Source organism: Ruegeria sp. BF8 (assembly GCF_056538625.1).
On record NZ_JBQFTL010000002.1, the window covers coordinates 1 to 111,812 of the forward strand.

A 111,812-nucleotide genomic window follows, 5' to 3' on the forward strand; every position below is an offset into this window, starting at 1 on the left:
CCTCGGGACTGGTTTTGAAGTACTTGAAAGAGGCAGGTTTGGTCATGGGCAAAAGCTACGCAACCGTCCTGCCTGCCTCAAGACAAGTTCTTCTGACAAGACCCCAAGTTCTTCTGACAAGACCCCACAGAGATCTCGCATCGCTAGCTTTGGATCACCGAATTACGTGAACCGAACACTTGGCATGATGCACGACTCTGTTCGCAGTGGAACCTAGAAATATGTCCTCGAATCCGGGCTTATGCGAAGCTAAGACGATGCAATCGGCGTCGCTCTGGTTTGCGAATTCGACAATTGCCCTACCCGCATGCCCGGAGATGAGCTGTACCTTCGCGTCTGAGATTTCAGAGGCAGTGTTATGCAGATTCTCCAATATCTCATGCCGCGTATGTGCAAGCACTTCACTTGGAATCTGAGAACCCACATATGCCGGAATAGGTTCTTGGACGTGCACAACGGTGAAAACAGCGTCGGCATCAGCCAATTGGCGCGCAGCCTTAAACGACGCTTGAGTGTCGTGTTCTTTGTCCAGAGCAACCGGGATCAGGATGTTTTTGTACATTTGACCTCCTATCTACTGCTCCGATGATTTCAGTTTGGTTTTTCGGCGGCACGAACCCTAAACAGGCTCAGACTTTGAAGATTTCCCCGCGCTGTTTGTAGCGGCTACGACATCATCAACTGTTTTCTCAACAGCTTCAGCTTCGGTTTCAGCGACATAAGATGCACAACGAGACACGGTTTCGAACCATTCCTGCGCGTCAGCAACCAACCGCTCAGCCGAATGGCGCTGCCACTCCGTCATACTCTGAAGGGCTTTCGATGGATCGGACGGGTTCGCAGAAGACACTTTGCGTGCAGCTTGTAGAGCCGTCCGAACCGCCTCATGACGCCGTTCGAACCAATGCTGCGCAAAGGCCTCTGTTTCTTCGAGCATTTTTTCTTGTGCGTCCCAAAATTGTTCGATCTGGGCACCGAAGGCTGGATTGCCAGACATGGGCGGCTGCATTTGCTTGAAAACATCCACAAGTGAGGTCGGGCTATTTGTGCTAGATTTCTTTGTCGGCATCGAAAGTTCCTCCTCATTTCCTTAATGAGCTATTGTGCCACCTGCGGCGCGCTTTCGCCTTAATACAGATCAATATCCCCCATTTTTTAGGATCTTCGGCTTAGGCTGCCACGGGACATTGGCATTCTCTCCGACATCGGTTCCAAGATGGCAGGGGTGGAGTTAAAGTAGTTTAGACAAGAACTTAACGCTTGGATCTCTATGCACATTGCCGGCTTTCTGATTACCCTAGGTGTCCTCTTCCTTGCCGGATTGGCGGCCGACCAACTTGGCCGGGTAACGCATCTTCCTCGTGTTACAACCTTGCTTTTCCTCGGTCTGATCGCCGGGAACGCCCGAATGGGTTTGATCCCACTCGACGTTGCAATGTGGTTCGACGAGATTTCCATTGTGGCTTTAACGATGGTCGCGTTTCTTCTTGGAGGTTCCTTAACCCGCGAGAACCTGGTTCGGCATGGCAGAGCCATTCTGACGATTTCGATTTCAATCGTGGTTGCAACCCTTGTTATCGTGTCTGCTGGATTGACCGCAATCGGCGTACCCTTCGGGTTGGCACTGGTGCTGGCGGCAATTGCTACGGCTACGGCTCCGGCCGCCATGACAGACGTGATCAAGCAATCTGGGGTGTCCAACAGCTTCACAGAGACATTAAAGGGCGTCGTCGCAATTGATGACGCTTGGGGTCTGATCGTTTTCAGCATCGCCTTGGTTCTGGCCGGTCATTCGGATGGTTGGGCCACCGTCACGACCACAGCGATGTGGGATTTCGGAGGGGCTATTTTGTTGGGTTCCGCGCTAGGCGTGCCATCCGCTTACCTCACAGGTCGCTTGAAGCCGGGAGAGCCAATGCAAGCCGAAGCGGTGGGAATCGTGTTTCTGACAGCAGGCCTTTCGTTGTGGCTAGAAGTTTCGTTCCTTGTCGCAAGCATGGTTGCTGGCGCAGTTATTGGGAATCTTGCCCGCCATCACGACCGTGCTTTTCATGAGATCGAGCACATTCAGTGGCCGTTCATGATTTTGTTCTTCCTACTGGCTGGCGCCACGCTGGATATTGAAGCCTTCGGCTTGATGGGCTGGGCTGGTGGTCTTTTCCTATTCTTGCGCGCCGTAGCCCGCCTCGTCGGGGGTTATTGTGGAGCGAGACTTGGCGGCCTGCCTAGCCGTCAGACCCGCTGGTACGGCCCAGCTTTGTTACCACAGGCCGGTGTCGCGGTAGGAATGGCCCTCGTCGCCGGAGAGCAATTTCCACATTGGGCCGCGTCGATCATGGCCTTTACTCTAGCCAGCGCTGTGGCCTTCGAGGTGTTGGGGCCGCCGTTGACTCTCATGTCAATCAGACGAACGGCTGACACAGATGAGCAGATTGGTCAGTAACTATTCAGACTGGATCGATTCAAGAAAGGCGAGCAAATTCGCCAACGGCAGGCCTACCATCATAGGTTGCCCATTAGGCAGAGCCACCGCGATTTGTTGGTCTGTCTCAAACACCGCGCCAAAGATTGGCATTTCGCCCCCATGGGCGAGCAATTGTGAACGACCGTCAATCTGTTCAGCTATAAGATCTATCGGAAACACACCGCCGTTCTCGCCCGCCAATTTGGTAAGGTCAGGTGTTCGAATAGCCAGCATTTCCGCCATTGGCCCGTCTCCGGTTGCTTCGAAACCGTGACATTGCCAGCAATACGTCCGGTACAAATCACTTCCCTCATCAACGCTGACCTCCTGCGCTAGTACGGGCCCCGTGACGAACAGTGCCAGTAAAATCCCTCGAAAAATCTGCATATGCTCCTCCAATTTGCTGCCCCGGAAGAAGATCTAATTATAAGGCATCCTTAAGAAAGCACTTTGACCTTGCTCATTTTGGACGCTCCTGTACGAGGATTGGCGTTTCAGTCGAATAGCGTTTGGTGTACGCGCCTAATTTATTCCTGCCGGCCTACAACTACGCCACCTCATCGTTGACCTCACCACCCTTGCGCGCAGACGGTTCTCCTTCCAATATATTCATATACCTGAGAATTCGTCAGAGGTGATAAGGCACGCGATGCAACCATCTGAGCGCATCCATCCGAGCCCAAGACTGGTAACAGGTTCCAAAGCGTCACGAATTGCTTTCCACCCTAAATCTGAAACCATCGAACATGTTTGCTTTGCCTTTAAGTCCGACGACAAACGACAGTTGGGTTGCGTTCAGCCTCGCAGACCCGTCGCAGCGAGGTGATTGACATAGATCAAAGCACCAACATGAATTACATAGTAAAATTCGAATGTTTCAACATATTCTACGTTCACCGTCCTGTCCCCAAGTAAACACAAAGGTGAATGGAATTTTGAAGGAGTGGAAGTTCCACCCACGGGGGCTCGGCAGGAGTGATGGCGAGCCCCCAGTTAGTTGATTGGCGCCCAATGTGCCCAGGTTGAGACACACGGCATTCGGTGCAGCTTTGACCATAGGATTAAGCCGCTGCGCCAATCGAGACAAAAAGAGAAGGACGCCACTGACGACGTTCGGAGTGGGCAGTTGGCGGAAATCACTTATGAACTCTGTTGATCCAAACGAACAGAAACTCAGGCGGGCCCTTACAACCCCGTTGCTCACGCTTTATGGCCTTGGGGTAACGGTCGGAGCGGGCATTTATGTTTTAGTCGGCGCGACAGCAGACATTGCTGGACCGTTTGCAGCGTTTTCGTTCGTTTTAGCCGCGCTCGTCGTATCACTCACCGCGCTTTCGTATGCAGAACTCGCAACACGATTTCCCGTCAGCGCAGGTGAAGCGGCCTATGTTGAAGCGGGATTTCAGAAAAGATGGATGGCGGTTTTCGTCGGCCTCGCGGTCGCAGCTTCGGGGATTATCTCTGCCTCTGCAGTTGCAATTGGCGCAGCATCATACCTGCATGCTTTAACCGGTTTTGCGATCCCTGTTTTGACCATCAGCGTCGTTTTGATCATGGGTTTAATCGCACTTTGGGGGATCACTGAGTCGGTCTTTGTTGCGGCTGTCATTACGATCATCGAGATCGCAGGCCTTATCTTTGTGATTGGCTGGGGCATGTCGGTTCAGGATCCGCAGGGATACGGAATCAGTTCGATGCTTCCACCGCTTGAATTCGACGCGTGGAGAGGCATTTTCGCGGCATCACTTCTCGCCTTCTTTGCATTTGTTGGCTTCGAGGACATGGCCAACGTGGCAGAAGAGGTTAAAGACCCGGTCCGCACGATTCCAAAAGCGATTTTACTAACCCTCGTTTTGGCGACCGTGTTGTATCTAGGAACCTCAATGACGGTTCTACTTGTTGTTCCGATCGATGTTCTTTCGACATCCGCAGCCCCCCTCGCGCTTGTGTTTTCAAACGCGCCCGAGGTGATCAAACAGGGCTTTTCCGCAGTCGCGATTGTGGCGACAGTCAACGGAGTACTGATCCAGATGATCATGGCCTCGAGGGTGATCTACGGCCTAGCTGACCGTAATCATTTACCGAAGGTTCTGGCGATTGTCCCAAAAGCAACTCAGACACCAGTTATCGCTACTTTGCTGGTCGTGGCGATCATCGTTTTGCTGACCCAAACTATACCGCTTGGTATTCTGGCAGAGCGCACGTCTCAGATCGTTCTCGGCGTCTTTGTACTGGTCAATATTTCGCTGATCCTGCTGAAGATGAAGCCGGACGAGTCCGCAAAGCACTTCCGCGTTCCTCTTGTGATACCGATCCTTGGGGTGATCACCAGTGCATTGCTTTTCGGATCTGGATTTCTCTAACTGATACAACGACCCAAAGGCCTCAACGAGCTGCCACGGCATATGACGACTGACCAAACTTCCATAGGATCAAAACTTTCGGCCTGGTGGCATAGAACGTTTGTGGATCTGGTTCAGCAGCTGCAATGGTCCTATCTGCCACCACTGATGGTCTATTTTGCGGCCGGCGTGTCCGGCCTGACCTCGGTCGTTGGTGCTTTTTTCCTAAAAGACTACCTCGATTTATCCGCCTCTTTCGTTGCAGGGCTAGCATTTTGGGCTGGTATCCCGTGGATACTAAAAATGCCGCTTGGTCATGTCGTGGACCTGGTTTGGCGCTGGAAGTCCCTGCTGATCTTGTTCGGCGCGTCCTTGATCACGTTGTCTTTGCTCACCATGTACGGGCTCGTGACCGCACCTGCGCAGATGTCCAGTTTCATGCCGCTGGAAGACTGGTATGTTGTTGCCTTGCTCTTGGCGCCTTCGGGCTATGCCATTCAGGACGTTGTTGCCGACGCCATGACGGTTGAGGCGGTGCCGAAGGTTGACCAGCACGGCCTACCATTTTCGCCTGAAGAAACCCGTGCTCAGCACACGACGATGCAAACCTTGGGCAGAGTTTCCATTATTTCTGGGTTTGCCGCTGTTGCGGCTGTAAACATCTGGATTTTCTCTGGAACAGAGGATCTGCAAAAATCCGATCGCCTTGCGCTTTATGGCCAGGTGTATCTGATAGCTCTGGCCATCCCTGTGTTATCCGTCAGCGGTGTCGTTCTTCACAGCTTGATCCAGCGTCAGCGTATAAGATCGGGCGACCCGCCCTACGCGCCGGATGAAGTCACCGAAGTCAAATGGTCCATATTGCTGGGCGGCTTCGCATTCGTTGTGCTTAGCATCGTGTTGGGAACCGCCGATTTCGAGTTTGCGCAAGAAACAGTCTTTGCGGTTTCTCTAACGGTGATCCTGTACCTTATGTCGCGCCTGTTGAAAGAGCTGGAACCAGCACAAGCCAGAGCCCTGATCGGGACAGCGACAATCATTTTTGTGTTTCGCGCTGTGCCGCTATCAGGACCAGGCCTGACTTGGTTTGAAATCGATGAACTGGGGTTCGATGAGCAATTCTTGGCAATCCTGGCATTGTTGACCTCGCTGCTGGCCTTGCTCGGGTTAATTGTTCTGCGGCCATTCATGGCCAACCGTTCGATTGCGCACGTAGTGGTACTGTTGACTATTGCGGCGGGCGTGCTCGCGCTGCCCAACCTTGCCCTCTATTACGGTGTGCATGAATGGACGGCGGCGCATACCGGTGGTGTTGTCGACGCAAGATTTATTGCCATCCTCGACACTGCTGTTGAATCGCCGCTTGGACAGATTGCCATGGTCCCGATGTTGGCTTGGATTGCACGCAATGCCCCTGTTCAGTTGAAAGCGACCTTTTTTGCGGTGATGGCATCATTCACAAACATGGCTTTGTCGGCGAGCAGCCTCAGCACCAAATACCTCAACCAAATATACGTCGTCACACGCGCCGTCACATATCCAGAGACCGGTGAGGTCACGTCTGCCGCGGACTACAGTCAACTTGGATACTTGCTGATCTCCGTAGCCGTGATCTCGGTGATCGTTCCACTGGCCACAGTGTTTTTCGTTCAAAACTCGCGCTTCCGAACGAGTGAATGATCACTGGCTTTCAACCTCTCTCAGCAGAGCTCTGAGATGTGAAACCGGGACGCCGATGTTTGAGCCACCAAACTCGGGCAGGATCGCAGCATTGATCGCAACGACCTCGCCCCGCCGATTCAATGCTGGCCCCCCGCTCCCACCGGTCGTGGTCTCGGCGTCATAAACGATGGCGCTCTCACTTGTTCGTGCAACGATCCCCCGGCTTGCGAGTGGGTGAATCTTGCTTTGAGTAGAAAGCCGGGACGCGATCGACCAAAAGTTCAGCGTTCCTTCTGCCTCCAGTTCCTCTAGAAAGCCCGGACCGGCCTGCGCGATCAAAGCTTTCAAACCCGTTGGATATCCCAACAGAAAAAGCTCTTCACCGACGCGCGACGTGGCATCCGCCAACGGAATTCCGAGGTCTTGAACGCTTGGCTCAACTGCCAAAATCGCCAAGTCTGCTGCTTCGCTGAACCGAACCAAACGCGCCTCTATTGGTTCCGTTTGATCAGGCAAATAGGCCAACAGCCTCAACATTTCAGGCTCAAGGCCAGCGTCGCTCAACGCCTTCTCTCGGTTCCCCGAAGTCCAGGGCAAAGCGACATGGCGGTTGGTGGCCATCAACGGTACCCCAGCAATCAAAAAGCCGGTTCCGGTGAATTGAAATTCTGCAGGTTCGCCGGTCCCGTCCGGTTCGATCCAAGGTTGGCCGAATGGGGTTTTCAGGTTTTCTCCATTCGGTCCCAATACATGCCGCAATATCTTCCCGCTTTCCGCGTGGCGCAGTCCATAAGCCCCCTGAAGGAAAGCGACGGACCGGGTCGAGGCAGCGATCACCCGCGTGGGGGCTCCGGCCCGCTGCTCCAAGGTTCCAAGACGCTGCTCGGTCGACAGAACCTGGTTCTTAAAAGCTTCACGCAAAGAAGCCAAGTCATCAGGCGTAATTGCATCTTCTCGCGTCTGGGCGAGCATAATCGCGACCGCTTCGATCTTGCGGGACTCCTGTTCAATACTATCCGCCAAGCGCCGGTCGTTTTGGTAAAGCAGGTACCCAAACCCCGCGATCACAAGAAGCGTCGCAAGTACTGTGATCCTGAACAGTATCGTGGTCTGAGACGCAAGCCGCCGCCCGCTGTCGCGCAGGGCACCAGACATCTTTTTAGCGAAGGGTCGACGGCTCGTTCGGGTGTAAGCATAGGCGTCACTGAGGATATCTTCGACTGTGTGGTGCGCGGGAAATGAGTGATCGCACAACCTGTATCGAGACATTGGGCCCTTTTCGCCGAACTCGATCATATCGCCATGCCTCAGAAGCGCCGATGAGGCTTTTTGTCCGTTCACCCATACATTGCGCCCTGCTGACGCGGCTATCGTGTAACCGTCGTCAGCCCACTTTAAGGTGGCAATATCGTTGTCATGCGGAGGCAGGTCGTCTTTAGGTCGAAGGCTTAACACCCTGCCATCGTTAACAGAAACGGTCAGGGCTTTATCGACCAGCCAGTTCACGTAGCCGCGCGATGGTCCGGTCAGGCTCTCCAGAAAGGCCCGCACCTCACCTTCACCAGCATGTCCTGAGGGTGTCATGCCACTCTCTTCTGGTTTTCGCATTGTGGCCCCCTACCCAAACGCGTGAGGGCATTCTACCACGCTTAAACGCCAAACCCATGGCCTGGTACGAATGTACAAAAAACACATTTGTACAGGTGCTTGCGGTGCCTGCGCGGATTCAACCAAAGACACTTATCAGGCCGCAACTCTAAGAAGGTCGATCCACGATCGACCCTCTGCTTTGCTCTTTTCAAGCACGGTATCGAGCCACCAGACCGTCTATTTCGACGATACCTTGATCTTACGGCTTGGGTCCTGAGGCTCAATCTTCGGCATTTCTATATGCAGAACGCCCTTGTCGAACGTCGCTGAAATATTGTCGATTTCTACAGTATCTGGCAGCGACATGGCTCTTGAAAAGCTGCCATAGCTTCTTTCGCTGACACGAAGATCGCCCGTTTCATCATGCGCAATCTTCTTCTGACCGCGCAGGATTAGCCTGCGATTCTTGATTTCAATTTCCACATCATCTTCTTCGAGCCCCGGCAATTCAGCCGTCAGGACAATCGCAGAATCCGTTTCTTGGACATCGATTGCCGGTGAAATCGCACCCGTCATATCAAGGGACGGAAAACCCGTGCGTTGCGCAGCCGTTTCCATCGGCAGGAAGGGTGATCCTTCCCCAAGAAAACGCGACATCAGGGTTTCCATTTCACGCCGAAAGTTGTCAGAGAGCGGATGCATTCCAGTGAAAAGTTGCGGGGACTTTTTGTCTTCTAACATTTTGAGCCTCCTCCATTGGCCTGATTTCACGCGCGCAACATTATGACAGGAAAAGCGGTCAAGGACCTTGATCTTGCGCAAGCATGCAACCTCAGGATCAGCCAGACCGAACGCGGCGGCTGAACGAACAGAAACGGGAAACTTCGTTCACTAAACTTGCCTCGTCGTGGTGAAGTTAACACCATTCTCAGTAGTCTTGATCGGAATCCCAGGTCAGCTTAGCGTTTATTTTGAATGAGCCCGAGCTGCCTAGCTTTAGCACAGTGGAGCAAAACTGTATGAAATGGCCTTATCTGGCGCTGATTTACGTTTTGCTGATCTTGGCTCCCTTGGGTTTTTCTTGGTCCTTGGGGTGGCCACCACGATCATTTAATCAAGAGCTCGCGTCCGGGCTTGGGATGCTGGCTTTTTCAATAATCTTAGTCGAGTTCCTGCTGTCTGGGCGGTTCAGGTTCATCTCTTCCGGTCTGGGTATGGATGTAACCATGCGGGTGCATCAGTTGATGGCGCGTACAGCACTCGGCTTTGCGCTGATACACCCGCTTCTCTATCAGGGTACGCCTTCGGGCGGACGCCGCCCGTGGGATGAAACAAACCAACTTACGATTTCCACCGACTTTTCTACGCTGGTATCGGGCATCGGCGCATATCTATTTCTGTTCATTTTGGTCGCCTCGGCAATTGCCCGCAAATCCCTTGATTACAAATACGAAACATGGCGCCTCTTACACGGGCTGGGAGCCTTGGTGATCGCATGCCTGTTGTTGCATCACACGGTCTATGCTGGGCGCTACGGTGGGCATCCGCTACTAACCTATCTCTGGCTTGCCCTAACCAGTATTGCAGTTGGAACTTTGCTGTATGTCTATCTCGTTCGCCCTTTACGTCAGAGGAAGAGACAGTGGCGCGTCACGTCTGTGTCTCGACTAACACCGAAGCAATGGGAGTTGCGCGTCGTTCCAGATGGTCACAACGGACTAAACTTCGAAGCAGGGCAATTTGCTTGGCTAAACGTCGGCCACAGTGTTTTTTCGCTGCATGAGAACCCATTCTCGATTAGTTCGGCACCAGCCGAAGGCCCCGAAGTTTCATTCATGATAAAGGAGCTTGGGGATTTCACATGCGGCCTCAGACAGATCGCTCCGCAAACCACGGCCTATCTGGATGCCCCGCACGGAAATCTATCGATCAGCCACCGAACTGAGAAAGGCATTGTTCTGATCGCAGGTGGTGTCGGGATCGCGCCCATGTTGAGCATTGTGCGTCAGGTACGGTTGAGTGGAACACAGTACGAGCTCAAGCTTATCTATGGCAACCGGGTGGAGGAGCAGATTGCTTTTCGCCAGGAGTTGTCCAAAGAAGAAACAGTATTTGTTCTATCCGAGCCGCCAGAGGATTGGTCCGGAGAGACAGGCTTGATCGACGGTCATCTGTTGGACCGCAATTTGTCTTCTGAACAATTTGAAAGCTGGCTTTTTGTTCTCTGCGGCCCCCCTGCCATGATGGACACGGTCGAAGATCATCTGATTGAGCGGGGCACCGCGTCACACCGGATTTTGTCTGAAAGGTTTGACTATGATTAGACTGCTCAGAAACCTGCCCGCACGCCAACAAGTAAAACTCGCAGTTTGGTTGATCAGTATTTCAATCTTCGTCGCTGTCTTGGCCTTTTGCTTAAGGTAGAAAGCTAGACCGCCAGGGGTTGGCTAGCTTCAAGGCTGCCGGCCGAAAAGGCAGGTATTCTTGGAGATGGATGCCGTCACGAACTTCCTAATAAACATGCTCCGCGTGGACAGCATGAGCATACCGCAACGATCCAGATATGCCCCCATGAAACGCCTTTGATGGAGATCAAGGGCAACGCACGTCACTTATTCATAATAAGCAATCTATTCAGACCGATTTTTGGGAGGATCGGAATGACTTTACTCATCGCCTTCGCCACGGTCGAAGGCCAAACAGCAAAGATTGCGCGCTTCATCACCGATCTCGCGAAGAATGCCGGTTTCGATGCAAAGCTGATCAATACCGATGAAACGCCCAGCCACGTTTCACTTGACGAAGTGGTCAAGGTTATTCTCCTGGCCCCTGTCCACGAGCGTAAGCACCCCAAGTCATTCGAAGCATTTGTCGCTTCAAATAGAGATGCCTTAATGAAGCGAAAGTCTCTCGTGCTTTCCGTCGGTCTAAAAGCTGCTTTCGCGTCAGGTCGAGAAGAAGCACGCGACTATCTTGACGAAATGCTTCTTCGAACAGGTTTTGAACCAAATGCGACGGCTTTGATCGCAGGCGCGGTGAGGCCCGAAAACTACGGGTATTTTGAGAGGGAGTTTCTTCAGCGCGTCGTCTTGCTCGGTCGAAAAATCGATCCACGAGAAGGGGCAAGGGAGTTTACTGACTGGGATGAACTCACGTTAATTGTGATAGAGTTCCTTGGCGAAAACGGGCGGGCAAACACGCTTCAACCTCAAGCGAGTACCCAATAACAACTGGCTGTTCCCGTATTAACCGATGAACGTATAGAGCTACCTATACCAGCAAATCACAGTCGCCAGTTCTCTTCATCAGTGCCCGAACAGCACTGGCAACCTTGTCTGCTCCAACATTGCTTGTGTCGTTCCCCCAAATACCGACTGACGCAAATGGGAATGCCCGTAAGCGCCCATAACAACGAGGTCGGCCCCCAATTCTCTTGCGCGTTCCTGAATGCAGTGTTCAATTGAATTCCCGCCGCACCGAAACTGCGACACGGTCACAGTGCAACCGTGATGGCTGAGCCATCCAGCTAGGTCGGTTCCGGGCGCTTGACCTTCTACGTCATCAGGCGACGGCAAATCAAAACACCCAATCACAACTTCGTTGGCCGCCAGAAGAATGGGTAAAGCTAAATGCGCAACCCTAGACGCAGGCAGGCTATCATTCCATGCCAAAAAAATGCAGTCGCGTTGGGCAAACGGATCTCCATTTATCATCAGGCCTACCGGCGAATGGAACAATACTCCGTACGCGATCTTATGAAACAAATCGGGGTCTTTTCGCAACTCAGCGTCTAGAAAGGCGATATCAGAGCGATTGGCTTGGCCAGCCACAAGATGCTTCAACTCTGCTCCAGATCCCATAAAGGCAATTACATTTGCAGATACGCCTTGCCCTACCAGAAGCGCTTCAACTTCTGTGGCGCGGGACTTCAAGGCGGCATTTTTTCCGTTAAGAACATCCAACCAGTTTGAGGGAAGACCCGCCTCAACGAACCTGTTTGATCCATACTTTAGGTACGGCAGGTTGGGTAAGTCCGCGATCAACACGCAATTCAAGTGAATGTTGTGGTTACAAGCAGTTTCAGCGCATTCCAAAATCGACGCGTCGTCAGCATCAACTCCTACATAATATGCCACTGTTTTGTGTTGCATTCCCGACCTCCGTCCGGAATTTCAATTCGCCCAAAGGCCGTGCGCACGGATTAAACCTACGAAGAGACAGTGTTGTTGATCGCTCTTCTTATTTCGGCAGCATGAAAAACTCTTCCAGCACAATCTTGCCTTCCGCCACCGAATACACCGCGATCTCGCGCAGGGTCATACGCTCACCCGTGGCCTTCTGAACGACCTCGTCTCTGAAGCGCACTCCAAAGCGGTTGGGTGGGTGGACGTAGGGGCCATCCACTTCTAGTTCTTGGATTTCATGCGATGCCAACCAATCCTCTCTTTTTCCCTTGATGGCTTCTCGCCCCTTTGAAACGCGGAATTGTCGAACCGGAGGCACGACTGCCTCTATCGACTGTGCGTTTTCGGCATACATTTCATCAACACTTGCAAGGCCCCTGCGCTCACGCATGGCCTGGGCGAATGATCTTCCGATTTCGATCAACTCTTCCATGAGCCCCCCCTGAATTACCATTGACAGTACCACGTCTTGCCCGCGCCAATCTTGACAAGGATCAATAAGAATATCGATGGATACTGTGAGGCCGGTTCGAACAAGTCTCAGCTAGGCCAACAGACATGTCGCTTATAGCGCGCCAAGTTCGCGCCACTCGGCAAGAGCGGCAGCGCCGTGACAACTTGAAGGTGTCTCGGTTGGGAAGGGATCGCCCCAGGCTGAAGTGATTGGAGACGGAGGAGTGAACGGCGACGAGCTTCTGCAAACTTCGCATCCGCCTTAACCGCTGCATCGTATGTCGCGAAAGGTTGTTTTGTCCGCAGACTAGCCGTTGGGGCACCGCGTAGCGGAGGTCTGCTAACCGCCCATAGAGACAGCTGCAGCGCCGTTCGCCAATGAGCTATACGGGCTCGATGCGGTCGCTCAGCCAAATTCATTGAACGACTGCATTGCGGACACTAGCTGCCGTTCGCCTCAGCGCAGCAATATTCCGACAGACACATGACCCATTGACCAATGCTTGTGTTACGTTTCCTCTTGGCAGAACATATGTGGCAACGTTTTCAGGGAATGAACAAACATGAGTTTTGTTGAAGCAATAAAGACGTGCCTCACAAAATACTTCGTTTTTTCCGGGCGCGCGGCGCGGTCAGAGTACTGGTGGTTTGTGTTGTTCGTGGTCCTCGTCAGCATTGTTTTGGCAATCATCGACGCCTCTCTATTCGGCGTGAACCCTGAAACTGGAGAGAGTAGCCAAGTCTTAACTCCGATCTTCCAACTTGCAGTTGTCGTGCCCATGCTGGCCGCCGGATGGCGGCGTTTGCATGACACTGGAAGACCAGGCTGGTACTTGCTCTTGCCTGCAGCGCTCAGCATCGCAACCATGTTCATGCTGTTCAGTGGCATCGCTGTATTTTCAGTCCTCGAGCAAGGGGCTGACGACCCTGAAGCATTGAGGGGCCCAGCGGCTCTACTTGGCGTCACAGGTTTGATGGTTGTGGGAGTTCTTCAACTGATACTCTCTGTGCTGATGATCTGGTGGCTAAGCCGACCGTCACAGGAAGGTGAAAATGAATATGGTGCACCCGCAGCTTGAACTTATGACGTGGATCATCAGTGCTTTCGCGGCAGAATGACGAAACATGGCTTAGTTGCCTAGGAGGTTACTTATGAAGAGACATCTAGTCGCCGGCACGGTCCTCACAATCATGATGTCATCACCTGCCATGGCTGAGTGGAACTTCAGTGGGCCGCCGAACGCCAACGCCTTCATTCAGACCGGCGACATGACTCTGGAGTTGCAGTGCGACCGTGTCCGTTTCGCGCCAGCAGGTTATGACGACTCGCAGGATATTGTCTCCAGGCAGGGCCTGTCCTTTCGGTTCATGAAGGATGGTTCGACCGAGGTAGGTGCGTTTCAGGCAGGATCAGTGAATGCGGATATCTCGCTCGTCGACAACTATCCTGTTGAGGTCCGTTTCTTCGATCAGGGCGACTATGATTTCGTTTTGGATCAGATTGCGCAGAACGCCGTTCTGAACCTTTCGATGGCTGACCAGGATGTCTCTTATGGTATCTTCACGCTCAAAGGATCTTCCGCGGCGGTAAGATCCCTGCGCGCGGCCTGCGGCTCTAACGCGTCGACATCTCAGAGCATGGAGGCGCCAGAAGGCATTGTGTATTGCGGTGGCGGTGCCGTGCAGAGGGTCATCGAATACGCCATCGTGGGTCAACCCGGCGAGCAGTGGGATGCTATCGTGACCGTCAATGGTGAGACAGTTCGGGCGATGACTTCATATAGCTTCTTCGGAAATTCTGAACCACCAGCAGGCTTCCAGGTGGCGCTCCTGGGTGAAGATCGGTCAGAGTTCCTCGTCTTCAGCGATGGCGGACGGAACTGGATCGAATTCGGCGATTACACCTACGAACAATGCAATTGAACCTCATGGGAAGGCTGGAGAGACCGGGATGCAAAACCAGCTAGCCGGAACGGGAAAATGGGCTGCTGTTCGACGATGGACGGTCGCTCTTCATGCGATGTTTGCAGCTCTATACACTGGTTCGGCAAACGCGCAAGATTTGTCCGAACTGCCTTTTCCGTTGCTGGAAAAAGTCGAGGCCGCGCAGCAGGCGTGCTCCGATTTCGAGAATGGACAGTTCGCCCTTGAATTGGGAGCCATCCACCGCGTCGATCTCGATGGAGACATCAAGCGGGACTGGGTTCTGGACGAGGCGGGTTTTGCCTGTTCCACCGCTGTGTCGCTCTATTGCGGGACAGGCGGTTGCATGTCTCACTTCTTGGTCGAGGAACATTTGTTCTCGCTTCTCAATCAAGGATGGGACATGGCGAACATCGGCCCATTCCGCGTGCTTTTGGCGGATGTGCATGGCTCGCAATGTGGTGGGATCAACCCAACTCCCTGCATCGTGGCCAGTGTTTGGGATTCAGATGAAATGGTCTGGCGCAGCACGGGTGCAGAGTGGGAGTAGAATATATGGAAAGGCGCCTCGAAAAGACCATGTGTGCCATATGTGCCTGCGCTTTGGCGCTGACGGTGACGGGATGCGTCGAAACCGCTCAAGAGGTAGCGATCAGCGAACCCGACCCGGAACTGAACTTCGTTCGCGGTTACCGAAGTGTTGCGGACGAGTGCCAGCTTGTCGGCGAAACGGCGTTTACTGGCGATTTGCTCGACGATTCGGCCGATCTTGTGGCCTGTCCGACGGGAAGTGCAGCAATGGCAAGCCTAATGGCGGAAACGGGAGCGCCCGTAATCACCCAAACCAACAGCTTCTCGTTCTTCAGCATTCCCTACCGCTGAACCACATGCTTGCCCGGGACTTTGAATGGTCCTCTCTGTCGATGAGTTCAGGACAACTGCCGGACTACTCCGTAACATCCATCGAGAAGAAGTACGTCGCGCACAACGCTTGACCGGCAATGCCTGCAGGCGGTTCCATGCCAGTAAACATCGCTACGCCAAGGTAGGTAAACCCGGAGCTGTCCTCACTCCAGGTTGCCATATACGTGACTGGTTGGTCGCCACAAAGCGTGTTTCCCTGCCTTAGTGGGCCTGCATCGCCTGATACACGAAACACCTGAGCAACAGGCACGTCGCCAGACGCACCCCAATTGCCTGAACTTTTGGGGTCATAAACTTCGAGATCAAGAAACCTGCCGGTCTCGAAGACCATCCGCTTGGTGGACAAGATTACTGGCCCGGTAATCGCCATTGCCGTTTCGCTGGAAGGATCGAAAGCCTTTGAATCCTCAAAGAGCGGTTGGGATGATGCTGGACCTATCAATATCCACATTGCGATTAGCAGCATCAGGATCGATCGACACATTTGGTTCTCCATTGTGCGAAGTTGTTTGAAAACTTTAAAACACCTGTTTGCTATGCCATCGAATGCAGCGAGTGTCTCTGCCCATGGTTTCGAATGCTGCGCGCGCGATCAAGATCCGAGAAGGGCTCGGTGCGGTCATTGGCAGGTTTTTTTTAAGAATGTCTACTTTGCCGACTTTGCGGTCTGTCAGAAAAGGGAAAGAACCCGTGCGAGTTTTCCTGCCTTCGAACGTTAAGTGTCAGCGAGGTTCAAACGGCGCAGCGATCAGGCCGATGGCCAGATAAGGTTCAAGATCAAAACGACGATGAAAATGATCGGAAAGAAAATCAACGCTTGTTGAACTTTTGAACGGTTCTCAAACCAACCCATACTTCTTACAGCCCAATATGCGCCACCACACAAAAGACCCGTGACAATCGCGTGCAACCAATCCATTAGCAGTCCTCCGCAGGCAGCATAGTCACATCAGAGTAGCGACCATCCGCCGTTGTTATCCGCGCGCAAGCGCCAGTATCACGGTTAAACCAGAATGACGTGAGACCCTCGGAGCGGATCAACTCGTACCCGAGGTTCTGTATGCCCATCTCCGCTTGGCCGGCACGTGCTCCTTCGAATGCAGTCAAATCGCTTGAACTGCCAATAGCAGGTTGGCCCGGTTCGGTAGAAGTGCTTGGAGTATCACATGCGACAAGGCCAAGTGCTGCAAATCCAGCCACAAAGGGAACAAATGACTTCATTGGATTTCCTGCTTGTTGAACTCGGTGGCTACTCGATGCCGATACCAATATCAAAGGTGACCGGTTGCGCCCCGGCGTTTAGGACCTCGACCACATGATCGCCAGACTGCCAAAGTTGGCCTCGATAAGGGGTATCAGAAGAGATCAGGTCTAGAAGGAGCGAGCCATCCGGGTTGAAAATTTTGTAGTCCAACGCGCCACCGTGGGAACCCACGTCCACGCGCATGAACTGACCATCTGCTGCGCCGAGCACGTAGCTCACTGATGTATTCGGGTTCAAAGTGCCCGACATCGCTGCGCCGCTGGTACCTGCCGCGAATTGGACCCGTTGGGTTCCTGAAACTACGGGTAAACCGCCGGACCCCGCCATTGCGCCTTGGCCGTCATCGGCGGCCTGCGCGACGCTGAGTTCAGCGACTTGACCGTCGTTGGACACAAGACATCTCCAGACTGTCTCGCCTTTGTCTTGCAGCATGACGAGCGAATTTGCTTCGGAAAACTCTGTAGACAGAACAGTGCCGCTTTGTCCGTCCGGCCCACCCACAGAACGCAATTGGTCGATGCAACTGTCAATCGCGTCCTGTCCGACGTCAGCGGCCGAGGCGAACGTCGGCGAGATACAAAGAGACAAAGCCAGAACCTTTGATCGCATAACTAAACTCTCCTGGTATTAATTAGACACCGCCGCGTCGCGCAGTTGCTGCAATACGGCATCACATTCGCTGGCCGCTCCGACGATCGCATCCCCGTTTTCTTCCGCGTCCGGGGTCAGTTCTCTCAGGTTAGTGACAGCACGGTTAAAAACTTGATCGACCTGTTCTTCTGTCAGAAGGCCCTCCTGTTGCGCTGCATTTGCAATCCCACAAACACCGGCTGAAAGCCCGGTAGCGATGCCCATTCCAGCGCCACTGCCGATGCCCAGCATCCCGCCACCAATACCGCCCACAAGCAGCCCTATAACCAGTCCCAAAATCAGTTTACCCATTTGTTTTGTTTCCTAATGCTCTGAGGTTTGTCACCATTACAGAGGCTAATTTGCTCTATTCTTTTTCCTGCATAATCTCACCAAAATCACCAAATTCACCGACGGCGCCAGTATTGCTAACAGTGGCCTGACGGTCTCCGGCGCAAATTCAATTGCAAGTACCCACGGTAGGCCCAAGGGTAGCAGAAATAGCCCAGACAAGGGATCTCTTGGCTGTTCAAACCAGCCGAAGGTTCCTGTCATAAAGATGAAACTCGCGCCTGCCCACAGCAACATGAAAACCCAAATCGCGGCTTTGCACAGCATCAGTCATCGCAACGTTCCAGCAAGCTATTTCGCAAAACTAGAGCGTTCCTTCGTTAGTAAGCGACATTATACCGTCTGTGGAGCCGTCACTGTAAGCGATGCACTGCCATGGCGCGCGGTCCGGTCCGACGCCGACGCGCACAAACGTCCCGGCTTCAGAGAACTCCGAACCGAGCAGTGCCACATCCGGATTGTTGGTTGTCGCAGTGACATCACGCAAGCAAGCTTGCTCCGCCGCGTTTGGTGCCGCCGACGTAGCACTGGTTGTGCTACCTTCATCACAAGCGGTGAGAAGTGCAACCGCTGGAAAAGCCAAAAGAAAGTTTTTCATAATGTACCCTGTTTCACGTTGACCTAGGAAAGCGCCGAGGCGCTTTCTCCGGGATCTTAATTTTGTCCCATACTCAACAATACGGTATTCACTTGGTTGGTCAAATTTTTGCGATTTGAATACGCTACCTAATTCAGTCCAATCAAATTGTGTCCGCTTCGGGGTCAGGGCAAACGTTCGATGCGTAGTAGGGCCATAGGCCGGATAAACGGCAGCTTCGGGCTCAGAGCAGCCGTTTGCCGGGTTCTGTCTGAGTGACCGCTACGCGGACGGAGCGGTCATTCAAAATTCGCCGGAACAGCGTCAATCGCTGGTACGACATGAAAAGCTCGACGGGTCCCGAGGGTCACCTTTGCCGACATAAATTGCGACTTGTGGATAGGCGCAAATAGGTCTGGCCCCAGCAGGCTGAGCCTTTTCGTCTAGCCAATAGGCCATGATCTCGTCTGGTGCCTCACCTGTCTCCGCCCAATTATCGATCTCAGAGAGGAAATTCACCCAAGAAGGACCAGGGCCACCAAAACAGTGCTCCACTCCGGGCATCATGAACAGTCGGACATCCTCGGCAGCACTTGGATCATGTGCAAGTAAGTCGTCATAGTAGCCGACCATCGCCAGCCCGGATTGTGCGTTATCAGACCAACCGGAGTACAACAGCATCTTCCCGCCACGTTCGCGATACATCGACAGATCGGGGTTTGTAGCATTTAAAGTTTCTGCAGCCGCTGACGCATCATTTTCGTATGTGCCGAAATCGAAGTTCTCATACGTCCAGTTGGGATCATGATAGACAAAGTTCTGCATGATCCCATTTCCGAAACTGAAGAATGCGCTGGGAGAAACCGGTTCTTCAAACCCACCCGATCCGACGCCTTCCTGGAAGCCGGCGTCGTCGTCCTGGTACTTCATTCCACCCGTCAACCAGCGGCTCCAACCACCCTCGGCGGTTTCCCCGCCGAATGGGAAACCGTAGTAGAGGCTTTCGCCTGCAGCATCTTTCGGACCGTCGTAGACCACCTTGAACGCGGCGACTTCCTTGGCGCTCAGGCAGCCCTCGAACTCGCCTGCTTCGCATTGCAGGCTTTCAACGTCGAATGTGCAGGTTCGCGGATCGTTGAGGATGCCATCCTCGAGCCCGTCCAACGCATCGCAGGCTGCCAGATAGGAAGTCTCTACCAGCGCTTGTGCTTCCGGCCCAACGACCGCCTGCTCTAAATCGTTCGGGTCGGGGTACATTGCCTGATTGATTTGGGTGGCCTGAACCGCGATACCGGTCCAGTCAACAGCATAGGCGCCTGCAGCGACCGCGTCGAAATCTTCGGGATAACGCAGCGCAGACATTATTGCTTGCCCGCCACCGCGAGAGCACCCGGTGAAGTAGCTGCGAGAAATCTTCTGCCCGTAGTATGCGTCCGTAAGGGCCTTGGCCGTGACCGCGGTCCGATGCACCGCCAGATGTCCAAAATTGACCAAGGCCTCCAGATCGTTAAGAGCCCAGCTGGCATCTGCGGGATGTCCCTGATGTCCGGTATCGGTGCCGACCGTCGCGTACCCAGATTGAAGCGCTCCGTACAGAAGCGCTGTATTCATCACTGATCCGACAAAACCGCCCCCGCCACCCATGACGAATTTGCCATTCCAGCCGTCTGGTAGAAGAAGCTCAAAATGTATCCTGCCGCCGATCACGCCGGTGACCGAGCAATGCGCGGCCGGGTCCTCCGAGGGCTGCACGACGAGATAGTCGACATCCGGAAGCGGAATGAGCGCGTCCAAGTTACAGGCCGGTTGGCCCCAAGCGGCTACAGGGGCGTGCAACGCAATACCTGCCATGACGATTTTTGCAAAAGCTTTTAACATGCCTTCCCCTTCTTCTTGGATTTGCCATTGGGATAGTAACCTCAAATGGCAATCGTAAACATGGGGCTGTGACATAAGCTATACTGAGCTCGTGTCGCCGTCTGTGGTACGTATTCTGAAAGTCCACGAGGGGCTCAAAGCCGTCATCCGACGGCATTAGCGATTAGACCGGTTTGTGGTTGCGAGCGGTCATTGGGGCCGCTCTCAGGATTGGTCCGACATCGGCCCTCCCAGTACTATTCAACGAGTTTTCAAGCTCAACTCCGAGATCCTACCGTCGCCTGACCCTCTCTCGATTACGCTCCCGACGTTCGATGTTGATCCGGTGGTCGCGGCCCAATGCCCGGTAGAAGCCCGGTCCCTTGGACCAGTTCAGAAAGTGGGCAAAGCTGTCGACCTGATCGTCGTTGCGTCCGCGTGGAAAGGACTGAAGCTCCCGTTTGAATACCGGCAGCCAGGGTGCATCTGCAGGCAGATAAACCTTGCCCTCTTCGACAGGACCGCAAGCGGACTGGAACCGGGTTTCCTTGTCCTTGTCGGGTTTAATGCGTTCGTAGCGCCGACGGTCATCACGAAACAATTCGTCCAAAAGAGGTTTGCCGGAGGCCGCATCTTCGATCAGGACACGATCGGGATCCCAACGGCCGACAAGTTGCAGTGCCTTGGCTTTCAGGTCTGGGTAGTCTACCTGCCCGCGCCAGACGTCGATAAGATGCCACGCATTTTCGCGGAACCCCCAGGTTGTACAGACAGAGAAATCAGACCGGGGGTCTGCCGACATGCCCGTATCCCAGCTCTGAACCACCAGTTGGAACCAGCGGCGATCTTCGATGGTCTCGTAGGTGCCAAACCACTCCCAGCGCAAGGGCGACCCGTCGGGAGCAATGGGGTTCTGCTGATACTGGCAATTGAACACGGCCGCGCCCATTTCGCGACGCTTGGTATCCAGCGTTTGCTGATCCAAACGGGACGGGCACAGGAGATCACCCGGTTTGCGGCGCATGACCCTTCCACGCCCAAGAGAAACCACCTCATGGCCTTCTGCGATGGCAGGCAGATTCAGATGCCGGTAGGTCCCGCGTTCGAGCAGATAACCCGGCGGATCCATCTCGTGCAACCGTTGCGCAACCATAACCACACGCCCTTCGGCCGGATTGTCGAAGCGCGACAACAAGGTCCCCTCAATGAACTCCTGCGCCTTGACCAGCTCGGCTTCGGAGCCGGCATCTCCGGCTTTCAGCAGGTCATCGATGATGATGTAATCGGCGCCATGACCGGTGACAGAACTTCCAATGGAGACAGCCTTACGGCTGCCTCCCTTTGTGGTGCGGATTTCTTCTGAGGTGTTGCCCTTTTTAGCCAAGACCGTTTCAGGGAACATTTCCCGGTACCAGCGCGCAGACATGATCCGACGACAACCTTCGGAATGTTTGCGCGCCAGATCCAACCCATAGCTGGCAACGATGATCTTGGCGCTGGAGTTATGACCGAGAAGATAAGCGACATATGCAACGGCCACGGTGACCGATTTCAGGCAACGTGGCGGGATGTTGATGATCAGTCGCTTGTTTTCGCCTCGACGGACATTGTCCAACTCATGGCACATGGCCCGCACATGCCAGGCCGGATCAAAGCTGCGGTCAGTTCCCTGGTGCAGCGTGCCAAACACACGCCAAACGAAGGGAAAGAAATTGTTCCGGCAAACCTCGCGAGCGGCTTGCACGACGATTTTTGGATCAGGAGTCGTCATCTTCCGCCTCCTCGTTTTCCAGATCACCGTCACCGTCCAGTTGGCTGGAAAAGAAATCCCGGAGGATGTCGTAGTCGACAGCGTCGGGCTCAACCGTACGGACGCTTTCTTGCGCGTCCAATTCACTTGCGTTGAACAGATCTGTGTCCAGCTTAAGCAGCGCCATCAACAATTTCGTGTCGCCCTTCAACGCGCCTGCCGTGAACCGCTTGGCAATTGCCTCAGCCTTGGAAATCCGGATTTCGTGGCTGCCTTCGCGAACCGTAATCTTGGTTTCCAATTCACGTTTCAAGCTGGCATTCACCCCCTTGGCACCTTTCGGCCGCCCTTTCGGATTGCCGGATCGGCCTTTTTTGAATTGGGTCGCTTTGGGCGGTTTGCCGTAGCCGACCTCATACTCTTTCGTATCGTCAGACATGACCCACCTCCTGTTCTGAAGTGGTATCGTTGGCCGCAAAACGCGCATCGAACGTCTGGCCTGTTACCGCGTGCACGGCGCTATCACCGGTCATCTCCTGCCAACGGCGGATGGCCACATCGACATAAGCCGGGTCGAGCTCAATAAGCCGCGCTTGGCGCCCGGTTTTCTCAGCTGCCAGCAGAGTCGCGCCGGACCCGCCAAAGGCGTCCAGCACGACATCGCCGCGGTGGCTCACATCCATGATGGCATCTGCAACCAGAGCTGTCGGCTTCACCGTGGGATGATCCGCGAGATCCGCCTCGCGCCCTGCCCCAAAGCTGTTCACACCGGCGTAATCCCAGACGTTGGTCCGGTTGCGCCCGTGTTTGCCCAGCTCGACGTTGTTGATGTGCGGCGCACCAGGCTTCTTGAAAATGCAAATCAGCTCATGCTTTGAGCGATAAAGGCTGCCCATGCCTCCGTTCGTCTTGTTCCAGACGCAGAGATTGATGAGGTCCAATCCAGCTGCTTTGCCCGCCGTAATCAGTTCTTCGATATGACGCCAGTCCATGCAGATCATCGCGATGCCTCCGTTCGGCAGGCAGTCAAACAACTGCGTGATCGCGCCTGAAAGAAAGCCGCGGAACTCGCTATCCGTCATTTCTCCCGACGCCATGGCAAACTCGCGGTGTTCGGCGCTATTGCCGGACCGCACATGCCCATTGACAGGCACGTTGTAAGGCGGATCGGTGAAGACTATCTGCGGGGTCTCGCCTTCCAGCAAGGTGTCGTAGCTCTGGGCTTGAAGGGCGTCCCCGCAGAAAATGCGATGATCTCCGAGAACCCAGAGGTCGCCCGGCTCCGTGACTACGGGTGCCGCAGGGTCCGGCGTCTCAACAGTTTCCGCTACAGATACCGTCACCTCACCGACGCTGTCGATAATGATGTCGATCTCCGGTGTTTCGAACCCTGTGATGTCCAGATCAAAGTTCAACTCGCCATCAAGGCTGAGGTCCATCAGCTCGGAAAATTCGATCTGCAACGCCGCTTCATTCCAGTCCGACAATTCCGCCAGCTTATTGTCCGCAATGCGCAGAGCGCGCACTTCCGCTTCTGACAAATGATCCGCGACAACAGTCGGTACGGAATTCAACCCCAGGGCCTTAGCGGCCTCATAGCGGCCATGACCCGCGATGATTGTGCCCGAACCATCCAACAGGATCGGAGTGACAAAGCCAAACTGGGCCACCGATGCTTTCAGTTTGTCGACATTCTTGGCCGCGTGCACGCGGTTGTTGTTGGCGTAGGGCTTGATCTGGCTGATCTGGGATTGGATAACTTTTTCGGCCATCCAGATAGGCGTATTGGACGCCCGAACGTTGCTGTGTGTGTTTTTGGCAGGCATAACCGCCTCCTTTTGCGTGACGCCGCGCGGACGTCGAGATGGAGGGATCGCGCTGGAAAATCGGAGAGAGCACAAATCGCAACTCCCCGGACCAATCGATCCGAGACGTTGCTCCTTTGAATGCTCTCTGCGGAAACCTGTGTTTCCAATGAGTGCTGCCTGCGGGAGCAGTTTCCCGCCCTGATAGTCCGGGCGATTAGGTCGAATGTAGGTGCCATCAATACGAGACGCAACCCCCCAAACTAAAAGTAACCAATTAAGATTGTTGACGAATAATCGGGGGTACGCCAGCAACGCCCTTCAAAACACACGCCTCAAGTAATCGCTTCAGAAAGAGCTGGACTGTTGCCGTCAACCACGCATCACTGAACCCACACCCGAGCCATTCGGGCGCTCCTCGGTACCGGGGTTCGGCATCTAGCCAGCCCCAAATCAGAGGAGACAATACATGTCCAAGCGGAAGCAAACCAAAATTGACAAAGTGCAACACTTGTTGCGCCGCCCGAGCGGCGCCAGCCTTGAGGCGCTCTGCAAAGCAACGGGATGGCAGCCTCATTCGGTCCGAGCAGCTCTAAGCGGTCTGCGGAAAAAAGGCGTCGCAATTGAACGGCGGACATCCGACAAACCAAATGGACCATCCACATATCATCTGGCGGCGGGAACTGGAGAAGCGTCATGACCAAGACGAGCGATGTCGCCGATCTCGCCGCCATGGGTCGATCGGATCTGGTCACGCTTTGGCAGCAACTGTTTGATCAACCCGCCCCCGCCATGCTCAGCCAACCCTTTCTGCGCCGCTTTATCGCCTTTGAGATGCAGTCCCGCCGTCATAGCAGGCTACCCCGCCAGGTCAAAGCCACGCTGGAAAAGGGCTCTGGGAAGAAACCCCGGCCTACATGCCCTGCCCTAAAACCCGGCGGGCGCCTGCTACGCGAGTGGAATAGTGTGACCCATGTAGTCGACGTTACAGAAGACGGCTTCACTTGGAACGGTCGGTCCTATCGCTCACTCTCGGCCATCGCCCGAGAGATTACCGGCGCGCATTGGTCAGGGCCGCGTTTCTTTGGGCTCACCGGCAAGGCGGCCAAATGAGCCCGCGCCGTAAAATCCGATGCGCCATCTACACGCGCAAGTCCTCAGAAGATGGTCTGGATCAGGACTTCAATTCGCTGGATGCGCAATATGAGGCCTGCGCGGCCTATGTCGCAAGCCAGCGACATGAAGGCTGGACCCTGTTGTCCGGGCGCTACGATGACGGTGGCCTGTCGGGCGGCACCCTAGAGCGACCCGCCCTTCAGCGCCTTCTTGAAGAGATCGATGCCGGGCGTATTGACATGGTGGTGGTCTACAAGATTGACCGGCTGACCCGGTCGCTTACCGACTTCTCTAAGCTGGTCGACCGGCTGGAACAGGCAAACTGTTCTTTTGTGTCCGTCACGCAGGCCTTCAATACCTCATCTTCCATGGGCCGGTTAACGCTGAATGTGCTGTTGTCCTTTGCTCAGTTTGAACGGGAAGTCACCGCCGAACGTATTCGCGACAAGATTGCAGCGTCGAAGAAGAAGGGGCTTTGGATGGGTGGCAACCTGCCTCTGGGCTATGATCGCCACCCCGATCCGAAGGCAAGAACGCTGGTGGTGAATGAAGAGGAGGCCAGAACGGTCCGGCATCTCTTTGGGCTTTATGACGAGCTTGGTTGCCTGCGCAAAGTAGAAGAACGGGCAACGGCAGAAGACCTGCGGTCAAAACGGGTTGTTCGGACAGATGGCAGTGTGAAGGGGGATTGTCCGCTGTCACGGGGTCAAATCTATTACCTGCTGCGCAATCCGGTCTATCTCGGAAAAATCCGCCACAAGGATAAGATCTGGGACGGACAACATCCGGCGATCATCGATCAGGACATCTGGGACCGGGTGCAGGAAAAAATGCGACAGGCCTCCAACCGCTCGCGGGCACGCGGCGACTCCGATGCGCGCCAACACTCCACTGACCCCGGGGCCTGGCTCACCGGTCTGCTGTATGACGAAACTGGTGATCGGTTGACGCCGACCCACACCACGCGCAAAGGCCGACGGTTGCGCTACTATATCTCCAATCGACTGATCTCAGGCGGCAAGGATATCTCTGGCTGGCGACTGCCCGGCCCAGCGCTGGAAAACGCGGTCATTGATGTCATCGTCAGACATTTGCAAGACGCCGCCGCGGCGCACCAAGTACTGGCGCAGCCGGAGGCCGGGTCAGCCGAGGCAGTTCAGACTTCAGTTGCGGATTTGGTAACCCGGCTTCTAGGCCATGGCTGTCAGATCGGCGCTGCTCTTCTGGCCAAAGGCAAACTTGCACGAGGACAGATCGACCTCGAATTTAACCCCAAAACTCTGGCAAGCGCACTTGGCATCGCGGCCGATCATCTGCACCCGGATCTCACCCACGTCACCGCATCTTTCGATCTGTGCCGCCGCGGCGTCGAGGCCAAGGTCATCGCCGGAGACATGGCACCCCAACCTGATCCCCACCTCCGGTCCATGCTGATCCGCGCCCATGGCTGGGCCCGTGATCTGAAGGCCGGAGTTCAACTGATGGAGATTGCCCGCCGCGAAAGCGTCCCTGACGCCTTCATCCGCACCCGTGCTCAGCTCGCCTTTCTCTCACCAAAGATTCAAACGGCGATTCTCGACGGGAGCCAGCCGCCCGAACTCACACTCAAGCGTCTGGTCAGCGTGACCCACCCACTTGAATGGTCCGAACAGGAACGCCTGTTCGGCTTCTGACATCTCCAGCTCCTGCGTCCCTGATACAGACTTCGCCCTCCCTGATCCGGCGGAACAATTCCCTGTTCGCACGAGGAAATTCCCTGTTCCACCTTTTAGGGAATTTGCAACATAAACCTCTGAGAAACATACAGTTCTGATAGAAGAAATGACGGAAGTCAGTCCCGGTTTGCGAATATTCCCTGTAAATTGCAGGTTATCAGGGAAATCCAGCCCAAAGCGACCCCGCTAAAATGCGACACTGAGACTCGCGCCTGAATTGTCCTCTGAATGTACGGTTTGCTTCGTCTCTGATTGAAAGCGCATGCGCCAACGCGCGGGAATTGCGTAACAATTCCGGATCAGAAAATACAACTGAAGTGAGACAGGTATGAGTGGCGGGGAGACAGGGATTCGAACCCTGGGGACGCTCTCACGCCCAACGGTTTTCAAGACCGCCGCATTCGACCACTCTGCCACCTCCCCGGCGCAGGCAGCGGTCTAGGACGAACATCGGTTGGTGGCAAGTCCAAAAGAGGGATTTCTTGCCGAAGCCGGACCCGCGGTCTTTCCTTGAAACAACCCGCAGGTTATGATTTGCGCGATGACTGCAGGAGGCCGGCAAAAGAACCGGTCGAACCGCAGTCGGGGCCAGCCACGCAAAGGCCCTACAGGCAAGGGATAACACAATATGAAGCGAGCGACAGAGACACGCTTTGGACCGCGGCCGTTGGCGGTGCTGGTTGTTGCAATAACTGCGCTGACGGGATGCGACGAAGCTTTGAACGCAGGCAAGTCTTCCTCGGAAGCAGCCAGTGACGATGGGCAGACCCAAAGCAACACCACGGAACTGTTCCCCGAAGTCGCCAGCGGCTCTCAGCGCGATGTTGAAGCGCCGGACGTCTTCGAAGTGACCGAGGCCGGGCTCTGGGATGGGCGTCCCTCGTTGGGTGGCATCTGGGTGGCGCACCCCAGCGCGTCTCAGCCCGAGCGGGTCGCCATCAAAAACACAAGCAACAACAAGACCGTAACGGGCGCCTTGTTCCGCCGGGAACAAAACCTGCCTGGGCCGGCCCTTCAGGTGTCCTCGGCAGCGGCTGAAAAACTGGGAATGCTTGCCGGCGCTCCTGCCCGTCTGCAGGTGGTTGCACTCCGCCGCGAAACGATCGAGCCGGAGCCTGCGCCGGAACCCGAAGCAGCCCCGACCGAAGAAACTGCAAGCGCCGCCGAAGCAACCGCAGCCGAAGAAGCCACAGCGGCCGGACCCGACGAAAGTGCCGAAGAAAAGCCGGCCAAGCGGAAATGGTGGCAGAAAAAGACACCTGAAAACACCGGTGCCGTGGTCGCCGGTGCTGCCGCGGCCGGAGCGGCCGCAAGCGCCGCCGCCGAAGAAACTGCGCCCGCGATTGAGGAAGCGGCAGATGCGTCCGCGACCGCTGCATTGACGGATCCGGTCGTCGCACCGCCACCCGCCCAGAAAAAACGCAAGTGGTGGCAGAAGAAAGATCCCAATGAAATTACCGAGACGCCGCTGGACCCGATCGCAGGTGCTGCGGCCGCCATAGACGCATCCGAGCCGACGCCGGCTGCGGCGGCCAGTGCCACAGCCGCATCGTCGAACCTGACCAAACCCTATGTTCAGATCGGAACGTTCGGAGTTGAAGCGAACGCGAAAGCCGCCGCCGAAAAGGTCCGCATGAACGGATTGACGGCCGAAGTTCTGGAACTGGAGTCGGCGGGCAAGTCGGTCTGGCGTGTACTGGTCGGCCCTGCCACAACGCGCGCCGAACGCAAAGCGATCCTCGGAGATATGAAAGACCTGGGCTTTACCGATGCCTTTATCGTGAAGAACTGAACAGGAGGGTCCAATGCTGACCTCATTCAAATCGGCTGTTCTGGCCGCGGGCCTTGCCCTGCTGGCCCTGCCGGTTCACGCCTTCGACACGTCCGCGCGCGCGGCCTACGTGATCGATCAGACGACAGGCACTGTGCTGTTGTCGAAGAATGCCGATGAACCGCTTCCACCGGCATCGATGTCAAAGCTGATGACGCTCTACGTGGCATTCGAAGCTCTGCGCGACGGTCGACTGACGCTGGATGAAACGCTTCCGGTCTCGGAGCATGCCATGAGCTATGGCGGCTCGACCATGTTCCTGAACACGCAGGACCGGGTCCGGGTCGAGGACCTTCTGCGGGGCATCATCGTCCTGTCTGGCAATGACGCCTGTGTCGTGATCGCCGAAGCGCTCAGCCCGGACGGTACCGAGGCCGGCTTTGCTCGCTACATGACCCAACGCGCCAGGCAGATGGGAATGAACCACTCGAACTTCACCAACTCGAACGGCTGGCCTGCTGCGGGTCACATGATGTCGGTTCATGATCTGGCCGTGCTGGCCGACAGGCTGATCACCGATTTTCCCGAATACTATCCGCTGTTTGCCGAGGAAACCTTCGAATTTGACGGCCGCGCCCCGTCGAACGTGAACAACCGCAACCCGTTGCTGAAACTGGATATCGGTGCCGATGGCCTGAAGACCGGCCACACGCAAGAGGCGGGCTATGGCCTTGTCGGATCGGCCAAGCAAGGCGATCGCCGGGTGGTCTTCGTTCTTTCCGGGCTCGACAGCATCTCTCGCCGGGCAGAGGAGGCTGAGGCCGTGGTTAACTGGTCGTTTCGAAATTTTATCGAGAGGACAGTTGCCAACGCCGAGACGCCGATAGCACAGGCCAAAGTGTGGATGGGCGCGCAAAAGACGGTTGGGCTTGTGCCCGACGGTGACCTCACCCTTCTGTTCCCCGTTCTGGGCGATCAGAACGTGCAGGCCGAAGTCGTGTATCAAGGCCCGATCAACGCTCCGATCGCCAAGGGCCAACAACTGGCCGAACTTGTGATACAACCCGAAGGTTTGCCCGAAATCCGGCGCCCTCTGGTCGCGGCCGAGGATGTGGCGATGGGCGGGTTCCTGGTGCGGCTGATGACCGTGGGCGGCATCGTCCTGAAAGACATGATCAATACCCCGCTGGAGTCGATGTGAGCCCGCGCGGTCTGTTCCTGACATTCGAGGGGATCGACGGTTCAGGCAAGTCCACGCAGGCCCGCAGGCTGGCAGAAAGTCTCGAGGCGGCCGGACATGACGTTGTTCTGACGCGCGAACCGGGCGGTTCGCCCGGGGCCGAGGAAATTCGCCGGTTGGTCCTGGAAGGCGACCCCGACAGGTGGTCGGCTGAAACCGAAATCCTTCTGTTCACGGCCGCACGACGCGATCATTTGGAGCGCACGATCGAACCGGCCTTGAATGCGGGTAAGATCGTGATTTGCGATAGGTTCGCCGACAGCACCCGAATGTATCAGGGCCTGTCGCGCGGAGATCTGCGCGCGTTGGTGGACCAACTCCACGGCCTGATGATCGGCCGCGAGCCTGATCTGACCTTGCTGATCGATATGGATCCGGAAATCGGCCTCTCCCGCGCCAAGGGCCGGCAAGGCACCGAAGAACGGTTCGAGGATTTTGGCCCGGCCCTTCAAAAACGCATGCGCTCGGGTTTCCTTGCGCTGGCGGACGAGTTCAAGGACCGGTTCCATGTGATCGATGGCAATCGCGACGTGGACAGCGTGGCCGTGGATGTGAGAGAAACCGTCCTGAAGGTTCTGCGGTAATTCACGAATGAGCGACGACACACCCACACCGGACCAGGCGCCCGGCGCGCTTCACCCGCGCGAGACACGCAGGCTGTTTGGACAGGATGCGGCCGAGCAAGCCTTCCTGACCGCCTTTGCGTCTGACCGGCTGCATCACGCGTGGCTTCTGACCGGCCCTCGTGGCGTGGGCAAAGCGACCCTGGCATGGCGCATCGCGCGGTTTCTGCTGGCCACGCCGCCGCTACACGATGACGGGCTGTTCGGCGCGCCCGAGGCTCCGACGACACTCGACATCGCGCCGGACCACCCGGTTGCAGCGCGGATGCTGGCGGGGGCCGAACCCGGTCTGGCCGCGATCACCAGATCCCTGAATGATCAAGGCCGCCTGCGTAACGAAATCGTTGTCGATGACATCCGAAAATTGGGGCGCTTCTTCGGCCTCAGTTCAGCGGACGGCGGGCGCCGCGTGGTTATCGTGGATGCGGCAGACGAAATGAATGTCAGCGCCGCAAACGCGTTGTTGAAAATGCTCGAAGAGCCCCCTGCCCGCACGACACTGCTGCTGGTTTCGCATCAGCCGTCACGGCTGTTGCCGACGATCCGCTCGCGGTGCCGTACCCTGCGCCTGTCACCGCTGTCGCCGGAGGACATGAAATCGGCGCTGGCACAGACCGGGGCCGAATTGCCTCCGCAATCCGATCACCTCGCGGCTTTGGCCGCCGGTTCCGTAGGCGACGCGGTACGGCTGATCAATCTGGGCGGGATGGAGATCTATGCCGAGCTGATCCAGATACTTGGCACCCTGCCCCGCCTCGACCGCCAGCGCGCGCTGGCTTTGGCCGAAGCGGCCGCGCAGCGCGGAGCAGCCGAGCGCTATGACCTGCTTTTGAATCTGATTGACATCGCCCTTTCTCGCCTTGCTCTGACAGGTGCGACCGGCGCGCCTCCGCAGCCCGAAGCTGCGCCAAACGAAGCCGAAGTTCTGTTGCGCCTGTCATCCTCGCGCCCACAAGCCTTGGGCTGGGCCGAGGCCGCATCCATCATCACGGCCCGTGCGCGGCACGGGCAGGCGGTGAACCTTGACCCTGCCGCCGTCGTCCTAGATACGGTGTTCAAGATTCAGGAAACCGCCGGTCCGAGCAGATGAGCGACACGCCCCAACCTCCCGCAATCACTGACAGCCATTGCCATCTGGATTTCCCGGATTTCGAGGGCCAGTTGGACGCAATCATCGCTCGTGCGGTCGAAGCGGGCGTGACACGCATGGTGACGATCTGCACACGTCTGCGCAATGAGCCGACCGTGCGCGCGATCGCCGAAACACATGCCCCGGTTTTCTACGCTGCGGGCACCCATCCCATGAGCGCGTCCGAAGAGCCACTGGCGAGCGTCGACGAACTCGTCGCATTGTCCCGACATCCGAAATTTGTCGGCATCGGCGAAACCGGGCTGGACTATCACTACACCGCCGACAGCGCCGAAATACAAAAACGCTCGTTGAGGGTTCACATTCAGGCCGCCCAAAGTACAGGCCTGCCGCTGATCATTCACGCCCGTGCAGCCGACGAGGACATGGCGGCGATCCTGCAGGACGAGTTTCGGAACGCACCTTACTCCTGTGTGATGCATTGCTTCTCGTCTTCGGCCGAACTGGCACGGGCAGCGTTGGATTTGGGGTTCTACCTCTCCATGTCCGGCATCGCGGCCTTTCCAAAAAGCCAAGAGCTGAGGGATATCTTTGCGGCAGCGCCTGTCGATCGAATTCTGATAGAGACCGACGCACCATACCTGGCCCCGCCGCCGCACCGGGGCAAGCGGAACGAGCCCGGCTATACCGCTTTCACCGCCCGGGTCGGCGCCGAACTGTTTGGCATGGACTACCCGGATTTCGCCGCGCAGACCCAAGCGAATTTTGATCGACTGTTTGCGAAGGCGGCCGCCTACCCGGTTGCCGAATGAGCATGCTGCGGTTCACGATCCTGGGCTGTGGCTCCTCTGGCGGTGTCCCCCGGTTGGGTGGGCATTGGGGAGATTGTGACCCGCAAAATCCGCGCAATATCCGCCGCCGGTGCTCGATGCTGGTTGAACGGGACGGGCCGGACGGCACGACCTCGGTTCTGATCGACACGACCCCGGACATGCGCAACCAACTGCTGGACACCGGAACCGGACGCCTCGACGCCGTTGTCTACACACACTCGCATGCCGATCATGTCCACGGCATCGACGACCTGCGCATGATCGTTTTCAACATGCGCGCGCGGGTGCCCGTTTGGGCGGATGGCGACACGCAAAACGCATTGCTGGGGCGGTTCGGCTACGCGTTCATTCAACCCGAAGGCTCACCCTATCCACCGATCCTCGACCTGAAGACAATTGACGGTCCGTTCGAGATAGACGGTCCGGGAGGATCAATCCCGTTTCGCCCGTTCAAGGTGAACCACGGATCGATCGATGCGCTTGGTTTTCGTATGAACAACCTGGCCTATCTGCCTGATGTTGCGGAAATCTACGATGATGCCTGGCCCGAGCTTCAGGGATTGGACTGCCTCGTGATCGACGCGCTGCGCCGGGACCCACATCCGACCCATGCCCACCTGGAAAAGACCCTTGGCTGGATCGAACAGCTAAAGCCGGCTCGGGCGGTTCTGACCAATATGCACATCGATCTGGACTATGCAGCCGTCGATGCCGAGACCCCTGACCATGTCGAGCCTGCCTATGACGGCATGGTGATCCGGCAGCCATTGTAGGACATCGGATTGCACGCGCTTCCCCCAGCTCTGACCGAACAGCCTGGATTGAGGTCGTGAGATGTTGCAAAGCCTGATCGACGTCATCCTTCCGGTCTTTCTTGTGATTGGGGCTGGTTATGTCTCGACGCTGACGGGCTATTTCAAAGAAGTTCATATCGATGGGTTGATGAAGTTCACGCAGGGGTTCGCAATCCCCTGCCTGCTGTTTCTGGCCATCGCCCATCTGGACCTGAGCGCCAGCTTTGACCCGCGCCTTCTGGGCAGTTTCTATACTGCCGCAGCTCTGTGTTTCCTTGCGGGGGTATTTGGCGCTCGCCTGATATTCAAGCGCGAATGGGAAGACTGCGTTGCGATCGGGTTCTGCTGCCTGTTTTCGAACTCGGTCCTGCTGGGCCTGCCGATCACCGAACGCGCCTATGGGCCCGACAACCTGACCGGAAACTATGCGATCATCGCGTTCCACTCGCCGTTCTGCTACTGCGTCGGCATTACCGTGATGGAGGTCATCCGCAACCGAGGCAATGGCGGTATGCGCATGGCCCGATCGGTGCTTTCGGCAATGTTCAAGAACGCGCTGATCCTGGGCATCGCTCTGGGCTTCATCGTCAATCTCACGGGCGTCGGCATTCCGGCTGTGGCAGACGAGGCCCTGAGCCTGGTGACACGCGCAGCACTGCCCGGCGCCCTATTCGCCCTGGGCGGAGTTCTGGTCAAGTACAAGCCCGAAGGTGACCTGCGGACAATCGGCTATGTTTGCTGCGTTTCACTTGTTCTGCATCCAAGCCTGGTCTGGTTGTTCGGTACAGCGACCGCCCTGCCGCAAGATCTTTTCCGCTCGGGCGTTCTGAATGCGGCGATGGCGCCCGGATTCAACGCCTACATCTTCGCCAACATGTATGGCCGGGCCAAACGAGTTGCCGCCTCTTCGGTGTTGATTGGCACAGGCGTGTCCATTCTTACGGTATGGATGTGGTTGACGTTGCTCGGATAAAGACGAATTGACTTTGCGGGAGGGCGCCACACCTATCCCGAAACAGAACAAGGAAGCCCCAGCATGCCGACTGCCGTCATCGTAGCGCATGGCCAACCGTCCGACCCAGACCCGGCCGAGGCATCTCTGGCCAGACTGGCCGCTCGGATCGATCAACTGACGGATAGAGTCACAGTCAGATCGGCGACCCTCGCCGCGCCAGGCGCGCTGGAAAAGGTCCTTGATGAGATTCCGGACGGCAGCGCGATTTTTCCATTGTTCATGGCGAAAGGGTGGTTCGTGACTTCTGCGCTTCCCAAACGCCTTGAAGGGCGCGCAGTTCGGCAACTCGACCCGCTGGGCGTTGACCCGCAGCTACCCAACCTGGTGGCGCGCGCCCTGCAACCCTTGATCGACGAGCAAGGTTGGAGCACCACGTCCACGGATCTGCTTATTGCCGCACACGGCTCAGGCCGCAGCCGCAACCCGGCAGCCGTCACCCACGAATTCGCTGACCGTTTGGCCGGGTTGATATCACTGAAATCAATCCGCTGTGGATTTGTCGAAGAACCCCCATCGATCAGTGACGCCGCCCAAATGACCGGGGATCATGCGATCTGCCTGCCGTTCTTTGCCTGCACCGGGGGCCACGTGTTGGATGATATTCCCGCCGAGCTGGGCAAGGCCGCATTTCGTGGCCCGGTGCTGCCTGTGGTCGGCGAGTTGGATGAAATCCAGTCGCACATCGCGCGGACATTGGACGGGGCTTTCGCTGAGTAGTCAAGCAACCAGCCTACCGACGCACCGGTCTACTCCGGTGCCCGCGCCTCTTCGGAATAGAAGCGATGGCACGACCGACCGTTTCGCTTGGCCTCGTAAAGGGCCAAATCCGCCGCGTGCAGAATCTCAGCCGGTTTCGGGGACAGAAACTGTGACGTAAGTGCGGTCCCGATGCTCGCCGAAATCGCGCAGGTCTCGCCCTCGAAAACCATCGGTTTCTGAAGGCGGCCAATCAGGCGATTGGCGATCCGTTCAAGCTGAGCCCTGCTCGACAGGCTTTTGAATATCAGAACAAATTCATCGCCGCCGATCCGGGCGACCGTGTCGTCGCTGCGGGTTTCTTCCAGCATGATCCGGGCGGCCTGGGACAGCACATAGTCGCCCGCGGCATGCCCCAATTCGTCGTTCACGGCTTTGAAGAAATCCAGGTCCAGATGCATCAACGCAAAAGTGGATTTCGTTGAAACCAAATGCTCGAGAATGTGGTCCATCGCGCGCCGGTTCTTGAGGCCGGTCAGAGTATCCGTATAGGCCTGTTCCTCGGCCGCAAGCATTGCCCCCTGAAGCCGCAGGTTCAACGACCTCGAAGCCTCCATCGCCGCAGACTTGGCTTCGACCAGGTAGAGCAATTCAATTGCGAGGTCGGTTCCCGAGAAATCCGCACTTGTCAGTGCATAATCCCGTACAGCGTCCAGGATCGAGATCCCGAAGGACAGGTTGATAACCGCGCCTGCATCGTCAGGCAGCGGCGCCACCAAACCCTTCAATGCTGTGCGCGGTTCATCGTGAAGCTTGAGATGAAGCTTGGTACCTGCCGTCGCCATCAACGCCGGCATAGTCGTCACGGTTCTGGGCCTTACCAGTTCAAATATTTCCAGAAATTCGCTGCCAACCAACGGCTGGTCGGGGCGCAGTTTTTGCAGTGTCGGCCCGACCTGAAGGATACGCCCATCCTGATCCACCAAGGTGAACATCGGGCACAACGTCTCCAACATCCTGCCCAGTTGATCCAGATCCATCATCAGTTCCGCGCCCCCAGATCAAAGTGACGACCCTCGGCAAAGGCGCTTTCGACCAGAACCATCGAGATGACGTCCACCCCGCCCCTCTGCCCGGCATGCCTCAGAATCACGAGCGCGCCATAGTCGTCCGCCATTGCTCGCAAGATCCCGATCATGACATTGGCATACCCATCCAGCCCGGGATGGCAGCGCAGTTCGAATTCTGTGGGCGAACGCTCCAGCAGTTCCAGGGCAGGCAATTCAAGGTCAGAGACCGCCAGTTTGACCCGGTCGGCCAGATCATCCAAAGACTGCAGAAACTCGACATAGGTAACGCCGCCAAAGCGCAGAAGGCGCCGCAATCCTTCCATGTTGGGGTGTGAGACCAGATAGGTTCCGAGATCTTCCAGAAACTCGTCCCGCGAACGGTTCAATTGATCGCAGACCACGTCCAGCAGGCGATATGACTTTTCCCGGTCGTAGACGAGCATCGCTTCGAACTCGGCGAACCCAAGTTCAGCGGCCTCGGTCGCCCGAAGCCAGCGCTCACGCCCATAGGTCGCGCATACAAACGATTGAACTGCCCTGTTGATCAATCCGTGCATGAATGCCCTCAAAAAGGTTTCATGCCGATCCCACCTCAAAGATCTTAAGAAAGGCCAAATGCGGCAGTTCAAGATGCGGAAAATTCACGGAAATCTCAGGATGAGATATCCTGCCGTTCCAGCTGCCTGCCCGATGATGCGCTATCAGAAATCGGTCGGCGCGCCCCCTTCGGCTTTGCGACGTGCGACGAAGTCAGCCAGTTCCTCTCGGATCGCCTCATCCATGGGCGGAGCCTCAAAGCTGTTGATGATCTCCTTGAACATCAGATGCGCCCGTTCGGCTGTCCAGATCCCGCCCGCGACTTCCCAGCCCTCGTAGTTTTTCCAATCGCTCAGGAAGGGTTGATAGAACGCGGTGGTATAGCGATCCTGCGTGTGTTGGATGCCAAAGAAGTGCCCATCGTTCCCGACCGCGCGGATGGCTTCCAGTGCGATTTCGTCCGGGCCTGTGGCGCAGATCTCGGGCTGCATATATCTTTGGATTTGCTGCAATATCTCGCAGTCCATGATGAACTTCTCCGGGCTCGCGATCAGGCCGCCCTCCAGCCATCCGGCCGCGTGATAGACCATGTTGGTCCCCGACTGCACCGCCGCCCAGAGTGAATTCGACGTCTCCCAGACGGCCTGGCCGTCCGGCACATTGGCCGCGCAGACACCGGACGAGCGCAAGGGCAGCCCATAGAACCGCGCCATCTGGCCGGTCATCTGGGTCGACCGGATGTATTCAGGTGTGCCAAACGCAGGCGCACCAGACTTCATGTCGACATTCGAGGTGAATGTCCCGATGACACATGGGATGCCGGGCCGGACGTACTGGAACAAGGCAATCGCACACAGCGCCTCGGCCAACGACTGCGCAACGGCCCCGGCCATCGTCACCGGGGCCATGGCCCCAGCCAAAGTGAAAGGCGTGACGACAATGGCCTGCCCCCGCCGGGCCAGCCGCAGGCACCCGTCGATCATCGGGTGGTCGTGTTTCAGTGGCGAGGTCGAGTTGATATTGGTGTACATGCGCGGTGACGCCTCGAATTCCTCGTGGCTGAGACCGCCTGCGATGCGCACCATTTCCATGACATCTTCGACGCGCTCTTTGCCCAACGAATAGGCATGCATCGCCTTGTCCGTCAGCGTCAGCTTGTCATAAAGGACATCCAGGTGCCGGACGCTGGCGTGCAGGTCAACCGGCTCGACCGGGTAGCCTCCGGCAAAGTGGATGCAGTTGAAATACTGCGTCAACTTCAACAGGTTCTGGCACATTTCGCGGTTGCCGGGAACCTTCTTGCCGATCTCCATGTCCCAGTAGTTCGGCGGTGACGAGACATTTCCGAACAACATCGTCTTGCCGCCGATCTCGATCGTGTGGTTCGGGTTGCGCGGCGTGATGGTAAAGGTCGACGGCGCCTTGGCGACCATTTCCATAACGAAGTCACGACCCATGCGCACGTTGTCGCCGTTGACGATGCATCCAGCTTCACGCAGGATCTCCAAGGCTTCCTGATTGTAGAACTCGATGCCGATTTCCTCGAGAATACGCATGGCGCCGTCATGGATGGCTTCGACGCCCTCGGGGCCCAACGGTTCGGTTGGCCGGTCGATGTTGATCGGCGGGTTCCATGGCATCTGGTCGATGACTGCCGCACCGCGGCGCGCTGCAGCGCCTGCGCGTCCACCACCCCTGCGCTTGCGAGTATTCGTGTCGGCCATCTGTTCCTCCGGCGATTGTTACTCTCAAACAAGACCCGAAGTCCGGTCTCTGGCCGCTCTGTCTGCGACAGCCAAGGTCGGTTTCAACTCATGAACCGCCGATTTTCAGGCAAGGCGCTTTAACGAAGGTTCAGCCAGCCGGGGATGTGGCTGATATCGGGAAGAACGACATCAGCCATCGGTGCAAGATCCTCAACCTTTGCCAATCCAGTCAGAACACCGATAGTGGTCATGCCGGCGGCGCGACCGGCCTCCAGATCGTGCAGACTGTCGCCGACCATGGCGATCCGGTCCGGTGGGACGCCAACATGTTGGGCAAAAGCCAACAACTGGCCGGGCCCAGGCTTGAACCCGTGGCCACTGTCATACCCCGCAATGAAATCGAAATAGGTCTCGATTCCGACCGAGGCCAGGTGCCGTTTCGCCGGCATCTCGCCGTCATTGGTCGCAACACCCAGCTTCTTGCCGGCGTCTTTCAGGAATTGCAGAAAAGGTGCAAGCGCAACGGCCTCGACCTGAGGCGCATGGGCAGAAGCCGCATTCAAGGTCTGAACCAGATCCTCGCGGGACCAGCCGTCAAGGTCGGGGAACAAGGCGTCGGCGACCTCGTCGACGGTGCCAGCGATCACGATACTGTCCTCGGAATAGGTCCCTGTCGCGAAGTCAAAGCCAATGCTCTTTCCAAGCACGGACGCACGCGCATTGTCGCCCTCGCTCAGACGCAGCAGCACCGCCTTGCCGAACGCCCCCCACGTGGCGGCGAAATCAAACAGGGTTCCGTCCTTGTCAAAAACCAGCGCATCAATCGACATGCATTCTTGCTCCTGCGCGGACCCGTTCAGGTCCAATGAACATCCGCGCCGCCTGACAGGACGCTTCGGGCCTGGGCCGGTTGATCGTAGGGGACAGCGTTTGCGTCACAAAAGGCCAACACCCACGAATCGTCAAGCATCAGAAATTCCAGCACCGAAGCAAGAAACTCGGGCTCTGTGGCGCGGTCCCTCAGGTCATCCGTCGAGGCGCCGGTCGAACCAAGGAAAACAGGCAACAATTCATCGTTCCCAACAAGCCACCCAAGCGCTTTCAAGGCCAGAGTTTCGGCGAATTCGGCAGAGATCGGCATGATCAGGCCCCGGTTCGAAGATTTGGAAAGGGTTTGTTAACCAGACTCATAAACACTTTGGCAAGGCATGCAATCTACGGTGAAAACAATGTCCGTGCAGGGAACCATCCTTGTCCTCGACGGGGTCTCGACCAATCGCATCATGCTGAAGGTGCAGCTGACGGCGGCGTGGTATCATGTCGTGCAGGGCGAGAAGCTGGCTGGTCTTGGGGCGTTGCTGCGGCGGACCCGGCCGGATCTGGTGCTGACGGCCCAGACACTACCCGACGGAGACGCGGGCGACGTCAAAAGATTGATGCTGTCCGTTCCGGCCCTGCAGGATGTCCCTGTGGTCGCGATTGCGCCTCAGAACGATCGGACCGCCCGGCTGCGGAACCTGTCCGAGGGGCTGGATGACGTTCTGGCCTATCCGTTCAAAGATACGCTGTTGCTGGCGCGTGTGCGAAGCCTGCTGCGCGCCCGTGCGGAAACTCAGGATCTGAAGAACAGTGGCAACCCTCAATCCGTGGGATTTGCCGAAGCCCCCGCAGCAATGATCACGCCCGCGCGGCATGGTCAGATCGCCGTCTTGGCCCACACCGCACGTACTCGCACGCTGTGGCACAAGGCCCTGAACGGACGAACGCAGCATTCGGTGTGCAGCCATACCCTGCCCAACCTCAGCGGAGTCTTGTCCGGCACCATACCTGACGCGATTGTTGTCGAATTGAACAGCGATCCATCCGGCCTGAACATGTTGGCCGACCTCAAATCCCGCACCGGCACTCGGCGGACCGCTCTGATCGGAATCATTCCCGATGACAACGCCACTCTTGCCGCCGAGGCCCTGGATCGCGGCGCCGATGCGATTTGCCTCGGAGGGTTCTGCCCTGACGAAGTATCGCTTCGGGTCGAGGCGTTGATTGCACGCAAGGCGCATGACGAGCAAATGCGCGACTCGTTGCGCCGTGGGCTTGAGGAATCGTGGATCGACACGCTGACCGGCCTGAACAACCGTCGTTTCGCACAGACCGCGATGGACCAATTGCTGCACAGTTCGGTGCACAAACAGCGGGGTTTTGCGATCATGCTGGCCGACCTGGACCACTTCAAATCCATCAATGACCGTTATGGCCACAGTGCCGGTGACAGGGTTTTGGTCGAGGCCGGAAAACGGATGAAGCGCGCTTTCGGACCTGACGGCTTCCTCGCCCGCATCGGAGGAGAGGAATTCCTGTTCGGACTGCCAAACGCGACCCGCGAAAAGGCGCTCAGGAAGGCGGCCGATATCTGCAGCGGCGTCAGCAGCGTACCGATCGTCCTGCCGGACATTCCTGCCCGGCTTCCGGTGACGGTCAGCATCGGGCTGAAGGTATGCGAGCCACCCTTCTCCCCACTTCCAGACGGCTCACTGTCGGCCGAAAGCCTGATCAAATGCGCGGACAAGGCGCTTTATGCGGCAAAACAGGCAGGCCGGAACCAGGTGTGGATGAAACAGAACGCGGCCTAAGCGGGTCAGTCCTTGCGTTTCTTGGGATCCGGGCGCCGCTTCAACACGTCTTCCAAGCGGTCGGCATAAGCTTTTCGTTCTTCGTCGGACATGGCCGAAACCCGAGCCAGCCATTGCTCTTGCAGAGCCGCCTGGATTTCGTCATTCGCCCGGGCTTGTTCTTCCAGCAAGTTCTGGACTTCATCTCGGTCGAACGGAACGGCCCGCAGCGCTTTGCCAAGCGCCTTGAAATCACGAGACCTTTTCTCGGCCCCGCGCCGATGCTTGTCGGCCAGATCGCCTCTCAACGCCTTGCGTTCCGGATCAGGAAGAGCGCGGTACAGGGCAGGTCCAAATCCGGGAGGAACATCGTCCCGCACACCGTGAAACCGCAGCGCAGTCCCGATGATCACCCCGGCGACCAGCAGGTTCAGGCCAAGGGATACCACCAATAGCACAGGCACCCAGCGCCTTGGGGGTTTAACGTCTTCATTCATTCCGCTTCCTCCAGAAACGCGGCCTCGAGACCGAGATTGGCGACCATGTAGGATGCATCCTGGGTCATTATGTAATTTGCCGGGTCCGGCAGAAAGGACGGCGCGGCAAAACCGACCCATGCGCCAACCACGCTGGCCGCCGCAAGCCCACTGAGCGCCTGCCAGCCCCCGAGACCGGCAACGAGATTGCCCAAAAACCCCTGTGACTTGGGTTTCGCTGTTTTTGTCGCCGCAAGCCGGATGGCCTCGGCATCCGTCAGGATACGAACGGCCAAATCGCCGGGCAGATCAACATGTGCCTGCCGTGCCTCGGCAAACAAGAGATCCAGTTCTGTATCTTGGTCAGACATGGTCATACCCCAACTCTTCCTGACGGCCTGACAATATGGCCGTCAACGACCGCTTTCCGCGGGCAACAAGACTTTCTACCGCTTCTACGGAAATCCTCATGATTCCCGCGATTTCCGGATTGGACAACTCCTCGATATGCCTGAGTATGACAGCTTCGCGCTGCCGTTCGGGCAATTGTGCCAAGGCCGCTTGCAACGCATCCACGCGGGCGTTTTGCTGCATTCGGTCCACGACACTGGGCTGGTCGTCCTCAGGCTCTGGCACATCGTCCAATGTGCCTGCCGTTTTCTTCCGCCGTAGATCGACACACAGGTTCAAGACCACGCGGTACAACCAGGTCGAGATCTTGGCCTGCCCGGGAACCCAGTCCGCCGCCACTTTCCACAGCCGAAGCATCGCTTCCTGGGTTACGTCTTCGGCCTCTGCCGTGTTGTTCAACATGCGCAGAGCAACCGAATAGCACCGCGGCCCCAACCGATCGGTCAACAGGCGTGCTGCCTGGGCGTCGCCTTCGGCAAACCGCTTCAGCAACACGTCGTCGCTGCAGGCATCCGCGGCGAACGTGTCGCCGCGGACAGTATGCGCAGAGGACGGCACGTCCTTCATCCTGCGTCAGTTGTTGTCTGGGTCCGGGCGGCCACCCTTCTTGTGGTGCCGACCCATTCCATCCCGTGCATTGGCGAACTCCTGCTCGGACAGAGATCCGTTTCCATCCGCATCAAGGCGGTCAAACATCTTGTCAGCCCGGCGCGGTTTCGGCAACTCGTCCGCAGTCAGAAAGCCGTCTTTGTCGGCATCATGACGCTCGAACATGTCGGAAACGCGGTCGTTTGCCTTCTTCTGGGCCTCGGCCTGCATTTCTTCGACGCTGATCTTTCCGTCACCGTCGGTATCGGCCGATGTGAACTTCTGCAGGCGATGGGCCTCCATCTCGGCCTTGGTCACCTGGCCGTCCCCGTTGGCATCCAGCTCCTGAAAGCTGACCGGTTCACGGTCGCGAGGTCCTTTGGCCAGCGCAGCCGTCCCGGTGACGGCAACTGCAGACAGAATGATGGCCGAGATAAATTTTGCGCTCTTCATTGCTCGTTTCCTTTGTTGTCGCGGCCCTGTGCCGCTGCTTACATTCATTCAAACGCAGCCCGGCAAAGTTTCCGTCGCTGTCCGCGAATTTTTTTCCGGCATTGAAACCTGCATTTCCGGTCAATATTTTGGAGAGGGTCGGTGCAAAGCGACGCACCCCCCTTTTCTGCGGGATGAAACAAGCGCAATATCCCCGAAATCCGAGCGCGAGTATCAAGATGACAGATCAAACCATCGACACCCTCTCTCAGGAGGAACGCCCCACGTGGCCCGCCATCGTGAAAGGGTTCCGGTGCAAATGCCCCAATTGCGGCAAAGGCAAGCTGTTGCACAGCTACCTGAAGGTGAATGATACCTGCGCAGACTGCGGTCAGGAATTGTTTCACCACAGGGCAGATGACGGGCCGGCCTACTTGACCATTCTGCTGGTCGGACACCTTTTGGCTCCGGCGCTGCATGTCACTTACGTCGGCCTGCGCCCGTCTCCGTGGGCCATGGCAATCGGCTTTTCGATAGCTTGCGTTGCCCTGTCGCTGTTCCTTCTTCCCAGACTCAAAGGAGCGGTCGTCGGCTTTCAATGGGCCCGGAAGATGCACGGGTTCGACGACAGCAAGTGACCCGTCAATGCAGCTGAGCTTCTCATGACCGTGGACAAATCCGCAATTCGCGACGCCGCGACGATCATCGTTTTGCGCGACCGTTTTCGAACCCCGTCGATTCTGATGGGCCAACGTGGTGCCGAGGCGGCCTTCATGCCGAACAAGTTCGTATTTCCGGGGGGTGCCGTGGATGCTGAGGACGCGCAAGTTCCGCTGGCCACTCCGGTTCCCGAGATTTGCCAACAAAGGCTGAGCGATCAGGCTCCTGCCGGACTGCATGTGCCACTGGCGGCAGCGGCAATTCGCGAGTTGTGGGAGGAGACCGGCTTTATCCTCGGTGTCCGCGACACCTGGCCGGGTCCGGTTCCACAAGCCTGGACCGGCTTCGCGGAAAGAGGCTACATTCCGTCGGCCGAAGCGCTGCAGTTCGTGTTCCGCGCGGTTACCCCGCCCGGACGCCCACGCCGGTTCGACGCCCGATTTTTTCTTTTGGACGCAGATGCCATCGCCGGTGATCTGGACGATTTCAGCCAGGCCTCGGATGAACTGTCACATCTACAGTGGATTCCGCTGGAACAGGCGCGGGAGTTCGACTTGCCCTTCATCACCGAGGTTGTTCTGTCGGAAGTCGAGGCGCGCGTATCAGATACAACGCCCCCCGACTCCGTGCCGTTCTTTCTGAACAACGAAGAAGCCAGTCTGTTCCAGCGTCTCAAGGGCCACCCGATGCCCGAAACAGACTGAGCCGCCTTATTTCATTCGGCTTATTACAACTGTGACTTCGGGCTTTTTGCCGATTTCGATCTGTGCACTTTGTCGAACGATGCGACGCATGGCTTCTTCCAGCTTGTCATCGTCCCGCAGCGTTTTGACCTCAGCCCGCATCAGGAACTGGTTCAGGTCCTCTTCCAGCACCTCGATCAATCCGGCCCGCGACACGCCGGTTTCCGGCAGCCCCATGGTATCGCACCAAGGTTCGCCCAGTGGCTCATCGTCTTCGTCCAGGATGACAGTTACGGTCACGTGCCCGTTCAGAGCCATGCGGATACGGTCCCGCACCACACCGTCCAGCGCGCCAATCTTGACGGAACCGTCCAGGTAGGTCCGGCCGGTCTCGACATAATCCACGACCTCGGGCGCGTTCCCCGACAGATCCAGCATCGTGCCATTGACCGCCAGGACACCGGCACGACCTGCGGCCTCGGCCAGCTTGGCGTGTTCCCGCAGATGCCTGTGTTCACCGTGCATTGGAACGACGATCTGAGGATCGACCAAGGCATGCATCTGCTCAAGATCAGGGCGGTTGGCGTGGCCGGAAACGTGGTACAAGCCAGCGCTGTCATCGACCACGTCGACGCCTTTTTCGCTCAGTTGGTTCATGATGCGGATCACACCGCGTTCATTCCCCGGAATGGTCTTCGAGGAGAAAAGGAACAGGTCGCCATCCTTCAGCTCGATCCCCCGGTATTTGCCGCGCGCCAACTGCGCGCTGGCCGCGCGGCGCTCACCCTGGCTGCCGGTGACGATCAGCATCAGGTTCTGGCGGGGCAGATCCAAGGCTTCCTCAGCGCTGATCACGCGCGGAAAATCAGACAGGATACCGGTTTCAGTCGCAGCCTCGATCATGCGGCGCATGGCCCGGCCCAACAGAACCACCGAACGACCCGCCCGATGCCCGGCCTCGGCCAGCGTTTTGACCCGCGCGACATTCGACGCAAAGGTCGTTGCAACCACCATACCAGTCGCGTCCTCGACCAATTGGGTGATGGCCGGCCCAACCTCCGACTCCGAGCGACCGGGATGCGAGGAAAACACGTTGGTGCTGTCACAAACCAACGCCTTGACCCCAGGCTTGGCCACTTCGGCCCAAAGATCGGGATCAAACGGTTCGCCCACAACCGGATTGGTGTCCAGTTTGAAATCACCGGTATGCACGACACGGCCGGCCGGTGTATCGATCACCAGCGCCGCACTCTCGGGGATCGAATGCGAAACGGGCAGGAATCCGACCGTAAACGGACCTGCCTTGATCTGCTCGGGCCAGGCGGACACGGTGCGCACGGCTTCGGGCGGATGTCCGACATCTTCCATTTTGCGGCGGGCGATATTTGCGGTGAAAGCACGCGCGTAGACCGGCGCGCCAAGGGCCTCATGACAATGGGCCACGGCGCCGACGTGATCCTCGTGCGCATGGGTGACGAAGATCGCCTCAAGCCGATCCGCACGTTCCTTCAACCACGAAATGTCGGCGTAGATCAGATCGACGCCCGGCGTTGTATCCATGTCGGGAAAGGTCACGCCCAGATCGACCAGGATCAGACGTTCCTGACCGGGTTTGCCATAGCCGTAGACATAGGCGTTCATACCGATTTCGCCCGCGCCGCCGAGCGGCAAGTAGATCAGTCTTTCGCTGCTCATGCCGAGCCAGTATCCTTGTTGTAGCGATGGATCACGGTAAGCCCGTGCATCGTCAGATCGTCTTCAATTGCATCAAAGCCCACATCGGCCTGATCGAACAGCGGTGCAAGACCGCCCGTCCCTATGACCTTCATGGGCATTCCGTATTCCGCCTTGATCCTGTCGATCAAACCTTCGATGAGGCCGGAATACCCCCAATACACACCTGACTGGATACATCCAACCGTGTTTGTGCCGATGACTTTCTCGGGACGCGTCACGTCGATATGCGGCAGAGCTGCAGCGCCCTGGTGCAAGGCCTCGAGACTGAGGTTCACGCCGGGGGCGATCACTCCTCCGACATAGGCGCCATCAGCGGCGACCACATCGAAATTCGTGGCGGTCCCGAAATCCACCACCACGACATTCCCGCCGTGCCGATCAAAGGCACCGGCCGCATTCGCCAGACGGTCCGGACCGGGAATCGTCCCTTCATCAACGCGCGGCGCCACCGGCAACTCGCAATCGGGCTTGCCCACCACCAACGGCCGGCATCCAAAGAACCGGTCGGCAAAGACACGCAGGTTGAACACCACCCGCGGCACCGTCGAGGCGATGATGACGTCGGTGATGTCAGCCTCGATCCCGTAATGTTTCACCAGGGTCGAGTACCAGGTGAAATAGGCATCGGCCGTGCGGGCATGATGGGTCGAGGTGCGCAGCGTGCACAGGAATTTCTCGCCATCCCAGATCGAGAAAACGGTGTTCGTGTTGCCGCAGTCAATGGCCAGAAGCATATGCGCCCCTTTCAGAAATAGACGTCTGCCGCCGGAATGCTGACGCGGCCCTTGGCGGTGTTTAGGACAAGGTTGCCGCCCGCGTCCACCGTTTCAAAGGTCCCGACGGTTTCCGAAGCACCTGTGCGCGCGGTAATCACCTCGCCCAGCTTCGCGGCTCGGGCCAGCCACGCTTTGCGGATCGGTTCAAACCCGTAGGTAACAAACTGGTGTTCGAGCTTTGCGTAGGCATCGGCGAGTTCGGTCAGAAAATCCTCGGCGGACACCTGAGCCCCGGTTTCCGACAACAACGAAACGGGCCGCAGAGCTCCCTGCTCAACTGTCTCAGGATCAGGCGCGTCTGCGAGGTTCACCCCGATGCCGATCGCAAGGTGGGATACGTCGCGCCCCTGCCCCGTGCTTTCCAACAGGATGCCGGCCAGTTTCCCGCCGTTCAACAACACGTCATTCGGCCATTTCAATGCGAACCCCTGTGCGCGACCGGTGACCGAAACACAGGCATCAAAAAGCGCCAGCGCGGCAACAAAGCTGCGAAGGGCTGCCTGCTCTGGATTGCCCTCGGGCCGCAGCAACAAGGTTGCTGCCAGGTTGCCCTGGGGGTTGGACCACGCCCGGCCGCGCCTGCCACGCGCGGCGGTTTGATGATGCGCCATGATCCAGACCGGACCTGTTGCAGTGGGTGCGATCCGCGCGGCCTCATTCAGGGTGCTGTCAACTTCCTGCAGGATATGCAGGCCGTATCCTTGGGGCCAGGTGCTCATGCCAAAAAGGCCCGGCCTGATGGCCGAGCCCCTTTCCAGATTTTGTTGAAACGGTCAGTTGACAAGCGTCGTCGCCGCGGCTGCCGCTGCGCCCTCGATCCCGAACTGGTAGACCACACCGATCAACATCAATGCGGCCGACCCCATCAGAGCAACCCACAATACCGGGGTCGAGCGGGTTTCGATCGGATCTTCGTTTTCGTCGCCGAAATACATGTAGAAGACGATCCGCAGGTAGTAGAAGGCACCGATCACCGAGGCGATTGCCGATGCAATAACCAACCCAATCAGGTCAGCTTGCACACCGGCCTGCCAGACGCCGAACTTGGCGAAGAACCCCAGCATTGGCGGTACGCCGGCAAGGCTGAACATCAGGATCAGCACGGCCAGCGCCTTGCCCGGGTCCCGCTTGGAATACTGGCGCAGGGCGTCGATGTCTGTCACCGGCTTGCCGTCGCGCTCCATCATCAGGATGAAGGCGAAGGTGCCGATATTCATGGTCACATAGATCGCCAGATACATCAGCATCGCTTTGACACCCAATTCGGTGCCTGCGGCCAGACCGATCAGCGCGTACCCCATATGTGCAATTGACGAATAGGCCATCAGCCGTTTGATGTCGCGCTGCCCGATGGCAGCCACGGCCCCCAGCAACATCGACAGGACCGAAAGCAGCACGATCACCTGCTGCCAGTCCGCGATGGCACCGCCGAACGCATCATGCAGAACGCGCGCGAACAAGGCCATCGCTGCAACTTTGGGTGCGGTTGCAAAGAAAGCCGTCACCGGAGTGGGCGAGCCCTCGTAAACGTCCGGTGTCCACATGTGGAACGGAACCGCCGAAATCTTGAATGCCAAACCCGAGATCAGCAGAACAAGGCCAAACAGAAGCCCAACCGAGACATCGCCGTGATGCACCGTGTTGATGATGCCCGAGAACAGCGTCGTACCGGTGAACCCATAGACCAGAGATGCGCCGAACAGCAGCAATCCCGAACTGAGCGCACCCAAAACGAAATACTTCAGCCCCGCCTCGGTCGATTTGGCGCTGTCACGGCGCAGGGCCGCCACGACATACAGAGACAGCGACTGCAGCTCGAGACCCATATAGAGCGACATCAAATCGCCGGCGCTGACCATCATCATCATGCCGACCGCTGCCAAAGCCACCAGCAACGGATACTCGAAACGCAGCAGGTTCCGGCGCGCCATGTACTCCTGGCTCATAACCAGAACCGCGGCGGCCGATAGCAGAATCGCGACCTTTGCAAATCGGGCGAACCCGTCGTCGATGAACATGCCGTTGAAGGCCACGTTGGTCCCCGAGCCGTTCGACGCGATCCAGAACGACAGCGCCGCCATCAGTCCGGCCGTCGTCCAGACCAGAACCGGAGCCAGCGCATCCTTGCTGGTGTAGACAGCTCCGATCAGCGCCGCCATCGCATAGATCGCCAGAATGATTTCCGGCAGAATTACAGTGAGATCAGCCTGGATCATGTCTCCAAAGCTCCCTTAGTGCGAAGCGACCTGGGTCGCGGCCTCGGCCGCGGCCAGAGCCGTGTCATAGTTCGAAATCAGCGCGGCGGTCGAATTGCCGATCACGTCGGTGACCAGCGACGGATAGACGCCCAGCAGGATGGTCATGACGATCAGCGGCGCAAAGATCAGACGCTCGCGTGTGCTCATGTCGGTGATCGACTTGAGGCTTTCCTTGATCAGGTCGCCAAAGACCACGCGGCGATACAACCAAAGCGCATAAGCCGCCGAGAAGATCACACCGCTGGCCGCCACTGCGGTCACCCAGGTGTTGACCTGGAAGGTGCCCATAAGCGTCAGGAATTCGCCGATGAACCCGCTGGTGCCCGGCAGGCCCACATTGGCCATGGTGAACAGCATGAACACCAACGCATAGGCCGGCATCCGGATCACCAGGCCGCCATAGGCCTCGATGTCGCGGGTGTGCATCCGGTCGTAGATCACGCCAACACAAAGGAACAGCGCGGCCGAGATGAACCCGTGGCTGAGCATCTGGAAAATCGCCCCGTCGATGCCCTGCTGGTTGGCGGCAAAGATGCCCATGGTCACAAAACCCATATGCGCGACCGAAGAATAGGCGATCAGCTTTTTCATGTCCTCCTGCACCAGCGCCACCAACGAGGTATAGACCACGGCGATTGCCGACAGCCACAGCACCAGATCGGTCATCACGGCCGACCCGACAGGGAACATGGGCAAGCTGAAACGCAGGAAACCATAGCCACCCATCTTCAGCAGAATTGCCGCCAGCACGACCGAGCCCGCCGTCGGTGCCTGAACGTGCGCGTCTGGCAACCAGGTGTGCACGGGCCACATCGGCATCTTCACCGCGAAGGACGCAAAGAACGCGAGGAACATCAGCGTCTGCATACCGCCGACAATGTGGACACCCAGCACGCTGAAGCTCTCGGACGAGAACTGGTGCGTCATGAGCGCTGCAATGTCCGTGGTGCCTGCATCCGCATACATCGCCACCATCGCCACCAGCATCAGAACCGAGCCGAGGAAGGTGTAGAGGAAGAACTTGAAGCTGGCATAGATCCGGTCCTTGCCGCCCCAGATCCCGATGATCAGGAACATCGGGATCAGCCCGGCTTCGAAGAACAGGTAGAACAGCACCAGATCCAGCGCCATGAATACGCCGAGCATCAGCGTTTCCAGAAGCAGGAAGGCGATCATGTATTCCTTGACCCGGTCGGTCACGTTCCAGCTGGCCAAGATGGTCAGCGGCATGATGAAGGTGGTCAGCAGCACGAACAGAACGCTGATGCCATCCACGCCCATCTTGTACTTCAGGCCCAGCAGCCACTGACCCTCTTCCACCATCTGGAAGCCGGTGTTCGATGGGTCGAACTCGGTATAGATTCCGATCGAAACAAGGAAGGTCACTGTGGTCGCAACCAGCGCGATCCACTTGGCATTGCGCTGTGCGGCCACATCGTTCCCATGCAGGAACAGCGCCATCAGACCGGCGGAAATGGCCGGAATGAACGTTACAATGGATAGGATATTGTCCATCAGTTTGCGCCTCCGCCGATCGACATCCAGGTGACCAGGGCGGCGATCCCCAGAACCATCCAGAAGGCGTAAGTGAAGATGTAGCCCGTCTGCGCCTTGCCTGCGAGGCGGGTAAAGAAGGGAACGACGCCCATTGCTACTCCGTTCAGGAAACCGTCGATCGTCTTGCCGTCACCGCCCTTCCACAGGAACCGGCCCAGGGCCACGGTCGGTTTGACAAGGATCGCGTCGTAGATTTCGTCAAAGTACCACTTGTTCTTGAGGAACAGGTACAGCGGACGCTGGTTCTCGGCCAGGCGGCCCGGCAGCGCCGGGTTCACGATGTAGAACAGGTAAGCCAGTCCAAAGCCCAGAACCATTGCGATGAACGGCGAGAACTTGACCCATTTCGGCGCCGCATGCGCATCGTCCAGAACATGATTGTCCGGCGCGATGTACAGCGCGCCCTCGCCCGGCTTGCCGACAAAGGCATAGTGGTGATCTCCGCCCTTCGCCTTGTCATCATGCGCAGCCTCGTCGCCATGGGATTCGGTGGCATGCGTGTCGTCGCCATGTTCATCGGCCTTGGCATGGTCACCGGCGTCGGCATGCGCCTCGGCAACCGGAATGCCGTAGAACTTGCCCACCTGATCGGCGTGACCGAAGAAGTTGTTGTACCAGATCATACCCGCGAACACGGCGCCCAGCGACAGAACACCCAGCGGCACCAGCATGACCATCGGGCTTTCATGCGCGTGCTTATGCGTGTGCTTGTCGCCCCGCTCCTCGCCATAGAAGGTCAGGAAGATCAGGCGCCAGCTGTAGAACGAGGTCATCGCGGCCGCGATCACCAGCGCCCAGAACCCGAAGCCCGATCCTCCGGCATAGGCGCTTTCGATGATGGCATCCTTGGACAAGAAGCCAGCAAAGCCGATCGTGGTCAGCGGGATGCCGACACCGGTGATGGCCAGGGTACCGATCATCATCGCCCAGAAGGTATAGGGGATCTTCTTGCGCAGGTTGCCATAGTTCATCATGTCCTGTTCGTGGTGCATGGCGTGGATCACCGAACCCGCCCCCAGGAACAAGAGCGCCTTGAAGAAGGCATGCGTGAACAGGTGGAACATCGCCGCCGAATACATGCCCACGCCCGCGGCCACGAACATGTAGCCCAGCTGTGAGCAGGTCGAATAGGCGATCACGCGTTTGATGTCCGTCTGCACCAAGCCCACGGTCGCGGCAAAGAAAGCGGTGGCAGCCCCGAGCACAGTGACGAACCCGGTTGCTCCTGGCGCGAACTCCATCAGCGGCGACATGCGGCAAACCAGGAACACACCGGCCGTCACCATGGTGGCCGCGTGGATCAGCGCCGACACGGGCGTCGGGCCCTCCATCGCGTCCGGCAACCAGGTGTGCAGGATCAACTGCGCCGACTTGCCCATCGCACCGATGAACAGTAGCACGCAGATGACCTCGATCGCGGTCCATTCGCCCCACAGGAAGGTCAGTTGCGTTTCTGCCAGCTGGGGTGCAGCGGCAAAGATATCCGAGAAGTTGATGCTGTCGGTCAGGAAGAACAGCGCAAATATCCCAAGCGCGAAGCCGAAGTCGCCCACACGGTTGACGATGAACGCTTTCATCGCCGCCGCATTGGCCGAGGGTTTGCGATAGTAAAAACCGATCAGCAGGTACGACGCGACGCCCACGCCTTCCCAGCCGAAGAACATCTGTACGAGGTTGTCGGCCGTCACCAGCATCAGCATGGCGAAGGTGAAGAAGGACAGATAGGCAAAGAAGCGCGGCTTGTAGCTTTCGCCCTCGCGCCACTGCGGATCGTGATCCATGTAGCCGAACGAATACAGGTGCACGAGCGCCGAAACCGTGGTGACGACGATCAACATGATGGCGGTCAGCCGGTCCAGACGGATCGCCCACGAGGTCGACAGCGAGCCGCTTTCGATCCAGCGCATGATCTCGATCTGCTGGGTCTGCCCGTCAAAGCTGAAGAAGACGATCCACGACAGCAAACAGGCCAGGAACAGCAGACCCGTCGCCGTCCACAGCGCGGCCTTTTCGCCTATGAACTTCCAGCCAAAGCCGCAGATCAGCGCGCCCACGAGCGGGGCAAAGAGGATTGTGGTTTCCATGATCCCTTACCCCTTCATCATGTTGACGTCTTCAACCGCGATGGTGCCGCGGTTGCGGAAGAAGCAGACCAGAATGGCCAACCCGATGGCAGCCTCGGCCGCGGCCACGGTCAGCACGAACAGCGTAAACACCTGCCCGACCAGATCGCCGAGGAAACTGGAAAACGCCACGAGGTTGATGTTCACGGCCAACAGCATCAGTTCGATGCTCATCAGCAGGATGATGACGTTCTTGCGGTTCAGGAAGAGACCGAAGATGCCGATGACGAACAGCGTCGCCGCGACGGTAAGATAGTGTTCAAGTCCGATCATCGTCTCAAAGTCCCTGCCCCGGTTTCACGTCCTTCAACTCCATTGCCTTGGCCGGGTCACGCATCATCTGGCCGACGATGTCCTGACGCTTGATGTCCTTGCGGTGGCGCAGCGTCAGCACGATGGCGCCGATCATGGCCACCAGCAGGATCAGGCCCGCCAGTTGGAACAGAAGGAAGTATTGATCGTAAAGGATGACACCCAGTGCCTCGGTGTTGTGGCGGTCGGCAGGGATCGGCTGGGCCAGGTTGGCCGCCGCGCCTTGTGCGCTGTCCCAGGCGCCAAAGGCCATGACGAACTGCATCAGGATGACCAGACCGATCAGCAGGGCCAGAGGCATGTAGCGCGCCATCTCGGCCTTGAGCTCGGCAAAGTCCACGTCCAGCATCATCACCACGAACAGGAACAGCACCGCCACCGCGCCGACATAGACGATGATCAGCAGCATGGCGACGAATTCCGCCCCCAGCAGCACGAACAGTCCCGCCGACGAAAGGAAGGCCAGGATCAGCCACAGCACCGAATGCACCGGCTGCCGGCTGATCACGGTGAACAGCCCGCCGGTGATGGCGCTGATGGCAAAGAGGTAAAAGGCAAATACGCTCATTGGTCATCTTCCTCGTTTTCGCCCATGGCCTCCTGCGCCAGTTCCAGCGCCCGGGTCATGGCCGGGATGCCGGCAAAGACCGACATCTGACCGATCGTTTCCACGATCTCTTGTTTCTTGGCCCCTGCCTCGATGGCATGGCGTACCGTCTGGCGCAGGGCCGTGTCGGCCTGTGCGCCCTGACAGGTCAGCCCGGCCAGCGTCAGCAACAGGCGGGTCTTGGCATCCAGTCCGCCCGGATTGACGGTGTTGCCGAACATCATCTCCATGACCTCTTTGGGCATGGTCGGCCACAACGCCTCGAAGCCGCGCATCGCGTCGACGGGCGAATAGCTCTCCAGCGCCGGGTTGAACGCCTTGGCCATGTCATGCGCCTGTCTGAGCATCTGCTCGAATGGGTTTTTCGTCGGATCGCTCATCGGTAGGGCGCGTCCAGTTCCAGATTGCGGGCGATCTCGGCTTCCCAGCGTTCACCGTTGTCCAGCAGCTTCTGCTTGTCATAGAACAGCTCTTCGCGGGTTTCCGTGGCGAATTCGAAATTAGGTCCTTCGACGATGGCATCGACCGGGCAGGCCTCTTGGCAGAAGCCGCAGTAGATGCACTTGGTCATGTCGATGTCATATCGCGTGGTACGGCGGCTGCCGTCCTGGCGCGGTTCGGCGTCGATTGTGATGGCCTGCGCGGGGCACACAGCTTCGCACAATTTGCAGGCGATGCAGCGCTCCTCGCCGTTGGGATAACGGCGCAGGGCGTGTTCACCGCGGAACCTGGGCGACAGCGGGCCCTTTTCGTGGGGGTAGTTCACGGTGGCCTTGGGGGCGAAGAAGTACTTCAACCCCAGCTTCATGCCGACCCAGAAATCCTGCAGAAGGAAGTATTTGGCCGCGCGGGTATAGTCGATATTTGCCATTGTCAGCCTCCTACGCTCCAACGGGCGAATGCACCCCAGAACCAGTCGAACTTCGCCGCAAAGGCCACGAACACCACCCACACCAGGCTGAACGGCAGGAACACTTTCCAGCCCAGCCGCATCAGCTGGTCATAGCGGTAGCGGGGCGTGATCGCCTTGACCATCGCGAAGAGGAAGAAGAAGAACGCCATCTTGGCGACCATCCACAGCACTCCATCGGGCAGGCCGGGGATCGGCGACAGCCAGCCGCCGAAGAACAACAGCGTGGTCAGCGCGCACATCAGGAAGATGGCGATGTATTCGCCCGCCATGAACAGCAGGAAGGGCGTTGCCGAGTATTCGACCTGATAGCCTGCGACCAGTTCCGATTCCGCTTCCGGAAGGTCGAACGGCGGGCGGTTGGTCTCGGCCAGGGCCGAGATGAAGAACAGGAAGACCATCGGGAAATGCGGCAGCCAGTACCAGCTGAAGAACCCGAACGAGCCATCCTGCGCCCGCACGATGTCACCAAAATTCATCGACCCGGTCGAAATGATCACCCCGATGATGATCAGGCCGATCGAAACCTCATACGAAATCATCTGCGCGGCCGAGCGCAACGAGCCCAGGAACGGGTATTTCGAGTTCGACGCCCATCCGCCCATGATCACGCCGTACACCTCGAGCGAGGACACCGCGAACACATAGAGGATAGCCACGTTGATGTCGGACAGGACCCAGCCGTCATTGAACGGAATGACCGCCCAGGCGATCATGGCCAGCACGAAGGACGTCAGCGGCGCCAGGATGAAAACAGTCCTGTCCGCGCCGGCAGGGATCACCACCTCTTTGACGACGTATTTCAGCGCGTCCGCCACCGATTGCAGCAGGCCGTAAACGCCAACCACGTTGGGGCCGCGACGCATCTGGACCGCGGCCCAGATCTTGCGGTCGCCATAGACCAGAAACAACAGCGAGATCATCACGAAGGCCACGACGGCCAGCACCTGCGCCAATATGATCAGGGCTATTCCGCCTGGGGTGTCAAAGAATTCAGCCATTGGTCCTCACACCGTGGGTATTCCGTTTTCCGCTGCCATCGCGAGGCTCGACCGGCCGGTCGGAGACTCGCGTCGCCTGCGATTGGTTTGGCGAGTTGGTGTAAACAGCATCCGCTGCCTGCACGCCACCTTTTTCCTTCATTTCATTCGGCAAAACACACGACCACACCCCTCGCATCTCCTCTGGGAAAAACGAGCTCGGGCTTCCGCCCGCTTTGCGGTTTATGGTCGTTGCAAACCTCATTCCGCGGCAATCTTTTGGTCACCGCGCGCCTTGGCCAGCGCCGAAAGCTCGGCCATCAACTGCGAGGCTCGTGCAATCGGGTTGGTCAGATAGAAATCCTTGATCACAGTCCGGAAATCGGCCTGCCCCAAGGGTCCGGCCTCGATTGCCTGTTCTTCGTTCTCGGGCACTTGGTCGATCCCGGCCAGATGCGGCACTGCTTCGATCAGCTTTTGCCGCAGCTGGGCCAACGTGTCATAAGGAAGTTTCTCGCCCAACTCTGCCGAAAGCGCCCGCAGGATCGCCCAGTTTTCCTTGGCTTCACCCGGCGCAAATCCGGCGCGCATCGCCAATTGAGGGCGACCCTCGGTGTTGACGAACAGACCGTTTTCCTCGGTATAGGCTGCGCCTGGCAGGATGACGTCGGCGCGGTGCGCACCGCGGTCTCCGTGGCTGCCCTGGTAGATGACGAATGGACCCGCATCTATATCGACCTCGTCCGCGCCCAGGTTGAAGATCACCTCGGCGCCGTCGATTGCAGCCTCAAGGCCACCCTCCGTCGCGGCACCCACATCCATCGCACCAACGCGGGCCGCTGCAGTGTGCAGAACAAGCATCCGACCCGACAGCGCGCGCGCGGCGGCCAAAACGGCCAGACCGTCTGCCTCGGACACGGCGCCCTGTCCGACGATCACAACGGCTTCGTTGCTTGCCTTGGCCTTGGCCAGCACATCGCGGTCGGTGCCAAGATGTTCGTAGTCATAAGTCAGATCAACGGCCGGGCCGATCAATTTGACATCGGCGCCCGCCAGCCACGCCTTGCGGATGCGCGCATTCAGCACCGGAGCCTCGTCGCGCGGGTTGGTGCCGATCAGAATGATCTCTTTCGCCGTGTCGATCTCCTCGATCGTCACATTGCCGACATAGCCCGAACGGTTACCGATAGGCAGGCGGGCATTGTCGGTTCGGCATTCGACCTTGCCACCCAGCCCCTCAATCATCTGCTTCAACGCAAAGGCGGCTTCGACAGGAACCAGATCGCCGATTAGACCGGCAACCTTCTTGCCCTTCATCGCCGCTGCGGCGGTGGCCAAAGCCTCGGGCCAGCTGGCGGCGCGCAGGCGACCGTTTTCACGGATATAGGGCGTGTCCAGACGTTGACGGCGCAAACCGTCCCAGACGAAACGCGTCTTGTCCGAGATCCACTCTTCGTTCACGCCATCATGGTTGCGCGGCAGAATGCGCATCACTTCGCGGCCCTTGGTATCGACACGAATGTTCGATCCCAGCGCATCCATCACGTCGATGGTTTCGGTCTTTGTCAGTTCCCACGGGCGTGCGGTAAAGGCATAAGGCTTGGAAGTCAGCGCCCCCACCGGGCACAGGTCAATGATGTTGCCCTGCAGGTTCGAATCCAGCGTCTGGTTCAGGTACGAGGTAATTTCCGCATCCTCGCCCCGGCCCGTCTGGCCCATCTGGTCGATACCCGCGATCTCGGTCGTGAAACGCACACAGCGGGTACAGCTGATGCAGCGGGTCATGGCCGTACCAACCAGCGGACCCAGATCCAGATCATCGACGGCCCGCTTGGCTTCTTTGAACCGGCTGGCCGACATACCGTAGGCCATTGCCTGGTCCTGCAGATCGCATTCACCCCCCTGGTCGCAGATCGGGCAATCCAAAGGGTGGTTGATCAGCAGAAACTCCATGACGCCTTCCCGGGCCTTCTTGACCATGGGAGAGTTGGTCTTGACCACCGGCGGTTGACCTTCCGGCCCTGGGCGCAGATCGCGCACCTGCATCGCGCACGAGGCGGCGGGCTTGGGCGGCCCGCCCACGACCTCGACCAGGCACATGCGGCAGTTACCGGCAATCGACAGGCGCTCATGATAGCAGAACCGCGGCACCTCGACCCCGGCCTGTTCGCAGGCCTGGATCAGGGTCATCGCGCCATCGACTTCGATTTCTTTGTCGTCGATTACGATCTTGCGGAGGTCAGACATGGTCTAGTTCGCCCTCAAATACACGCCAATGGCGCTGTTTCGTTCGATTTCCTTGCGCCCCAGGGCACAGAATGTTTCAGCTTTTCCGTAGCTCACGCCGTTCTGCGCGAGGTATTTCTCGCCTTTGGCCCGCATCCGCGCCTTTTCGGAATCCGACTCGACATAGGCCCGGATCTCGCCGTCCGAATAACCCAGGCTGTTGGCCTTGGACCGCAGGCTCCACATCACACCGATTGCCTTCATACGCCGCCCACTGATCGACGGGCAGTATTCCGAGATCTCATTTGCGATGGCGATGTAGTAGAGCTCGTTGTCGATTTCCTTGACTTCGCGCAAGGGCGGCTTGGCGTCCGCCGAGACGGGCAACGCCATCGCACAGGCAAATGCGGCAAGTTTCACAAGTTTCATGACATATCCTTTCGTCTTGGGTTCCCCAAGACGTTCCGCAGCACGGCTGTTATGCAATAACGGCCGCCCGATCAGCGCAGGATATGCAATAGCGAAGCTCATGGTCGTTGACAGGCTCCGGCAAATGTCAGGCTGTCGTTTTCGACGCGCAGGTTCTGCGGTTCGGTGTCAGGACCAACCTTCCACGCAATGCGGGAAGAACCGAAATTCTGAATGCAGAACCGGGTGCCCTCGTACCGTCCAGCCTCGCGCGCGCCGTCCAGCGAAGCCGACACGCCTTTGATCGTCACGGTGAAATCCGCAGGCGACCGTTTCTTGTCGACCGGCTTTGCCTTGGCCCGAAACGACTTGCCGTCAAACAGGATCCGGTCGCTGGTTGGCGCTGTCCCGCAGGCCGAAAGCAGCGTCAGCAGAACAAGGACACCGACAGCCGGGCGACGCAGGTTCGCGGTGATATCAACAAGTGTGACGGCCATCAGAACGCAGCCACCAATGCAAGGATCCCAATCACGAACATGCAGGCCCACGCCACCACATACAGGACAGAACGAATACCGCTATGCGGTTTGCCGACGCCTTGAATGTGTACGACAAGCATCAGCAGTCGCGCGACCAAGGCAATCGCGGCCAGCCAGTTCACCCAGAACGGGCTGGCGCCCAATAGAATGGCTGCCACAGTAACGGCCAGAAACGCGGGCAAAGTCTCGGTGCCGTTCAGGTAGGAACGGTTCAGGCGATAGGCCTTGTCGGCGTAGTCCTGGTCGGGGGTCGCGCCAGGAGCCAGCCCCTTGCCCTGTTTCGCCAGTGCCGAAAACGGCGACAGGAACAAAACGACCAGTGTGAAAATCACCAAAGACGCAATCGCGTGGGAATACTCTGCATAGGCTTCCATCGTTGTCACTCCGCCGCCATCGCACCCATACGGCCCGATTTCTGAGCCTTGATGCGGTCTTCGATTTCTTCGCGGAAGTTGCGGATCAGGCCCTGGATCGGCCATGCGGCCGCGTCACCCAGCGCACAGATCGTATGGCCTTCGACCTGCTTGGTCACCTCGAACAGCATGTCGATCTCTTCCAGTTCGGCCTCGCCGCGTACCAGGCGATCCATCACCCGCATCATCCAGCCCGTACCTTCGCGGCAGGGCGTACACTGGCCGCAGCTTTCGTGTTTGTAGAATTTCGACAGGCGCCAGATCGCCTTGATGATGTCGGTGGACTTGTCCATCACGATCACCGCCGCCGTTCCAAGCCCCGAGCCCAGATCGTTGCGCAGATAATCGAAATCCATGATCGCGTCGCGCATGTTCTCGCCGCGCACGCAGGGCACGGACGAGCCACCGGGGATCACGGCCAACAGGTTGTCCCACCCGCCGCGGATGCCACCGCAATGGGTCTCGATCAATTCTTCAAAGCTAATCGACATCGCCTCTTCGACCACACAGGGGGTATTGACGTGACCCGAGACGGCAAACAGCTTGGTGCCCGCGTTGTTCTGGCGACCGAAACCGGCGAACCAGTCGGCGCCGCGGCGCAGGATCGTGGGGACGACGGCGATGGATTCCACGTTGTTCACGGTGGTCGGGCAGCCATACAGACCCGCCCCGGCCGGGAACGGCGGCTTCATGCGCGGCATGCCCTTCTTGCCTTCCAGGCTTTCAATGAGCGCGGTTTCCTCGCCACAGATATAGGCGCCTGCCCCATGATGCAGGAACAGGTCGAAATCCCATCCCGATCCGGCGGCGTTCTTGCCCAGAAGGCCCGCATCATAGGCCTCATCGATTGCAGCCTGCAGTGCTTCTCGCTCACGAATGTACTCGCCGCGCAGGTAGATGTAGCAGGTGTGCGCATTCATCGCGAAAGACGCAATCAGGCAGCCTTCGATCAGCGTGTGCGGATCGTGGCGCATAATCTCGCGGTCCTTGCAGGTGCCCGGCTCGGATTCGTCAGCGTTCACCACCAGATAGGACGGGCGGCCATCGCTTTCCTTCGGCATGAACGACCATTTCAGGCCGGTCGGGAAGCCCGCACCGCCGCGCCCGCGCAACCCTGAGTCTTTCATCGTCTGGATGATCCAGTCACGACCCTTTTCCATCAGGCCAGCAGTGCCGTCCCAATGCCCCCGGGCCTGGGCGCCCTTCAAGGTGCGCTCGTGCATCCCGTAGATGTTGGTAAAGATCCGGTCCTGATCCTTCAGCATCGCGTGTTACCTTCAGCTGTCCTGACGCATGCGCCAGAGTTGAAAAATGTTGACGCCCGCATAAATGAAGGCCGCGATCGCGGCGAAATCAAACAGCAGCGCAAAGCGTCCCGGCAGCTCCAGCGCCGGGCCGATGAACAGGGTCATGGCAAGCCACGACAGCATGGTCACCGCGATGACCACGCCTATATGTCGACCCTTGCGGGCGATTGCCTGTTCCTTGTCCTTGTCCATCACACTCCGGCGCCCTTATCGGGCACCGTCTCTCAGTCTTCGTAGGTGCCGTCTTGCTTGGCACGTTTGGCAAATTCGGTTTCCTCGCCAGCAGCCAGCTTGGCCGCCTGCTCGATCCAACCGTCGCGTTCGATCCGGCCCTTGAACTTCAGCCGGGCATCAACCCAGGCCACATGTTCTGGCGTCCAAGCTGCGATCTGATCGAAGTGGTAGAACCCGAGCTCGTTCAGCGTCTGCTCGAGCTTCGGCCCCACACCTTTCAGCAGCTTGAGGTCGTCGGGCTTGCCGCCGCGCGCACCGCTCAGCGTTTCGGGCTGAGCCTCAGTCGCTTCTGGCTTGGCCGCGGCGCCCTCGGGCGAAGATGGCTCCGCCTTGGCGGATTTCTTGGGCGCGGCCTGACGGGCGGCTGGTTTGCCCTGCTCTGGCACCTTCGGCGGCTTGGGTGCGGCTTTCGCTCCGGCGGCCTTGCCATCCTTGCCCAACCATGGCGTTAGTATCGGAACCTCGGTTCCGTCGATGCGCTTGACGGTATCGCCCAATTCCGTGGCCAGTTGTACACTGGCATTGTGCTTTGCCTTGCTACCTTGATAATCCTTCAGGCTGGTCACCCCGCCCAGAGGCTCGGCCGCAAAGCGACCATTCTGGGGACCGGGCACCGGAACCTTGCCAGCGGCCAGTTCATCAATGATCCGACCAAAACTCTCGGCGGTCAGGTCCTCGTAATAGTCTTTACCGATCTGTGCCATCGGCGCGTTGGTGCAGGAACCCAGGCATTCAACCTCTTCCCAGCTCAGCTTGCCGTCCGCCGACAGTTGGTGCGGCTTGGGCGCGATCTTTTCGCGGCAAACAGCAATCAGATCCTCGGCCCCGCAGATCATGCAGGACGTGGTGCCACAGACCTGAATATGCGCGACGGACCCAACCGGTTGCAGCTGGAACATGAAGTAGAAGGATGCAACTTCGAGCACCCGGATGTACGACATGCCGAGCATGTCAGCGACGGTTTCAATCGCCGGACGGCTCAGCCAGCCCTCCTGCTCTTGCGCGCGCCACAGCAGCGGGATGACCGCGCTGGCCTGACGGCCCTCGGGGTATTTGGTGATCTGCGCTTCGGCCCATTGCTGGTTGGCAGCGGTGAAGGCAAAGCTTTCGGGTTGTTCGGGATGAAGACGGCGGAGCATTAGCGGTCAATCTCTCCAAATACGACGTCCATGGTGCCAATGATGGCGGCGACGTCGGCCAGTTGGTGGCCCTTGGCGACGTGGTCCATAGCCTGCAGGTGCAGGAAACCGGGCGCACGCAGCTTGGCGCGGTACGGCTTGTTGGTGCCGTCGGCGACCAGATAGACGCCGAACTCGCCCTTGGGCGCTTCGACGGCGGCATAGACTTCGCCTGCGGGGACGTGGAAGCCTTCGGTGTAAAGTTTGAAGTGATGGATCAGGCTCTCCATCGAGGTCTTCATGTCCGAGCGTTTCGGCGGGGTGATCTTGCCGCGGGCCAGAATGTCGCCCGGGCAGTCGCGCAGCTTGGCGATGGCTTGCCGGATGATCGACACAGACTGGCGCATTTCTTCCATCCGCACCAGGTAACGGTCATAGCAGTCCCCGTTCTTGCCGACGGGGATCTGGAACTCAAACTCGTCGTAGCATTCATAGGGTTGCGCGCGACGCAGGTCCCAGGCCAGGCCCGAACCGCGCACCATCACGCCCGAAAAACCGTATTGCTGGATATCTTCCTCGGTCACCACGCCGATGTCGCAGTTGCGCTGTTTGAAGATGCGGTTCTCGGTCAGCAGTCCGTCAATGTCGTCCAGAACGGCGGGGAATTCGTGGCTCCAGGTCTCGATGTCATCCAGCAGTTCGGGCGGAAGATCCTGATGTACACCGCCGGGGCGGAAATAGGCCGCGTGCAGGCGCGCACCGCAGGCTCGCTCGTAGAACACCATCAGCTTTTCGCGCTCTTCAAAGCCCCACAGCGGCGGTGTCAGCGCGCCCACGTCCATCGCCTGCGTGGTCACGTTGAGCAGATGGTTCAAAACGCGCCCAATCTCGGAATAGAGGACCCGGATCAACGAGGCCCGGCGCGGAACTTCGACGCCGGTCAGCTTTTCGATGGCAAGGCACCAGGCATGTTCCTGGTTCATCGGCGCCACATAGTCCAACCGGTCGAAATACGGCAGGTTCTGCAGATACGTCCGGCTTTCCATCAGCTTTTCGGTACCGCGGTGCAGCAGGCCGATATGCGGGTCGCAACGCTCGACGATCTCGCCGTCCAGCTCAAGCACAAGACGCAAAACTCCGTGCGCCGCAGGGTGCTGCGGGCCGAAGTTGATGTTGAAGTTGCGGATCTTCTGTTCTCCGCTCAGCGCGTCCGTGCTGCCGTCATCGTATCTTGAGCCGTCCATCAACGCCCTCGTTTCTTTTTCGCTTCGGCCCGAACCCGGACCTTTTCCGCCTCAAGCGCCTTGGCCGCGGCCCCCGCCAGCAGGACCCCCAGCGCACCCAACGCAATCAGTTCCCCCAGCAGCATGACCATCTCAGCGGCGCTCCAGTTCCTGCAGTTTCAACCCGACCCACCACAGCAACGCGATCGTGCCGAATGGGACCAGGCAGAGAAGGCACCAGTATTTGTTGATCCCGAAAAACGGCAAAATCTTCACCATCGGAATGATGGTCAGTGCAGAAAGGATCAGCCACCAGATGCCACCCATTGTCAGGTCTCCTGTTTTTCATCCCCCGGCAGAACATAGTTCGCACCTTCCCACGGGCTCATGAAATCAAACTGGCGATACTCCTGAACCAGCGAGACCGGTTCGTACACGACCCGTTTCTGCGCTTCGTCGTAGCGGACTTCGATATACCCGGTAGTCGGAAAATCCTTGCGCAGCGGATAGCCGCGGAAGCCATAGTCGGTCAGGATGCGACGCAGGTCCGGGTGGCCCGAGAACAGGATGCCGAACATGTCGAACACTTCACGCTCGAACCAGTTGGCCGAGGGGTGCACATCGACGATCGACGGAACCATGTCTTCCTCGCGCACCGAAATCCGGATCCGGATGCGCTGGTTCTGGTACATCGAAAGAAAGTGGTAAACCACGTCGAACCGTTTGGCACGTTCGGGGTAATCAACTCCGGTAATGTCGACCAAGGTCGAAAACTTGCAGTTCTGATCCGTTTTCAGAAACTCGACAAACTCCACCAGGCTCGAGGGCGCAACATCAACCGTCAGCTCGTCATGGGCTACGCTCCATGACAGAACACAGTCCGTGCGCTTCAGCTCGATATGCGTGCCGAGTTCCTTGAGTGCTTCGCTCATCTCGGTCCCTCCTCAGCGGACGATGGTGCCGGTGCGGCGGATCTTGCGCTGCAGCTGTAGCAGACCGTACAGCAGCGCCTCGGCCGTCGGCGGGCAGCCGGGCACATAGATGTCCACCGGAACGATGCGGTCGCAACCACGCACGACGGAATAGGAATAGTGGTAATAGCCACCACCATTGGCGCAGGATCCCATCGAGATCACATAGCGCGGCTCGGGCATCTGGTCATAGACCTTGCGCAGCGCCGGGGCCATCTTGTTGGTCAGCGTACCGGCCACGATCATCACGTCCGACTGGCGCGGGGATGCGCGCGGCGCGATGCCGAAGCGTTCGGCGTCGTAGCGCGGCATCGAGGTGTGCATCATCTCGACCGCGCAGCAGGCCAGACCAAAGGTCATCCAGTGCAGCGAGCCGGTGCGCGCCCAGTTGATGATGTCCTCGGACGAGGTCAGCAGGAACCCTTTGTCCTGCAGCTCCGCGTTCAGGGCCTGAGTGGCGACTTCCTTGTCGACGCCCGCGGTGTTTGCACCCGTCATCACTCCCATTCCAGGGCCCCCTTCTTCCATTCATAGGCAAAGCCGATGGTCAGAACGCCCAGGAACACCATCATCGACCAGAAGCCGACATCGCTGATGTCCTTGAAGCCCACGGCCCAGGGAAACAGGAACGCAATCTCGAGGTCGAAGATGATGAACAGGATCGACACCAGATAGAATCGGACATCGAACTTCATCCGCGCATCGTCGAACGCGTTGAACCCGCATTCATAGGCGCTGACCTTTTCGGGGTCGGGATTGCGGACAGCCAGAACGACGGCGGCCAGAATCAGGACGATTCCAAGGCCCACGGCGACGGCCAGAAACACCAGGATCGGGAGATATTCCCGCAACAGCTCTTCCACGAGTGGCTCCTTTCCTGCGCATCCCGAACGAGACGCGCCGTCAATTGGCGTGTTGACTGGACATTCTCTATCCGCGCGGGGTCAGAGGGTCAACCGAGCAGAAGCGCGCATGGCACCTAATATTCGGCTTGCTAACGCCCAGCGCTGCACCAGGCGCAAGCCCTTGGCTTCAAATGGTCGCGGGCGGTCAAACCTTACTATTCCATGAAGGTTTTCGCTTGTCGAAGAAAGCGCTGATTCCCTCATGCGCTTCGTCGGTTTCCCAACGGTCGACCAGCGCTCGGATCGTGTGATCGATCACCGCGTCGTCGATGCGCGGCCCGAGGTCCCGAACCAACGCCTTGGCCGAGGCCACGGCGCCCGGCGCACAGGACAGATAAGGCTGCACTTCGGCTTCGATCGCGGCATCCAACTCATCCGCCGGAACGGCCCGCGCCAGCAGGCAGAGTTCTACCGCCTCGGCCGCGTCGAACAGACGCGCCGACATGAACACGCGTCGCGCGCGGGCCTCACCCATGCGGGCGATAACATAGGGCCCGATGGTAGCCGGGATCAGCCCCAGCCGGGTTTCGGTCAGCCCCATCTTCAGGCTGTCCACGCCGATGGCCACGTCGCAGACCGACGCCATCCCGACACCCCCGCCAAAGGCGTTGCCCTGCAGCGCGCCGATCAACGGTTTGGGAAGGGTGTTCAAGGCGTTCAACATCTCGGCCAACTTGCGCGCCTCGACAAAGCGGGTCTCGGGGTCGGCGGCCATCTGGGCCTGCATCCAGCCCAGGTCGCCCCCGGCGCAGAAGCTTTTGCCCGCGCCGGTCAAAACTACGACACGCACGTCGTTGGTTTCTCCCAATTGCGCGGCGGCCTGGGTCAACTCGGCGATCATCTGCGCCGACATCGCGTTGTGTTTTTCCGGCCGGTTCAGCGTCAGCGTGGCAACGCCGCGCGGGTCGGTGGAGATCGAGATGGTTTCAAACATGTCAGCCTCTTATCCCGCCCGCATCGCGCGGGCCATTTCCGCCGCTTCGTTCAGCACGGCGGCGTCCAGTCCGGTGTCATAGCCCAGCCGCTCGAGATGCGCGGCCACGGCTTCGGTTGCCACATTCCCGGCCGCGCCCGGCGCGAAGGGGCAGCCGCCCAATCCGCCCACGGCCGCGTCGAACACCCGGACGCCCAGCGCAAGAGACGCGTCGATATTGTCGATCGCGCGCCCGTTGGTGTCGTGGAAATGCCCGGCCAGGCGGGTCGCGGGCACGTATTCACGCACCGCCAGCAGCATCCGTGCGATGCTATCGGGTGTCCCCTGCCCGATCGTGTCGCCCAGCGAGATCTCGTAACAGCCGTGCGAGAACAGCAGGTCGGCCACCTCGGCCACTTTGGCGGGCGGAGTCGGCCCGTCATAGGGGCAGTCGGTCACGCAGGAAACATAGCCGCGCACCGGCAGGTCGATATGGCGCGCCGCCTCGAGGATCGGGACGAACCGCTCGATGGATTCGGCGATGGTCGCGTTGATGTTGGCCTTGGAAAACCCCTCGGAGGCCGAGGCAAACACCGCGATTTCATCCGCCCCGGCAGCCAGCGCGTCCTCATAGCCGCGCATGTTCGGGGTCAGCGCGGCATAGCGCACGCCGGGGGCGCGGGTGATCCCGGCCAGCACCTCGGCGCTGCCGGCCATCTGCGGCACCCATTTGGGCGACACGAAACTGGCCACCTCGATCCGGCTGAACCCCGCCCGGCTGAGGCAGTCGACCAGCGCGATCTTCTCGGAAACCGGGATTTCGCGCTTTTCGTTCTGCAGCCCGTCGCGCGGCCCCACTTCGAAAATCTCGACACGTTCCGCCATGGCGGTGCCCTCCTGTTCAGTACCGGCCCGCCCTGTTCGGGGCGGGCGTTCAGGGTTTCAGTCCTCTTCCAGCCGGACCAGCGCCGCGCCGGCCTCGACCTGCGATCCAGCTTCGGCCAGAACCTCGGCCACGACACCGTCGCGGGCGGCCAGCAGCGAATGTTCCATCTTCATGGCCTCGAGAATGGCCAGCCGGTCGCCTTCCTTCACTGCCTGTCCCGGCGCGGCGAACACCGCCTTGACCAGCCCGGGCATCGGCGCTTCGACCACGTTGGTGTCACCGGCGGCGCTGACGTCTCGGTCCAGCGGGTCCAGCATCTCGAAGTTTACGCCATAGGCGTCGAACACGGTGACATCGTGGCCTGCAATCGCAACCGGCGGCATCGGCTGGCCGTCGATGATCCAGCGGCCGTTGACACGTTCGGCGATCACGCTGATCCCGCCGACCTGCCAGTCCTGCCGGTCCGGCCCAGCGACCTGGACGTCCATATCCAGAACCTCGCCGTCGCGCTTCAGCTGAAGCGCCCGGTGCAGCGGGGCCCAGAGGGTAAACCCGGTGTCCTCGGCGGGTTTGTCCAGCCCGGTCGCGGCCATCGCCGCCGCAACGGTCATTGCCGGAGCGACGGCGGGTTCGCGCACCAGATCATCCAGATCGCGGCCGATCAACCCGGTATCGACATCGCCCGCCGCAAACCCGGCGTGCCGGGTCAGTGCGCCCAGGAAAGACAGGTTGGTGACGGTTCCTGCCACCTGCGTCCAGCGCAGTGCGCGGTGCAGTTGCTCTAGAGCCACCGCGCGGGTCGGGCCGTGCACGATCACCTTGGCGATCATCGGGTCATACCATGGGCTGATCGTGTCGCCCGCACGCACGCCGCTGTCGGCGCGGCAGCCGTGCGGAAACTCCAGATGGGTCAGGGTGCCCGTGGCGGGCAGGAACCCTTTGGGTACGTCCTCGGCATAGAGCCGGGCCTCGAAGGCGTGGCCGTTGATCGACAGCTCTGCGTGCCGCTTGGGCAGGCTTTCCCCGGCCGCAACCCGCAACTGCCATTCGACCAGGTCGATGCCGGTTATGGCCTCGGTCACCGGGTGCTCGACCTGCAGGCGGGTGTTCATCTCCATGAACCAGAACCGGTCGGGCCGCAGCCCGTCCGAGGCATCGACGATGAACTCCACGGTGCCCGCGCCCTTGTAGCCGATGGCCTCGGCCGCGCGCACGCCCGCCTGGCCCATCGCTTCGCGCATCTCGGGCGTCATTCCGGGGGCCGGCGCTTCCTCGATCACCTTCTGGTGGCGGCGCTGCAGCGAGCAGTCGCGTTCGAACAGATGCACGGCATGGGTGCCGTCACCAAAGACCTGAACCTCGATATGGCGGGGCTTGGCCACGAATTTCTCGACCAGAACAGCATCATTGCCAAAGGCGGTCTTGGCTTCGCCCCGGGCGCTGTCCAGGGCGGCCGCGAAATCCGCAGGATTCTCGACCAGCCGCATCCCCTTGCCGCCACCGCCGGCCACCGCCTTGATCAGAACCGGATAACCGATCGTGTCGGCCGCACCGGCCAGATGCTCGGGGTCCTGGTTGTCGCCGTGATAACCGGGTACGACCGGGACGCCGGCCTGCTCCATCAGCGCCTTGGCCGCATCCTTCAGGCCCATCTTGCGGATCGCATCCGCAGAGGGACCGATGAAGGTCAGGCCCGCCGCCTGCACGGCATCGACGAAATCGGGGTTCTCGGACAGAAAGCCATAGCCGGGGTGGATCGCCTGCGCACCGGTATCCAGCGCGGCCTGAATGATCACATCCCCCTTCAGATAACTGTCGGCCGGAGCCGCCCCGCCGATATGTACGGCCTCATCCGCCATCTGCACATGTTTGGCGGCCGCGTCCGCATCCGAGTACACGGCAACGCAGGCCACGCCCATCTTGTGCGCGGTTTCGATGACCCGGCAGGCAATCTCGCCCCGGTTGGCGATCAGGATCTTGTCAAACATGGCCGTTACCCTTTCCCTGCCAGATCTTCCACAAGGCGAAACCGTTCGCAGACCAACTCCATCTTCGGATCGAAGCCGCCGTTTCTTTCGAAATATCTGCGATGATCATCGCGCCAGCCTTCCAGGCTGTCGTTTTCGCCCTCGGCCAGGGCAAACGCCTCGTCGACATCGCAATAGCGCCGGACCGTCACATCGACCGTTTCGATGACCAGCGCGGGCCGTCCGTCCCAGTCCAAGGCGATGTCGCGGCGGCCGACCTGCGGCATCGCCTCGCCACCCGCCGTAAAGTCGCGCAACGCGCCACATGTCGCGGTCTTGTGCCCCGAGCGGACCAGAGCCAGCAATTCGTCGCACAATGCCCGGCTGTCGCCGAACTGAAAGGTCTCGGCCCCTGGATATTTTTCTTTCAAGCTTTCCAGCATCGAACCGTCCCTTCTACATCCGGAACACGCCAAAGCGCGTGTCCTCGATGGGTGCGTTCAACGCGGCGCTCAGCGACAGGGCCAGCACGTCCCGGCTTTTACGCGGGTCGATGATGCCGTCATCCCACAGCCGGGCAGAAGCATAGAGCGGGTGCGACTGCTCCTCGAACATCTCGAGCGTCGGGCGTTTGAATTCGGCCTCTTCTTCGGCCGACCAAGTGCCGCCCTGCCGTTCAATCCCATCGCGTTTGACCGTTGCTAGAACACCGGCGGCCTGCTCGCCGCCCATGACCGAGATACGGCTGTTCGGCCACGTCCACAGGAACCGGGGCTGATAGGCGCGGCCCGCCATGCCATAGTTCCCGGCCCCGAAAGAGCCGCCCACCAGCATGGTGATCTTGGGCACGCTCGTGGTGGCCACGGCGGTCACCATCTTGGCGCCGTGGCGCGCGATGCCTTCGTTCTCGTACTTGCGGCCCACCATGAAGCCGGTGATGTTTTGCAGGAAGACCAGCGGGATCTTGCGCTGGCTGCACAGTTCGACGAAATGCGCGCCTTTCTGCGCGGCCTCGGAAAACAGCACGCCATTGTTGGCGATGATCCCGACGGGGCAGCCTTTGACATGAGCAAAGCCTGTCACCAACGTTTCACCGAACCGAGGCTTGAACTCGTCAAAGCGCGAGCCATCGACCAGACGTGCGATCACCTCGCGAATGTCATACGGGGTGCGCAGATCGGCCGGGACGACGCCCAGAATTTCCTCGGGGTCATAGGCCGGGTCTTCGGGGCTGGCCCAATCCACCGTCTGCGGCTTGTTCCGGTTCAACGAGCCAACAGCCCGGCGGGCCAGAGCCAGCGCGTGCGCGTCGTCCTCGGCCAGATAGTCGGCCACGCCGGACAGGCGCGTGTGCACGTCGCCGCCGCCCAGGTCCTCGGCGCTGACGACCTCGCCCGTCGCCGCCTTGACCAGCGGCGGGCCGGCCAGAAAGATCGTGCCCTGTTCCTTGACGATGATCGTCACATCGGACATGGCCGGCACATAGGCGCCGCCCGCGGTGCACGAGCCCATCACCACGGCAATCTGCGGGATGCCCTTGGCGCTCATCCGTGCCTGGTTGTAGAAGATGCGGCCGAAATGGTCGCGGTCGGGAAAGACCTCATCCTGGTTGGGCAGGTTCGCGCCGCCGCTGTCCACCAGATAGATGCAGGGCAGATGGTTTTCCTCGGCGATCTCCTGCGCGCGCAGGTGCTTTTTGACCGTCATCGGATAATAGGTACCGCCCTTCACGGTCGCGTCGTTGCAGACCACCATGACCTCTTGCCCCTGCACCCGGCCGATCCCCGCGATCACGCCGGCACAGGGGGCCGCGCCACCGTACATGCCATGCGCCGCCGTCGCGCCGATTTCGAGGAACGGAGACCCCGGATCCAGCAGGTTGGCCACCCGCCGCCGGGGCAGCATCTTGCCCCGCGACACATGGCGTTCGCGCGATTTCTCGCCCCCACCCATGCGCGCGGCCTCGGCGGCCTCGGAGATCTGCGCCAGCGCCTCAAGGTGCGCGGCACGGTTTTGCTTGAAGCCATCGGACGAGGGCAAAGCGGAAGATCGCAGCTTCATCTGGTATACTCTCTCAGAAATTCGCGAACGGGGTTTTCGCTGACGCCAAAGCTCTGCATGATGCGCGCATAGCCCTGCGACACGTTGCTGGAGCAGACGGTGTCCAGCTTCTTGATTTCCGGCTCTTCGAGGAAGTCCTCAAGGTCCCACATCGGAACCATGAAATAATACTCGAACGGCTGCATCTCGGCCGCCATTTCCATCGCCTCGACGGCCTGGTCCTGTTCACCCCGGCACAGATAGGCCAGCGACAGGTTGCGGTAGGCGCCTGCCAGGCTCTCAAGGTCGTCATCGGCCTCGTACTGGTTGACCGCAAGTTTGAGCCGCCCAACGACCTGACGGTCGAAATACCCATCATCCGCCTGCGCCTCGGGCAGGAACATCGCGACATAGGCCAGCTTCTCGTCATGCCAGCCGTCGGTCTGCATTTCATTGCTGAAAACCGAGTGCAACATCCGGATTTCCGGTTCGAATTTCAGGGTGCCGTCGGAATCGGCCACCGCATCCAGATAGTTGTCGTAAAAGGCGATCTTTCGTTTGTCATCGGCGTCCAGCCTGGCGACCCGATCGGCGATCTTGCGCAATTCCGAGATGGCCTCATCCGGGTAGCCGTATAAAACCAGAAGGTCGGCCAATTGCAGTTTTTCGATGACGGCGATCTTTTCTTCGACCGCCTTGTCGATCGTGTCGTGCATCCACGTTTCGAAATAGGTCTTTCCGGCCCACACGGCCCCGATGACCGCGATGACTGTCGCGCTGAACTCGATTCCGGTCCGGACGCTGGATTTATCTGCCATGGCACATCTCCTCGGACGCGCGACGTTTCAATTCCTTGCGAATGACTTTTCCCGTCACGGTCAAAGGCAAGTCTTGCACAAAAGCCACCTCTCGCGGGTAGGAATAATGCGCCAGACGGTCCTTGACCCAATCCTGCAGCTCTTGCTCCGAGGCCTCGGACCCCGGTTTCAACACCACATAGGCCTTCACGATCTCGGTCCGCAGCGGATCAGGTTTGCCGACCACGCCCACTGTGGCCACCGCCGGATGGGTCAGCAGGCAATCCTCGATCTCGGCCGGGCCGATGCGGTAGCCGGCCGAGGTGATCACGTCATCCTCGCGGCCGACAAAGCGCAGATAGTCGTCCTCCCACACGCCGCGGTCACCGGTGATCAGCCAATCACCGCGAAACTTCTCGGCCGTGGCCTGCGGGTTGTTCCAGTATTCCAGCAGCATCGAGGCTGAACCGCGCCGGATGGCCACATCACCCTCGGCGTCGGTCGGGTTGCCGTCCGCGTCTATCACCGCGACCTCATGCCCCGGCACCGGTTTGCCGATGCAGCCCGGGCGCGCGGGGAAATCCTCGGCGCAGGAGGAAACCACCATGTTGCATTCGGTCTGGCCGTAGAATTCGTTGATCGTCAGGCCAAAGGCCCGCTCTCCCCACGCCAGCATTTCCGCGCCCAGCGGCTCGCCGCCCGAAGCCACGGACCGCAGGCCGGGGATCGTCACATCCGCGGCCTTGAGCATCCGCAGGGCTGTGGGCGGAAAGAACACGTTGCGCACGCCGCCGCGCGCGATCACATCCGCGCAGGCCGGCGGGGTAAACTTGTCGAGCCGCGCGGCGACGACCGGAATGCCCAGTGCCAGCCCCGGCATCAGCACGTCGAACAACCCGCCGATCCAGGCCCAGTCGGCCGGCGTCCACAGGCAGTCGCCCGCGCGCAGGTGGTTGTGGCTGATCGAAACGCCCGGCAGATGCCCGGTAAGTACCCGGTGCCCGTGCAGCGCACCCTTGGGCTTGCCCGTCGTGCCCGAGGTATAGATCAGCACCGCCGGATCTTCGGGGCCGGTGTCAGCATAATCCACCGCAGGCCCGTCCGCCCCAAGCTCGGACACGATCAACGGCTGCGCCAGATCGCCCAGCATATCGGCGCCCTCGCCGTCGGTCAGCACATACCCGGCCCCCGCATCGCCGATGCGCGAGGCCAGGGCATCGCGCTTGAACAGCTTGAACAGCGGCACCGAGATTGCCCCAATCTTCCAGATGGCCAGATGCGCCGCCGCGCACCACGGCGACTGGCTGAGCAGCACGCCGACCCGGTCGCCGGGTTGCACCCTGCCCACCAACCCGCGCGCCAGCCGGTCGGTCATTTGTTCCAGTTCACCATAGGTGATCTCGGTCGTAGCCTCGGAAGACAGATCGAGGATCGCCACCTGCTCACTAGGCCGCGACAGGCACTGACGTGCCATGTTCAGCCTGGGCGGAATGTCCCAGCTGCCACCAGACCGCAAACCCGGTATGACCTCAGCGGGACGCATGGCGTTTTTCCCTTAAATTTAAGCGACTTGCCGCGCCAAATTGAATATCGAACATCAACGAAACTTGATGCAGATCAGAGTGGCCGCCCCGTCCTGCAGGCATGGTCGGCTTGCACACAAAACCAAAGGCAAGAACATGACCAGCAAACTCGCCATCCTCACCTTTTCCACCGCGTTGGCCGCTGCTTCGGCCCCCGCATTCGCCCAGTCTCAGGGGGACTGGACCGTTGGTGTCGGTATCGGCTACCTCGACCCGAAATCCGACAACGGATCCCTCGCCGGCTTCAGCGCCGACGTCGACTCGGACACCCGCCCGATCTTCACCGCCGAGTATTTCATTCGTGACAATCTGGGCATCGAGCTTTTGGCCGCAACGCCGTTCAGCCATGACATCACGCTGGGCGGAAGTGTCGACGCGGGCAGCGTCAAGCACCTGCCGCCCACACTGTCGCTGAACTACCACTTTGCAACCAGCAGCGCCTGGAAACCCTATGTCGGCGCCGGTTTGAACTACACCGTGTTCTTTGACGAGGAATCGCCGCTGGGCGATCTGAAGGTCGACGACTCGTTCGGCGTGTCGCTGCAGGCCGGCCTGGACTACATGGTCACGGACAAGGGCGCGGTTCGCCTGAACGTCCGCTGGTTCGACATCGACTCGGACGTCACCCTCAACGGAGCCGACATCGGCAAGGCCGAGATCGATCCGTGGCTGGTTGGCGTGTCCTACGTCCATCGCTTCTGATCCTTCGATCGGATACGCCTCGCCGTGACCTCGTCGGCGAGGCGTTTTTCTTCAAAGCATTTTGTTCATCAATTCGCGACCGATCAGCATTCGGCGGATTTCGCTGGTGCCCGCTCCGATCTCCATCAGCTTGGCGTCGCGGAAGATCCGGCTGACCGGCGCATCCGCCAGGAACCCGGCGCCGCCCATGGCCTGAACGGCCTGATGCGCCTGCACCATCGCCTGCTCGGAGGCGTAAAGGCAGCACGCCGCCGCATCCTGCCGGGTTACATCGCCCCGATCACAGGCCTTGGCAACCTCGTAGACATAGGCACGGGCCGAGTTCATCGCCGTGTACATGTCGGCGATCTTGCCTTGCATCAGCTGGAAGGTTCCGATCGGTTTGCCGAACTGCTTGCGCTCGGCCAGATAGGGCATGATCTCGTCCAGGCAGGCAGCCATGATGCCGGTGCCGATCCCGGCCAGCACCACACGCTCATAGTCGAGGCCCGACATCAGCACCGCAACGCCCTTGCCCTCTTCGCCCAGCACGTTCTCGAACGGCACCTCGACATCTTCAAACACCAGCTCGGCCGTGTTCGAACCGCGCATGCCCAGCTTGTCGAAATGGGGCGAGGTCGAGAACCCCTTCATGTCCTTCTCGATCAGGAAGGCGGTGATGCCCTTGGAGCCAGCCTCCGGGTCGGTCTTGGCATAGACAACCAGCGTATCGGCATCCGGACCGTTGGTGATCCAGTATTTGTTGCCGTTCAGGCGGTAGTGGTCATTGCGCTTTTCGGCGCGCAGCTTCATCGACACAACATCAGACCCCGCCCCGGGTTCCGACATTGCCAGGGCACCTACGTGTTCGCCTGAAATCAGGCGCGGCAAATATTTCTGCTTCTGCTCTTCAGTGCCGTTCAGCTTGATCTGGTTGACGCAGAGGTTGGAATGCGCCCCGTAGGACAGCGCCACCGATGCCGAAGCGCGTGCGATTTCTTCAACCGCGATCGTATGCGCCAGATAGGTCATTTCGGCGCCTCCATACTGTTCGGGAACGGTTACGCCCAGCAGACCGAGTTCACCCATTTCCTTCCACAGCTCGTTAGGAAACGCGTTCGTCTTGTCGATCTCGGCCGCCATCGGCTTGACCCGCTCCTGCGCCCAGCGGTGCACCATCTCGCGCAGCGCGTTCACATCTTCACCCAGATCGAATTGCATTGTCGCCGTGAACATCCGCGCTCTCCTCTTTCGCGTTAATGAACAGGTGTTCAATAAACTGATACAGACCTTTCCCCGCGCGGTCAATCATCGCGTGACCCAAATGAAAAAGCCGCCCCAAGGCGGCTTTTGCAGGGTTCGAGCATGCGCCGCATGGCGCACTCGATTGATTTACTGTTGGAAAACAGCGCCGACCTCGGCGCGGATGATGTCGGAAATCAGGCGGCAATCGTCCAGCGAGAAGGTCAGCGGAACGCGCATGTCGATGATCCCGCGCAGAATCCGGTCGGTCTCGGGCATCCGCTCCGACTCGGCATAGCGCCAGCTGTCATAGCGCGAGGTGAACCCGGTCGGCTCGGCCCCGCCGAACCACTTCAACTCGACTCCGCGATCGGCGCAGCGTCGCAGAACCTCGGTAATCCTGTCCTGCGCCCAATCCAGCAGAAGGAACTGGATCGACGAGCCGACATAGCTCTCCTCGGCAGGCCGCTCGACGATGGTCAGGCCGGGCGTGCCGCGCAGGCCCGCCTCGATCTCGGCATAGCGTTCGTTCCAGCGCCGCACCTGCCGATCCAGATCGCGCAATTGGGGGCGCAGGATCGCCGCGCGCAGATTGTCCATCCGCCCCGACACGTTCGGCGTGGTGTATTTGATCCGCTCGAACACCTCGGGACCCGGCGCCGCAAGGTGGCGTTCGTACAGCATGTACGAGCCCGACAGCATCGTGGCTTTGGCCGCCAGCATCTCGTCATCGGTAACCAGCAGCCCCCCCTCGCCCGAGTTCACATGTTTGTAGGTCTGACAGGAATAGCAGCCGATCGCCCCCTGACGGCCGGACAACTGTCCGCGCCAGGCGGCGCCCATCGTATGGGCGCAATCCTCGATCACCGTCACCCCGGCGGCGTCGCACATCTGCATCAACCGGTCCATGTCACAGAGGTGCCCGCGCATGTGGCTGAGCATCAGAACCTTGGCGCGGTCCAGCTTGGCCTCCAGATCGTCCAGATCGATGGTCAGCTCCTCGGTCACGCCGACGAAAACCGGGCGCGCATTGACCGAGGCGATCGCCCCCGGCACCGGGGCCAGCGTGAAAGCGTTGGTCAGAACCGCATCTCCCGGCTGGACACCCACGGCACGCAGGGCCGTGGCCAGCGCATAGCCGCCCGACGACACGGCCAGACAGTATTTCGCACCCATCTGCGCGGCAAATTCCTGTTCCAACAGGGCGGTTTCGCTCAGCTCTCCGGGGGCCACGTTGTAGCGGTGCAACCGCCCGTGACGCAGAACAGCCAGCGCCGCCTCGATCGCCGCGTCGGGGATCGGCTCCTGCTGGGTGAAACTGCCAGAAAATCGCTCGGTCATGGCGTCGTTTGTGGGGCCAGTCGCAGCGCGGGTCAAGAGATCAGGCCGCCGCGCCCACAAGCTCGGCGACGATTGCGGGCAGATCGTCGAAATGGTGCAGCAGCGCATCGGGCTGCAGTGCGGCCATGTCATCACCGGACGGGCCGAAGGTCACAAGGATCGAAGGCACCCCTGCGGCCCGGGCCGTGTTACGGTCGGTATCCGAGTCGCCCACCAGTATGCAGTGGTCGGGAAGCCCGCCGGCCCGGCGCGCCGCTTCACGCAGCGGCGCGGGGTCGGGCTTGCGCACCGGCAGCGTGTCCGCCCCCACCAACGAGCCGAACAACGCCCGCGCTCCCAGCCGCGTCATCAGCAGCTCGGCCAGCGCCTCGGGCTTGTTGGTGCAGATGCCGACACCGTATCCGGCGGCCTTCAGCGCCTCGACCGCCTGCAGCGCGCCGGGATAGAAGGTGGTGTGGGTGTCGATCGCCTGCCCATAGGCCTCGAGCAGGACCGGGTAATAGGCGTTCACGGTCTCTTCGTCATAGGCGCCCACGCGTTTCAGCCCGTGGGTCAGCATCATCCGCCCGCCGCGCAAAGCCACCGCCGCATCCTGCCCGTGCACCAGCACGTCGCCATGCCCCATCTGCCGGAAACAATGGTTGGCCGCCGCCAGCAGATCGCCCGACGTATCGGCCAAAGTCCCGTCCAGATCGAAGATGACCGTGCGCATTCTGTCTCCTTGCTCGGCAGTTTTCCGCCATGTCGTGTTGCAAACGGCAATCTTGTTTGATGGCCGAACGGCTTGCGCCTTTGCCCTCAGCGGATAAAACGGACCGCGACAAAACAAAAGAGAAAACGCATTCATGAGCACTGCCCTTGTCATCCTTGCCGCCGGAAAAGGCACCCGGATGAATTCGGATATCCCAAAGGTTCTGCACCCGATCGCCCAGGTTCCGATGCTGGTGCACGCCATGCGCGCCGGGTCGGCTCTCGCACCCGAACGCACGGTCATCGTCACCGGCCACGGCGCTGAGGCGGTGGCCAAAGTCGCGCAGACCGAGGATGAAGACGCCCGCATCGTCGTGCAGGACCAGCAGCTGGGCACCGCCCATGCCGTCGCTCAGGCGCGCGCGGCTTTGGACGGGTTCACCGGCGACGTGGTCGTTCTGTATGGTGACACCCCGTTTCTGCAGCCCGACACGCTGGAGCGCATGATCGCCGCGCGGGCTGACAACGATCTGGTGATCCTGGGTTTCGAGGCCGCCGACCCGGCCCGGTATGGCCGCTTGGTGATGAAGGGCGATGCTCTGGAACGGATCGTCGAGTTCAAAGATGCCTCGGATGAAGAACGTGCCATAACCTTCTGCAACTCGGGCCTTCTGGCCTGTGACGCGGGCACTCTGTTCGACCTGATCGACGCGGTCGGAAACGACAACGCGTCGGGCGAATACTACCTGACCGACGTGGTCGAGATCGCGCGCGACCGCGGCCTGAAGGTCACCGCCGTTTCGTGCGACGAAGCGCAGACGCTGGGCGTGAACTCGCGCGCTGATCTGGCCGCGGCCGACGCCGTGTTCCAGGCCCGCGCCCGGGCCGAGCTACTGGATCTGGGCGTCACCCTGATGGCCCCCGAGACGGTCTATCTGGCTGCCGACACGGTGATCGGCCGCGACACGGTGATCGAACCCAACGTGGTCTTCGGCCCCGGCGTCACGGTCGAAAGCGGCGCGGCGATCCGGGCGTTTTCGCACCTGGAAGGCTGCCATGTCAGCCGCGGCGCCGTGGTCGGCCCCTATGCCCGGCTGCGTCCGGGGGCGGAACTGGCCGAGAACACCCGTATCGGCAATTTCGTCGAGATCAAGAATGCCGAAATCGCCGAGCGCGCCAAGGTCAATCACCTCAGCTATATCGGCGATGCGTCGGTGGGCGCGGGTACGAATATCGGCGCGGGCACCATCACCTGCAACTATGACGGCGTGATGAAGCACCGCACGGTGATCGGCGAGAATGTCTTTGTCGGCTCGAACACCATGCTGGTGGCCCCGGTCACCGTGGGCAGCGGCGCGATGACGGCCACCGGCACCATCGTGACCCGCGACGTCGAACCCGACGCCCTGGCGGTAGGTCGCGCCAAACAAGAAAATAAGCCGGGCTATGCCCGCAAGCTGTTCGAGATGCTGAAGGCGAAAAAGGCACGCCGGGACAAGGGAGCCTGAGTAAATGTGTGGAATTGTTGGCGTATTGGGCAAGCACGAAGCGGCGCCCATCCTGGTCGAAGCGCTGAAGCGGCTGGAATACCGCGGCTATGACAGTGCGGGCATCGCAACCGTAAACGGCGGCAAGCTGGGTCGTCGGCGCGCGGTAGGCAAGCTGGTCAATCTCAGCGACCTGCTGGTGCATGACCCCCTGCCCGGCAAGTCGGGCATCGGGCATACGCGGTGGGCGACCCATGGCGTACCCTCGGTCAGCAACGCGCACCCGCATCAGGCCGGACCCGTTGCAGTGGTCCACAACGGCATTGTCGAAAACTATCGCGAGTTGCGGGCCGAACTGGCCGAGAACGGCATCGATTTCCAGACCGAGACCGACACCGAAACCGTCGCGTTGATGACGGAATTCTACATGAAATCGGGGCTGAGCCCGGTCGAGGCCGCCTTCAAGACCATCGACCGGCTGCAAGGCGCCTTTGCGCTGGCCTTCTTGTTCGATGGCGAGGATGACCTGATCGTCGCCGCCCGCAAGGGCTCGCCCCTGGCCATCGGGCACGGGGATGGCGAGATGTTCGTCGGCTCGGACGCCATCGCGCTGGCGCCGCTGACCGACCGGATCACCTATCTGGAAGAAGGCGACCGCGCCGTGGTCACCCGCACTTCGGTCGAGATCCGCAACGAGGCGGGCGAGGTCGCCAATCGCGAGATCCGCAAGATCCAGCTGGATCAGACCCGGACCGATAAGGGCGGGCACAAGCATTTCATGGCCAAGGAAATCGCCGAACAGCCGGTGGTGGTGGCCGAGGCGATCCGCTCGTACCTGCCCACTGGCGGCGACCGGGTGGTTCTGCCGGACGCAAATCTTGATTTCTCCAAGCTGGACCGCCTGACCATGGTGGCCTGCGGCACGGCCTTCTATGCCTGTCTGACCGCCAAATACTGGTTCGAGCAACTGGCCCGGATGCCCGTCGAGGTCGATATCGCCAGCGAGTTCCGCTATCGCGAACCGCCGATCTCCGACCGCACGCTGGCCCTGTTCGTCAGCCAGTCGGGCGAAACCGCCGACACCCTGGCCGCGCTGCGCTATTGCGAGGGCAAGGCCGACAAGATCGTGTCGGTGGTCAATGTCCCCGAAAGCTCTATCGCGCGCGAAAGCGACGTGGCGCTGCCCATCCATGCCGGGGTCGAGATCGGCGTGGCCTCGACCAAGGCCTTCACCTGCCAGCTGAGCGTTCTGCTGATGCTGGCGCTCAAGGCCGCGGCCGACCGGGGCACGCTGGACGATGACGCGCTGGCCGATCACGCCGCCGCGCTGCGCGGCTTGCCGACGCTGCTGAACGCCGCGCTGGACCAGGAGGAGGCGATCCGGAAATCCGCGCAGCGCCTGTCCGAGGCGCGCGACGTTCTGTTCCTGGGGCGCGGCCTGATGTACCCGCTGGCTCTCGAAGGCGCGCTGAAACTCAAGGAAATCAGCTATATACACGCCGAAGGTTATGCCTCGGGCGAGCTGAAGCACGGCCCCATCGCCCTGATCGACAAGCACATGCCCGTGGTGGTGATGGCCCCGCGCGACGCGGTGTTCGACAAGACCGTGTCGAACATGCAAGAGGTCATGGCACGCAAGGGCAAGGTCATTTTGGTCTCGGACGACGACGGGATCGCAGATGCCAAGGACGGGGTCTGGAGCACGATCCGAATGCCGCATGCCCACGCCTCGGTCGCGCCGATCCTGTATTCGGTACCCGCGCAGCTGCTGGCCTATCACACGGCGGTCGCCAAGGGCACCGATGTGGACCAGCCGCGCAACCTGGCGAAATCCGTCACGGTCGAGTAAACCGCCATGCCGGACAGCCCTCTGGACCAGATCAACGCCCATGCCGACCCCGACCGGGCCGCCCAGATGGCGGCCTATCACAAGATCGACCGCCCCTATCTTGGGGTACCGAACCCGGTGCTGAATGATCTGACCAGAATCTGGCGGCAGCAGATGGACGTGGACGCCCGCGTCGCGCTGGCCGATCAGCTGTGGCAGACCAACATCCACGAGGCGCGGCTGGCCGCCGCCAAGCTGCTGACGCAGGCCCGCATCCGTCCCGATCAGGCGGTTTGGGACCTGCTGCAAAGCTGGCTGCCCGATTTCGACGCCTGGGCGGTGGCCGATCATGCCAGCATGGCCATGCAAAAGCGCCTGTGGGCCGATCCTTCGCGGCTGGATCAGGTCGAAAGCTGGACGACCTCAGATCACATGTGGACCCGACGCGCCGCGCTGGTGGCCACCCTGCCCTGGACCAAGCAGAACCACCCCAAGCCCGAAGACCTTCAGCGCCGCGACCGAATTCTGGGGTGGGCCGCCGGCTATATCCCCGATCGCGACTGGTTCATCCAGAAGGCGGTGGCCTGGTGGCTGCGCGACCTGTCCAAACATGACCCCGACCGGGTGCGGGCGTTTCTGGCCGCGCACGGTCACGCGATGAAGCCTTTTGCCCGCAAAGAGGCCGGCAAGTACCTGAAAGATCAGTTGGAATAAACGTCCAGTTCAACCAGTTCGTCAAACGGCACCAATAGCGCACGCATCGCCTCAACCGACAGGCGGCTGCCGCCTGAGGGCGCCGGTACAAGTGTGATATAGGCCTGCGCGCCCGTCTTGGGCACGACCACCCGGCCATTGATCTCAGTTTCGACCAACGGCGTTTCAAGCCAGCGTCCGGGCTTGTTCGGATCGCCCAGTCCGGCAATCGTTGTCTTGGCGCCGGCCCATCCGGTGTTCACGGCCGCAACAGGCGTTGCTTCCACCTCTTCGGTCGCAGCGGCGGTTTCTGTCGTCTGCGCAGGTTCCGCATCCGGGGCGCGATCAAGGCTTTGCCGCACCGCATCACAGCCGGTCAAAAACGCAGGAATAATGACAAACAGGTATCGCATGCAACCAGCCTACCCCTGCCCGCGCCCGCGTTCCACCCCTCAAGCGCAGTTCTGACTTGTCGCAAGGCACGGTGCGCTTTACCTATTGGGCATGACTTCTCCGTTGATCGACCCGTTTGCCCGCGCAATCACCTATCTCCGCGTCTCCGTCACGGACCGCTGCGATTTCCGCTGTGTCTACTGCATGTCTGAAAACATGACCTTTCTGCCCAAGAAAGAGCTGCTGACGCTGGAAGAACTGGACCGGATGTGTTCGACCTTCATTCGACTGGGCGTGGAAAAGCTGCGGATCACCGGGGGCGAGCCGCTTGTGCGCCGTGGGATCATGGGGTTCTTCGACTCGATGACCCGGCATCTGGACAGCGGCGCACTGAAAGAGCTGACGCTGACCACCAATGGCTCGCAACTCGCCCGGTTCGCCGACGACCTGTATGCCGCCGGGGTGCGGCGGGTGAATGTCTCGCTCGACACGCTGGACGAGGACAAATTCGCCCAGATCACCCGTTGGGGTCGCTTGAAACAGGTCCTGGGCGGGATCGATGCCGCGCAGAAGGCCGGGTTGCGCGTCAAGATCAACGCGGTGGCCCTGAAAGGGTTCAACGAGGACGAACTCCCCAAGATCACCCGCTGGTGCGCCGAGCGCGACATGGACCTGACCTGGATCGAGGTCATGCCCATGGGTGACATCGGCAACGAGGACCGGCTGGACCAGTACTGGTCGCTGAAAGACGTGCGGGCCGAGTACGAAAACCACTATACCGTCACCGATCTGGCCGAGCGCACGGGCGGACCGGCGCGCTATGTCCGGTTGGAGGAAACCGGGCAGAAGATCGGCTTCATCACGCCGCTCAGCCATAATTTCTGTGAAAGTTGCAACCGGGTACGCCTGACCTGCACGGGCGAGTTGTACATGTGCCTGGGGCAAGAGGACATGGCCGACTTGCGCGCCCCTCTGCGCGACCACCCCAACAGTGAAGAGCCACTGGAACAGGCGATCCGCGCGGCGATTACCCTCAAGCCCAAGGGCCATGATTTCGACTATTCCCGCCAGAAGATCGATGGCCAGATGAGCCGTCACATGAGCCACACGGGCGGCTGACATGGCAGACCAGTCGGGGCAACCCACGACGCTGTACCGTATGTACTGCGCGTTGACGTCCATCGCCATGCCATTGGCCTGGCGCACCGTTCGCGCCAAGCTGCAGACGGCGGGTGTTTCCGAGGTTCGTCAGCGCGAGCGGCTGGGCCATGCGAGCCAGCCCCGGCCCGACGGTCGGCTGATCTGGTTCCATGCGGCCAGCGTGGGCGAGAGCCTGTCGGTTCTGAGCCTGATCAAGCGTATGAGCGAACGGATTGAGGATGCGCAGTTTCTGATCACCTCTGGCACCCCGACCTCGGCGGCGCTGGTGGAAAAACGCCTGCCGCCGCGCACCCGTCACCAATACCCCCCTCTGGACAGCGCCGGACCGGTGGCGCGGTTTCTGGATCACTGGCGGCCCGATGCCGGTGTCTTCGTCGAAAGCGAGATCTGGCCACGGCTGATCGTCGAGACCGCCCGGCGCGGGACGCCCCTTGCCCTGCTGAACGCACGCCTGTCCGAGAAATCGGTGGCCGGGTGGAAGAAGCGCCCCGACACCGCCCGCTTTGTCCTAGGCCAGTTCCGCCTGTTCCTGACGCAAAACGACCGCACGGCCGCAAACCTGATCGCCATGGGCGCACCCGCCGATCTGGTGCAGCCCGGAACCAACCTCAAGGCCATGTCCGATCCGCTGCCGGTGGATCAGGACGCGCTGACGCAGATCCGCGCGCAGATCGGCGCGCGGCCGGTCTGGATCGCCAGCTCGACCCATGCGGGCGAGGAGGAGACCGTTCTGGCCGCCCATGCCGAATTGCTGAATCGCTGGCCCGACCTGCTGCTGCTGCTGATCCCCCGCCACCCCGAACGACGGGCCGAGGTCTGCGCCCTGATCGATGCCACGGGTCAAAGCCATGCTCTGCGCAGCGCCGGGCAGCCGATCACCGACGACACGCAGGTCTATGTGGCCGATACGCTGGGCGAAACCGGAACGTGGTACGCTTTGTGCCCTATCGTGTTTCTGGGCGGGTCGCTGAAAGAGATCGGCGGCCACAACCCGTTCGAGCCGGCTCAGGCTGGCGCAGCGGTGATCACCGGGCCGGGTTACTACAATTTCGCCGAGACATTTGCCCCGCTGGTGGACAGCGGCGGCGCGGTAGAAGTCGCTTCGGCGCCGGAATTGGCCAAGGCGGTCGAGCCCTGGCTGTCGGACAGATCGGCGCTGTCAGCGGCGCAAGCGGCGGCGCAATCCTGCGTGAACACCCAGAAATCGGAGCTGGATTCGGTTGTGGATACGCTATGCGACAAGCTGGGCCTCAACTGACCGCAAGCGGCAGCGGGGGCCTGCGCCCCCGCCACGGTGTCAGGCTGCGGGCATCCGCTGTTCGACGATCTCGGCCCACCAGCTGCAACCGGCAGGGATCGCCTCGTCGTTGAAGTTGTATTCAGGATGGTGGACCATCGCCGTGTCGCCATTGCCGACCAGGATATAGGCACCGGGACGTTCTTCCAGCATGTAGGCGAAGTCTTCGCCGCCCATGACCAAAGGTGCCTCCTCGCAGGCCCCTGAGATCGAGCGGGCGACCTCGGCGGCGAATTCGGTCTGCTCGTCGCTGTTGATCATGACCGGATAGCCCCGGATATAAGTGACATCGGCAGTACCGCCGAATGTCGCGGCGACGCCCGAGCAGATTTCGTTGATGCGCTGCTCAGCAAGGTCGCGCATCTCTTTGCTCATCGTGCGCACGGTGCCCTTGATCTGCACTTTCTGCGGGATCACGTTGAACGCCTTCGACGAGGTCTCGAACGAGGTGACCGAAACAACGACCTGATCGATCGGATCGGCATTGCGCGACGCGATGGTCTGCAACGCCAGAACCGCCTGCGCTGTCATGACAGTGGTGTCCACGGTTTCATGCGGTTTGGCGGCATGACCTCCGCGACCTTCGAACGTGATATCGAACTGGTCAGTCGCCGCGAAGAACGCGCCCGGCCGGATCGAGAAGCTGCCCACAGGCTTACCGGGCCAATTGTGCATTCCGTAGACTTCCTGAATGCCCCAACGCTCCATCAGGTTGTCTTCGCACATCTCGCGGCCGCCGCCGCCGCCCTCCTCGGCGGGTTGGAAGATCACAACGACGGTTCCGTCGAAATTGCGCGTTTCGGACAGGTATTTGGCCGCCCCCAGCAGCATGGCGGTGTGGCCGTCATGGCCGCAGGCATGCATCGCACCCGGCGTTTTCGAAGCATAGTCCAAACCCGTCGCCTCGTGGATCGGCAAAGCATCCATATCCGCCCGCAATCCGATCACCTTCCCCTTGGTGTCGGACTTGCCTTTGATCACCCCGACAACTCCGGTGCGGCCAATCCCCGTGACCACCTCGTCGCAGCCGAATTCTTTCAGCTTTTCCGCAACCAGCGCGCTGGTGCGATGCGTATCGAACAGAATTTCAGGATTCTCGTGAATATCACGCCGCCAGGCGGTGATTTCATCCTGCAATTCGGCAAAGCGGTTCTTCACTGGCATCTTCGTCTTCTCTCCTTAAAAAAATCTCAGGCCACCGGCATCCGGCGTTCGACCATCTCAGCAAACCACGAGCATCCGATCGGAATGATCTCGTCATTGAAATCGTATTCGGGGTGGTGAAGCCCGGCGCTGTCGCCATTTCCCAGGACTATGAAGGCCCCGGGACGTTCCTGCAACATGAACGAGAAGTCTTCACCCCCCATCACCATCGGTGCCTCGGCACAGCTGCCACCCACGGCAATTGCCGCGGATTCTGCATATCCAGTCTGCTCTTCCGCGTTGATCGTGACGGGAACGCCGCGCGAGTAGGTCACCGTGGCGGTGCCACCTATGGTCGCCGCGACACCTTGCACAACTTCATTCAGCCGCTGTTCGATCAGGTCGCGCATCTCGTTCGAATGGGTGCGGACGGTGCCACGCAGGCGGGCCGATTGCGGGATCACGTTAAATGCATTCGACGAGGTCTCGACCGCAGTGACCGACAGAACGGCCTGCAAGATTGGGTCGGCGTTGCGCGAAACGATGGTCTGCAGGGCCACGATCAGTTGCGACAGCATGACCGTCGTGTCCACGGTTTCCTGCGGCTTGGCGGCATGACCGCCGCGGCCTTCAATATGGATGTCGAACTCGTCCGCCGCCGCCAGCAGAGGCCCGGAGCGAATGGCAAACTGCCCGGTCGGCAGGCCCGGAACGTTGTGCATCGCATAGACTTCCTGGATGCCGAAGCGGTCCATCAAACCGTCCTGGCACATGGCTTCCGCACCGTTGCCGCCTTCTTCGGCCGGCTGAAAGATCACGATCGCGGTCCCATCGAAGTTTCGGGTCTCGGCCAGATATTTGGCGGCGCCCAGAACCATCGCAGTGTGACCGTCATGGCCGCAGGCATGCATGGCGCCCGCAGTCTTGGAGGCATATTCCGCTCCCGTCTGCTCTTGCATTGGCAGCGCATCCATATCGGCCCGCAGACCGATCACGCGGCCTTGGGTGTCGGTCCTGCCCTTGATCACGCCGACCACCCCGGTCCGGCCAATTCCGGTCACGACATCGTCGCAACCGAACTCTTTCAGTTTTTCCGCAACCAATGCGCTGGTCCGATGGGTATCGTAGAGAATTTCGGGGTGTTGATGTATGTCGCGCCGCCAACCGGTGATTTCGGGGTGCATTTCGGCAAAACGGTTCTTGATCGGCATGACTGTCTTTCCTGTTTCAGGCGATGGGCATTCGTCGTTCGACGAGCTCGGCGAACCAGCTGCATCCGGCCGGAATGGCCTGGTCGTCGAAATTGTATTCGGGATGGTGGCACATGGCCGTGTCGCCGTTCCCCAAGAAGATGTAGGCTCCGGGCCGTTCTTCAAGCATGTAGGCGAAGTCTTCCGACGGCATGATCGGATCCGTTGCGTCATTGACCTTGCCTGCCACCGCCTCGGCGGCTTCGGCGGCGAAGGCCGTTTCCGCCTCGGAATTCACCGTCACCGGGTAGCCGGGCGTCCAGGTCACGCGGGCTTTGGCGCCAAAAGCCGAGGCTGTGTCTTCGGCGATCCGGCGCACGCGCTCCTCGGCGATGCCACGGTATTCCGGGTCCAGTGTGCGAACCGTGCCCTGCAGCCGGACCGTGTGCGCAATCACGTTCGAGGCGACGCTGTCAGTTTCAAACGTCCCCACCGTCAGCACCACCCGTCGGATTGGATCAACGGTGCGGGATACAACCGATTGCAGCGCAACCACGATATGCGATGCCACCAAGGTTGTGTCGATGGCTTCATGCGGCGCGGCGGCATGGCCACCTTTGCCGGTCACGACAATCTCGAACTCGTCCGACGACGCCAGCAGCGCGCCGGGCCGGATTGCGAACTCTCCGACAGGCAGGCCGGGCATGTTGTGCAAGCCGTAGACTTCCTGAATGCCCCATCGATCCATAAGCCCATCGCGGCACATGGCCAGACCGCCGGCTCCGCCTTCTTCGGCCGGTTGAAAGATCAGAACCACCGTTCCATCGAAATTGCGCGTCTCGGCAAGGTATTGCGCAGCGCCGAGCAAGATCGACGTGTGCCCGTCATGCCCGCAGGCATGCATCTTGCCCGGCACGGTCGAGGCATAGTCCAGTCCGGTCGCCTCGTTGATCGGCAAGGCATCCATGTCGGCACGCAACCCGATCACCCGCCCCTGCGTGTCCGTCCGCCCTCGGATCACGGCCACGACACCGGTTTTACCTATACCCGGCGTGATTTCATCGACACCGAACGCCTTGAGCCGGTCGACAACGAAGCGGGCGGTTTCATGCACGTCGTACATCAACTCGGGATGCGCATGCAGGTGCCGCCGCCACTTGGTGATCTCGGCGTGCATTTCGGCAAGTCTGTTTTTGACCGGCATGTTCTACTCTCCGAGCTTCGGACTGAAATCCTGAGTTTCCAGTGCCTCTTTTGGGTCACGCCGCCAGTTTGTAGACCAGACGCTGCATGAAGTCATGGCCGGCGTTGAACTGAGCGATCGTGATGTATTCGTTCGGCTGGTGCGCCTGCGCGATATCTCCGGGCCCACAGATCACGGCTGAGTAACCGGCCTCCTGAAACTGACCGGCTTCGGTGCCATAGCTGACGACATGGGTAGCGTTGTCGCCCGTAAGGGCACGCACCAGTGTCTCGGCTTCGCCATCGGTTTCCGGGACCAAAGCCGGAACGGCAAAGCTGGCCTTCACCTCGATATGGGCGTCCGGATGCACTTGCTGCATCTTCCTTTCCGCCACTCTTACCTGTTCCAGATAGGCTTCTTTCCAAGCTGATGCCTGCTCGCCGGGGACGACCCGGAAATCCATCATGAAACGGCAATCCTTGGCCGTTATGTTGTGCGCAGTGCCGCCCTTGATCATGCCCACGTGACAGGTTGTCCAAGGAGGATCAAAGACTGCCGCGATATCGCTGGGGTCCGCCGCCATGTTGATGTCGTTCTGGGCATTTGCCCAGTCGATCAGCGGCGCGGCATACATTATCGCATTGACACCGGTATGCATGATCGAACTGTGCACCTCGTATCCAACCACGTGGGTATCAAAGCCGAAGCCGCCCTTGTGGCCGGTGACGGCCTGCATCATCGACGGCTCGCCCACCACCACGGCCGAGCCCTTGGGCAGAACCTCCTGCATGGCGACGATCATGGGCGGCGCACCGGTGCAGCCGACCTCCTCGTCAAAACTCAGCGCCAATTGCAGCGGGCGCTTGACGTCGGCGTATTGCGCCTCGACCAGCGCCCAGATGGCGAGGGCGTCAAAGCCCTTCATGTCACAGGTGCCACGTCCGAAATACTTGCCGTTCCGTTCGGTCACGACAAACGGGTCGCTGTCCCAGGGTTGTCCGTCCACCGGCACCACATCCGTGTGACCGGAAAGCACGACCGCGCCTTCCTCCCAAGGGCCGACATGGGCAAACAGGGCCGCCTTGTGCGGCTGATCCGGATCCGGCCATCGATGAGCGCGGATTCCGTGGCCGTTCAGGTAGTCTTCGACCCAGTCGACCAGCGGCAGGTTGCTGTCGCGGCTGACGGTGGGAAACGAGATCAGCTTGGTCATGATCTCAAGCGGAGTCAGGCGCTGTGACATATGGGTCAGTAACCGCTGTCGGTCGTCAGGATGAAGTGGCCCGGCTCGACCTCGCGGTATTCCGAAGGCGCAGGCTCATAGCCGATTGGGTGAATTGGAGACGGGATCGGTTTGAAATTCAGATCTTTTTCCGTTTTGCGCTGATTGGGATCGGCGATCGGAACCGCCTTCATCAATGCCTGCGTATAGGGGTGCTGTGGGTTCTCGAAAACACGCGCCCTTGGGCCCAGTTCGACGATCCGGCCCAGATACATCACACCCACGTGGTGGCTGACCCGCTCAACCACGGCCATGTCGTGGCTGATAAACAGATAGCTCAGCCCAAGTTCGGACTGCAATTCCATCATCAGGTTCAGAACCTGCGCCTGAACAGAAACGTCCAGCGCGGAAACGGCTTCGTCCGCAATGATCAGCTTCGGGTTCAGGGCCAGCGCCCGGGCAATCGCAATTCGCTGCCGTTGCCCACCCGACATTTCGTGCGGGAATCGACGCATGAAGCTGCGTGGCAGGTGCACCTTGTCGAACAGCTGTGCGACCCGGTCTTGCAGTTCCGACCCCGACGCCACGCCATAGTTGCGCATCGGCTCGGCCACCTGATCAACCAACTGCATCTGCGGGTTCAGCGATGCGAATGGGTCCTGAAAGATCATCTGCATGTCCAGGCGGGCCTTGCGCAGGCCCTTCTGGTCCAGCTTCATGATGTCCACACCATCAAGACTGATTTCACCGGCCATGGGCTCGATCAACCGCAGGATCGAGCGGCCGGCCGAGGATTTTCCACAACCCGACTCGCCGACGAGGCTCAGCGTCTGCCCTCTGTTCAGGGTGAACGAGACATCTTCGACCGCGTGCACATTCGAAATGGTGCGACGCAGGATCCCGCCTTTTACCGGGAACCGCGTGGTCAGGTTCCGGACTGACAGCAATACATCCTCGGTTCCGGGAATCGGGGCGATCTTCTGACCTTCGACACCCAGCAACTTCATCGGCTCGGGGGCGGATTTTCCGCGCATCTCACCCAGCTTGGGCACCGCGGCCAGCAGAGCCTTGGTGTAGTCATGCTGGGGATTCTCGAAAATCTCGGTGACGGTGCCCTCTTCGACCTTGTTGCCGCGGTACATGACGACGACCCTGTCGGCCATCTGGGCGACCACGGCCATGTCATGGGTGATGAACATGACCGCCGTGCCGGTTTCACGCTTCAGCCGGTCCATCAAGGCGAGGATCTCGGCCTGGATCGTCACGTCCAGAGCCGTGGTGGGTTCATCGGCGATCAGCAGGCGCGGCTCGCAGGCCATGGCCATTGCGATCACAACCCGCTGGCGCATCCCGCCCGACAATTCGTGCGGATACTGCTTGAGCCGCCGCTCGGGTTCTGGGATGCGGACCTGTTTCAGCAGCTCCAAGGCGCGTGCTTCGGCTTGGGACTTGGACATATCCTTGTGAATCCGCAACCCTTCGGTCAGTTGTCGCCCGACCGTGAAAACGGGGTTCAGCGCAGTCATCGGTTCCTGAAAGATCATCCCGATTTCGTTGCCGCGAATCTGCTTCATGAGGTCCTGATCGGCCTTGGCCAGATCCAGCTCGGTCCCGTCGTTACGGTCGAAAATCAACTGTCCGCCGGCGATTTCACCCCCGCCGAATTCAACAAGGCGCATCAATGACAACGAAGATACGGACTTGCCCGATCCCGATTCGCCCACGATGCAGACGGTTTCGCCCGGACGGACCTCGAACGAGACGTCCTCGACCCCGACGACGGGCCCATCCTTGGTTTGGAATTCGACCCGAAGTTCCCTGATCTGGGCGATAGGCTGATCCAGCACGCGAGCGCTCCCCTTGGCTGCATGAGTGTTTTGATTGCCGAACGCTAAGGCGGGCTGACAGGAAAAGTCAAACGCATTGCCAGTTTCGCTGCGGCAAGGCTTGCAATTTCTGCAAACTCTGTTTCGATACCCCGCGTAACCGTGCCGAGAAATTGGGCGTAGTGCGCAGACATTTGCGCAATTGTCTTTTGTTTCAGTGGCTTGAGCCCGGCACGGCAACGCCAAATCCGCAGGCCTTGCGGAGAAAATCGAGACACGAATGTGTCCAACAAGGAGTGTATGATGAAAATCAAAACCCTTTTGCTTGGTGCGATTGCAAGCACGGCGATGGCCCCGATGGCCATGGCCGAGCGCGGATCGGACGGCAACGTCAGCATCATCTATTGGCAAGCACCCTCGATCCTGAACCCGTTTCTGTCGGGCGGCACCAAAGACGTCGAAGCGGCCTCGCTGGTGATCGAACCTCTGGCCCGCTACGACCAGGACGGCAACATGGTGCCGTATCTGGCAGCCGAAATCCCGACCGTCGAAAACGGCGGCGTGAGCGAGGACCTCACTTCGATCACGTGGAAGATCGCCCCGGGGATCACCTGGTCGGATGGCACGCCGTTCACCTCGGCCGACGTGAAATTCACCGCCGATTACTGCATGGACCCCGAAGGTGGCTGTGCGCAGGTGACCAAGTTCGAAGGCGTCACCAACGTCGAAGCTGTGGATGATCTGACCGTCAAGGTCACTTTCGACAAGCCGACCCCGTTCCCCTACGGTCCGTTCGTCGGCGGCGAAAGCCCGATCATTCAGGCCGCTCAGTTCGCGAACTGCATGGGCGCGAAAGCTCCGGAATGCACCGAGCAGAACTTCAACCCGATCGGCACCGGCCCGTTTGTCGTCACCGAGTTCAAGCCGAACGATGTGATCACCTTCAAGGCCAACGACAACTATCGTGACCCGGCGAAACCGGCCTTCGCAACCGTGACCTTCAAGGGCGGCGGCGATGCGACCGCGGCCGGTCGCGCCGTGATGGAAACCGGCGAGTTCGACTATGCCTGGAACCTGCAGTTGGCGCCCGAAGTGATCGCGCAGATGCAGGAAGGCGGCAAAGGCACTCCGGTGGCAGGCTTTGGCCCGCTGGTCGAGCGCATCATGCTGAACCAGACCAACCCGTCGCCCGAACTGCCGGAAGGCGAGCGTTCGACGGCCAAGCACCCGCACCCGTTCCTGAAGGATCCGGCGGTCTACAAGGCTATGTCGATGGCAATCGACCGCCCGCTGCTGGTTGAGATCGGCTATGGCCAGGCGGGTAAAGTGACCTGCAACTGGGTGCCGGCTCCGGCTGCGTTCAACTCGACCTCGATGACCTGCGACACGCAGGATATCGAAGGCGCCAAGAAACTGCTGGATGATGCCGGCATCGTCGACACCGACGGCGACGGCGTCCGCGAGAAGGATGGCGTTCCGCTGAAGATCGTCTATCAGACCTCGACCAACGCCGTCCGTCAGGACTTCCAGGCGCTGATCAAGGAATGGTGGAGCCAGATCGGCATCGAAACCGAACTGCGCAACATCAACGCCTCGGTCTTCTTCGGTGGTGACCCGGGCTCGCCCGACACGTTCCAGAAGTTCTATGCTGACGTCGAGATGTACGCCAACACCTTCAACGGCACCGACCCGCAAAGCTATCTGGGCAACGGCCTGTGCGACAAGGCACCGCGTCCCGAGACCCAGTGGCAGGGTGAGAACATCAGCCGCTTCTGCAACGAAGAGTTCGACAAGCTGCACGCCCAACTGGCGCAGACCGCAGGTCTGGAGCAGCGCGCCGAAATCGCGAAGCAGCTGAACGACATCATGGTTCAGAACGGCGGCATGATCCCGCTGGTCCACCGTGGTCGTCTGTCGGCCCACGCAAACACTCTGGGCGGTGTCGTCCTGAACGTGTGGGACAGCGAACTGTGGAACATCGCTGACTGGTACCGCAAGACCGGTTCCTAAGCGCTAGCCTTGCACAGCCGCGTCCCGATCTGTATCGGGGCGCGGTCTTTCGCAAGTTCCACCAACAAGAAGACGCATATAAAGGCGCCTCTTAATGCTCAACTTCACCATTCGACGACTGATCCTGGCCGTTCCGACGCTGTTGTTCATCAGTCTCGTCATCTTCCTGTTGCTCGAGCTCGCCCCCGGCGACCCGATGGCACAGGTTCCGCTTACCGTTCCGCCTGAAGTCAAAGAGAAGATGCGCGAGGCGCTTGGCCTCGGCCAGCCTATGCATGTCCGGTTCTGGAAATGGATCGTGCAGTTCTTCTGGATCGAACCGCAGGTTTTGGTCGACCACATCTTTGGCACCACCTTTTCCGAAGGTGACCTGCGTGTGATTTCGTGGCAGACCCGCTCGCCCGTCATGGACATCGTCGTTCAGCGTATCCCGCAGACCCTGTGGGTTGTAGGCACCGCCTATGTGGTCGCCATCCTGATCGCCCTGCCCATTGGCATCTATTCGGCCTATCGCCAGTATTCCTGGTTCGACCAGATGGGCACCTTCGTGTCGATGGTCGGCTTCTCGGTTCCGCCGTTCTTCTCGGGGGTGCTGGTGATCGTGATCTTCTCGGTCCAGTTGGGCTGGTTCCCGTCGATCTATGACACGACGCATGTGGTCAATGACTGGGACAGCTTCGTCATTCAGCTGAAACAGATGATCATGCCCGTGATGGTGCTGGCGCTGCAGATCACCGCGCAGCTCAGCCGGTTCATGCGCGCCTCGATGCTGGACAACCTCAACCAGGATTACGTCCGTACCGCCCGCGCCAAGGGCCTGAGCGAATACACCGTCGTCATGGTACATGTCCTGCGCAACTCGATGATCCCGGTGGTTACCGTGATCGCTCTGGGTATTCCGGCGATCTTTGGTGGCGCGATCATCACCGAGCAGGTGTTCAAGGTGAACGGCATCGGCCAGCTGCTGATCGGCGCCATTCAGGCCAATGACTTGCCGATGGTGCAGACGCTGACCTTCATCTTTGCCGTGCTGATCGTCCTGTTCAACCTGATCGCGGACGTTCTCTATGGCATTCTGGACCCGAGGATCCGCTATGACTGATCACAATCAATCAGACACGCTGGTCCCTGATGAGGGCCTTGCGCCGGCCTCGACGGCCTTGCCGACTGCCGATGTAATGGAAGAACTGACCACCCCACCTCGCAGCCAGTGGCGCGACGTGTGGGACCAGTTCAAGACCCACAAGGGCGCCATGATCGGCGCGATGCTGTTCATCTTCATTGTCGCGGCCGTCTACCTTGGCCCGTTCCTGTGGACCATCGACCCGACCCAGATCGACATCCGGGCCCGCAACCAGGGGCCCAGCTGGACCCATCCGTTCGGCACCGATCAGCTGGGCCGGGACATCATGGCGCGAATGATGTCTGGGGGGCAGACCTCGGTATCGGTCGGCATCACCGCGATGCTGCTGGCGCTGTTCCTGGGGTCGTTCATCGGCGTGGTTGCCGGGTTCTTCAAACGGCTGGACGGGCCGCTGATGCGCCTGACCGATCTGTTCCTGGCCCTGCCGCTGCTGCCGCTGCTGCTGGTGATGATGCTGCTGTTCCGCGAGCCTCTGTCCGCTGCGTTCGGGCTTGAACGTGGGATTTTCATCCTGATCGTCTGCGCCATCGGCATCACCTCGTGGATGCCTACGGCGCGGATCGTGCGCGGCGACGTGCTGGCCATCAAGGAACGCGAATTCGTTCTGGCCGCCCGCTCGATCGGTACCAGCAACACGCAGATCATCACCCGGCACATCCTGCCCAACGTGCTGTCGCCGATCATGGTCTCGGCCACGCTGGGCATCGCCACGGCGATCATCACCGAAAGCGCGCTGTCCTTCCTGGGGCTGGGCTTCCCGCCTGACTTCCCCACCTGGGGCCGGCTACTGTTCGATGGCGTCGACTATCTGCAGCAATACCCCGAGCGTGTGTTCTGGCCCGGCCTGGCAATCTCGCTGACCGTGCTGAGCGTCAACTATCTGGGCGACGGCCTGCGCGATGCGCTCGATCCGCGGATCCGCGGACGCTGAACCAAAGTCAGTCGGCGCGCCTGAGCGCGCCGGCCAACACCACGATCACCACCGCCAGCGGCAGCAGGACGGCAAAGGCCAGCCGCAGTGACAGGATCCCCGCCAGAAGCCCGATAAGCGGCGGACCGATCAGCAGACCTCCGTACCCCAAAGTGGCGACACTGGCGATGGCCTGCCCCGGTGGGACATGCGGGTCATTCGCCGCCCGGCTGAAGGCCAGCGGCATGATCACCGCATAGCCCACGCCCATCATCGCGAATCCAGCCAGTGCCCCGACCGCGCCCCCGGCCGATACCACCAAGAACACGCCCAAAGCCGCGCAGGCTCCGCTGACCCGGGCCACCGGCACCGGGCCGAACCGGGCGATCACGAGGCCGCCTAGCAGCCGCACGGCAACCATGGACACCGAAAAAACGGCATAGCCCAAAGCTGCAACGCTTTCAGCCACACCCGTGACATCCCGCAGAAAGATGGCGCTCCAGTCAGCCACAGCCCCCTCGCCCAACGCGCCGCACATCGCGGTCAGCCCGACCAGAACCAGAACGCCGCTGGGCAAGGCAAAGATCGCGTTGGCGTCAGACTGCACCCGCCGCGACGTCCATCGGACCCAGGACAGGGCAAGCGCCAGCGCGACGGTTGCCCCGCCGGCCAGCAGGAAATGCGGCAACACGTCAAGCTGCAGCTGAACCGCGCCATAGCCGCTGAGCGCACCCAACCCGGCACCAAGGCTCCACATCGCGTGGAACGAGGACATCACCGGTTTGGCATAGGCCTGCTCGACCTCGGCGGCCCAGGCGTTCATGGCCACATCCATCGAGCCGTGGAAGGCCCCGAAGATGAACAGGAACGCAGCCAGCATGGCGAAGCTGTCGGCGGCCGCAAGAAGGATCAGTGAGGCCGTGTACAGGACCGCGATCACCCGCGTCACGGTCACCGCGCCAAACCTGTCGGTCAGGCGTCCGGTGACTGGAAAGGAACACACTGCCCCGGCCGCCATGAACAGCAGGCCATAGCCCAGTTCCTCGTGGCTCAGCCCCAGACGGTCACGGACGGCCGGAATGCGCGAGGCCCAGATCCCGAACAGGGCGCCGTTCAGGATGAACATGGCGGCCACGGCCCGCCAGGCTGAAACCAATCCGATCATGAAACCTGCCCTGCCAGCGAAATATCTGCCTCGCAGCAATACAGGCAGTGCGCCGGTTGGCAAGCCGCGCTATTCCAGCTTGCGGCGGATGCGGCGCACGGCCAGCCAGACAAGCGCCACTACCGGCAGCGTCACGCCTGCGGTCAGCATCCCCTTGCTGATCCCCGCATTGGTCAACGGGTACAGCAGGTAGCTGACCAGAGACACCGCATAATAGCTGATGGCGACCACCGACAGACCTTCGACCGTGTGCTGCAATCGCAGCGCCAGATCCGCTCGGCGGTCCATGCTCTCCAGCAAGGCCTGGTTCTGCGCGCTGCGCTCGACATCGACCCGCGTTCGCAGCAGGTCGCCGGCGCGAATGGCCCGGTCCGAAAGTGCCTGCAGCCGCCGTTCGGTTGCCTTGACCGTGCGCATGGCCGGGTCATAGCGGCGCATCATGAAATCGGCGAATGTCTGACGCCCGTGGAAGCGATCCTCGCGCAGCGCCTCGATCCGCTGGTGCACGATGGCCTCATAGGCCCCCGTCGCGGCAAAGCGAAAGGCCGAACGCGCCGACAGCGTCTCGAGCTCGGTCGAGGTGGCCAGCAATTGCGGCAGCAGATCGTCGGGATGGGTCGTATCCTTGGTCATCTCGCCCATCAACTGGGTCAGTTGCCGGTCCAACTCGCCGATCTGGGGCATCAGGGCCTTAACCCGGGCAAAGCCCAACATGGACATTGCCTTGTAGGTCTCGATCTCGCACAGGCGCTGGATGACCCGGCCGGTGCGCCTGCGCCCGGTGCCCTCGGACACGAACAGGGCAAACCGCATGTGGCCCGCCGGGTCGATGCGAAAATCGCTGGCGCAGATCGCCGAGTCGTCCAGTACCCGCGACACCGCCAGGCTTTCCGGTTCGAACCAATCCGCCAGCGCGGCTTGCGTGGCCCCGTCATCCGGGCGCGGCACCACCCGCAGCATGATCGAGGTCACGCGCTGGCCCGGACTGGCCAACAGCCAGTCGGGGGGGAAAACCTCGAAATCGGCGGGGTTAAAGGCGCGCTCGCTGACATTCTGAGTGATGGCCGTATAGGTCACGAATTCCGTGTGGTGCTCCCACTTCAACCAGTGCCGCCCGATCTGGCCGGCATAGTGGGTCGCATCGGGCTGCGGATGCTGTGCCCCGTGGCGGTCCAACAGGTCGATCAGGTGGGCCATATCTTCGGCTCGGTCGCGCGCCACCGCGGCGACCGGTTTTTTGATCGCAAGGAAGACAACCGTGCACGGCGCCTGCGCCACAGGGAACGGCCGCGCGTGCAATTCATTGGCCAGTGCATAGCGCAGCGGATGATCCTCGATTGGCGTCATGAACGGCTCCTTGTGTTCCGGGCACTATACGACACCAGAGAATTTCATCAATTATCTTTTTATTTCATATACTTACATGGATACCGCGGTATACAAGCCGGCTATCTCATTGATTTGGCTGCCAGAGCTCGATCGGATTGCCCTCGGGGTCGTGCAAGCGGGCGAATTTTCCGATCTCGCTGTTCCATTCGTCACGGGTCTCCACCTCGATTCCAGCCGCACGCAGTTGGTCGACCATGGCCGCCAGATCGTCGACGCGGAAGTTGATCATCCATTGCTGAGCCGCATCGCCGAAATAGTCCGTATCCGCAGCGAATGGGGCAAACACGGTGTAGCCTTCGCGCTGCTTCCAGGGGACCGGGTCATAGTGGTTGACGCCCAGATGGGTCTCGTACCATTGCGACAGAGCCTTCGGATCGCGGGCGCGGAAGAATACGCCGCCGATGCCGTTTACCTTCTGCATGGAACACCTCCTGCCGATTGGCGTTGATACGGCATCATACCCTGAAACGAAAAAAGGCGCCCGCAATGGGCGCCTTTTTCTTGGATCACAGCCGCGGATCAGTCGATCATTGGCAGCAGCTTGTCCAGCGACTGCTTGGCGTCGCCATAGAACATGCGGGTGTTCTCCTTGTAGAACAGCGGGTTTTCGATGCCCGAATACCCGGTGCCCTGCCCGCGTTTCGAGACAATCACCTGCTTGGCCTTCCAGCATTCCAGAACCGGCATCCCGGCAATGGGGCTGTTCGGGTCTTCCTGCGCCGCAGGGTTCACGATGTCGTTCGAGCCAATCACGATCGCCACATCCGTTTCCGGGAAATCGTCGTTGATCTCGTCCATTTCCAGCACGATGTCATAGGGCACCTTGGCCTCGGCCAGCAGCACGTTCATGTGGCCCGGAAGACGGCCCGCGACGGGGTGGATGGCAAAGCGCACATTCTTGCCCTTGGCGCGCAGCTTGCGGACCAGTTCGCTGACCGATTGCTGCGCCTGCGCCACCGCCATTCCGTAGCCGGGGATGATGATGACGCTGTCGGCATCGTTCAGCGCTGCTGCAACACCGTCGGCGTCGATCGCCACCTGTTCGCCTTCGACCTCCATCTGGGGTCCCGAAGTGCCGCCAAAGCCGCCGAGGATCACGCTGACAAAGTGACGGTTCATCGCCTTGCACATGATGTAGGACAGGATCGCACCCGACGAGCCGACCAGCGCGCCGACGACGATCAGCAGGTCGTTGCCCAGCGAGAAACCGATCGCAGCCGCGGCCCAGCCCGAGTAGCTGTTCAGCATAGACACAACGACCGGCATGTCGGCACCGCCGATGCCCATGATCAGGTGATAACCGATGAACAGCGCCGCCAGCGTCATCAGGAACAGCGGGAAGAACCCACCCGAAGCGGTGTACCAAATCAGACAGATCAGCGAGAGGCCAGCCGCCGACGCGTTCAGCGCATGCCCGCCCGGCAGCTTGGTGGCCGCTGAGGTCACCTTGCCGGCCAGCTTTCCATAGGCCACGACCGAACCGGTAAAGGTGATCGCACCGATGAAGATGCCCAGGAACAGCTCGACATGCAGAATGGCCAGCTCGGCCGGAGTTTTCTTGGCGATCAGTTTCGCGAAGGCGCCCAGATCCGACAGGTCGGCATCCTTGGCCGCGTCAACGATCGCAAAGACTTCGGCGACATTCTTGATCTCGAAATGGGCGTTGTACCCGACGAAAACCGCCGCCAGACCCACCAGCGAATGCATGGCGGCGACAAGCTGCGGCATCTCGGTCATCTGGACGCGCTGCGCCACGTATTGACCGATCAGACCGCCGCCGATGATCAGCAGCAGCGACAGCAGCCACAGGCCCGATCCGGGGCCGACCAGCGTGGCAAAAACCGCCAGCGCCATTCCAACGATGCCGTACCAGACCGCGCGCTTGGCGCTTTCCTGGTTCGACAGGCCGCCGAGCGAAAGGATGAACAGAACAGCCGCAACGACATAGGCGGCAGTGGTGAAGCCAAATTCCATGTGCCCGGCCTCCTTAAGATTTCTGGAACATGGCGAGCATGCGCCGGGTTACGAGGAAACCGCCGAAGATGTTGATCCCGGCCATGAAGATCGACAGCGCCGCCAGCAGAATGACGAGGAAAGACCCCGACCCGATTTGCATCAACGCGCCCACGATGATGATCGAGGAAATCGCGTTGGTGATCGCCATCAACGGTGTGTGCAGACTGTGGCTGACGTTCCAGATCACCTGGAAGCCCACGAAAACGGCCAGCACGAAGACGATGAAATGCTGCATGAAGCTTGCAGGAGCCACCAGCCCGACCAGCAGCATCAGCGCACCGCCCACGCCCAGCAGGGTGACCTGTTGCTTGGTCTGCGCCTTGAAGGCAGCGATCTCTTGCGCGCGCTTTTCTTCGGGCGTCAGTTCCTTGACCTCGGCTTTGGGTTTGGCCGCGATGGCCTGCACCTTGGGCGGTGGCGGTGGGAAGGTGATCTCACCTTCGTAGGTGACGGTCGCGCCACGGATCACGTCATCTTCCATGTTGTGATTGATCTGACCGCCCTTGTCCGGGGTAAGGTCAGTCATCATGTGACGGATGTTGGTCGCATATAGCGACGAGGACTGAGCCGCCATCCGGCTGGGGAAGTCAGTATAGCCGATGATGGTCACGCCATTGTCGGTCACGACCTTTTCATCCGGCACGGTGCCTTCGACATTGCCTCCACGCTCGGCCGCAAGGTCCACAATGACTGATCCGGGCTTCATCGCCTTGACCATATCCTCAAGCCACAGCTTGGGGGCCGGGCGGTTGGGGATCAGGGCGGTGGTGATGACGATGTCCATCTCGGGCGCCAGCTCGCGGAACTTGGCCAGCTGCGCATTGCGGAACTCCTCGGACTGAACCGAAGCATATCCGCCGGTGGCCGAGCCATCCTGCTGTTCTTCTTCAAAGTCCAGATAGACGAATTCGGCGCCCATCGACTCGACCTGTTCAGCGACCTCGGGGCGCACATCGAACGCATATGTGATTGCGCCAAGCGACGTCGACGTCCCGATGGCGGCCAGACCGGCCACGCCGGCACCAACGATCAGAACCTTGGCCGGCGGCACCTTGCCCGCGGCCGTCACCTGGCCGGTGAAGAAGCGGCCAAAGTTGTTGCCCGCCTCAATCACCGCACGGTACCCGGCGATGTTGGCCATCGAAGACAAAGCGTCCATCTTCTGCGCGCGGCTGATGCGGGGCACCATTTCCATCGCGATGACATTGGCGCCCTTGGCTTTCGCCAATTCCATCCCTTCTTCGTTCCCTGCCGGGTTGAAGAACGAGATCAGCGTCTTGCCCTTGGTCAGACGTTTCATTTCGGTCTCGGTGGGCACGCGCACCTTGGCGATGATGTCCGACGATTTCCACAAAGAGGCAGCTGTCTTGACGATTTCGACCCCGACGGCCTCGTAAGCCTCGTCTGAGAAACCGGCGGCAGCACCAGCCCCCTTCTCGATGGCGCATTCATAGCCCAATTTCTGCAGCTGCACGGCTGACTCCGGAGTCATCGCGACCCGGTTCTCGCCTTTCAGTATTTCCTTTGGCGTGCCTATTTTCACCGGCAAGTCCCCCTAATTTTCACTCTGACCGAGCGGGTGGTCGGTATTGTTTGTTAAGCAAAGATCTATCCTGCGCAACATTATTTCGCAAGCGCAGCATTCATTACGTTGTGTCACGGGTCGGCGCATTTCAGATCCACCGACGGGTTTTGCGTTCGTAACGCGCGAAATCCGCACGGAAGGTGCGGCGCAGGCGGTCCTCCTCAGGCAGGATGAACCGCCGTTCCAATACCCAGACGAACACAGGAACCAACACCAGCGACAACACGGCATCGAAGCGCAGGATCAACCCGGCAAGGATCAGGACATCGCCCAGATAGATCGGATTGCGGCTGCGCTTGTAGATGCCCGACTGCACCATTGCGGTGGGTGTTTCATGCGGAATGACCGTCGTACGGTGACGGCGGAATTCTACGATGGCCAGAACCGCCAGCAGGATACCCCCACCAATCAGCAACCCGCTTAGCAGGTCGGTCAACCCGCCTTCCAGCGACAGGCCGAGCGACAGATAACGGCCCTGCAACCAGGCCAACACCGCGAAGCCCAAAAGCCACAGTGGCGGTACGTCGATACGGCGCATGAGCATCCCTTTTGAACGACGACATGCACCGGCACATGTCGCTTCCGGGCCAAGTCCTACCGCTTTCAGACCCCGATGGCAAAGCATCTTGGCCTTGCGGTCGAATATTGTGCACCCGGGCCACAAACAGGCGGGCGTAGACAGCCCGGCACCGATCCGATACCCCGGGTCGGACACAAGAAAACACCGGGATTTATCATGACCGACTTCGCCGCCACCAAAGCCATGTTCCACCTGCCGGAAGGAGTTCTGTATCTGGACGGCAACTCGCTGGGCCCTCTGCCCAAGGCGGCGGCCGCAAAGGTACAGAAGATGCTGACCGAGGAATGGGGCCAGATGCTGATCACCGGGTGGAACAAGGCCGGGTGGATGGGCATGCCGACCGACCTGGGCGATCGGATCGGCCGCCTGATCGGCGCCGCGCCCGGTACGGTCGTGGTCGGCGACACGCTGTCGATCAAGGTCTTTCAGGCGGTTGCCTCGGCGTTGGAGCTGAACCCGGGGCGCAAGGTGGTCCTGTCGGACAATGGCAACTTCCCTTCCGATCTCTACATGGCTGACGGGCTGCTGCGCTCGCTGGGCGAGGAGTACGAGCTTCGGGTCGTGGACCCCGAGACCGTGGCCGAGCACATTACCGATGAAGTCGCCGTGCTGATGCTGACCGAAGTCGACTATCGCACCGGCCGCAGGCACGACATGAAGGCGCTGACCGAGCTGGCCCATGCGCGCGGCGTCATCACGGTGTGGGATCTGGCCCACTCAGCCGGGGCCATCCCGGTGGACCTGGCCGGCTGCAACGCCGATTTCGCGGTCGGGTGCACCTATAAATACCTCAACGGTGGTCCGGGCGCCCCGGCCTTCATCTATGTCGCTCCGAAATGGGCGGACACCGCGCGCCCGGCCCTGTCGGGCTGGCTGGGACACGAGGCGCCGTTTGCCTTCGATCTGGACTATCGCCCCGGCGCAGGCATCGAGCGCATGCGCGTCGGCACGCCACCGGTGATCCAGATGACCGCGCTGGCCGCGGCGATGGATATCTGGGACATGGCCGACATGGATAATGTGCGCGCCAAGTCCATCGCCCTGACCGAACAGTTCATCCAGCAGGTCGAGGCCACCTGCCCCGATCTGGAACTGGCCAGCCCCCGCGACCCCGCGATGCGTGGCAGCCAGGTCTCGTTCCGGTTTGCCGACGGGTACGCGGCGATGCAGGCCTTGATCGCCCGCGGCGTGATCGGGGATTTCCGCGCGCCCGACATCATGCGGTTCGGCTTCACGCCGCTGTATATCGACGAATGCGACGTGTCGCGCGCCGTCGAGATCCTGACTGACATCATGCAGAACCGTTTGTGGGACAGACCGGAATTCAAGGTCCGGCAGCGGGTTACCTGACCTCAAGCCCCGCGCCGATCAGCGCGGACAACTGGGCAATGCGCTGCTCGAACTCCTCGGCGTTCGAGGCGGTCATCTTGATCCCCTTCAGCGCGGCGGTGATGGTCCGCGCGGTCTCGGCCGGACCGTCCGGCAGGCGCACGCGACCGGCCGCCAGTTCGCGCTTTAGCCATTCAGCGTAGAGATCCGCCAGCGCCGCCTCGCCCTCGGCCACGATGTCGGCAGCGGTGGACTTGCTGGTATCCAGCATCTCCAGCCCATGCGGCGAGGCCAGGATGGCCGCCATCCCGGCGATCTGCGCGTCAATCGCCCGCGCCAGGATCTCGGACACCGCTCCGTCGCCCTGCAGCGCATGTGCCACCGCCGCGATCTTTTCGGCGTAATGCGCCTGTGTCAGGCTGCGAACGATGGCATCTTTGTTCTTGTAATGCAGATAGACCGCTGGACGGGACATGCCCGCGCCACGCGCTATGTCATCCATCGAGGTCTTGCGGAACCCATAGGCGGAAAAGGCCTGAAACGCCGAAGTCAGGATCGCCTTTGCCCGTGTATCATCCAGTTTTTCCGCCATGAATTGACCTCTGACAGTTTCGCGCGAAATTGTCAATTGACGCACTGACATTTTTCATCAACTATGTCAGAAACCAGCCACAGCCAAAAGAGGTACGCCATGGCGACCACGCTGACGATCAACGGAAAGCCACATCAGGTCGATCTGCCCGACGATGTCCCCCTTCTGTGGGTGCTGCGCGACGAGGTGGGCCTGACCGGAACCAAGTTCGGCTGCGGTGTGGCCGCCTGCGGAGCCTGCACGGTGCAGATCGACGGCGAGGCCGTCCGCTCGTGCCAAGTTGCCCTGTCCGATGTCTGGGGCGAGGTCACCACGATCGAAGGGTTGGGGACGCCCGACAACTTGGCCACGATCCAGCAGGCCTGGGTCGACCATCAGGTCGCGCAATGCGGCTATTGCCAGTCGGGGCAGATCATGCAGGCCGCCGCGCTGCTGGCCGAAAACCCTGCCCCCTCTGACGAAGAAATCGACGAGGCGATGCAGGGCAACCTGTGCCGCTGCGGCACCTACCCCCGCATCCGCGCCGCGATCAACGACGCCGCCGCCAAGCTGAAGGAGGCCTGATCCATGGCCAGCATCGGAAAAATCCTGCGCCGCACCTTCCTGATCGGATCTGCCGCCATCGTCGGCGGCGTGGCTTTCGGGGTCTATTACGTCAACCGTCCCGCCAAGAACCCGCTGAAACCGGGCGAGGGCGAAGCGGCGCTGAACCCTTTCATCCTGATCGACCAGAACGGCGTGACCCTGTTTGCGCCCCGCGCCGAGATGGGCCAGGGCGTGAAAACCACCTGGGCCGCCCTGATTGCCGAGGAACTGGACGTGGATGTGGATCAGGTCACCGTTCTGCACGGACCAGCGGCGGCGGCCTATTACAACTCGGCCCTAATCGGCGAGAGCCTGCCCAACAAGGGCTATGACGTCTCGAACTTCCAGCACAATCTGGGCGAGGCCCTGGGCGTGATCGGCAAGGCGCTCAGCCTGCAGGTCACCGGCGGCTCGACCTCGATGAAGGACGGGTTCGAGCGAATGCGCGCGGCTGGTGCCTCCGCCCGCGAGACGCTGAAACAGGCCGCCGCCGACCGACTGGGGGTGGATCGGGCTCAGTTGAAGACCGCTTCGGGCCATGTCATCGCGCCTGATGACAGCAAGATCGCCTATACCGACCTGGCTGCAGACGTGGCGCAGATGGAACCGATTGAGGCAGAGCTGCGCGACCCGTCCGAGTGGCGTTATCTGGGCCGGACCCTGCCGCGTCTGGACATGGTGGAAAAGGCTACCGGCACCGCCCAGTTCGGCGTTGACGTGCGCCTGCCCGGCATGAAATTCGCCAGCGTCCGGATGAACCCCAAGCTGGGCGGCCAGATGAACGGCTTTGACGACAGCGCCGCCAAGGCAATGCCTGGTGTCGAAAAGGTTGTCGATCTGGGCAACGGTGTTGCGGTGATCGCCACCAACACCTGGCTTGCCAACCAGGCGGTCGAGGCCATCGACGTCGATTGGGGCGAGGCCCCCTATCCGCCCGAAACCGACGCCATCTTTGCCGAGATCGCCAAGGCCTTCGACGCGGATCCGAACTCGACCATGCGCGATGACGGCGATGTCAGCATCGTTCCCGAAGGCGCGACCGTAATCGACGCTGAATACACTGTCCCCTACCTGGCCCACGCCACGATGGAACCGATGAACGCCACCGCGCTGTTCACCGGCGACGCCTTGGAACTGTGGTGCGGCAACCAGGCCCCCACGCTGATCCAGTTCCGCGTTGCCAACACGGCCGGTTTGGACACCGAAGCCGTCCAAATCCACACCACCTATCTGGGCGGCGGGTTTGGTCGCCGCGGAGAGCTGGATTTCGGCGACATCGCCACCAAAGTGGCCATGGCGATGCCCGGCACTCCGGTCCAGACCACCTGGAGCCGCGAAGAAGATATGCGTCACGACTACTACCGCCCCGGTGCGATGGCACGGATGCGCGGTGCGGTTCAGGATGGCAAAGCAGTGCTCATCGATGGTGCGGTCGCCGCGCAGTCCTGCACGCAGCAAGCCGTTGAGCGCTATACCGGAATGCCCGGCGCTGGCCCGGACAAGGTTCTGGTCGAAGGGTTCTTCAACCAGCCCTACGCGGTGCCCAACTATCGCATGAGCGGCCATATCGCCGACCTGAAGATCCCGGTGGGTTTCTGGCGCTCGGTCGGCAACAGCCACAACGGTTTCTTCCACGAGACCTTCATCGACGAGATGGCCCATGCCGCCGGACGCGACCCGCTGGAGTTCCGGCTGGAGCTGATGCGCGACGAACACGCGCCCTCGGCCGGGTGCCTCGAGGCGGTGCGCGACATGTCCGACTGGACGGGCAAGACCCCCGATGGCGTGGGGCGCGGCGTGGCCTTCACCTACAGCTTCGGCACCCCGGTCGCGCAGGTGATCGAGGTGGTCGACGAAGACGGCACCATCCGCATCAGCAAGGCCTGGATCGCCTGCGACATGGGGCTGGCGCTGGACCCTGAAAACGTCAAGGCGCAGATGTTCGGCGGCATGATGTATGGCCTGTCGGCGGCTTGCTACGGCGAGATCACCTTCGCCGATGGCGAGGTCGAACAGATGAACTTCCCCGACTATGACGCGCTGCGCATGCACACCGCGCCGCAGGTTGAGGTTAAGGTGTTGGAAACCAACCGCTTCATGGGTGGCGCGGGCGAGCCCGGCACGCCGCCCTCGATGCCGGCGGTTGGCAACGCGCTGTTTGACCTGACCGGCCAGCGCGCTCGGACCCTGCCGCTCAACAAGCAGTTCAACCTGCTGGTGTGAAACGAAAAAAGACCGGCGCGGTGATTGCCGCGCCGGTCTTTTGAAGAAATCCGAGAGCCGATTGTCAGGCCGATTGCCGCACCGGCGTCGGCATTGCACTTGCCGACCAAGCCCGCACCGCGTCGCCGAAAGCCTGAAACAGAGGCCGCGACACCGGGTCATTCGCGGCATCCCATTCCGGGTGCCATTGCACCGACAGGGTGAACCCGGGCGCATCCTGGATATAGATCGCCTCGGGCGTACCATCCGGCGCGTGGCCGTCGATCACCACGCCTTTGCCCACCGTCTTGATGCCCTGCCCGTGCAGCGTATTGGTCATCACCTCACTGGCACCGAACAGGCGGTGGAACACCCCGCCCTCGGTCAGCTTGACCACATGGCGCAGGGCGAATTTCTCTTCCAGCGTGCCATCGGGCGGCATGCGGTGGTTCATCCGGCCGGGCAGATCGCGGATTTCCGGGTACAGAGTGCCGCCCATGGCCACGTTGACCTCTTGGAAGCCCCGGCAGATGCCCAGAAAGGGCTGGCCGCGTTCCACGCAGGCCCGTACCAGCGGCAGGGTGATCGCATCGCGCGCCCGGTCGAATTCGCCATGTGCGTCAGTTGCCGACTCGCCGTATTCCTCGGGGTGAACGTTGGGGCGGCCACCGGTCAGCAAGAACCCGTCGCACACCTCAAGCAGCTCGGTCACGTCGACATAGCGCGGATCGGCCGGGATCAGCAGCGGCAGACAGTTCGAGACATTCGCGACCGCGTCCGAATTCATCGTCCCCCCGGCATGGGTGGGGTACTGGTCGTTCATCAGGTACGAATTGCCGATGATGCCAACGACGGGTCGGGACATTGTGCTACCTTGCTGTTTTACTTGAACTGGTCGGAAATTATCCGCCCCTTCAATAACGTGCAAGAAAACACGCCCTGCACCATGGCGCAAGGACGTGTTCAGATACGCACATATTGTTCCCGATTTCCGCAGAGCGCGGGACGAATTTCCCGAAACAGGCGGCCGCGGCGGGACGGCGCTTGTGCAGATCAGGTCTCGCCGGTCAGCCCGGCGGCCTCGATCCCGGCCATTGCGGCAGCGGCGTCGTTGTCCGAGGTGTCTCCGGTTACCCCGACGGCACCGATCACCGCGCCCTTGCGGTCGCGCAGCAGTACGCCGCCCGGAACCGGAACGACCTGCCCGCCATAAACCCCGTTCACCGCAGCCATGAAATAGGCCTGCGCCTCGGCCCGCTTCATCTGGGCGGTGCCTGCCATGCCCAGCATGACCGATCCATAGGCCTTGCCATGAGCAATCGCGAACCGGCCGGGGGCGGCACCGTCCTCGCGCTCGAACGCGATGACATGGCCACCGGCGTCCAGCACCACCACCGACAGGGGTTTCAGGTCCATCTCGCGCCCTTTCTCAAGGGTTTTGCGAATGATGGTGCGGGCCTTTCTGAGTGAAACCGACATGATTTTGTCCTCTGTCTGCGGTGGTCTGTCCCGGTTCTAGCCCTGACGGGCCTTCAGTTCCAGCCGCCGCGCATGCAGGACCGGCTCGGTATAGCCCGACGGCTGAACCCGCCCCTTGAACACCAGATCGCAGGCGGCCTGAAAGGCGATGCCGTCGAACCCCGGCGCCATGGGCCGATAGGCCGGGTCGCCTGCGTTCTGCCGGTCAACCACGGCGGCCATCTTCTTGATTGCGGCCATCACCTGATCGGCGCTGATCACGTCGTGATGCAGCCAGTTGGCCAGCGCCTGGCTCGAAATCCGGCAGGTGGCGCGATCCTCCATCAGACCCACGTCGTTGATGTCGGGCACCTTCGAGCAGCCGACGCCCTGATCGACCCAGCGCACGACATAGCCCAGGATGCCCTGCGCGTTGTTCTCGATCTCGCGGGTGATTTCATCGTCGCTGAGGTTGCGGCCGCCCAGCAGCGGGATGGTCAGCAGATCGTCAAGCGTGCCGCGCGGGCCTCCAGCGGCGATCTCATCCTGACGGGCCAGAACATCCACCTTGTGGTAGTGGGTCGCGTGCAGGGTCGCTGCGGTGGGCGACGGCACCCAGGCGCAGGTCGCACCGGCCATGGGGTGGCCGATCTTGGCCGCAAGCATCTCGCCCATCCGGTCGGGCATGGCCCACATACCCTTGCCGATCTGCGCCCGGCCCTTCAGCCCACAGGCGAGCCCGATATCGACATTGCGATCCTCGTAGGACTGGATCCAGGGCGTATTCTTCATGTCGCCCTTGGGCAGCATCGGCCCGGCCTCCATCGAGGTGTGGATTTCGTCCCCCGTCCGGTCGAGGAACCCGGTATTGATGAAGGCCACGCGCGATTTCGCGGCGCGGATGCACTCCTTGAGGTTTACCGAAGTCCGGCGTTCCTCATCCATGATGCCCAGCTTCACGGTGTTGCGCGGCAGGCCCATAATGTCCTCGACCATGTCGAAGATTTCGACCGAGAACGCCACCTCTTCGGGTCCGTGCATCTTGGGCTTGACCACATAGACCGAGCCGTGGACCGAGTTGCCGCCATCGCGCTGCAGGTCGTGCATCGCGATCAGCGTGGTGCACAGCGCGTCCATCAGCCCCTCGCCGATCTCGTTGCCCTCGGCGTCCAGCACGGCGGGGTTGGTCATCAGGTGGCCCACATTGCGCACCAGCATCAGCGACCGGCCCTTCAGGCTGCCGGCCGATCCGTCGGGCCGGGCAAAGGCGATGTCCTCGGACAGTTTGCGGGTAAATGTCCGGCCGCCCTTCGTGACCTCCTCGGTCAGGTCGCCCTTCATCAGGCCCAGCCAGTTGCCATAGGCCACGACCTTGTCCTCGGCATCGACACAGGCCACCGAATCTTCGCAGTCCATGATGGTGGACAGGGCCGATTCCAGGCGCACGTCGGAAATGCCCACCGGGTCCGAGGCGCCGATGGTGCTGGACGGATCGATCATGATCTGGATGTGCAGGCCGTTGTTCTTCAGCAGCACGAAGTCCGGGGCCTCGGCCGCACCGCCGAAGCCCACGAATTTCCCGAGTTCGGCCAGCGCCGGGACCAATGCGCCGCCTTCGACCTTCAGACCGGACACATCGGCCCAGCTGCCTTGGGCCAGCGGTGCGGCCTCGTCCAGAAACGCCTTGGCCCAGGCGATGACCCGCGCACCTCGGGCCGCGTCATAGCCGCCCCCCTGCGGCAGGTCGCCCATCGCGTCGGTGCCATACAGCGCGTCATACAGGCTGCCCCAACGGGCATTGGCCGCGTTCAGAGCAAAACGCGCATTGGTGATCGGCACCACCAGTTGCGGGCCGGGCGTCGCGGCGATCTCGGGGTCGACATTCGCCGTGTCGATCTGGAAATCGGGGCCTTCATCCAGCAGATAGCCGATCTCGCGCAGGAACGCCTGATACTCGGCCATGTCGATGGGTTGCCCTTTGCGCGCAAGGTGCCACGCGTCGACACTGCCCTGGATATCCGAACGCTTTTGCAGCAAGGCGCGGTTTTTCGGGCCAAACTCGGACACCATCCGCGAAAGACCGGCCCAGAATGCATCGGGCTCAACGCCCGTTCCGGGAAGCGCGCGTTCCTCGATGAAATCAATCAGAACCTGATCTACGTCCAATCCGCTCCGGATAGCTCTGCCGTTCATGACTCGAATCTCCTGCCCATCGTGTGCCGTTGTATGCAGTCTTCAATTAGGGGCATTGTTTCCGATAGGCAACTTGCCGCTGCATCAATCCGCCTTTCCATTCCGGCTGAAACAGCTTCAAACCGTACAAGGGAATGCCGCCCTGACCCGCCTGCTTGCAGCGCCACGGCGATCCTCCTAACGTCGCGCGGGAACACACCGACACGAGGCCCCAGATGCGCGACGCCGCCCCCACTACGATCTACCTGTCCGACTATTCGCCCTTCGGTTTTCTGGTCGACAGCGTTCACCTGACCTTCGATCTGGCCCCGCAGGCAACGCGCGTGACATCGCGCATCGCGTTCCGGCCCAATCCGCAGGCCACCGACCGCACGTTTTTTTTGCACGGTGAAGAGCTGAAGCTGATCCGCGCCAGCATCGACGGCACCCCGATCACTCCTGACGTCACCGACAAAGGCCTGACCGCCAGCGTCCCCGATGCCCCCTTTGTCTGGGAGGCCGAGGTCGAGATCGACCCCGGCAACAACACCGCGCTCGAAGGGCTTTACATGTCGAACGGCATGTATTGCACCCAGTGCGAGGCCGAGGGGTTCCGCAAGATCACCTTCTATCCCGACCGTCCCGACGTGATGTCCACCTTCACCGTGCGCATCAACGGCGACCTGTCGGTGCTGCTGTCCAACGGCAACCCGACGGGCAAGGGCGAAGGCTGGGCCGAATGGACCGACCCCTGGCCCAAGCCCGCCTATCTGTTCGCTCTGGTCGCCGGTGGGCTGCTTGCCCATTCCGACAGTTTCACCACCAAATCGGGGCGGCATGTGGAGCTAAATCTGTGGGTCCGCCCCGGGGACGAGGGCAAATGCGCCTTTGGCATGGAGGCCTTGAAGCGGTCGATGAAATGGGACGAGGATGTCTATGGCCGCGAATACGATCTGGACGTTTTCAACATCGTCGCGGTGGATGATTTCAACATGGGCGCGATGGAGAACAAGGGGCTGAACATCTTCAACTCGTCGGCGGTGCTGGCCAGCCCTGAAACCTCGACCGATGCCAATTTCGAACGGATCGAGGCGATCATCGCGCATGAGTATTTCCACAACTGGACCGGCAACCGCATCACCTGCCGCGACTGGTTCCAGCTGTGCCTGAAAGAGGGGCTGACCGTGTTCCGCGACGCACAGTTCACCTCGGACATGCGCTCGGCCGCGGTCAAGCGCATCCATGACGTGATCGACCTGCGCGCGCGCCAGATCCCCGAGGACAACGGGCCGCTGTCGCACCCCGTGCGCCCCGAAAGCTTTCAAGAGATCAACAACTTCTACACCGCGACCGTCTATGAAAAAGGCGCCGAGGTGATCGGCATGCTGAAAACTCTGGTGGGGGACGAGGCCTATTCCAAGGCGCTGGATCTGTATTTCGAACGCCATGACGGGCAGGCCTGCACGATCGAAGACTGGCTGAAAGTGTTCGAGGACACGACCGGCCGCGACCTGACCCAGTTCAAGCGCTGGTACAGCCAGTCCGGCACACCCCGGGTGAAGGTCGAGGAGGATTGGGCCGACGGCACCTATACCCTGACCCTGTCTCAGAGCACCCTAGCCACGCCCGGCCAGCCCGAGAAGCTGCCACAGGTGATCCCCGTGGCCGTGGGTCTGCTGGGTCGCAATGGCGACGAGGTGCGCGGTACCGAGGTGCTGGAACTGACCGAAGCGCGCCAGAGCTTCACCTTCGAGGGGTTGTCCGCGCGGCCCGTCGCCTCGATCCTGCGGGAGTTCTCGGCGCCGGTGATCCTTGAACACGACCGCCCAAACGCCGAACGCGCGTTTTTGTTGGCCCATGACACTGATCCGTTCAACCGCTGGGAGGCCGGACGGACGCTGGCGCAGGATACCCTGCTGCGCATGATCACCCAGGACGCGGCCCCCGATGCCGAATACCTGGATGGTCTGCTGGCCGTTCTGCGCGACGCCGATCTGGACCCGGCCTATCGCGCGCTGATGCTGGGCCTGCCGACCCAATCGGAACTGGCCGCCGCGCTGCACGAACAGGGCGAAACGCCCGACCCGATGGCGATCTGGCGCGCGGTCGAGACTCTGCGCCAGGCCACCGCCCAGCACATGCAGGACCTGCTGCCCCGCCTGCACTCCGAGGCGCTGGTCGACGGCCCCTATTCGCCCGATGCCGAACAGGCGGGCAAGCGCGCCCTGGGCAGCGCCGCGCTGGCCCTGACAACCCGGCTGGACGGCGGGGCGATGGCGGCCGAGGTCTATGCCAAGGCCGACAACATGACCCTGCAGCTTAGCGCTTTGTCCTGCCTGCTGCGTGCTGGCAAAGGTCAGGCGGAACTGGCGGCATTCTACGACCAATGGCGCCATGACCGGCTGGTGTTGGACAAATGGTTCGGGCTTCAGGCCTCGCTGGCCGCCCCGGACGATGCGCCGCGGATCGCCCGCGCCCTGTCCGAGCATCCGGATTTCAACTGGAAGAACCCCAACCGGTTCCGTGCGCTGATGGGTGGGCTGGCAATGAACCATGCCGGGTTCCACCACGCCAGCGGCGAGGCCTACGACCTGCTGGCCGACTGGCTGATCCGGTTGGACCCGGTCAACCCGCAGACCACCGCGCGCATGTGCACCGCCTTCCAGA

The 111,812-nt window shown here is 60.2% G+C and carries 109 protein-coding genes, 1 tRNA gene and 1 pseudogene (1 of these 111 running past the window's edge); 36 read left to right on the forward strand and 75 right to left on the reverse strand.

Annotation, left to right across the window (positions count from 1 at the left end; translation table 11 throughout):
• Positions 1-154: 154 nt before the first annotated feature.
• Entirely contained in the window at positions 155-562 is a 408-nt protein-coding gene (locus ACR0LD_RS07520; RefSeq protein ID WP_093964967.1) for a universal stress protein, read from the reverse strand.
• 57 nt (positions 563-619) lie between these two features.
• Complete coding sequence (locus tag ACR0LD_RS07525; protein ID WP_170343047.1) at positions 620-1,069, reverse strand: phasin family protein; 450 nt, start codon at positions 1,067-1,069, stop codon at positions 620-622.
• Positions 1,070-1,270: 201 nt separating this feature from the next.
• Here ACR0LD_RS07525 and ACR0LD_RS07530 point away from each other — a divergent pair, with 201 nt between their 5' ends.
• Complete coding sequence (locus ACR0LD_RS07530; protein WP_170404229.1) at positions 1,271-2,443, forward strand: cation:proton antiporter; 1,173 nt, start codon at positions 1,271-1,273, stop codon at positions 2,441-2,443.
• Here the strand turns inward: ACR0LD_RS07530 and ACR0LD_RS07535 are convergent, their stop codons facing one another.
• Positions 2,444-2,851: a c-type cytochrome gene (locus ACR0LD_RS07535; RefSeq protein WP_141138522.1), complete on the reverse strand. Its 408-nt coding sequence runs from the start codon at positions 2,849-2,851 to the stop codon at positions 2,444-2,446.
• 755 nt (positions 2,852-3,606) lie between these two features.
• Between ACR0LD_RS07535 and ACR0LD_RS07540 the strand changes: the two genes are divergently transcribed.
• Both ACR0LD_RS07540 and ACR0LD_RS07545 read left to right on the forward strand, forming a co-directional pair.
• Positions 3,607-4,827 (forward strand): APC family permease, encoded by a 1,221-nt coding sequence (locus tag ACR0LD_RS07540; RefSeq protein WP_260065402.1) that lies wholly within the window; start codon positions 3,607-3,609, stop codon positions 4,825-4,827.
• Positions 4,828-4,869: 42 nt separating this feature from the next.
• Positions 4,870-6,486, forward strand: a complete 1,617-nt coding sequence (locus tag ACR0LD_RS07545; RefSeq protein WP_480636296.1) for an MFS transporter — start codon at positions 4,870-4,872, stop codon at positions 6,484-6,486.
• Here the strand turns inward: ACR0LD_RS07545 and ACR0LD_RS07550 are convergent, their stop codons facing one another.
• Positions 6,487-8,076: a trypsin-like peptidase domain-containing protein gene (locus tag ACR0LD_RS07550; protein WP_480636298.1), complete on the reverse strand. Its 1,590-nt coding sequence runs from the start codon at positions 8,074-8,076 to the stop codon at positions 6,487-6,489.
• Between the two features lie 219 nt (positions 8,077-8,295).
• Positions 8,296-8,880, reverse strand: coding sequence for an Hsp20/alpha crystallin family protein (locus ACR0LD_RS07555; protein ID WP_480636300.1), 585 nt, complete (start codon positions 8,878-8,880; stop codon positions 8,296-8,298).
• A 197-nt stretch (positions 8,881-9,077) separates the two neighbouring features.
• Here ACR0LD_RS07555 and ACR0LD_RS07560 point away from each other — a divergent pair, with 197 nt between their 5' ends.
• Positions 9,078-10,382 carry a ferredoxin reductase family protein gene (locus ACR0LD_RS07560; RefSeq protein ID WP_093964960.1) on the forward strand — a complete coding sequence of 435 codons (1,305 nt, stop codon included), beginning with the start codon at positions 9,078-9,080 and terminating at the stop codon, positions 10,380-10,382.
• Positions 10,383-10,718: 336 nt separating this feature from the next.
• Positions 10,719-11,285 (forward strand): flavodoxin domain-containing protein, encoded by a 567-nt coding sequence (locus ACR0LD_RS07565; RefSeq protein ID WP_480636302.1) that lies wholly within the window; start codon positions 10,719-10,721, stop codon positions 11,283-11,285.
• 78 nt (positions 11,286-11,363) lie between these two features.
• On the opposite strand, the gene ACR0LD_RS07570 is transcribed toward ACR0LD_RS07565, so the two are convergent.
• The 3 genes and pseudogenes from ACR0LD_RS07570 to ACR0LD_RS07580 form a co-directional block, all read right to left on the reverse strand.
• Positions 11,364-12,209: a universal stress protein gene (locus ACR0LD_RS07570; RefSeq protein ID WP_170370237.1), complete on the reverse strand. Its 846-nt coding sequence runs from the start codon at positions 12,207-12,209 to the stop codon at positions 11,364-11,366.
• A gap of 88 nt (positions 12,210-12,297) precedes the next feature.
• A complete protein-coding gene (locus ACR0LD_RS07575; protein WP_480636304.1) occupies positions 12,298-12,675 on the reverse strand; it encodes a SnoaL-like domain-containing protein in 378 nt (125 codons plus the stop codon).
• Positions 12,676-12,807: 132 nt separating this feature from the next.
• Positions 12,808-12,970 (reverse strand): annotated as a pseudogene (locus ACR0LD_RS07580) (IS6 family transposase); the annotation flags it as partial.
• 288 nt (positions 12,971-13,258) lie between these two features.
• On the opposite strand from ACR0LD_RS07580, the gene ACR0LD_RS07585 reads away from it, so the two are divergent.
• The 4 genes from ACR0LD_RS07585 (at position 13,259) to ACR0LD_RS07600 (ending at position 15,500) form a co-directional block, all read left to right on the forward strand.
• Entirely contained in the window at positions 13,259-13,774 is a 516-nt protein-coding gene (locus ACR0LD_RS07585; protein WP_093964957.1) for a DUF805 domain-containing protein, read from the forward strand.
• Positions 13,775-13,847: 73 nt separating this feature from the next.
• A complete protein-coding gene (locus tag ACR0LD_RS07590; RefSeq protein WP_480636306.1) occupies positions 13,848-14,618 on the forward strand; it encodes a hypothetical protein in 771 nt (256 codons plus the stop codon).
• Between the two features lie 28 nt (positions 14,619-14,646).
• Positions 14,647-15,168: a hypothetical protein gene (locus tag ACR0LD_RS07595; RefSeq protein WP_174822009.1), complete on the forward strand. Its 522-nt coding sequence runs from the start codon at positions 14,647-14,649 to the stop codon at positions 15,166-15,168.
• Positions 15,169-15,173: 5 nt separating this feature from the next.
• Entirely contained in the window at positions 15,174-15,500 is a 327-nt protein-coding gene (locus ACR0LD_RS07600) for a hypothetical protein (protein ID WP_170582946.1), read from the forward strand.
• A 64-nt stretch (positions 15,501-15,564) separates the two neighbouring features.
• Here ACR0LD_RS07600 and ACR0LD_RS07605 read toward each other — a convergent pair whose 3' ends face one another.
• From ACR0LD_RS07605 to ACR0LD_RS07635, 7 genes are all read right to left on the reverse strand, one after another.
• Positions 15,565-16,026: a hypothetical protein gene (locus ACR0LD_RS07605; RefSeq protein WP_480636308.1), complete on the reverse strand. Its 462-nt coding sequence runs from the start codon at positions 16,024-16,026 to the stop codon at positions 15,565-15,567.
• Between the two features lie 765 nt (positions 16,027-16,791).
• Entirely contained in the window at positions 16,792-17,415 is a 624-nt protein-coding gene (locus ACR0LD_RS07610) for a hypothetical protein (protein ID WP_093964952.1), read from the reverse strand.
• Between the two features lie 18 nt (positions 17,416-17,433).
• On the reverse strand, positions 17,434-17,748 hold the full coding sequence (locus ACR0LD_RS07615; RefSeq protein WP_093964951.1) for a hypothetical protein: 315 nt from the start codon (positions 17,746-17,748) through the stop codon (positions 17,434-17,436).
• A gap of 940 nt (positions 17,749-18,688) precedes the next feature.
• Positions 18,689-20,242, reverse strand: a complete 1,554-nt coding sequence (locus tag ACR0LD_RS07620; protein ID WP_480636310.1) for a tannase/feruloyl esterase family alpha/beta hydrolase — start codon at positions 20,240-20,242, stop codon at positions 18,689-18,691.
• A gap of 271 nt (positions 20,243-20,513) precedes the next feature.
• On the reverse strand, positions 20,514-21,992 hold the full coding sequence (gene terL / locus ACR0LD_RS07625; protein ID WP_480636312.1) for a phage terminase large subunit: 1,479 nt from the start codon (positions 21,990-21,992) through the stop codon (positions 20,514-20,516).
• On the reverse strand, positions 21,979-22,410 hold the full coding sequence (locus ACR0LD_RS07630) for a DUF5681 domain-containing protein (protein ID WP_093964947.1): 432 nt from the start codon (positions 22,408-22,410) through the stop codon (positions 21,979-21,981). Before ACR0LD_RS07630 ends, terL begins: the two co-directional genes overlap by 14 nt.
• Positions 22,403-23,797 carry a site-specific DNA-methyltransferase gene (locus ACR0LD_RS07635; protein ID WP_480636314.1) on the reverse strand — a complete coding sequence of 465 codons (1,395 nt, stop codon included), beginning with the start codon at positions 23,795-23,797 and terminating at the stop codon, positions 22,403-22,405. Before ACR0LD_RS07635 ends, ACR0LD_RS07630 begins: the two co-directional genes overlap by 8 nt.
• Positions 23,798-24,245: 448 nt before the next feature.
• On the opposite strand from ACR0LD_RS07635, the gene ACR0LD_RS07640 reads away from it, so the two are divergent.
• From ACR0LD_RS07640 to ACR0LD_RS07650, 3 genes are read left to right on the forward strand one after another with little or no spacing between them, the layout of a single operon-like run.
• Positions 24,246-24,476 (forward strand): DUF3489 domain-containing protein, encoded by a 231-nt coding sequence (locus ACR0LD_RS07640; protein WP_480636316.1) that lies wholly within the window; start codon positions 24,246-24,248, stop codon positions 24,474-24,476.
• Positions 24,473-24,889, forward strand: a complete 417-nt coding sequence (locus ACR0LD_RS07645) for a DUF2924 domain-containing protein (RefSeq protein ID WP_480636318.1) — start codon at positions 24,473-24,475, stop codon at positions 24,887-24,889. The genes ACR0LD_RS07640 and ACR0LD_RS07645 overlap by 4 nt, the downstream gene beginning before the upstream one ends.
• Positions 24,886-26,565: a recombinase family protein gene (locus ACR0LD_RS07650; RefSeq protein WP_480636320.1), complete on the forward strand. Its 1,680-nt coding sequence runs from the start codon at positions 24,886-24,888 to the stop codon at positions 26,563-26,565. The genes ACR0LD_RS07645 and ACR0LD_RS07650 overlap by 4 nt, the downstream gene beginning before the upstream one ends.
• Before the next feature lie 375 nt (positions 26,566-26,940).
• Here ACR0LD_RS07650 and ACR0LD_RS07655 read toward each other — a convergent pair.
• A tRNA-Ser gene (locus ACR0LD_RS07655) sits at positions 26,941-27,030 on the reverse strand.
• A gap of 205 nt (positions 27,031-27,235) precedes the next feature.
• On the opposite strand from ACR0LD_RS07655, the gene ACR0LD_RS07660 reads away from it, so the two are divergent.
• The 8 genes from ACR0LD_RS07660 (at position 27,236) to ACR0LD_RS07695 (ending at position 34,690) form a co-directional block, all read left to right on the forward strand.
• Positions 27,236-28,399 carry an SPOR domain-containing protein gene (locus tag ACR0LD_RS07660; RefSeq protein ID WP_480636321.1) on the forward strand — a complete coding sequence of 388 codons (1,164 nt, stop codon included), beginning with the start codon at positions 27,236-27,238 and terminating at the stop codon, positions 28,397-28,399.
• A gap of 13 nt (positions 28,400-28,412) precedes the next feature.
• The gene (locus ACR0LD_RS07665; RefSeq protein ID WP_170364444.1) at positions 28,413-29,579 is read left to right on the forward strand and encodes a D-alanyl-D-alanine carboxypeptidase family protein; all 1,167 of its coding nucleotides are present in this window, start codon (positions 28,413-28,415) and stop codon (positions 29,577-29,579) included.
• The gene (tmk, locus tag ACR0LD_RS07670; RefSeq protein WP_480636323.1) at positions 29,576-30,202 is read left to right on the forward strand and encodes a dTMP kinase; all 627 of its coding nucleotides are present in this window, start codon (positions 29,576-29,578) and stop codon (positions 30,200-30,202) included. Before ACR0LD_RS07665 ends, tmk begins: the two co-directional genes overlap by 4 nt.
• Before the next feature lie 7 nt (positions 30,203-30,209).
• A complete protein-coding gene (locus ACR0LD_RS07675) occupies positions 30,210-31,331 on the forward strand; it encodes a DNA polymerase III subunit delta' (protein ID WP_480636325.1) in 1,122 nt (373 codons plus the stop codon).
• The gene (locus ACR0LD_RS07680; protein WP_170357361.1) at positions 31,328-32,143 is read left to right on the forward strand and encodes a TatD family hydrolase; all 816 of its coding nucleotides are present in this window, start codon (positions 31,328-31,330) and stop codon (positions 32,141-32,143) included. The genes ACR0LD_RS07675 and ACR0LD_RS07680 overlap by 4 nt, the downstream gene beginning before the upstream one ends.
• Positions 32,140-32,937: an MBL fold metallo-hydrolase gene (locus tag ACR0LD_RS07685; protein WP_170357360.1), complete on the forward strand. Its 798-nt coding sequence runs from the start codon at positions 32,140-32,142 to the stop codon at positions 32,935-32,937. Before ACR0LD_RS07680 ends, ACR0LD_RS07685 begins: the two co-directional genes overlap by 4 nt.
• Before the next feature lie 61 nt (positions 32,938-32,998).
• The gene (locus tag ACR0LD_RS07690) at positions 32,999-33,931 is read left to right on the forward strand and encodes an AEC family transporter (RefSeq protein ID WP_170341050.1); all 933 of its coding nucleotides are present in this window, start codon (positions 32,999-33,001) and stop codon (positions 33,929-33,931) included.
• 63 nt (positions 33,932-33,994) lie between these two features.
• Positions 33,995-34,690 carry a CbiX/SirB N-terminal domain-containing protein gene (locus ACR0LD_RS07695; protein WP_170440877.1) on the forward strand — a complete coding sequence of 232 codons (696 nt, stop codon included), beginning with the start codon at positions 33,995-33,997 and terminating at the stop codon, positions 34,688-34,690.
• A gap of 29 nt (positions 34,691-34,719) precedes the next feature.
• Here the strand turns inward: ACR0LD_RS07695 and ACR0LD_RS07700 are convergent, their stop codons facing one another.
• From ACR0LD_RS07700 to ACR0LD_RS07720, 5 genes are all read right to left on the reverse strand, one after another.
• On the reverse strand, positions 34,720-35,712 hold the full coding sequence (locus ACR0LD_RS07700) for a GGDEF domain-containing protein (RefSeq protein WP_170357358.1): 993 nt from the start codon (positions 35,710-35,712) through the stop codon (positions 34,720-34,722).
• A complete protein-coding gene (locus ACR0LD_RS07705) occupies positions 35,712-36,296 on the reverse strand; it encodes a heme NO-binding domain-containing protein (RefSeq protein ID WP_170365909.1) in 585 nt (194 codons plus the stop codon). Before ACR0LD_RS07705 ends, ACR0LD_RS07700 begins: the two co-directional genes overlap by 1 nt.
• 144 nt (positions 36,297-36,440) lie before the next feature.
• Positions 36,441-38,000: a trimethylamine methyltransferase family protein gene (locus tag ACR0LD_RS07710; protein WP_170357356.1), complete on the reverse strand. Its 1,560-nt coding sequence runs from the start codon at positions 37,998-38,000 to the stop codon at positions 36,441-36,443.
• A 119-nt stretch (positions 38,001-38,119) separates the two neighbouring features.
• The gene (locus ACR0LD_RS07715; RefSeq protein ID WP_170365907.1) at positions 38,120-38,812 is read right to left on the reverse strand and encodes an HAD family hydrolase; all 693 of its coding nucleotides are present in this window, start codon (positions 38,810-38,812) and stop codon (positions 38,120-38,122) included.
• A gap of 26 nt (positions 38,813-38,838) precedes the next feature.
• Positions 38,839-39,123 carry a DUF3572 domain-containing protein gene (locus tag ACR0LD_RS07720; protein WP_093964931.1) on the reverse strand — a complete coding sequence of 95 codons (285 nt, stop codon included), beginning with the start codon at positions 39,121-39,123 and terminating at the stop codon, positions 38,839-38,841.
• A gap of 88 nt (positions 39,124-39,211) precedes the next feature.
• Here ACR0LD_RS07720 and ACR0LD_RS07725 point away from each other — a divergent pair, with 88 nt between their 5' ends.
• Complete coding sequence (locus ACR0LD_RS07725) at positions 39,212-40,612, forward strand: diguanylate cyclase (protein WP_170434753.1); 1,401 nt, start codon at positions 39,212-39,214, stop codon at positions 40,610-40,612.
• A gap of 5 nt (positions 40,613-40,617) precedes the next feature.
• On the opposite strand, the gene ACR0LD_RS07730 is transcribed toward ACR0LD_RS07725, so the two are convergent.
• The 4 genes from ACR0LD_RS07730 to ACR0LD_RS07745 are packed head-to-tail and all read right to left on the reverse strand — an operon-like array spanning position 40,618 to position 42,519.
• Positions 40,618-41,088, reverse strand: a complete 471-nt coding sequence (locus tag ACR0LD_RS07730) for a periplasmic heavy metal sensor (protein WP_170365902.1) — start codon at positions 41,086-41,088, stop codon at positions 40,618-40,620.
• Positions 41,085-41,438, reverse strand: coding sequence for a hypothetical protein (locus ACR0LD_RS07735; RefSeq protein WP_244952326.1), 354 nt, complete (start codon positions 41,436-41,438; stop codon positions 41,085-41,087). The genes ACR0LD_RS07730 and ACR0LD_RS07735 overlap by 4 nt, the downstream gene beginning before the upstream one ends.
• Entirely contained in the window at positions 41,431-42,045 is a 615-nt protein-coding gene (locus ACR0LD_RS07740) for an RNA polymerase sigma factor (protein WP_170365897.1), read from the reverse strand. Before ACR0LD_RS07740 ends, ACR0LD_RS07735 begins: the two co-directional genes overlap by 8 nt.
• 6 nt (positions 42,046-42,051) lie before the next feature.
• Positions 42,052-42,519, reverse strand: coding sequence for an EF-hand domain-containing protein (locus tag ACR0LD_RS07745; RefSeq protein WP_170340413.1), 468 nt, complete (start codon positions 42,517-42,519; stop codon positions 42,052-42,054).
• A 218-nt stretch (positions 42,520-42,737) separates the two neighbouring features.
• On the opposite strand from ACR0LD_RS07745, the gene ACR0LD_RS07750 reads away from it, so the two are divergent.
• Together ACR0LD_RS07750 and ACR0LD_RS07755 are read left to right on the forward strand one after the other, a co-directional pair.
• Positions 42,738-43,136, forward strand: coding sequence for a DUF983 domain-containing protein (locus ACR0LD_RS07750; protein WP_170364465.1), 399 nt, complete (start codon positions 42,738-42,740; stop codon positions 43,134-43,136).
• A gap of 24 nt (positions 43,137-43,160) precedes the next feature.
• Positions 43,161-43,862 (forward strand): NUDIX hydrolase, encoded by a 702-nt coding sequence (locus tag ACR0LD_RS07755; protein WP_480636331.1) that lies wholly within the window; start codon positions 43,161-43,163, stop codon positions 43,860-43,862.
• Between the two features lie 6 nt (positions 43,863-43,868).
• Here the strand turns inward: ACR0LD_RS07755 and ACR0LD_RS07760 are convergent, their stop codons facing one another.
• From ACR0LD_RS07760 to ACR0LD_RS07910, 31 genes are all read right to left on the reverse strand, one after another.
• Positions 43,869-45,536 (reverse strand): ribonuclease J, encoded by a 1,668-nt coding sequence (locus ACR0LD_RS07760; protein ID WP_480636333.1) that lies wholly within the window; start codon positions 45,534-45,536, stop codon positions 43,869-43,871.
• Positions 45,533-46,312, reverse strand: a complete 780-nt coding sequence (locus ACR0LD_RS07765; RefSeq protein ID WP_093964922.1) for a type III pantothenate kinase — start codon at positions 46,310-46,312, stop codon at positions 45,533-45,535. The genes ACR0LD_RS07760 and ACR0LD_RS07765 overlap by 4 nt, the downstream gene beginning before the upstream one ends.
• Positions 46,313-46,323: 11 nt before the next feature.
• Positions 46,324-47,073, reverse strand: coding sequence for a biotin--[acetyl-CoA-carboxylase] ligase (locus ACR0LD_RS07770; RefSeq protein ID WP_170365889.1), 750 nt, complete (start codon positions 47,071-47,073; stop codon positions 46,324-46,326).
• Positions 47,074-47,127: 54 nt separating this feature from the next.
• Entirely contained in the window at positions 47,128-48,570 is a 1,443-nt protein-coding gene (gene nuoN, locus ACR0LD_RS07775; protein ID WP_093964920.1) for an NADH-quinone oxidoreductase subunit NuoN, read from the reverse strand.
• Positions 48,571-48,585: 15 nt separating this feature from the next.
• The gene (locus ACR0LD_RS07780) at positions 48,586-50,127 is read right to left on the reverse strand and encodes an NADH-quinone oxidoreductase subunit M (protein ID WP_170340407.1); all 1,542 of its coding nucleotides are present in this window, start codon (positions 50,125-50,127) and stop codon (positions 48,586-48,588) included.
• On the reverse strand, positions 50,127-52,253 hold the full coding sequence (gene nuoL, locus ACR0LD_RS07785; RefSeq protein ID WP_480636336.1) for an NADH-quinone oxidoreductase subunit L: 2,127 nt from the start codon (positions 52,251-52,253) through the stop codon (positions 50,127-50,129). Before nuoL ends, ACR0LD_RS07780 begins: the two co-directional genes overlap by 1 nt.
• 6 nt (positions 52,254-52,259) lie before the next feature.
• A complete protein-coding gene (gene nuoK, locus ACR0LD_RS07790) occupies positions 52,260-52,565 on the reverse strand; it encodes an NADH-quinone oxidoreductase subunit NuoK (RefSeq protein WP_005984024.1) in 306 nt (101 codons plus the stop codon).
• Positions 52,566-52,569: 4 nt separating this feature from the next.
• A complete protein-coding gene (locus ACR0LD_RS07795; protein ID WP_170340404.1) occupies positions 52,570-53,172 on the reverse strand; it encodes an NADH-quinone oxidoreductase subunit J in 603 nt (200 codons plus the stop codon).
• Positions 53,169-53,591 (reverse strand): carboxymuconolactone decarboxylase family protein, encoded by a 423-nt coding sequence (locus tag ACR0LD_RS07800; RefSeq protein WP_170341019.1) that lies wholly within the window; start codon positions 53,589-53,591, stop codon positions 53,169-53,171. The genes ACR0LD_RS07795 and ACR0LD_RS07800 overlap by 4 nt, the downstream gene beginning before the upstream one ends.
• Positions 53,588-54,082, reverse strand: a complete 495-nt coding sequence (nuoI, locus tag ACR0LD_RS07805; protein WP_170341017.1) for an NADH-quinone oxidoreductase subunit NuoI — start codon at positions 54,080-54,082, stop codon at positions 53,588-53,590. The genes ACR0LD_RS07800 and nuoI overlap by 4 nt, the downstream gene beginning before the upstream one ends.
• A 2-nt stretch (positions 54,083-54,084) precedes the next feature.
• A complete protein-coding gene (gene nuoH / locus ACR0LD_RS07810) occupies positions 54,085-55,122 on the reverse strand; it encodes an NADH-quinone oxidoreductase subunit NuoH (protein ID WP_170340401.1) in 1,038 nt (345 codons plus the stop codon).
• A 240-nt stretch (positions 55,123-55,362) separates the two neighbouring features.
• Positions 55,363-57,348, reverse strand: a complete 1,986-nt coding sequence (gene nuoG, locus ACR0LD_RS07815) for an NADH-quinone oxidoreductase subunit NuoG (RefSeq protein WP_480636338.1) — start codon at positions 57,346-57,348, stop codon at positions 55,363-55,365.
• 3 nt (positions 57,349-57,351) lie between these two features.
• Entirely contained in the window at positions 57,352-57,756 is a 405-nt protein-coding gene (locus ACR0LD_RS07820; protein ID WP_170357345.1) for a DUF5333 domain-containing protein, read from the reverse strand.
• A 98-nt stretch (positions 57,757-57,854) separates the two neighbouring features.
• Positions 57,855-58,232 carry a hypothetical protein gene (locus ACR0LD_RS07825; RefSeq protein ID WP_170341011.1) on the reverse strand — a complete coding sequence of 126 codons (378 nt, stop codon included), beginning with the start codon at positions 58,230-58,232 and terminating at the stop codon, positions 57,855-57,857.
• Positions 58,232-58,648 (reverse strand): MAPEG family protein, encoded by a 417-nt coding sequence (locus ACR0LD_RS07830; RefSeq protein WP_480636340.1) that lies wholly within the window; start codon positions 58,646-58,648, stop codon positions 58,232-58,234. Before ACR0LD_RS07830 ends, ACR0LD_RS07825 begins: the two co-directional genes overlap by 1 nt.
• Positions 58,649-58,653: 5 nt before the next feature.
• Positions 58,654-59,952: an NADH-quinone oxidoreductase subunit NuoF gene (nuoF, locus tag ACR0LD_RS07835; RefSeq protein WP_093964909.1), complete on the reverse strand. Its 1,299-nt coding sequence runs from the start codon at positions 59,950-59,952 to the stop codon at positions 58,654-58,656.
• Positions 59,953-59,964: 12 nt separating this feature from the next.
• Positions 59,965-60,186, reverse strand: a complete 222-nt coding sequence (locus tag ACR0LD_RS07840) for a DUF5337 domain-containing protein (protein ID WP_480636342.1) — start codon at positions 60,184-60,186, stop codon at positions 59,965-59,967.
• Between the two features lie 32 nt (positions 60,187-60,218).
• Entirely contained in the window at positions 60,219-61,367 is a 1,149-nt protein-coding gene (locus tag ACR0LD_RS07845) for an NADH-quinone oxidoreductase subunit E (protein ID WP_480632801.1), read from the reverse strand.
• On the reverse strand, positions 61,367-62,590 hold the full coding sequence (locus tag ACR0LD_RS07850; RefSeq protein WP_170340391.1) for an NADH-quinone oxidoreductase subunit D: 1,224 nt from the start codon (positions 62,588-62,590) through the stop codon (positions 61,367-61,369). The genes ACR0LD_RS07845 and ACR0LD_RS07850 overlap by 1 nt, the downstream gene beginning before the upstream one ends.
• Positions 62,590-62,715, reverse strand: coding sequence for a hypothetical protein (locus tag ACR0LD_RS07855; RefSeq protein WP_261391884.1), 126 nt, complete (start codon positions 62,713-62,715; stop codon positions 62,590-62,592). Before ACR0LD_RS07855 ends, ACR0LD_RS07850 begins: the two co-directional genes overlap by 1 nt.
• Positions 62,716-62,722: 7 nt before the next feature.
• Positions 62,723-62,896, reverse strand: a complete 174-nt coding sequence (locus ACR0LD_RS07860; protein ID WP_010442775.1) for a hypothetical protein — start codon at positions 62,894-62,896, stop codon at positions 62,723-62,725.
• Between the two features lie 2 nt (positions 62,897-62,898).
• Positions 62,899-63,501 carry an NADH-quinone oxidoreductase subunit C gene (locus ACR0LD_RS07865; protein WP_170340389.1) on the reverse strand — a complete coding sequence of 201 codons (603 nt, stop codon included), beginning with the start codon at positions 63,499-63,501 and terminating at the stop codon, positions 62,899-62,901.
• Positions 63,502-63,513: 12 nt separating this feature from the next.
• A complete protein-coding gene (locus tag ACR0LD_RS07870) occupies positions 63,514-64,047 on the reverse strand; it encodes a NuoB/complex I 20 kDa subunit family protein (protein WP_093964904.1) in 534 nt (177 codons plus the stop codon).
• The gene (locus ACR0LD_RS07875) at positions 64,038-64,403 is read right to left on the reverse strand and encodes an NADH-quinone oxidoreductase subunit A (protein ID WP_093964903.1); all 366 of its coding nucleotides are present in this window, start codon (positions 64,401-64,403) and stop codon (positions 64,038-64,040) included. The genes ACR0LD_RS07870 and ACR0LD_RS07875 overlap by 10 nt, the downstream gene beginning before the upstream one ends.
• 187 nt (positions 64,404-64,590) lie before the next feature.
• Positions 64,591-65,379, reverse strand: coding sequence for a crotonase/enoyl-CoA hydratase family protein (locus tag ACR0LD_RS07880; RefSeq protein ID WP_480636346.1), 789 nt, complete (start codon positions 65,377-65,379; stop codon positions 64,591-64,593).
• A 9-nt stretch (positions 65,380-65,388) separates the two neighbouring features.
• On the reverse strand, positions 65,389-66,243 hold the full coding sequence (locus tag ACR0LD_RS07885; protein WP_480636347.1) for a hydroxymethylglutaryl-CoA lyase: 855 nt from the start codon (positions 66,241-66,243) through the stop codon (positions 65,389-65,391).
• Between the two features lie 57 nt (positions 66,244-66,300).
• Positions 66,301-68,232, reverse strand: coding sequence for an acetyl/propionyl/methylcrotonyl-CoA carboxylase subunit alpha (locus ACR0LD_RS07890; protein ID WP_480636348.1), 1,932 nt, complete (start codon positions 68,230-68,232; stop codon positions 66,301-66,303).
• A gap of 5 nt (positions 68,233-68,237) precedes the next feature.
• Positions 68,238-68,654: an ASCH domain-containing protein gene (locus ACR0LD_RS07895; RefSeq protein ID WP_480636350.1), complete on the reverse strand. Its 417-nt coding sequence runs from the start codon at positions 68,652-68,654 to the stop codon at positions 68,238-68,240.
• Between the two features lie 13 nt (positions 68,655-68,667).
• On the reverse strand, positions 68,668-70,272 hold the full coding sequence (locus ACR0LD_RS07900; protein ID WP_480636352.1) for a carboxyl transferase domain-containing protein: 1,605 nt from the start codon (positions 70,270-70,272) through the stop codon (positions 68,668-68,670).
• Positions 70,269-71,069 carry a hypothetical protein gene (locus ACR0LD_RS07905; protein WP_170445024.1) on the reverse strand — a complete coding sequence of 267 codons (801 nt, stop codon included), beginning with the start codon at positions 71,067-71,069 and terminating at the stop codon, positions 70,269-70,271. The genes ACR0LD_RS07900 and ACR0LD_RS07905 overlap by 4 nt, the downstream gene beginning before the upstream one ends.
• Positions 71,059-72,591 (reverse strand): AMP-binding protein, encoded by a 1,533-nt coding sequence (locus ACR0LD_RS07910; RefSeq protein ID WP_480636354.1) that lies wholly within the window; start codon positions 72,589-72,591, stop codon positions 71,059-71,061. The genes ACR0LD_RS07905 and ACR0LD_RS07910 overlap by 11 nt, the downstream gene beginning before the upstream one ends.
• 136 nt (positions 72,592-72,727) lie before the next feature.
• On the opposite strand from ACR0LD_RS07910, the gene ACR0LD_RS07915 reads away from it, so the two are divergent.
• The gene (locus tag ACR0LD_RS07915; RefSeq protein WP_480636355.1) at positions 72,728-73,333 is read left to right on the forward strand and encodes an OmpW/AlkL family protein; all 606 of its coding nucleotides are present in this window, start codon (positions 72,728-72,730) and stop codon (positions 73,331-73,333) included.
• 51 nt (positions 73,334-73,384) lie between these two features.
• Here ACR0LD_RS07915 and ACR0LD_RS07920 read toward each other — a convergent pair whose 3' ends face one another.
• The 3 genes from ACR0LD_RS07920 to ACR0LD_RS07930 all read right to left on the reverse strand — a co-directional run bounded on the left by ACR0LD_RS07920 (position 73,385) and on the right by ACR0LD_RS07930 (position 76,607).
• Complete coding sequence (locus tag ACR0LD_RS07920; protein ID WP_093964895.1) at positions 73,385-74,548, reverse strand: isovaleryl-CoA dehydrogenase; 1,164 nt, start codon at positions 74,546-74,548, stop codon at positions 73,385-73,387.
• Positions 74,549-74,704: 156 nt separating this feature from the next.
• On the reverse strand, positions 74,705-75,895 hold the full coding sequence (locus tag ACR0LD_RS07925; protein WP_480636358.1) for a DegT/DnrJ/EryC1/StrS family aminotransferase: 1,191 nt from the start codon (positions 75,893-75,895) through the stop codon (positions 74,705-74,707).
• Positions 75,896-75,935: 40 nt separating this feature from the next.
• Complete coding sequence (locus ACR0LD_RS07930; RefSeq protein ID WP_170357330.1) at positions 75,936-76,607, reverse strand: HAD-IA family hydrolase; 672 nt, start codon at positions 76,605-76,607, stop codon at positions 75,936-75,938.
• 133 nt (positions 76,608-76,740) lie between these two features.
• On the opposite strand from ACR0LD_RS07930, the gene glmU reads away from it, so the two are divergent.
• From glmU to ACR0LD_RS07945, 3 genes are read left to right on the forward strand one after another with little or no spacing between them, the layout of a single operon-like run.
• Positions 76,741-78,093 carry a bifunctional UDP-N-acetylglucosamine diphosphorylase/glucosamine-1-phosphate N-acetyltransferase GlmU gene (glmU, locus tag ACR0LD_RS07935; RefSeq protein ID WP_480636359.1) on the forward strand — a complete coding sequence of 451 codons (1,353 nt, stop codon included), beginning with the start codon at positions 76,741-76,743 and terminating at the stop codon, positions 78,091-78,093.
• Positions 78,094-78,097: 4 nt separating this feature from the next.
• On the forward strand, positions 78,098-79,921 hold the full coding sequence (glmS, locus tag ACR0LD_RS07940) for a glutamine--fructose-6-phosphate transaminase (isomerizing) (protein WP_480636361.1): 1,824 nt from the start codon (positions 78,098-78,100) through the stop codon (positions 79,919-79,921).
• Positions 79,922-79,927: 6 nt separating this feature from the next.
• Entirely contained in the window at positions 79,928-80,614 is a 687-nt protein-coding gene (locus tag ACR0LD_RS07945) for a DNA alkylation repair protein (RefSeq protein WP_480636363.1), read from the forward strand.
• On the opposite strand, the gene ACR0LD_RS07950 is transcribed toward ACR0LD_RS07945, so the two are convergent.
• Positions 80,602-81,006 carry a hypothetical protein gene (locus ACR0LD_RS07950; protein WP_170340364.1) on the reverse strand — a complete coding sequence of 135 codons (405 nt, stop codon included), beginning with the start codon at positions 81,004-81,006 and terminating at the stop codon, positions 80,602-80,604. The two genes, ACR0LD_RS07945 and ACR0LD_RS07950, sit on opposite strands and share 13 nt — an antisense overlap.
• A gap of 91 nt (positions 81,007-81,097) precedes the next feature.
• On the opposite strand from ACR0LD_RS07950, the gene moaA reads away from it, so the two are divergent.
• On the forward strand, positions 81,098-82,105 hold the full coding sequence (moaA, locus tag ACR0LD_RS07955) for a GTP 3',8-cyclase MoaA (protein WP_480636365.1): 1,008 nt from the start codon (positions 81,098-81,100) through the stop codon (positions 82,103-82,105).
• Between the two features lies 1 nt (position 82,106).
• The gene (locus ACR0LD_RS07960; protein ID WP_480636367.1) at positions 82,107-83,405 is read left to right on the forward strand and encodes a 3-deoxy-D-manno-octulosonic acid transferase; all 1,299 of its coding nucleotides are present in this window, start codon (positions 82,107-82,109) and stop codon (positions 83,403-83,405) included.
• Between the two features lie 39 nt (positions 83,406-83,444).
• Here ACR0LD_RS07960 and ACR0LD_RS07965 read toward each other — a convergent pair whose 3' ends face one another.
• Genes ACR0LD_RS07965 through ACR0LD_RS07985 form a run of 5 tightly spaced genes read right to left on the reverse strand, consistent with a single transcriptional unit; the run spans position 83,445 to position 90,029 of the window.
• Positions 83,445-84,608: a M20 aminoacylase family protein gene (locus ACR0LD_RS07965; RefSeq protein WP_170460620.1), complete on the reverse strand. Its 1,164-nt coding sequence runs from the start codon at positions 84,606-84,608 to the stop codon at positions 83,445-83,447.
• A gap of 26 nt (positions 84,609-84,634) precedes the next feature.
• A complete protein-coding gene (locus ACR0LD_RS07970; RefSeq protein ID WP_480636369.1) occupies positions 84,635-85,798 on the reverse strand; it encodes a M20 aminoacylase family protein in 1,164 nt (387 codons plus the stop codon).
• 16 nt (positions 85,799-85,814) lie between these two features.
• Complete coding sequence (locus ACR0LD_RS07975) at positions 85,815-86,981, reverse strand: M20 aminoacylase family protein (RefSeq protein ID WP_480636370.1); 1,167 nt, start codon at positions 86,979-86,981, stop codon at positions 85,815-85,817.
• Between the two features lie 55 nt (positions 86,982-87,036).
• On the reverse strand, positions 87,037-88,203 hold the full coding sequence (gene argE, locus ACR0LD_RS07980) for an acetylornithine deacetylase (protein WP_480636372.1): 1,167 nt from the start codon (positions 88,201-88,203) through the stop codon (positions 87,037-87,039).
• 5 nt (positions 88,204-88,208) lie between these two features.
• The gene (locus tag ACR0LD_RS07985; RefSeq protein WP_170450691.1) at positions 88,209-90,029 is read right to left on the reverse strand and encodes an ABC transporter ATP-binding protein; all 1,821 of its coding nucleotides are present in this window, start codon (positions 90,027-90,029) and stop codon (positions 88,209-88,211) included.
• 282 nt (positions 90,030-90,311) lie between these two features.
• On the opposite strand from ACR0LD_RS07985, the gene ACR0LD_RS07990 reads away from it, so the two are divergent.
• The 3 genes from ACR0LD_RS07990 (at position 90,312) to ACR0LD_RS08000 (ending at position 94,093) form a co-directional block, all read left to right on the forward strand.
• The gene (locus ACR0LD_RS07990; RefSeq protein WP_480636374.1) at positions 90,312-92,018 is read left to right on the forward strand and encodes a peptide ABC transporter substrate-binding protein; all 1,707 of its coding nucleotides are present in this window, start codon (positions 90,312-90,314) and stop codon (positions 92,016-92,018) included.
• Positions 92,019-92,112: 94 nt separating this feature from the next.
• Entirely contained in the window at positions 92,113-93,120 is a 1,008-nt protein-coding gene (locus ACR0LD_RS07995; protein WP_170340961.1) for an ABC transporter permease, read from the forward strand.
• A complete protein-coding gene (locus tag ACR0LD_RS08000) occupies positions 93,113-94,093 on the forward strand; it encodes an ABC transporter permease (protein ID WP_480636376.1) in 981 nt (326 codons plus the stop codon). Before ACR0LD_RS07995 ends, ACR0LD_RS08000 begins: the two co-directional genes overlap by 8 nt.
• Positions 94,094-94,100: 7 nt before the next feature.
• Here ACR0LD_RS08000 and ACR0LD_RS08005 read toward each other — a convergent pair whose 3' ends face one another.
• The 6 genes from ACR0LD_RS08005 to ACR0LD_RS08030 form a co-directional block, all read right to left on the reverse strand.
• Entirely contained in the window at positions 94,101-95,237 is a 1,137-nt protein-coding gene (locus ACR0LD_RS08005) for an MFS transporter (protein WP_480636377.1), read from the reverse strand.
• A 69-nt stretch (positions 95,238-95,306) separates the two neighbouring features.
• Entirely contained in the window at positions 95,307-96,584 is a 1,278-nt protein-coding gene (locus tag ACR0LD_RS08010) for a DUF3422 family protein (protein WP_170508821.1), read from the reverse strand.
• Positions 96,585-96,690: 106 nt separating this feature from the next.
• Complete coding sequence (locus ACR0LD_RS08015) at positions 96,691-97,047, reverse strand: VOC family protein (protein ID WP_149776878.1); 357 nt, start codon at positions 97,045-97,047, stop codon at positions 96,691-96,693.
• A 98-nt stretch (positions 97,048-97,145) separates the two neighbouring features.
• Positions 97,146-98,600 carry an NAD(P)(+) transhydrogenase (Re/Si-specific) subunit beta gene (locus ACR0LD_RS08020; RefSeq protein ID WP_170357315.1) on the reverse strand — a complete coding sequence of 485 codons (1,455 nt, stop codon included), beginning with the start codon at positions 98,598-98,600 and terminating at the stop codon, positions 97,146-97,148.
• 13 nt (positions 98,601-98,613) lie between these two features.
• Complete coding sequence (locus ACR0LD_RS08025; protein ID WP_480636380.1) at positions 98,614-100,185, reverse strand: Re/Si-specific NAD(P)(+) transhydrogenase subunit alpha; 1,572 nt, start codon at positions 100,183-100,185, stop codon at positions 98,614-98,616.
• Between the two features lie 130 nt (positions 100,186-100,315).
• Positions 100,316-100,765: a methyltransferase family protein gene (locus ACR0LD_RS08030; protein ID WP_093964875.1), complete on the reverse strand. Its 450-nt coding sequence runs from the start codon at positions 100,763-100,765 to the stop codon at positions 100,316-100,318.
• A 198-nt stretch (positions 100,766-100,963) separates the two neighbouring features.
• Between ACR0LD_RS08030 and kynU the strand changes: the two genes are divergently transcribed.
• A complete protein-coding gene (gene kynU, locus ACR0LD_RS08035; RefSeq protein ID WP_170441976.1) occupies positions 100,964-102,157 on the forward strand; it encodes a kynureninase in 1,194 nt (397 codons plus the stop codon).
• On the opposite strand, the gene ACR0LD_RS08040 is transcribed toward kynU, so the two are convergent.
• Positions 102,150-102,728 (reverse strand): TetR/AcrR family transcriptional regulator, encoded by a 579-nt coding sequence (locus tag ACR0LD_RS08040; protein ID WP_170391032.1) that lies wholly within the window; start codon positions 102,726-102,728, stop codon positions 102,150-102,152. The genes kynU and ACR0LD_RS08040 overlap by 8 nt on opposite strands.
• Before the next feature lie 99 nt (positions 102,729-102,827).
• On the opposite strand from ACR0LD_RS08040, the gene ACR0LD_RS08045 reads away from it, so the two are divergent.
• Together ACR0LD_RS08045 and ACR0LD_RS08050 are read left to right on the forward strand one after the other, a co-directional pair.
• Complete coding sequence (locus ACR0LD_RS08045) at positions 102,828-103,292, forward strand: (2Fe-2S)-binding protein (protein ID WP_170340339.1); 465 nt, start codon at positions 102,828-102,830, stop codon at positions 103,290-103,292.
• A gap of 3 nt (positions 103,293-103,295) precedes the next feature.
• Positions 103,296-105,536, forward strand: coding sequence for a xanthine dehydrogenase family protein molybdopterin-binding subunit (locus ACR0LD_RS08050; RefSeq protein WP_480636382.1), 2,241 nt, complete (start codon positions 103,296-103,298; stop codon positions 105,534-105,536).
• Positions 105,537-105,600: 64 nt separating this feature from the next.
• Here the strand turns inward: ACR0LD_RS08050 and ACR0LD_RS08055 are convergent, their stop codons facing one another.
• The 3 genes from ACR0LD_RS08055 to ACR0LD_RS08065 all read right to left on the reverse strand — a co-directional run bounded on the left by ACR0LD_RS08055 (position 105,601) and on the right by ACR0LD_RS08065 (position 109,166).
• Positions 105,601-106,380: a gamma-glutamyl-gamma-aminobutyrate hydrolase family protein gene (locus ACR0LD_RS08055; protein ID WP_170340336.1), complete on the reverse strand. Its 780-nt coding sequence runs from the start codon at positions 106,378-106,380 to the stop codon at positions 105,601-105,603.
• A 188-nt stretch (positions 106,381-106,568) separates the two neighbouring features.
• A complete protein-coding gene (locus tag ACR0LD_RS08060; protein WP_170340334.1) occupies positions 106,569-106,994 on the reverse strand; it encodes a GlcG/HbpS family heme-binding protein in 426 nt (141 codons plus the stop codon).
• Between the two features lie 36 nt (positions 106,995-107,030).
• A complete protein-coding gene (locus ACR0LD_RS08065; RefSeq protein ID WP_480636385.1) occupies positions 107,031-109,166 on the reverse strand; it encodes a malate synthase G in 2,136 nt (711 codons plus the stop codon).
• 215 nt (positions 109,167-109,381) lie between these two features.
• On the opposite strand from ACR0LD_RS08065, the gene pepN reads away from it, so the two are divergent.
• A protein-coding gene (gene pepN, locus ACR0LD_RS08070) for an aminopeptidase N (RefSeq protein ID WP_480636387.1) crosses the window boundary here: on the forward strand, positions 109,382-111,812 show its 5' portion. The gene runs 122 nt beyond the window's last position; 2,431 of the gene's 2,553 nt are visible here — the first part of the coding sequence; the start codon lies at positions 109,382-109,384; its stop codon lies beyond the right edge, outside the window.

Bases quoted from the DNA above. Each gene is read 5' to 3' on its own strand.
- ACR0LD_RS07970 (WP_480636369.1), bottom strand. From the start codon at position 85,798: ATGCCGATCAAGAACCGTTTTGCCGAAATGCACCCCGAAATCACCGGT.
- ACR0LD_RS07595 (WP_174822009.1), top strand. From the start codon at position 14,647: ATGCAAAACCAGCTAGCCGGAACGGGAAAATGGGCTGCTGTTCGACGA.
- ACR0LD_RS07575 (WP_480636304.1), bottom strand. From the start codon at position 12,675: ATGGAAGAGTTGATCGAAATCGGAAGATCATTCGCCCAGGCCATGCGT.
- ACR0LD_RS07695 (WP_170440877.1), top strand. From the start codon at position 33,995: ATGCCGACTGCCGTCATCGTAGCGCATGGCCAACCGTCCGACCCAGAC.
- ACR0LD_RS07900 (WP_480636352.1), bottom strand. From the start codon at position 70,272: ATGAAGCTGCGATCTTCCGCTTTGCCCTCGTCCGATGGCTTCAAGCAA.
- ACR0LD_RS07990 (WP_480636374.1), top strand. From the start codon at position 90,312: ATGAAAATCAAAACCCTTTTGCTTGGTGCGATTGCAAGCACGGCGATG.
- ACR0LD_RS07675 (WP_480636325.1), top strand. From the start codon at position 30,210: ATGAGCGACGACACACCCACACCGGACCAGGCGCCCGGCGCGCTTCAC.
- ACR0LD_RS07605 (WP_480636308.1), bottom strand. From the start codon at position 16,026: ATGTGTCGATCGATCCTGATGCTGCTAATCGCAATGTGGATATTGATA.
- ACR0LD_RS07860 (WP_010442775.1), bottom strand. From the start codon at position 62,896: ATGGGTGGCATCTGGTGGCTGATCCTTTCTGCACTGACCATCATTCCG.
- ACR0LD_RS07570 (WP_170370237.1), bottom strand. From the start codon at position 12,209: ATGCAACACAAAACAGTGGCATATTATGTAGGAGTTGATGCTGACGAC.
- ACR0LD_RS08005 (WP_480636377.1), bottom strand. From the start codon at position 95,237: ATGATCGGATTGGTTTCAGCCTGGCGGGCCGTGGCCGCCATGTTCATC.
- ACR0LD_RS07795 (WP_170340404.1), bottom strand. From the start codon at position 53,172: ATGAGCGTATTTGCCTTTTACCTCTTTGCCATCAGCGCCATCACCGGC.
- ACR0LD_RS07750 (WP_170364465.1), top strand. From the start codon at position 42,738: ATGACAGATCAAACCATCGACACCCTCTCTCAGGAGGAACGCCCCACG.
- ACR0LD_RS08055 (WP_170340336.1), bottom strand. From the start codon at position 106,380: ATGTCCCGACCCGTCGTTGGCATCATCGGCAATTCGTACCTGATGAAC.
- ACR0LD_RS07640 (WP_480636316.1), top strand. From the start codon at position 24,246: ATGTCCAAGCGGAAGCAAACCAAAATTGACAAAGTGCAACACTTGTTG.
- ACR0LD_RS07745 (WP_170340413.1), bottom strand. From the start codon at position 42,519: ATGAAGAGCGCAAAATTTATCTCGGCCATCATTCTGTCTGCAGTTGCC.
- ACR0LD_RS07890 (WP_480636348.1), bottom strand. From the start codon at position 68,232: ATGTTTGACAAGATCCTGATCGCCAACCGGGGCGAGATTGCCTGCCGG.
- ACR0LD_RS08060 (WP_170340334.1), bottom strand. From the start codon at position 106,994: ATGTCGGTTTCACTCAGAAAGGCCCGCACCATCATTCGCAAAACCCTT.
- ACR0LD_RS07540 (WP_260065402.1), top strand. From the start codon at position 3,607: ATGAACTCTGTTGATCCAAACGAACAGAAACTCAGGCGGGCCCTTACA.
- ACR0LD_RS07620 (WP_480636310.1), bottom strand. From the start codon at position 20,242: ATGTTAAAAGCTTTTGCAAAAATCGTCATGGCAGGTATTGCGTTGCAC.
- glmU (WP_480636359.1), top strand. From the start codon at position 76,741: ATGAGCACTGCCCTTGTCATCCTTGCCGCCGGAAAAGGCACCCGGATG.
- ACR0LD_RS07700 (WP_170357358.1), bottom strand. From the start codon at position 35,712: ATGATGGATCTGGATCAACTGGGCAGGATGTTGGAGACGTTGTGCCCG.
- ACR0LD_RS07850 (WP_170340391.1), bottom strand. From the start codon at position 62,590: ATGGACGGCTCAAGATACGATGACGGCAGCACGGACGCGCTGAGCGGA.
- ACR0LD_RS07925 (WP_480636358.1), bottom strand. From the start codon at position 75,895: ATGACCGAGCGATTTTCTGGCAGTTTCACCCAGCAGGAGCCGATCCCC.
- ACR0LD_RS07870 (WP_093964904.1), bottom strand. From the start codon at position 64,047: ATGGGAGTGATGACGGGTGCAAACACCGCGGGCGTCGACAAGGAAGTC.
- ACR0LD_RS07680 (WP_170357361.1), top strand. From the start codon at position 31,328: ATGAGCGACACGCCCCAACCTCCCGCAATCACTGACAGCCATTGCCAT.
- ACR0LD_RS07615 (WP_093964951.1), bottom strand. From the start codon at position 17,748: ATGGGTAAACTGATTTTGGGACTGGTTATAGGGCTGCTTGTGGGCGGT.
- ACR0LD_RS07690 (WP_170341050.1), top strand. From the start codon at position 32,999: ATGTTGCAAAGCCTGATCGACGTCATCCTTCCGGTCTTTCTTGTGATT.
- nuoF (WP_093964909.1), bottom strand. From the start codon at position 59,952: ATGCTGAAGGATCAGGACCGGATCTTTACCAACATCTACGGGATGCAC.
- glmS (WP_480636361.1), top strand. From the start codon at position 78,098: ATGTGTGGAATTGTTGGCGTATTGGGCAAGCACGAAGCGGCGCCCATC.
- ACR0LD_RS07725 (WP_170434753.1), top strand. From the start codon at position 39,212: ATGTCCGTGCAGGGAACCATCCTTGTCCTCGACGGGGTCTCGACCAAT.
- ACR0LD_RS08010 (WP_170508821.1), bottom strand. From the start codon at position 96,584: ATGACGCCAATCGAGGATCATCCGCTGCGCTATGCACTGGCCAATGAA.
- ACR0LD_RS08050 (WP_480636382.1), top strand. From the start codon at position 103,296: ATGGCCAGCATCGGAAAAATCCTGCGCCGCACCTTCCTGATCGGATCT.
- ACR0LD_RS07800 (WP_170341019.1), bottom strand. From the start codon at position 53,591: ATGAGCGATCCGACGAAAAACCCATTCGAGCAGATGCTCAGACAGGCG.
- ACR0LD_RS07975 (WP_480636370.1), bottom strand. From the start codon at position 86,981: ATGCCGGTCAAAAACAGACTTGCCGAAATGCACGCCGAGATCACCAAG.
- ACR0LD_RS07685 (WP_170357360.1), top strand. From the start codon at position 32,140: ATGAGCATGCTGCGGTTCACGATCCTGGGCTGTGGCTCCTCTGGCGGT.
- ACR0LD_RS07535 (WP_141138522.1), bottom strand. From the start codon at position 2,851: ATGCAGATTTTTCGAGGGATTTTACTGGCACTGTTCGTCACGGGGCCC.
- ACR0LD_RS08030 (WP_093964875.1), bottom strand. From the start codon at position 100,765: ATGCGCCGTATCGACGTACCGCCACTGTGGCTTTTGGGCTTCGCGGTG.
- ACR0LD_RS08020 (WP_170357315.1), bottom strand. From the start codon at position 98,600: ATGGAATTTGGCTTCACCACTGCCGCCTATGTCGTTGCGGCTGTTCTG.
- ACR0LD_RS07735 (WP_244952326.1), bottom strand. From the start codon at position 41,438: ATGTCTGACCAAGATACAGAACTGGATCTCTTGTTTGCCGAGGCACGG.
- ACR0LD_RS07845 (WP_480632801.1), bottom strand. From the start codon at position 61,367: ATGCTCCGCCGTCTTCATCCCGAACAACCCGAAAGCTTTGCCTTCACC.
- ACR0LD_RS08040 (WP_170391032.1), bottom strand. From the start codon at position 102,728: ATGGCGGAAAAACTGGATGATACACGGGCAAAGGCGATCCTGACTTCG.
- ACR0LD_RS08045 (WP_170340339.1), top strand. From the start codon at position 102,828: ATGGCGACCACGCTGACGATCAACGGAAAGCCACATCAGGTCGATCTG.
- moaA (WP_480636365.1), top strand. From the start codon at position 81,098: ATGACTTCTCCGTTGATCGACCCGTTTGCCCGCGCAATCACCTATCTC.
- ACR0LD_RS07760 (WP_480636333.1), bottom strand. From the start codon at position 45,536: ATGAGCAGCGAAAGACTGATCTACTTGCCGCTCGGCGGCGCGGGCGAA.
- ACR0LD_RS08015 (WP_149776878.1), bottom strand. From the start codon at position 97,047: ATGCAGAAGGTAAACGGCATCGGCGGCGTATTCTTCCGCGCCCGCGAT.
- ACR0LD_RS07565 (WP_480636302.1), top strand. From the start codon at position 10,719: ATGACTTTACTCATCGCCTTCGCCACGGTCGAAGGCCAAACAGCAAAG.
- ACR0LD_RS07930 (WP_170357330.1), bottom strand. From the start codon at position 76,607: ATGCGCACGGTCATCTTCGATCTGGACGGGACTTTGGCCGATACGTCG.
- ACR0LD_RS07665 (WP_170364444.1), top strand. From the start codon at position 28,413: ATGCTGACCTCATTCAAATCGGCTGTTCTGGCCGCGGGCCTTGCCCTG.
- ACR0LD_RS07525 (WP_170343047.1), bottom strand. From the start codon at position 1,069: ATGCCGACAAAGAAATCTAGCACAAATAGCCCGACCTCACTTGTGGAT.
- ACR0LD_RS07530 (WP_170404229.1), top strand. From the start codon at position 1,271: ATGCACATTGCCGGCTTTCTGATTACCCTAGGTGTCCTCTTCCTTGCC.
- ACR0LD_RS07730 (WP_170365902.1), bottom strand. From the start codon at position 41,088: ATGAATGAAGACGTTAAACCCCCAAGGCGCTGGGTGCCTGTGCTATTG.
- ACR0LD_RS07920 (WP_093964895.1), bottom strand. From the start codon at position 74,548: ATGTTCACGGCGACAATGCAATTCGATCTGGGTGAAGATGTGAACGCG.
- ACR0LD_RS07905 (WP_170445024.1), bottom strand. From the start codon at position 71,069: ATGGCAGATAAATCCAGCGTCCGGACCGGAATCGAGTTCAGCGCGACA.
- ACR0LD_RS07585 (WP_093964957.1), top strand. From the start codon at position 13,259: ATGAGTTTTGTTGAAGCAATAAAGACGTGCCTCACAAAATACTTCGTT.
- ACR0LD_RS07910 (WP_480636354.1), bottom strand. From the start codon at position 72,591: ATGCGTCCCGCTGAGGTCATACCGGGTTTGCGGTCTGGTGGCAGCTGG.
- ACR0LD_RS07560 (WP_093964960.1), top strand. From the start codon at position 9,078: ATGAAATGGCCTTATCTGGCGCTGATTTACGTTTTGCTGATCTTGGCT.
- ACR0LD_RS07830 (WP_480636340.1), bottom strand. From the start codon at position 58,648: ATGGAAGCCTATGCAGAGTATTCCCACGCGATTGCGTCTTTGGTGATT.
- ACR0LD_RS07855 (WP_261391884.1), bottom strand. From the start codon at position 62,715: ATGCTGCTGGGGGAACTGATTGCGTTGGGTGCGCTGGGGGTCCTGCTG.
- ACR0LD_RS07520 (WP_093964967.1), bottom strand. From the start codon at position 562: ATGTACAAAAACATCCTGATCCCGGTTGCTCTGGACAAAGAACACGAC.
- ACR0LD_RS07715 (WP_170365907.1), bottom strand. From the start codon at position 38,812: ATGTCGATTGATGCGCTGGTTTTTGACAAGGACGGAACCCTGTTTGAT.
- ACR0LD_RS07550 (WP_480636298.1), bottom strand. From the start codon at position 8,076: ATGCGAAAACCAGAAGAGAGTGGCATGACACCCTCAGGACATGCTGGT.
- ACR0LD_RS07740 (WP_170365897.1), bottom strand. From the start codon at position 42,045: ATGAAGGACGTGCCGTCCTCTGCGCATACTGTCCGCGGCGACACGTTC.
- nuoL (WP_480636336.1), bottom strand. From the start codon at position 52,253: ATGGAAACCACAATCCTCTTTGCCCCGCTCGTGGGCGCGCTGATCTGC.
- nuoN (WP_093964920.1), bottom strand. From the start codon at position 48,570: ATGATCCAGGCTGATCTCACTGTAATTCTGCCGGAAATCATTCTGGCG.
- ACR0LD_RS07610 (WP_093964952.1), bottom strand. From the start codon at position 17,415: ATGCGATCAAAGGTTCTGGCTTTGTCTCTTTGTATCTCGCCGACGTTC.
- ACR0LD_RS07755 (WP_480636331.1), top strand. From the start codon at position 43,161: ATGACCGTGGACAAATCCGCAATTCGCGACGCCGCGACGATCATCGTT.
- ACR0LD_RS07950 (WP_170340364.1), bottom strand. From the start codon at position 81,006: ATGCGATACCTGTTTGTCATTATTCCTGCGTTTTTGACCGGCTGTGAT.
- ACR0LD_RS07770 (WP_170365889.1), bottom strand. From the start codon at position 47,073: ATGAGCACCTGGCCCCAAGGATACGGCCTGCATATCCTGCAGGAAGTT.
- ACR0LD_RS07965 (WP_170460620.1), bottom strand. From the start codon at position 84,608: ATGCCAGTGAAGAACCGCTTTGCCGAATTGCAGGATGAAATCACCGCC.
- ACR0LD_RS07765 (WP_093964922.1), bottom strand. From the start codon at position 46,312: ATGCTTCTGGCCATTGACTGCGGCAACACGAACACCGTTTTCTCGATC.
- ACR0LD_RS07630 (WP_093964947.1), bottom strand. From the start codon at position 22,410: ATGTCTGACGATACGAAAGAGTATGAGGTCGGCTACGGCAAACCGCCC.
- ACR0LD_RS07825 (WP_170341011.1), bottom strand. From the start codon at position 58,232: ATGGCCGTCACACTTGTTGATATCACCGCGAACCTGCGTCGCCCGGCT.
- ACR0LD_RS07590 (WP_480636306.1), top strand. From the start codon at position 13,848: ATGAAGAGACATCTAGTCGCCGGCACGGTCCTCACAATCATGATGTCA.
- ACR0LD_RS08000 (WP_480636376.1), top strand. From the start codon at position 93,113: ATGACTGATCACAATCAATCAGACACGCTGGTCCCTGATGAGGGCCTT.
- ACR0LD_RS07895 (WP_480636350.1), bottom strand. From the start codon at position 68,654: ATGCTGGAAAGCTTGAAAGAAAAATATCCAGGGGCCGAGACCTTTCAG.
- ACR0LD_RS07650 (WP_480636320.1), top strand. From the start codon at position 24,886: ATGAGCCCGCGCCGTAAAATCCGATGCGCCATCTACACGCGCAAGTCC.
- nuoK (WP_005984024.1), bottom strand. From the start codon at position 52,565: ATGATCGGACTTGAACACTATCTTACCGTCGCGGCGACGCTGTTCGTC.
- ACR0LD_RS07880 (WP_480636346.1), bottom strand. From the start codon at position 65,379: ATGTTTGAAACCATCTCGATCTCCACCGACCCGCGCGGCGTTGCCACG.
- ACR0LD_RS07635 (WP_480636314.1), bottom strand. From the start codon at position 23,797: ATGCCTGCCAAAAACACACACAGCAACGTTCGGGCGTCCAATACGCCT.
- ACR0LD_RS07705 (WP_170365909.1), bottom strand. From the start codon at position 36,296: ATGCACGGATTGATCAACAGGGCAGTTCAATCGTTTGTATGCGCGACC.
- ACR0LD_RS07780 (WP_170340407.1), bottom strand. From the start codon at position 50,127: ATGGACAATATCCTATCCATTGTAACGTTCATTCCGGCCATTTCCGCC.
- kynU (WP_170441976.1), top strand. From the start codon at position 100,964: ATGACCGACTTCGCCGCCACCAAAGCCATGTTCCACCTGCCGGAAGGA.
- ACR0LD_RS07660 (WP_480636321.1), top strand. From the start codon at position 27,236: ATGAAGCGAGCGACAGAGACACGCTTTGGACCGCGGCCGTTGGCGGTG.
- nuoG (WP_480636338.1), bottom strand. From the start codon at position 57,348: ATGTCTGACCTCCGCAAGATCGTAATCGACGACAAAGAAATCGAAGTC.
- ACR0LD_RS07545 (WP_480636296.1), top strand. From the start codon at position 4,870: ATGACGACTGACCAAACTTCCATAGGATCAAAACTTTCGGCCTGGTGG.
- ACR0LD_RS07995 (WP_170340961.1), top strand. From the start codon at position 92,113: ATGCTCAACTTCACCATTCGACGACTGATCCTGGCCGTTCCGACGCTG.
- nuoI (WP_170341017.1), bottom strand. From the start codon at position 54,082: ATGGCAAATATCGACTATACCCGCGCGGCCAAATACTTCCTTCTGCAG.
- ACR0LD_RS07865 (WP_170340389.1), bottom strand. From the start codon at position 63,501: ATGAGCGAAGCACTCAAGGAACTCGGCACGCATATCGAGCTGAAGCGC.
- ACR0LD_RS07840 (WP_480636342.1), bottom strand. From the start codon at position 60,186: ATGGACAAGGACAAGGAACAGGCAATCGCCCGCAAGGGTCGACATATA.
- terL (WP_480636312.1), bottom strand. From the start codon at position 21,992: ATGACGACTCCTGATCCAAAAATCGTCGTGCAAGCCGCTCGCGAGGTT.
- ACR0LD_RS07600 (WP_170582946.1), top strand. From the start codon at position 15,174: ATGGAAAGGCGCCTCGAAAAGACCATGTGTGCCATATGTGCCTGCGCT.
- ACR0LD_RS08065 (WP_480636385.1), bottom strand. From the start codon at position 109,166: ATGAACGGCAGAGCTATCCGGAGCGGATTGGACGTAGATCAGGTTCTG.
- argE (WP_480636372.1), bottom strand. From the start codon at position 88,203: ATGTCACAGCGCCTGACTCCGCTTGAGATCATGACCAAGCTGATCTCG.
- ACR0LD_RS07710 (WP_170357356.1), bottom strand. From the start codon at position 38,000: ATGGCCGACACGAATACTCGCAAGCGCAGGGGTGGTGGACGCGCAGGC.
- ACR0LD_RS07645 (WP_480636318.1), top strand. From the start codon at position 24,473: ATGACCAAGACGAGCGATGTCGCCGATCTCGCCGCCATGGGTCGATCG.
- ACR0LD_RS07945 (WP_480636363.1), top strand. From the start codon at position 79,928: ATGCCGGACAGCCCTCTGGACCAGATCAACGCCCATGCCGACCCCGAC.
- ACR0LD_RS07885 (WP_480636347.1), bottom strand. From the start codon at position 66,243: ATGGCGGAACGTGTCGAGATTTTCGAAGTGGGGCCGCGCGACGGGCTG.
- ACR0LD_RS07915 (WP_480636355.1), top strand. From the start codon at position 72,728: ATGACCAGCAAACTCGCCATCCTCACCTTTTCCACCGCGTTGGCCGCT.
- ACR0LD_RS07820 (WP_170357345.1), bottom strand. From the start codon at position 57,756: ATGAAACTTGTGAAACTTGCCGCATTTGCCTGTGCGATGGCGTTGCCC.
- ACR0LD_RS07720 (WP_093964931.1), bottom strand. From the start codon at position 39,123: ATGCCGATCTCTGCCGAATTCGCCGAAACTCTGGCCTTGAAAGCGCTT.
- ACR0LD_RS07960 (WP_480636367.1), top strand. From the start codon at position 82,107: ATGGCAGACCAGTCGGGGCAACCCACGACGCTGTACCGTATGTACTGC.
- nuoH (WP_170340401.1), bottom strand. From the start codon at position 55,122: ATGGCTGAATTCTTTGACACCCCAGGCGGAATAGCCCTGATCATATTG.